Origin of the sequence: Rhizobium sp. AG207R (assembly GCF_027109195.1) — a bacterium.
In the GTDB taxonomy this organism is placed as follows: Bacteria; Pseudomonadota; Alphaproteobacteria; order Rhizobiales; family Rhizobiaceae; genus Rhizobium; species Rhizobium dioscoreae.
Window position 1 is genome coordinate 1 of record NZ_JAEPVT010000010.1, and the last position, 114,373, is coordinate 114,373.

Here is a 114,373-nt window from a genome sequence, read left to right on the forward strand (position 1 = left end):
CCTTCGGCGGCGCGCGTGGCCGCACCGATGTGCCGAAGATCGTCGACTGGTACATGGAAGGTAAAATCCAGATCGATCCGATGATCACCCACACCATGCCGCTCGACGACATCAACAAGGGTTTTGAACTCATGCATTCGGGTGAAAGCATCCGCAGCGTCGTGCTCTACTGAGGCAGAAAGCCACTCGACTGAACGTATGCGGCGCATGAGAAAAGCGCCGCATAGAGTTGAAAAGATTTGATATCATGATTTATGTCGATGCCGACGCTTGTCCGGTCAAGCCGGAGATCCTGAAGGTTGCCGAACGCCACGGCATGGAGGTGACCTTTGTCGCCAATTCGGGATTGCGGCCGTCGCGGGACCCGATGGTGCACAACGTCATCGTCTCCAACGCCTTTGACGCGGCCGACAATTGGATCGCTGAGCATGCTGGCACCGGCGATATCGTCGTCACTGCGGATGTACCGCTTGCCGGCCGCTGCGTTGCGACCGGAGCACTCGTGACGGGACCAACCGGTCGTATCTTCGACAAGACCAATATCGGCATGGCAACAGCCATGCGCGATCTTGGGGCACATCTTCGCGAAACCGGGGAAAGCAAGGGCTATAATGCCGCCTTCTCGCCGCGCGACCGCTCCGCCTTCCTCGAAACCTTCGATCGGCTTTGCCGGCGTGCCAAAGCACATCAATCATCGCCTGGAGACCAGTCTTGAACATCATTTCCCAGAACACGGCCTTCGGCGGCATGCAGGGTGTCTTTTCGCACGAGTCGGACGCCTGCAAATGCGACATGACCTTTGCCGTCTTCGTGCCGCCGCAGGCGATCAAGGAGCCCTGCCCGGTCCTCTGGTATCTTTCCGGTCTCACCTGTACCCATGCCAACGTCATGGACAAGGGTGAATATCGACGCATGGCCGCCGAGCTCGGCCTGATCATCGTCTGCCCGGACACCAGCCCGCGCGGCAACGACGTGCCGGACGAATTGACCAATTGGCAGATGGGCAAAGGCGCCGGCTTCTATCTCGATGCCACCGAGACGCCCTGGGCCGAAAACTATCAGATGTACAGCTACATCACCGAGGAACTGCCTGCGATCATATCGAAGCAATTCCGCGCCGATATGAGCCGCCAGGGCATCTTCGGCCATTCCATGGGCGGCCACGGCGCCATGACGATCGCATTGAAGAATCCGGAGCGCTTCAAGAGCTGCTCCGCCTTCGCGCCGATCGTGCAGCCGTCGACGGCCGATTGGTCGGCACCTGCACTGGAAAAATATTTGGGAAGCGATCAGGCTGCATGGCGCCGCTATGACGCCTGCGCGCTCGTCGAAGATGGCGCCCGCTTCCCCGAATTTCTGATTGATCAAGGCAAGGCCGACAGCTTCCTCGAAAACGGACTGCGCCCCTGGCTGTTCGAGGAAGCCATTAAAGGCACCGATATCAGCCTGACGCTACGCATGCACGAGCGTTACGATCACTCCTACTACTTCATCTCAACCTTCATGGACGATCACCTAAAGTGGCATGCAGAACGATTAGAAAAGTAAAGGTAGTACCATCACCTTGAAATAGGCAATCAACAAATGCATATAGGAAGCACGCAGACGACTGCGGCGATCGGCAACCAAACCGGCCGTAGACATCGCGGGGACGGCCTCGCTCTTAACAAAGGAGCGTAAGATGGCTTGGTTCCTGCTTTTCCTTGCAGGCTTGTTCGAAATAGGCTGGGCCGTCGGCCTGAAATATACCGATGGGTTCACGCGGCCGATGCCGACAGTTCTCACCGTCATCTCCATGGTCATCAGCGTCGTGCTGCTTGGTTTGGCCGTAAAAACCTTGCCGATGGGTACGGCCTATGCGGTTTGGACCGGCATCGGCACCGTCGGTACGGTTCTGCTCGGCATATGGCTGCTCGGTGATCCCGCGACCCCTCTGCGGCTGCTCTGTATTGGCCTCATCGTGGCCGGTATAGCCGGCCTGAAGCTTGCTGCTTGAGACCGCGCGGCGGTCATCGGCGCTGGCGATTGTCCAGCGCCCAGCTTCCCGGTCCGGCAACCACCAGAAACAGGAAGATGAAGCAGAATAAGATCGCTCCGTCTCCCTGATTGTTGGCCGGAAAGAAATCGATCGGCATGTGGACCATGAAATAGGCAATTGCCATTTCACCGCTCAGGAGAAAGGCGATCGGCCGCGTGAAAAGCCCGAGCAGGATCAGGACACCGCCTATAAGCTCTATGATCCCAGCCACGAAGAACAGCGTCGTGATCTCGTAAGGCGCCGGCGGAAAGCCGAAGACCTTTTGCGTGCCGTGCTCGATGAACAGCAACGCGGTCACGATTCGCAAAATAGCAAGGGCAGCAGGCTGATGGCGCGACAAGCGCTCGGGAAATGACATGAGGATCTCCGTTCGATAGGGGATGCGAAGGAGATCCCGTCAAAAGTGCTCTCGCTTCGCCGACAACGGAATGAACACGCGAGAGACGAATTTATTCGCCGGACCCGACGATCAGCCGAGCCCGACGAAAAGGCTGGTTACTTCTTGCTGTTGTCGATGGCCAGCAGGCCCGGACCTGCGAAGATCAGGAACAGGAAGATGAAGCAATAGAGGATCGCTGCGTCACCGCCGTTGTTGGCCGGGAAGAAATTCTTCGGATAATGCGCCATGAAATAGGCGACCGCCATGTTGCCGCACAGAATGAACGCGACCGGACGGGTAAAGAAGCCGACGATCGTCGCCAATCCGCCAACGATTTCGATGATGCCCTGAACCAGAAGCAGGGTCGGCAGCGGGCTTGGAAATTGACCGCCGGCCGGAAAGCCAACAAGCTTCTGCAGACCATGTTCGATGAACAACACACCGGTGACGATACGCAGCACGGTAAGAGCATAGGGCTGATATTGATTCAGCCGATCGGAAAGCGCCATGTTAAACTCCAGTTTTAACTCCCCCACGAGGAAGCAATAGAGCGCACGGGCGCGAACGTGAAAACACGGATTCTGACGCTCAATCAATTTTCCGTGTGAAATCCGTGACTTGTTGTCACATGCTCACAACGGGATGTTGTCGTGCTTCTTCCAGGGATTGGTCAGGTCCTTGTTGCGCAACATTCTAAGCCCCTGTGCCAGCCGGCGCCGGGTCGAGCGCGGCATGATCACTTCGTCGATGTAGCCGCGCTCTGCGGCAACGAAGGGCGACAGAAAGCGGTCCTCATACATTTTGGTGTGGGCCGCGATCTTCTCGGGATCGGTAATATCCTTGCGGAAGATGATCTCGACGGCGCCCTTGGCGCCCATGACGGCGATTTGCGCCGTCGGCCAGGCATAGTTGAGATCGCCGCGCAGATGTTTCGAGGCCATGACGTCATAGGCGCCGCCGAAAGCCTTGCGGGTGATGACCGTCAGTTTCGGCACAGTCGCTTCGGCATAAGCAAAGAGCAGCTTGGCGCCGTGCTTGATCAGCCCGCCATATTCTTGGGCTGTACCCGGCAGAAAGCCCGGCACGTCGACGAAGGTGACGATCGGGATATTGAAGCAATCGCAGAAGCGCACGAAGCGCGCCGCCTTGCGTGAGGCGTCGCTGTCAAGAACGCCGGCAAGCACCATCGGCTGATTGGCGACGAAGCCGACGGTGGCACCCTCGATGCGGCCGAAACCACAGACGATGTTCTTGGCGAAGCTCTCCTGGATTTCGAAGAAGTCGCCCTCGTCCGCTACCTTCAGGATCAGCTCCTTGATGTCGTAGGGCTTGTTGGCGTTGGCCGGAATCAGCGTATCGAGCGAGTTATCCGGCTCGGTCACCGACTGATAGCACTCGATCTCGGGCACGTCAGCGGTATTAGACTGCGGCAGGAAATCGATGAGACGGCGCACCTGCAAGAGCGTATCGACATCATTGTCGTAGGCTGCGTCGGCGATCGAGGATTTCGTCGTGTGCACCGAAGCGCCGCCGAGCTGTTCCGAGGTCACCGTCTCGTTGGTGACGGTCTTCACCACATCCGGCCCGGTGACGAACATGTAGGAGGTGTCCCGCACCATGAAGATGAAATCGGTCATGGCCGGAGAATAGACATCGCCGCCGGCACAAGGCCCCATGATAATCGAGATTTGCGGGATGACGCCGGAGGCCAGCACATTGCGCTGGAATACCTCGGCATAACCGCCAAGCGCGGCTACGCCTTCCTGAATGCGGGCGCCGCCGGCGTCATAGATCCCGATGATCGGCGCCCGGTTCTTCAGCGCCATATCCTGTACTTTGGTGATCTTTTCTGCATGTGCTTCTGAAAGAGACCCACCGAAGACTGTGAAATCCTTGGCAAAAATGAAGACGGTGCGGCCGTTGACCGTGCCCCAGCCGGTCACCACGCCATCGCCGGCAATCTTGCTCTTGTCCATGCCGAAATCGGTCGAGCGATGCTCGACGAACATGTCGAACTCTTCGAAGGAGCCCTCGTCAAGGAAGATATCGATACGCTCACGCGCCGTCAGCTTGCCGCGGGCATGCTGCGCGTCGATGCGCACCTGCCCACCGCCAAGCCTCGCGATCTCACGACGGCGTTCCAGCTCCTGCAGGATTTCCTTCATGCGGCCCTCTCTCCCTCATCGCTCGGGCTTAGCATGGCGCGAGCCTTGTTTGAAGCTGGTTGGCTCAGTTTGCGAGCCGTGGCGTGTTCAGCGAAAAGATGGAACGAACCCGCGCGGCAATATCTTCCGCCATCAGCTCATCTGCGGTGGCAGGATCAGGTGCGACTGTTCTGATCTCGAACGATGCCATGGCAACCACAGAGCCACCATCGGCCGCCGCGGCATCGATATTGATCTTGGCGCTGCTGCGGTCCCGATTGAAGCCGCGCGCTTTGCGGACGTCGCTCAGTCGGACGGTGATGGCAACCTGTGGCAATTGCGGGCTGAAGCTTGTTGCAGCAATCGCGGCGTTGACGCGATCATTGACGGCTGCAACCAGCGCTGGCGACACCGGTGGCAAAGCCTGATCGGCTATAACGGTTGCGCTGCGCACCGCATAGGTTGGAGGCGGAGGATCGACGGACCAGCTCGAACATGCGGCCAGTGCCAGACATCCCACGAGCGCCGGTACGGCTCTCGTCCTCAACAACAACATGATCCCTGCCCCGACCTTCGAATTTGCAAGATATGCAGATCGATATAAAGGACTGGAAATCAACAATATTCAACTGCGCAGCGCAGAAAAAACGTCAGTTGCGGCCCGAAACTCTTCAAAACGTTGTGCACGACGCTGTTCGGCTTCTTCATCGCTGCCCCAGTGCTCGATCGTCCAATCCTCGTCGAGATGAGCGAGCGACCAGACATCGGCGAGCGGCAGGGAACCTTTGGCGAAGGCCAGCGCAAGGATTGCCGAACCGGTCAGCGTCGTGATCGTGTGCAGACTCGCAAGCTCCATCGGTGTGTCGAACTTGCGCAAAGCGGCGGAGAAGGCCGCGATGGCTTCGACAGGCTGATCCTGATGCATGACGCCTTCCGCCAGAATGAACCGGGCGCCGAGATCGCGCGCTGCCCATTCGATCACCGGATTCCAGCGTTCCGACTGGCGCTCGACGAGCCGTTCCGGCCCCTCGGCGCGATAGCAGAGCAGATCGCTGCCCGAGAAACGGACAATTTCGTCGAATACAGCCTTGCTTTCCGTCGCAACGCCATCGATGGCCGTGTTAACGAGCCGCGTTACCGGCATGGTAGCGGGATCGATCACGTCGACTTGGCGTGCCCATTCGGCAGCCACCAGTCTGGCAAGCGCTTCCGTCGGCAGGGCCAGAGAGTGCCGCGCCGGCGTCTTCACCACCTTGCCATCGAGAGCGATAGCATGGCCGTCCTCATCTTTGCTGATTGTCACATCCTTGTAGAAGCGTTTCGGCAACGGCTTCTTCATCTGGATCTGCGCACGGCGGATCGGATCGGGATGGCTGAGACCTTCGGAAAGATCGTTCAACAGGTCGCGCATGGCGTCACCTCAGAGAATATGGCTCAACAAGTCGTTCGGATGGTGGGCTATGGCATCTGCCCCAGCCGCCAGCAATTCCTCGACGGAGGCGTAGCCCCATGCAACGCCGATGGCGGTCGCACCTGCCGCCTTCGCCATCTGCATGTCGTAGATGGCATCGCCGATCACGATTGTGTCGTGGGGATCCATGCCAGTCTCATCGCAGCACTCCGTCACCATCGCCGGATGCGGCTTCGACGGGCAATCATCAGCAGTGCGCGAGACAATAAAATAGGGCGTGAACTCGTTGACCTCAAGAATATGGGTCAAACCGCGGCGGGATTTACCCGTCACCGCGCCGATCAGCAGTTCGTCGCGGGCGGCAAGCGTCTCGATGAGCGGCTTAATGCCGTCGAAAAGCGGTGTCTGCATGTCCGCCTCGTCTCGCACCTCCGGAAAGATCGACTTATAATGCGCCGTCATGGCAATCGCTTCGTCGTCGACATGGGGCTTGCCCTGCAGGCGGGCAATGGCGATATCGAGCGTCAGGCCGATGATCGATTTCGTCGCGGAAACATCGGGCCGCTTATAGCCGAAGGCCACGAAGGTGCGCGCCATGACCTCATGGATCAGCCGCGCGCTGTCGACCAGCGTGCCGTCGCAATCGAAAAGTACCAGCTTCATTCGTCGTCCGGCTCCCCTGCCGATGCCTCGTCGAAACCGAGGAGATTCCATGTCTGCACCATATGCGGCGGCAGAGGAGCGGTGATGCGCAGGCGTCCGCCGCTCGGATGCGGGATATCGATGTGGCGCGCGTGCAGATGCAGGCGCTTCTGGACACCGCCCGGAAAATCCCAGTTCGGATCGTCCTCGAAATATTTCGGATCGCCGATGATCGGATGCCCGATATGCAGCGCGTGGACGCGAAGCTGGTGGGTACGCCCCGTATAGGGTTCCATTTCAAGCCAGGCGAGCCGCTGGGCGGCCGTTTCGACAACGCGGTAGTAGGACACGGCGTGATCGGCGCCTTCCTCTCCATGCTTAGCGATGCGCATGCGGTCGCCATCCGGCGTCGCTTCCTTCACCAGCCAGGTGGATATCTTGTCTTCATGCTTACGTGGCACGCCTTTCACCAGCGACCAATAGGTCTTCTTGGTGTCGCGCTCGCGGAAGGCTGCCGTCAGCTTCTGCGCCGCGCCGCGCGTGCGGGCGATGACGAGAACGCCTGAGGTATCGCGATCGAGGCGGTGCACCAGGCGCGGCTTTTCGCCCTTCTGGTTCGTCCAGGCCTCCAGCATCTTGTCGATGTGGCGGCTGACGCCGGAGCCACCCTGCACGGCCAGACCCGCCGGCTTGTTCAGCACATAGACTTTGTCGTCTTCGTGCAACAGCATGCGTGCCAAGAGCTCGGCATCGCCGGAATGCTTCAATTCCTTGCCGGCGATCGGGCCGCTTTTCGTAGCCTTGGCATCGACGTCGAGCGGCGGCACCCGCACCATCTGCCCTGGCTGCACGCGGGCATCGGTCTTGACGCGACCGCCATCGACACGCACCTGGCCGGAGCGCATCAGTTTCTGCAATTGCCCGAAGCCGAGCCCTGGAAAATGCACCTTGAACCAGCGGTCGAGGCGCATGCCGGCCTCGTCAGGCTCGACCTTAATATGCTCAATCCCGGCCATTCTTCTTCTTTCAAATACGCAGCATGTTCCGGACATTGCCAAACCGCGTTCGGCGGGATCATGCAAATTCAAACAACGGGACGATCTGCCCCGCAGCCGGAGATTTCCGGCCTTTTGACGTGGCTTTAGAGCATTTCGAGGAAAAGTGGAAACCGGAATTATATGGCAGGATAATTTTCTGGCTCAGCTTCCCTTGGCCGAGACGACCGGCAGATTGATGTCGACCATGCCTGCTTTGTCGAACATCAGCATCACAGGCACCGTGCCACCCTGCTTGAAAGGCGCCTTTACCTGCTTGAACATCATGTGCATCGTATTCGGCGCGAGCGTCACGGTCGCGCCGGCGGGAATGGCGATGCCGCCTTTCACCTCGCGCATCTTCATGATCTCGCCTTCCATCTTCATCTCGTGAAGCTCCACCTTGCCGGCGGATGAAGAGGTCACGGAGGTGAGCTTGTCGTCGGTCTTGCCGGTATTGTGGATGGTAATATAGCCGCCACCGACCGGCTGGCCGGGAAGCATGGCGCGAACATAACCGCCACTGATATCGAGATCGCCAAGCTTGGCAGTCGCCGAGCCGGAAGGCGCTGCACCTGCATCCATGTGCATCCCGGCCATGGATTTCATCGCACCGCTATCCTCGGCCATCGCTCCACCGAGGGGAAGTGAAAATGTGCCAATCGAAATCAGCAATGCGGCGGCGTGGTTGCGATTCATCTCTGTCTCCTGCCCGGCTCCTCAATCGATAAATGGGATAGCCTCTCCCATCCCTGTTGCAAAGGCCCGTAATCATTGCGAAACGCAGGATTGATCGGCGCGACAAAAATTTGTTCAGCGGCGACATTTGCCCCTTGCCATCTCTGTCCGGTACCGGATAATGGCTTTCAACCCTGTTGGGAGAATCCGGCGCAAGCCGGTGCCGAAGGAGCAACCGCCCCGGAAACTCTCAGGCCAAAGGACCAGCAAGGGGCAGACGGAACTCTGGAGAGAAGCGCGCAAGCGTTCGCCGAAGGGATAACAATCTCAGGCAAACAGACAGAGGGGGCTCATCGTCAGGCGCTACCGCGCCGAAAGTGTGAGCTCTGCGCTTCTAAACGAGCGCAAAACCCGGAGGCGTCATTTGGACGAGACCGCTGCCCTCAAGACCACCCCACTTCATGCCCTGCATGTGTCCCTCGGTGCCCGCATGGTGCCATTTGCAGGCTACGATATGCCCGTACAATATGCGCCCGGCGTGCTGAAGGAACATCTTTGGACTCGATCCTCCGCTGGCCTGTTCGATGTGTCGCATATGGGTCAGGTGACGATCCGCGCCCGTTCCGGCAAATATGAGGATGCGGCATTGGCATTGGAAAGCCTGGTGCCGGTCGATATTCTCGGCCTTGCTGAAAATCGCCAGCGCTATGGTTTCTTCACCGACGACAAGGGCGGCATCCTCGATGATCTGATGATCGCCCATATGGACGACTATCTTTTCGTCGTCGTCAACGCTGCCTGCAAAGAGCAAGATTTCAAGCATCTTCAAGATCATATCGGCGATAGCTGCGAAGTTACATTACTCGATCGCGCCCTCATTGCTCTGCAGGGACCGCGCGCGGTCGACGTGCTTGCCGAGCTCTGGGCCGACATCGCCCATATGAAATTCATGGATGTGCGCCATTGTCGCCTCCACGATGTCTCCTGCCTCGTATCGCGCTCCGGGTATAGCGGCGAAGACGGTTTCGAAATCTCGGTTCCGGCCGACAAGGCCGAGGATATCGCCAAGCGGCTGCTGGAGCATCCGGACGTCCAGCCGATCGGCCTTGGCGCCCGTGACTCCCTGCGTCTCGAGGCGGGCCTCTGCCTCTACGGCAACGATATCGACCAGACGACAACGCCGGTTGAAGGCGCACTCGAATGGGCTATCCAGAAGGCCCGCAAGACCGGCGGCGCCCGCACCGGCGGCTTTCCGGGAGCATCCCGCATTCTCGGTGAACTCGATCACGGCACCTCGCGCCGCCGCGTCGGCCTGAAGCCGGAGGGCAAGGCGCCGGTACGCGGCCACTCCAAACTTTACGCCGACGCCGAGGGCAAGACGGAGATCGGCGAAGTCACCTCGGGTGGTTTTGGTCCGAGCGTCGAATCCCCGGTTGCCATGGGTTATGTGCCGACAGAATTCACCGCTCCCGGCACCACCATATACGCTGAAGTGCGCGGCAAATATCTGCCAGTTGCCGTCAGCACACTGCCTTTCATCAAACCTACCTACAAACGTTGAACGTCTTTTCCAGAGAGGATTATCCATGCTGAAATTCACCGAAGAACATGAGTGGCTGAAGGTCGAAGGCGATGTCGCAATCGTGGGCATTACGGCCCATGCCGCCGAGCAGCTCGGCGATCTCGTTTTCGTTGAGTTGCCCGAGGTCGGCGCCAGCTTCTCGAAGGGAGCCGACGCGGCAACCGTCGAATCCGTCAAGGCGGCTTCCGAAGTCTATTGTCCGCTCGACGGAGAAATCACCGAAATCAACGAAGCCATCACTGCCGATCCGGCCCTCGTCAACTCCGATCCGATGGGTGCCGGCTGGTTCTTCAAGCTGAAGCTGAAGAACGTCGGCGATCTCGATGGTCTTCTTGATGAATCCGGTTACAAGGAGCTGATCGGATAATGACGACGCCGACTGAGTTCACCTTCACCGATTACCAGCCATATGATTTCGCCAATCGCCGCCATATCGGCCCGTCTCCCTCTGAGATGGCCGATATGCTCAAGGTGATCGGCTATAAGAGCCTCGACGGTCTGATCGACGCGACGTTGCCACCGACCATCCGCCAGAAGGCGCCGCTCGCCTGGGGTGCGGCCATGACGGAGCGCGAGGCGCTCGACAGGCTGCGCGAGACCGCCAACAAGAACAAGGTTCTCGTCTCGCTTATCGGTCAGGGCTATTACGGCACGATCACGCCACCGGTCATCCAGCGCAACATTCTGGAAAACCCTGCCTGGTACACGGCCTACACGCCCTATCAGCCCGAGATTAGCCAGGGCCGCCTTGAGGCGCTGCTGAACTACCAGACGATGATCAGCGATCTCACCGGTCTTGATGTCGCCAACGCCTCGCTGCTCGATGAAGCGACGGCCGCGGCCGAAGGCATGGCGATGGCGGAACGCGTCGCAAAATCGAAGGCAAAAGCCTTCTTCGTCGATGCCGAATGCCATCCCCAGACCATCGCGCTGATCAGGACGCGCGCCGAGCCACTCGGCTGGACCGTTATCGTCGGTAATCCCTTCACCGACCTCGATCCGGTCGATGTTTTCGGCGCGATTTTCCAGTATCCGGGCACGCACGGCCACATCAACGATTTCTCCGGCCTGATTGCTCGCCTGCATCAGACCGGCGCTATCGCTATCATGGCGACCGATCTTCTGGCATTGACCCTGCTGAAATCCCCGGGTGAAATGGGCGCAGATATCGCCATCGGCTCTTCGCAGCGCTTCGGCGTTCCCGTCGGCTATGGCGGGCCGCACGCCGCATTTATGGCCGTGAAGGACGATTACAAGCGCTCTATGCCGGGCCGTCTCGTCGGCGTTTCCATCGATGCGCGCGGCAATCGCGCCTATCGCCTGTCGCTGCAGACCCGCGAACAGCACATTCGCCGCGAAAAAGCGACGTCGAACATCTGCACCGCGCAGGTGCTGCTCGCCGTCATGGCCTCCATGTATGCGGTCTTCCACGGTCCGCAGGGCCTGAAAGCGATTGCACAACAGGTCCACCAGAAGGCCGTGCTGATGGCCAAGGGGCTGGAAAAGCTAGGCTACTCAGTCGAGCCGGAGACCTTCTTCGATACGATCACTGTCGAAGTCGGCCACATGCAAGGCCTCATCCTGCGCGCAGCCGTCGCCGAGGGCGTCAACCTGCGCAAGGTCGGTGAAACCAAGATTGGCATCAGCCTGGACGAGCGTACGCGTCCGGCAACGGTGGAAGCCGTCTGGCGCGCATTCGGCGGCGATTTCCGCATCGCCGATTTCGAGCCGTCCTATCGTCTGCCGAAGACCCTGCTGCGCACCAGCGAATACCTCTCGCATCCGATCTTCCACATGAACCGCGCCGAAAGCGAGATGACGCGCTACATCCGCCGTCTCTCCGACCGCGACCTGGCGCTCGACCGTTCGATGATTCCGCTCGGCTCCTGCACCATGAAGCTGAACGCGACTGCGGAAATGCTGCCGATCACCTGGCCGGAATTTTCGGATATCCATCCGTTCGTCCCGGCCGATCAGGCACTCGGCTACCGCGAGATGATCGACGACCTGACGGAAAAGCTCTGCGCCGTAACAGGCTATGACGCCTTCTCCATGCAGCCGAATTCCGGCGCGCAGGGCGAATATGCCGGCCTACTGACCATCCGCAACTACCACATTGCCAATGGTCAGGGTCATCGCGACATCTGCCTCATCCCGACCTCCGCCCACGGCACCAACCCCGCCTCGGCGCAGATGGCGGGCATGAAGGTCGTGGTTGTCAAGGTCAGCGACGATGGCGATATCGACATGGCCGATTTCCGCGCCAAGACCGAGCAATATGCCGACAACCTCTCCTGCTGCATGATCACCTACCCTTCGACGCATGGCGTCTTCGAGGAGACGGTGAAGGAGATCTGCGATCTCGTGCACAAGCATGGCGGTCAGGTCTATCTCGATGGCGCCAATATGAACGCCATGGTCGGCCTCTCGCGTCCCGGCGATATCGGCTCCGATGTCAGCCACTTGAACCTGCACAAGACCTTCTGCATCCCGCATGGCGGCGGCGGTCCCGGCATGGGCCCGATCGGCGTAAAGGCGCATCTGGCGCCTCACCTGCCCGGCCATCCGGAAACAGATGGCCGCAGCGGTGCGGTTTCGGCAGCAGCCTTCGGTTCGGCCTCGATCCTGCCGATCTCCTGGAGCTATTGCCTGATGATGGGCGGCGAAGGCCTGACCCAGGCGACCAAGGTGGCGATCCTCAACGCCAACTACATCGCTGCCCGCCTCAAGGGTGCCTATGACGTGCTCTACAAGTCCAAGGCCGGACGCGTGGCACACGAATGCATCATCGACACCCGCCCGCTGGCCGCAAGCGCCGGCGTGACGGTCGATGATGTCGCCAAGCGTCTGATCGATTGCGGCTTCCATGCGCCGACCATGAGCTGGCCGGTGGCCGGCACGCTGATGATCGAGCCGACCGAATCGGAAACGAAGGCCGAGCTCGACCGATTCTGCGAGGCGATGTTGGCAATCCGCGAGGAAGCCCGCGCCATCGAGGACGGCCGGATGGACAAGACCAACAATCCGCTGAAGAACGCACCGCACACGGTGGAAGACTTGGTCGGCGAGTGGGATCGCCCCTATTCCCGCGAACAGGCCTGCTTCCCGCCCGGTACCTTCCGCGTGGACAAATACTGGTCTCCGGTCAATCGCATCGACAACGTCTATGGCGACCGCAACCTGATCTGCACCTGCCCGCCGCTGGAATCCTACGCCGAGGCCGCAGAATAGGATTTTTTGCAAAAAAGCGAAGCGGTTCAGTCGCTTCGCTTGAAACAGACATAAATCTATCGTGAAACTTGTCTATGAAAACGCCGCGTGTCCGAAAGGATGCGCGGCGTTTTTGATGACGCCACAGTGGGGCCTTGGAATTCAGATTTATGCCGGAACGATTCGACGTGGACAATCCCGACAACTACATCGCCGCCGCATTCGCCACGGACGATCCTGCTTCGATCGCCAAGGCTTTGGGCGAAGTCGCCCGCACGCGCAACATGAGCAAGCTGGCCAAGGATGTCGGCATGAACCGCTCGGCCCTCTACCGCGCGCTGAGCGGAGACGGAAATCCGGAATTCGCGACGATCCTGAAGGTTGTCAGGGCACTCGGCCTCAAGTTGACGCCGGTTCCGGCGCTTACCAAAGATTGCCAATTCTAGGCCGAGCGTCGCTAGCCGATCGCTTCTTCGAGCAGAAGCAGCACCAGAAAGCCCGCAAAGAACATGGCCGTGACCCAAGGACGGTCAGGTCTTTCGTGAGCTTCGACCAAAAGCTCTTCGGTGACGAGACAGAGAAGTGCGATCAAACCGAACGCAAAGAATCCGGTCAGGATTGGGTTGGGCAACAAAGCGATTGGCGTCCCCAGCAAAGCGCCGATTGGCAGAAGGAGTGCAAGCGCCGCCGTGACCGCGACGATCCTCGCGCGGGAGCGGACGCTCTCGCCAAGCTCGTTCGCAACCGTCAAGCCAAGAAATAGTACCTCGATCGTCAGGGCAATCGTCAGCAGCAAGCCAACTTTCGGGCCGGCGGCAAACCCAATGCCAAGCACGAGGCCATCGATCAGGATGTCGATGCCGATGGCGGCCAGAAGGCCGACCGGTCCTTTGGCCCAGTTTTCCAACTGCTTGACCAGCAGCATTACGCCGACACCAATCGCGCCGCCAATGACTGTTGCAAAGGGATAGCCGCGATGCATGACATCAGGCAGAATTTCGCCGGCGGCGGCCGCAAACACCACGCCGGCGGCAAAGTGCTGGATAGCGCTGACAAGATTGGGGCCTGGCCGCGTATTCACGGCAACCGTGGCGCCCGCGATCGCAGCGCCTGCCGGGATCAATGTGTAAACCCATGCCGCAGCCACCATATGTTCCCCCTCGCACGCCATGTCGACTTTATCGGGCTCAGCCGGTCAGCCAAGGGGCAACGGAAAAACCTTCGGCCTCCGTCGATCAAAGCATGAAACGCAGCGAGGCGAAATGTGGTGAGATGCGCTTTAAGCGGGTTGCGCGGCCTGTCGCTGAGCAGCAAGGGCCGCAAGATCGGCGGGCTTCAATTCGACGGACTCGCCGCAGCCGCAAGCCGACGTCTGGTTCGGATTGGTGAAAATGAAGCCTGAGCGCAATGTTGTCGTCTCGAAGCCCATTTCCGTACCGAGCAGATAAAGCACGGCCGACGGCTCGACCCAGACCTTGGCGCCATCGCGCTCGATCAGATCGTCCTTCGCGTTCGGCTCGGTTACTAGGTCGATAGTATATTCCATGCCGGCGCAGCCGCCCTTTTTGATGCCGACGCGAACGCCCTTGGCATCAGGGCCGGAATTCTCGACGATCGCCTTGACGCGAGCTGCTGCCGCATCCGTCATGCTCATGACTGCAAAGCCCATGGGCTCATTCTCCTTCCACATCCGGGGTCAAGATCCGGTGCTTCGAGTCTTAATGTAAAGCCGGCGGCTTAAAGCTTCAATACCAGCCCACAGCAACCTGCGCTTCTTCGGACATGCGATCCGGCGTCCAAGGGGGATCGAACGTCATCGAGACGTCGACGCCGGAAACGCCCTCAACGGCGCCGACGGCATTTTCCACCCAGCCCGGCATTTCACCGGCAACCGGACAACCAGGCGCCGTCAGCGTCATGACGATCTTCACCATGCGATCGTCTTCGATGTCGATCTTGTAGACCAGACCAAGCTCGAAGATATCGGCGGGAATTTCAGGATCGTAGACCGTTTTCAGCGCAGAGATGATATCGTCGCTGAGGCGCGCCAGCTCATCTGCGGGAATGCTGGAATGCACGATCCCTTCGCGTGCGTCGATCTTCTGTTCGCTTTCGTCGAGTGACATCGCTTGCCTCCTCAGGCAAAGAATTTCCGTGCATATTCCAGTGCATCGGCCAAGGCGTCCACCTCGGCGCACGTATTGTACATGCCGAACGATGCACGGCATGTGGAGGTGACGCCGAAGCGTTTCAAGAGCGGCTGGGCGCAATGCGTGCCGGCACGAACGGCAACACCCTGCCGGTCGATCACCATCGAGACGTCGTGCGAATGGATTCCCGCCAGCTCGAAGGAGAAGATGCCGCCCTTGCCCGGCGCCGTACCGATGACACGCAGCGAATTGATATCGCGCAGCCTTTCCGCCGCATAGGCGGCAAGATCGGCTTCGTGGCGCGCAATCGCTTCCCGGCCGATGCTGTCCATATAGTCGAGCGCATAGCCAAGGCCGATCGCCTGCACGATCGGCGGCGTTCCCGCTTCGAAACGATGCGGCGGATCGTTGTAGGTGACGTTTTCCTCGGTGACATCGAAAATCATCTCGCCGCCGCCCTGGAACGGCTGCATCTCGGCGAGCCGCTCCTTCTTGCCGTAGAGAACGCCGATGCCCGAGGGACCGTAAAGCTTGTGACCGGTCATGACATACCAGTCGCAATCGATATCCTGCACGTCGACAGGCATATGCACAGCACCCTGCGAGCCGTCGATGAGAACCGGAATGCCGCGCTCATGCGCGATGCGGCACACTTCCTTCACCGGAACGACGGTTCCGAGCGCATTCGACATATGGGTGATGGCGACGAGCTTCGTGCGCTCCGTGAGGCTCTTTTCGAAATCCTCGACATGGAACGCGCCCTCGTCATCGACAGGCACCCAAACGAGTTTGGCGCCCTGGCGCTCGCGAATGAAATGCCAGGGGACGATATTGGAGTGATGCTCCATGATGGAAACGACGATCTCGTCGCCCTCACCGATCTTGGGCATGCCCCAGCCGTAAGCGACCGTGTTGATCGCCTCCGTCGAGTTCTTGGTGAAGACGATGTCGTCGACCGATGGCGCATTCAGGAAGCGGCGCACCTTTTCGCGAGCCGCTTCATAGGCTTCCGTGGCGGCATTGGACAGGAAGTGCAGGCCGCGATGCACATTCGCATATTCGCTGGAATAGGCGTGCGAGATGGCATCGATGACGACCTGCGGCTTCTGCGCGGAAGCACCGTTGTCGAGATAGACGAGCGGCTTGCCATGCACCGTCTTCGTCAGGATCGGGAAATCCCGGCGAATGGCTTCGACGTCATAGGCCGTTGCCGGCACGATCTTGTCCACGAGCTTTGCCTCCAATCAGGCGTGCTTTTCCAGCCAGCCGGAGATAACGCCTTCCAGCGCCTCGACCAGGGCTTCGTCTTCCAGTTCTTCGACGATCTCGGCCACGAAGGCGTTGACCAGCATGGCCCGTGCCTTCTTCTCCGGGATGCCGCGCGCCATCAGGTAATAGAGATGGTTGCCGTCGATATCGGCAACAGTGGCACCATGGCCGCACTGTACGTCATCGGCGAAGATTTCAAGCTCCGGCTTCACCGAGAACTCGGCATCGTCGGACATCAGCAGCGTGTTGCAGGCCATCTTGGCGTCGGTCTTCTGCGCATCCGGTGCGACCCGGATCATACCCTGGAAGACGCCACGAGCGCGGTCGAACACGACGTTGCGGATAACTTCCGTGGAACCTGTGTTCGGAACGTCATGGCCAAGCACCATCGTCACATCGGTATGCGTATCGCCGCCGAGCAGGCTGATGCCGCGCAGCGTCAAATCCGCGCCCTCGCCCACGACCTTGATATACAGTTCCTGACGCACCAGCTTGCCGCCAGCGTTGATGACAAACAGCTTCAGCTTGGCATCTTCTCCGAGTTCGATGCGGAGTTGGCCAAGATGGGTGTCTTCACTGCCCTGCTCCTGCAGGATGATCCAAGTGATCTCAGATCCCTTGCCGATCTTGACTTCGCTGACCGAGGAAACCAGCGCGGCAGCGCCTTCGACCGCCTGATGACGCTCGATAAAGGTCGCCTTGACGTCAGCGCCGAAAGTAACCGGCAGACGGCTGTGGATCTGGCCGCCAGCATGGATGAACTGCACTTCGAGCGGCGCATCGAGTTCTGTGCCATCGGGGAAATCGATGACATAGCCATCGCGCACGAAGCTCGCATTGATACGCCCGATGGCGTCATCCTTGCCGAGCGCTTCGAGCCCGGCAGCAGCCGTGCCGTTGATCAGGCTGTCAGCATAGCGGCCGACCGTCAGGCTCTTGACCGAGGCCTTCTCGCTTGCCTTTCCCTGAAGGACGGCAATGACAGGCGATCCTTCGACCGTCGGCGGCAGCGCCTCGACTAGGCCCTTGCCGATATCGCTCGGAACCAGGCGCAGCAGGTTCTTGAAATCGGTATAATGCCATGCCTCGATCCTGCGCGTCGGCAGACCGGCGGTCTTCAGCTCGTCCAGAAGGCGATCGCGAACGGCGAAAACTTCGCCGTCGCCAGGCAGATCGCCCATCTGGTCGTTATACGCCTCGATCAGCGCCGTCTCCGCGGCGGTGAGGCGGTTCGTCGTCTGAATGTTCATCGACGTGTCCTTTCCGCCTCGATCAGGCTGCAGCTCCGATGATGTCGGCGTAGCCGTTGGCTTCCAGCTCATGCGCCAGCGTCTTGTCGCCGGACTTGATCACCTGGCCCTTGTAGAGGACGTGAACGGTGTCCGGAACGATATAGTCGAGCAGGCGCTGGTAGTGGGTGATGACGATCACGGCGCGGTCGGGAGAGCGCAGTGCATTGACGCCGTCGGCGACGATCTTCAGCGCATCGATGTCGAGGCCGGAATCGGTTTCGTCAAGCACGCAAAGCTGCGGCTCCAGGAGCGCCATCTGCAGGATTTCGGCACGCTTCTTTTCACCGCCGGAGAAGCCGACGTTCAGCGGGCGCTTCAGCATGTCCATGTTGATCTGCAGCTTGGCCGCAGCATCCTTAACGCGGCGCAGGAAATCCGGCGTCGTCAGCTCGTCTTCGCCGCGTGCCTTGCGCTGTTCGTTCAGGGCAACCTTGAGGAACTGCATGGTGGCAACGCCGGGGATTTCGACCGGATACTGGAACGCCAGGAAGATGCCCTTGGCGGCACGCTCGGCGGCATCGAGCTCCAGAATGCTCTCGCCGTTATAAAGGATGTCACCCTCGGTGACTTCATAGTCCTCGCGACCGGCGAGGATATAGGAAAGCGTCGACTTGCCGGAGCCGTTCGGGCCCATGATGGCGGCGACTTCACCGGCCTTCACGGTCAGGTTCAGGCCACGGATGATCTCGGTGCCGTCTTCGGCGATACGGGCGTGCAGGTTCTTGATTTCAAGCATTTGAGTATCCTATCGCAGGAATGAAGGTGCGGCGCGCGCGGCGCGCCAAAGCTAATTCTGTTTCGTGTGCGTCAGCCGACGCTGCCCTCGAGCGAAATGCCGATCAGCTTCTGCGCTTCGACGGCAAATTCCATCGGCAGTTCCTGCAGCACTTCCTTGACGAAGCCGTTGACGATCAGTGCGATCGCCGCTTCCTCGGGAATGCCACGCTGCAGGCAGTAGAACAGCTGATCTTCGGAAATCTTCGAGGTTGTGGCTTCATGCTCGAACTGCGCGGACGAGTTCTTCGCCTCGATGTAGGGCACAGTGTGCGCGCCGCACTTGTCGCCGATCAGCAGCGAGTCGCACTGCGTGAAGTTTCGGGCATTGGTCGCGCGGCGATGCGCCGAAACCTGGCCGCGATAGGTATTCTGCGAGACGCCGGCGGCAATACCCTTCGAGATGATGCGGCTCGACGTGTTCTTGCCGAGATGGATCATCTTGGTGCCGCTGTCGACCTGCTGATGGCCGTTCGAAACCGCGATCGAATAGAACTCGCCACGGCTGTCGTCGCCGCGCAGGATGCAGGACGGATATTTCCAGGTGATCGCGGAGCCGGTTTCGACCTGCGTCCAGGAGATCTTGGAGCGATGGCCGCGGCAATCTCCACGCTTGGTGACGAAATTGTAGATGCCGCCCTTGCCGTGCTTGTCGCCCGGATACCAGTTCTGCACCGTCGAATATTTGATTTCAGCGTCATCGAGCGCAACTAGTTCGACGACGGCAGCGTGCAGCTGGTTTTCATCGCGCTGCGGCGCCGTGCAGCCTTCGAGATAGGAGACATAGGCTCCCTCTTCGGCGATGATCAGCGTGCGCTCGAACTGGCCGGTGTTCTTCTCGTTGATGCGGAAGTAGGTCGACAGTTCCATCAGGCAACGAACGCCCTTCGGCACGAAGACGAACGAGCCGTCAGTAAAGACCGCGGAATTCAACGTCGCATAGAAATTGTCCGAGGTCGGCACGACGGAGCCAAGGTACTTGCGCACCAGATCCGGATGCTCTCGGATAGCTTCCGAAATCGACATGAAGATCACGCCGGCCTTCTTCAGCTCTTCCTTGAAGGTGGTGACGACCGAGACGGAATCGAACACCGCGTCAACGGCAATCTTCGACTTCTCGACGCCGGCAAGAATCTCCTGCTCGCGCAGCGGAATGCCGAGCTTCTCATAAGTCTTCAACAGTTCCGGGTCGACATCATCGAGCGACTTCGGACCGGCGAATTTCTTCGGGGCGGCATAATAATGAATGTCGTTGAAGTCGATCTTCGGGTAGTCGACACGGGCCCATGTGGGCTCTTCAAGGGTCAACCAGCGGCGATAGGCCTCGAGGCGCCATTCGAGCATCCAATCCGGCTCTTGCTTCTTGGCGGAGATGAAGCGGATAATATCCTCGGAAAGACCCTTGGGAGCCTTTTCCACCTCGATCGTGGTCTCGAAACCATACTTATACTGGTCCACGTCGATCTGGCGAACCTGATCGACCGTTTCCTGGACTGCAGGCATTTCGTTCTCCAATCTCGCCGGATCCAAGGTCCGGCAGCTTGTCAACGTTGCGGCAGACTTATGTCTGCCCTCTATGTAGTCGGCCAAAAGGGACTTTTCACCCCGCTTGACAAGCGGAAATTTCGGTTTCCGCAAAATTGTGGCCGTTAGGCCGCCGCACCCGCCAGCTTCCGCCTTCCCGCGATGCGGGCAAACGCGGCGATAGCGCGATCGATATCCGCTTCGGTCGTGGTCGGACCCAGCGAAATACGGAGCGCGCCGAGCCTGGGATCGCATCCCATCGCCACGAGCACATGGCTCTCTCCGACCTTGCCGGACGAACAAGCGGACCCGGCAGAAATCGCTACACCTTCGAGGTCGAAGGCGATCTGGCCGGTTTCGGATTTCAGTCCCGGCAGTGTGAAGAAGCTGGTGTTCGGAACACGCGCACCGCCTTTGCCATGAATGATGACATCGGGTGCCGCCAGTTCCATGCCCGCTTCCAGCCGGTTGCGCAAGGAACCGATCGCGGCATTGCGAACCTCGAAGTCTGCAGCAGCAGCCTCGGCAGCGGCACCGAAGCCGATGATGGCAAGCGTGTTTTCCGTACCCGAGCGATGGCCCTTTTCCTGTCCGCCGCCATGGATCAACGGCTTCGGCATCAGCACCTCGCCGCGAGAGACGAGCGCGCCGGCACCCTTGGGGCCGCCGATCTTGTGCGAGGAGACGATCAGGAAATCCGCGCCGATCGCATTGATATCGAGCGGCACCCGGCCGGCTGCCTGAACGGCATCCACCACGAAGAGACCACCCGCGGCCTGAACGAGCTTGGCCGCTTCGCCGACAGGCTGGAGAATCCCGGTCTCGTTATTCGCGATCATGATGGCAACCATCGGCAAGCCGCTGGCCTTGTCGTGGGCAGCAAGCATGGCCTCCAGCGCGAAAAGATCGACCGTACCGTCCGACGTTACCGGTATTTCGCTGACATTATCCCTGGTAAATCGTCCGCCTTCGCGCACGGCTGGATGCTCGACGGCCGATATATAAAGATGGCTGACGAGAAGCGGCGTGCGCCCCATGCGGAATTCCGGCGTCAGCACCATATTGGCCGCCTCGGTGGCGCCGCTCGTAAAAACGACATGGGCGGATTCGGCGCCGGTCAATCTTGCAACCTGGCGACGTGCAGTCTCGACAGCTGCACGAGCTGCCCTACCTTCACCGTGAACGGAATTGGGGTTGCCTTGAATATCCATCGCACGCAACATCGCATCGCGCGCCGCCGGATGGAGCGGTGCGGTAGCATTCCAGTCGAGATAGAGGCGTGTTGCCGCCATAATCTTCTTCCTGTGCGACTTTGCTTTGCTGCGCCCGGTTCATTTTCCTTGAAATTTCAGCCGGGCATGCCTTATGACACGTTCCACAAACCGTTGCGCAAACAACGCGCGGACCACCGCATCAAGTTTCGAATTGTTCTAAACTGCGTTCTAGAAAAGATGAGCGCATTCGTCAAGTCAACTTGCTGCGTACCGTAAGGTTTGAACGCAGAAAAAGAAGAGCCGGAGTATCGATGCCCGAAGTAATTTTCAACGGCCCCGCTGGTCGCCTTGAAGGCCGCTATCAGCCCTCCAAGGAAAAGAGCGCCCCGATCGCGATTATCCTTCATCCCCATCCGCAGTTCGGCGGCACGATGAACAATCAGGTGGTCTACCAGCTCTTCTATATGTTCCAGAAGCGCGGCTTCACCACGCTCCGCTTCAATTTCCGCGGCATAGGCCGCAGCCAGGGCGAATTTGACCACGGCGCCGGCGAGCTTTCCGATGCTGCCTCTGCACTCGACTGGGTACAGAGCCTCCATCCCGATTCGAAGAGCTGTTGGGTTGCCGGTTACTCATTCGGTGCGTGGATCGGCATGCAGTTGCTGATGCGTCGCCCCGAGATAGAAGGTTTCATGTCGATCGCGCCGCAGCCGAATATCTACGATTTCTCCTTCCTCGCACCCTGCCCGTCGTCCGGCCTGATCATCAACGGCGATGCGGACAAGGTTGCCCCGGAAAAGGACGTCAACGGCCTCGTCGAGAAGCTGAAGACACAGAAGGGCATCCTGATCACGCACAAGGTCGTGCCGGGCGCCAACCACTTCTTCAACGGCCAGGTCGAAACGCTGCTCGGCGAATGCGAGGACTATCTCGACCGTCGCCTGAATGGCGAACTAGTGCCGGAACCGGCCGCCAAGCGTATCCGATAAAGACGCGGCCCTTATCGAGCCATTCTGAACGTCGGGCAAGCGATCCCGTCGATCGTCATCGACGGGTGCTCCTGCATGCCGATCTTCCGCAAAACACGCTGCGATGCGACGTTCTGCGGATGCGTGAAAGCGATGAATTGCCGGGCAAAACCACGCTTGAAGAACCATTGCGCCAATGCGCCGGCAATTTCCGTCGCATAGCCGTTGCCCCAGGCATCCTTCTGAATGGAATAGCCGAGCTCGAACTCGCCCCTACCGCTTTCCCGATAAAAACGTGAGAAGCCGGCGCGGCCGATAAAGCGGCCGTCTTCACGCCGCAGCATCTTGTATTTGGTCGTGCCATCTCGCGCTTGTTCATCGAACCAGCTTTTCAGCCGTTCCTCTGCCTTCTCCAGCGTCCAAGGTGCCGCACCGGAAAGATAGCGGGTGGTCTCGATCGTCGAATGCAGCTGCCGAATCACTTCGGCATCACCCTTGTCCCACATCGTCAGAACGAGGCGCGGGGTTTCGAGTATGATGGTGTCACTCATCTGCCTGCCTGTTTTCGTGATGGATCTGCAGCCTGCCGTAACGTGCATGCCAGCGCCGATTGACAACCGGCGGCTCAGTGCTAACCGCTCGGCCTGATTTCAACAAGCCGGTCAAGCGACGATATTGAATGCGAAGGCCTGCCGAAGCGGGCCTCCAGATTACCGCTTGGTATTATCGGTCAGTGACATGCCGGCAGGCCGGGTGCGCCGCACTTCTTCTTTTCCGGAGGATTCTGCGGCGGAGGCGGAGGTGGTCTCTTCACCTGCTGCTGCACGACCTTCGGCTGCGGTTGCGGCTTCGGTTGAGCCTGTGGCTTGGGTGCCTGTGCCACTACATGGGGCGCGGGTTTGGGCTGTGCAGGAGCCGGATTGGCTTGCCGGGGCGGGGCGGCAGCGACATGAGGCTGACTGTTGACCCGAGCTTGGTTGCTGGGGACCGCCTTGGGCTTCGCCGGCGTTCTGGCGGCGACGGCCGGCGCTGCTGGGGCATGCGCATTGGGCTTCGGTGCAGCGGCAACCGGATTTGGTTTGCCGCTCGGCGCTGCTTGGGGTGCCGGGGTCTTGGCAATCTGGTTTTGCCCCTTCACGGTAGGTGCATTGCCAACCGCCGGCAGCGGTTGTCCCTTCGCGCCGGGAAGCGCATGGGCTTTGGCGTTCGGCGTGGTCTGAGGCTGTTGAGCCTGTTTCGTCTGAGCCGCGCCAGGGTTGGCTGGCTTGCCCGTGGCTGGCAAAGGCTGACCATTCGCGCCGGGAAGCGCGTGCGCATTGGCATTTGTGCCTTGCTGGGTAGGTTGAGTCGCAACAGCCGGATTATGCACCGCATTCGGCGTAGCTTGTGGCGATTGCCCCGGCTTCGTCTGAGCGGCTCCCGGATTGACAGGCAGCTTGCCACCAGCCGGCAGGGGCTGGCCATTGGCGCCGGGAAGCACATGGGCAGCAGCATTTCCGCCTTGTGGCTGGGCTGAAGGCGTGACCGCCGGAGCGGCTCCAGGCACCGTCTTGGCAGCCGCGGCAGGATTCTGCTTTTGCAGAACTGCCGCCTTCTTCTGTACCGATGGCGGCAAGGCAACATGCAGTGCTGCAGCCCCTGCTCCCGCGATGACGGCCGCACCGGCGAGTTTCTGGCCCGTCGTCAGCCCAGGGTTGGCAGATGCAGCGCCATTCTCGTTAACGGTGGTATTGTTGTTGATGACCGTCGTATTGTTCACGACCGTATTGTGGATGTTGTTGAAGATGATGTTGTTTTCCGGCGGTGCGATATCGCGTGGCTGCTCGACCCATTGAGGGACCGGAACGAAGGCCGGCGCCGGCAACACGTAGAGATCGACCGCGGGCTGAGGCGGCGGCAGCACGACGAAATCCGGCGGCGGTGGCGCAAGGAAAACGACGGGCGGCGGCGGGGCATAACCGAAATCGGCATCATCAAAATAAAGCACGGGACGGTCGACATAGACCACTTCCGGCGGTGGCGGTGGCGGAACATCATACTCGATGACGGTGAAGGATGGCGGCGGCTCGAGTGCTGCCTCGAAATGCTCGAGACGGCGGCGGGCATCCCACACATGGGGACCGCGCGGATAACGCCTCAGATAAGACCAATAGGCCTCAGGCGTATCGGCAATCCAGGTCTCGCGCCAGGTGATAGCCTCGCGGCGGGCGGCGACAATGGCGCGGACACGCCTTGCCATGGAGTCGTTCGGATAGGCGGCCAGAAAATCCTCATAGCCCTGCAGCGTGTCGCGATCGAGCGCGGCGAAATAGGCATCACGCTCGTCGAAATCGCGAATGGGCTTCGTCCGGTTTGCCACATCCTCGGTGCTCGACACTGCAGCAGCCGGTGCATTCGGACCGCGATCGAAGAAGGTAAAGGCGTTCTTGAACCTGGAGGCGTCCCAGGAAATTTCGGCACCCTTGGTCAAGTCGCCGACCCGCAACCGTGTGCGATCGAAGACGTCATCAAGCGAAAGGCCGCCAACACGGATCATCTCCGCCAGCGCATGCGCATAGGAACCATACGGACCGGCCTCCTGCGGTGCGACCGTGCCAGGCGCCGCATTGAAGGCAATCAGCTGGTTGACGTCGGGATCGACCAGCGCCAGACCGCCGGCCAGCGGCTGATTGGACTGCACGAACGGATTGGCCCTCGCCGCATCCAGCACGACGATGCTGCCACGATTGTTAATGGCGGACAGCGATTTGGTGAAGTCGCTCACGCGGACTGCCTGGACGGGGACATCCGTGGCATTGGCGATCTGTGCATCGACAGGCACGAAATAATTGTCGCCCTGATATTGCACACCATAGCCCGCCAGATAGACGAAGACGACGGTATTAGGACCTGACGCGTTGGCTTTCGTCAGAAAGTCGCGCATCGCGTCGCGCAACCCGTTCTGGTCGAGGTCGCGCGCGCCGATCACATCGAAGCCCGCAGCCTGCAGCGTCTGCGCGATCAGGCCGGCATCGTTGGCCGGCGTCGGAAGCGCACCCACCGTGTAGGCGGCGTTACCCACGACAAGCGCTATTCTCTTTTCAGGGGAACCTTGAGCTTCGGCCGGATTCGCAGCAGCGATACCGGCCAAAACCAACATCATGGCAAAAAAAGCCCAGATCGTCTTTTTGGATGACAATCCCATCTTCGAAAGCAGAGGCGACATACCGGTTTCTTTCACGAAACATGAGGTGCGTACGGGATCAACAGGAAATCATTAGGATTTGATTCGGGCGAATGCGCGACTTATTCCCGGCGGCTTCGCGGCGATGTTACGATCTATTGACGTTCGGAAACGCTCGTTTACACATCCCGCTGGCGCCGAAACTTGTCGTCCTCCCCACCAAAATGGTGACGCGCCGGTAAATCGGTGATAAACGCGCCCCGCGACATCAAACAATAGCGACTTCGCCGCGCCTTCCAGAGTTGCGGCATCGAGAGACCAAGATCATGGCTGAGTTCAAATCCGATTTCCTGCGAACCCTGCAAGAGCGCGGCTTCATTCATCAGATTTCCGATGAAGCCGGCCTCGACGACCTCTTCGCCAAGGAAACCGTGACGGCCTATATCGGCTTCGATCCGACGGCATCGAGCCTGCATGCGGGCTCGTTGATCCAGATCATGATGCTGTACTGGATGCAGGCGACCGGCCATCGGCCCATTTCGCTGATGGGCGGCGGCACCGGCATGGTCGGCGATCCCTCCTTTAAGGAGGAAGCCCGCAAATTGATGACCATCGACATGATCGAGGACAATATCGCTTCGATCAAGCGCTGCTTCTCGAACTACCTCACCTATGGTGAAGGCCCGAAGGACGCGTTGATGATCAACAACGCCGAGTGGCTGCGCTCGCTGAATTATCTGGAATTCCTGCGCGATGTCGGTCGCCATTTCTCGGTCAACCGCATGCTGTCCTTCGATAGCGTGAAGACGAGACTTGACCGCGAACAGTCGCTGTCGTTCCTCGAATTCAACTACATGATCCTGCAAGCCTACGACTTCGTCGAACTGGCCAAGCGTTATGATTGCCGCCTGCAGATGGGCGGCTCGGATCAGTGGGGCAATATCGTCAACGGCATCGATCTCGGTCACCGCATGGGGACCAAGCAGCTCTTTGCCTTGACCTCACCGCTGCTGACCACGGCGTCCGGCGCCAAGATGGGCAAGTCTGCTACCGGCGCAGTCTGGCTGAACGCTGACCTGCTGTCGGCCTATGATTTCTGGCAGTACTGGCGCAATACCGAGGATGCAGACGTTTCCCGCTTCCTGAAGCTATACACGACGCTACCGATGGATGAAATCGCTCGCCTCTCCGCGCTTGCCGGTTCAGAGATCAACGAAGTCAAGAAGATCCTCGCGACCGAAGTCACGGCGATCCTTCACGGCCGCGCGGCAGCCGAACAGGCAGCCGAAACGGCACGCAAGACCTTCGAGGAAGGTGGCCTGTCCGAAAACCTTCCGTCGATCGATGTTCCCTCCTCCGAACTCGAAGCTGGCATCGGCCTGCTGGCTCTGATCGTGCGCGCCGGTCTTGCCGGTTCGAATGGCGAAGCTCGCCGCCATGTTCAGGGCGGCGCAGTACGCATCAACGATCAGGCCATCAGCGACGAGCGCAAGGTGATTGGTACCGGCGAAGTCACAGCCGATGGTGTCATCAAGCTCTCTCTCGGCAAGAAGAAGCACATCCTGATCCGTCCGGCCGCTTGAGCGTCTGAATAGAAAGAGAACAAAGAGAGCCGGCGCCCTCGCGCCGGCTTTATCATTTGTGCCGGTGCAGATGCAGAACATTATCACCGCTGGCCGGATGATTTTTTCATCCCGATGTCGGATTACGGCCCGCCTATTCGTCCTCAGTCCAGATCGCATGCTCGGAGGTGACTTATGGATGAATTGCCGGTGATCAAAACGAGGCGCAAAGGCCGAAACCTTACGCAAAGCATGTTGATTCCCAGCGAGCAGATGCTCGCCCGCGCCCTCTGGGCAGCGCCACCGGGTCGGTTGTCCGATATTGCGGGAGTAAGACAGGCGCTTGCCAGGCAATATGGTGCCGACGCCTGCTGCCCTGTCACCGTTCAGCGACATTTGGTGCAGATCAGTCAAAACGGCACGGCTCCGTTTTGGCGCATCGTGGACCCCGATCGACCATTCGCACGGCGCATGAACGGCGGGCCGGAACGCATACGAGAGCGACTGGCGGAAGAGAAATAATCTGCGCTGCCTCTGCTATCGAAAGGCGGAGCCTAAGCTTCGCGCCGCTTCAATACTCAAATATCTGCCTGAAAACACCTGGCGCGATGATCGAGAGAGGATTGATCTGCAGGTTCGATTTCTCGATCGTACCAGTCAATCTGAAGGTAATGCCGATCAGGCCGCGATCGCTGCCATTGCCCAGGATGAAGCCGACGATCGGAACTTCCGCGAACAGCCGGTTCAGGCCATAGGCGGGCATGAAGGTCCCCGTCATGTCCATCTTGCCATCGGCGTCCTTCAGCACGCCCTGGAACGTCGCTCCGACCTGTACGCCGCGCACCACGCCATTTTCGACGGAGAGCACACCATCGCGCATCACCAGCCGCGCAAAGCCGCGCTCGAAATTCTGCGAACGCGTATCGATATTCTGCTTCACGGCCGAATTCAGGCTCTTGCCGTTCTTTCCGCTCGGCGTCGATACGATGGTCGAGAGTTTCTTGTCGTCGATGATGGAGAAGTTGCGGATGTCGAGCGAACCGTCCCAATCATCCTGCCCGATCGAGCGCAGCGATAGATTGAGCAATCCACCTTGCAGATGCCTGTAGAGATCGGTGAAACGCGCAACGGCACCGGCATCGCCGCTCGTGATACGGATGACGCCGTTGGCGCCTTTGCTCATCTGGGTAACGAGCGCTTCGCCGCTACGGGTCACGCCGGAAAAGTCCGCAGCCGTCGTTTTGCCGCCGGCGATCGAATAGACGCCCTTGACATTGCCGATGGTCTCATCGTTGAAGCCGATGACCTTGTCGAGATTGGCGCGAACGGTCGCGCTCGCCGAAGCGTCTCCGTCCGAACTCTGCTGGCCGCCCGATGTAGACGCCTTCACGCGCGCGAGGATCGGACGTATGTCGGCGGAATTGCCCGATATCGCCACGTCGTAGCCGCCACCCTTGCCCCGCTTCAGCGAGAGTGCAAAATCATCGAGCGCCGAGAGCTTCACGCTGTCGAAGCTTGCCGAGGTAAGGCTCCCCTTGCTGATCAGAAGATCGCCGCTGGCGCCGAACCCATCGCCCTTGAGCGTGAAATTCTTGAGCGTCGTCTGGCTGTCCGGACCGGAAGCCTCGAACTGCGCGGTCGCAGCAATGCCGCTGCCCTTCGACCAGCCCACCCACGGCACGGTCAGAGCCGCTTTGCCGAGATCGACCTTGACACCCTGGCGGTCGTCGTCGATGCGCGTCAACTCCACTTTGACGGGCCCATCAACTATATCCCGAAGTCCGGGTAGAACGGTGTTGCGCTGCGCATCGGTCAGCGTTGCTGTGATCACGCGGGCGCGCTTGACCGGCGATTTGCTGTCGGTCGGCTCCACCATGTCGATCTGGGCCGGAATACTGTCGATCTGGGCCTGCGCTTGCAGATGCACGGATTGCGGATCGGCCGAGATCACGCCAGTCAGATTGTCGATCTTGCGATTGTTCATCGGCTTCAGCAGGTCGACATTGTCGAGATTGAGCTTCGCCTGCCACTCCGGCGGGGGCGGCTGCTGATCCTTGATGAGCCCTATCCTGGCATCGACCTTGGCGACGATCTTGCCGTTGAAATCCTCCGGCTTGAACTCGGTCCGCTGCAGCACCTCCAGAGGTTTGTAGGTCAGAAGTTCGCCGATCGCATCGCCGGAGCCTGAAATCGTCAAATCAAGATCGGCCATCAGCGGCTTGTCGTAGGTCGCCGGGATCGAGAAGCTGCTGTCACTCAGCGTGATCGTGCGCCCCGTTGGAAAATAGGAGGTGGCCGTGGCGATATCGACGACCATATTCGGACCGGTCAGATCGAAATGGGCCTTGGTATCGCGCAACGGCGGAATTTCGCCGGGAACATTCATCCGTGCGCCATCTATGTCGAAGGCGATATGCAGCTCGTTTTTGCCAAGCTGCAGCTTGCCGGTCTGCGACGCCTCTCGCAGTCGTCCAGCCGGAATGAAGACCGATATGGCAGCATTGGTCACCGAGCCACCGAAAAGATTGCCCTCGACCCAGACCCTGGGTTTCGAGGCCATCCAGAAAGGCCAAAGCTGCTTGACAACAGTTGTGTCGAGTTTGTCCGCACGGCCGCCGAAACTGATTTCCGGCGAGCTGTCGCCAAGTTTCATATGCAGAGAGCCGAAAAGGGCGCCTTGCGGCGTCGATATGCCGAGATTGTCGAACTGGAATTCCTTCGTTGCGGAAAAGAACCGGCCCGTGGCGCGGCCATCGAAGCTGACAGGCTTTTCCCCCGAGAGGGACGAAGCGGCAACACCGTCCTTGATCACGAAATCGATGCCGAAACCCTTGCCTGCACTGGCGTCGACACGATCGAGATCGATGACCGCGCCGGAAAAGGGCGCGATCGTCCGAAGGAACTGCGCTTTTGACGGCGCAATCTCCAAAGTCTGGTGATCGAAGTTGTAGGCGAGGTTGATATTGGCCTGCGTCAACTCCTGCATATCATGGTCCATATAGAGGACGCCGGGCTGGACATTGATGGTGGCGCTCAGCTTCGGATCGATGCCTGCCTCGCCCTTGACGGCCGAAAGCGTGATGTCCCCGAAGGTCGTCAAACCCTGTCGCGGCGTCCCGTTCGGGTCATAGGTCATCGTGAGTGGCTTGAGATCGAGATTCGATATCCTCGCCGCCAGCGACGAGCTGTGACCGGTCTCGTTTTGATCCGCCCTCACATCCAGGAGCGCCACGGACCCGTTGAGCGCGACCTGGCCATATAAATGCAAAGAATTCGGTGCCGCCCGCTCAAATGTGAGGTTGTCGACGACGAGGGAGATCGGATCCCCCTCCTGTCGCGCCAGCTTCATCGAGAAGCCGGAAATGCGCACGGAATTCGTGCCGCCGCGCTGGACGAAGTGTTCGAGAAAATCGAGATTGTCGAAGGCCGCATTCAAGGCCTTGGGTAAAGCATCGACGCGCAAGGCGGTCAAATCCACCGGGTCGCCTTGCGGCAGCAGTGAGGTATCGAGCGCGATCCCCTCTGCCGCTACACTTGCCACTTCCACCCTGCCCTCGATGAGGGCCAAGGGGTCAAGCTCCATGTTGACGGCTGACATCGTCGACAGATGCTTGCCGCTCTCCTGATCGACGACATTGACGTCGCGTGCCTCCAGTGCCAGGCGCAGGTCGGAGGTAAATCGGATCACGGTCGCGCCGACCTCTGCCTTGTAACGCGGGCCGATGGCCTGATCGAGAGCCGTCTGCGCTTTCTGTGACAGCGGCGCATCGAAGATACCACCTTCGATGGTCGCGATGACGGCACCGAGAATGATGGCGAGAAACGCAAAGAAAACCAGCGTTATGCGGCAGACATGCCAAACATGCGATCGCCTGCGTCGACGGCGCTCCGGCACGTGCACGATCAACGGATCTTCGACCTGAGCGGACGGCAGATGGTCGAGCGACACGAGATCCTTTTTGCGGAATGTTACCTTTTCGCCTCGGATCACTCCTGCGCGTGCCTTTCACTTATACAATTTTGTTGGTGACGCTGCGTCCCATTGGACGGCACACGCGAGCAGTATATATGCCTTACCTCAAGTGTCATCTAAAAAACCGGCAAAAGAAAGGTTTTCCCGTGGCGGAAGTTTTTCCGATTCAACTGAACATCGGCGATAAGGCACCGGATTTCGATCTTCCGCGCGACGGCGGCGATCGCGTTCACCTTGCCGATTTTGCCGGCAAGCCGTTGGTGATCTATTTCTATCCCAAGGATGACACCACCGCCTGCACGACGGAATCGATTACCTTCACGGCACTGTCAGCCGATTTCGCAAAACTCGGCGTTGCCCTCCTTGGCGTCTCTCCCGATTCTGTGAAAAGCCATGATAAATTCGTCAAGAAGCATGCGCTTTCCGTGCCGCTCGCCTCCGACGAGGAAAAGACCATGGCGATGGCCTATGGCGTCTGGCGGGAAAAAAGCATGTATGGCCGCACCTATATGGGTGTGGTGCGCTCGACCTTCCTGATCGACGCCGATGGGCGCATCGCTGCAATATGGGACAAGGTCAAGGTCGCCGGACACGCCGAAGCCGTTCTCGCTGCGGCCAAGGAACTTTGAAGGCATGTCCGGCAGTCCCGAAACCTTCACGTCGCTGCGCGGCGGCGCCATCGCCGCCATCCGTTCGGCCGATCTCGATATAAAGACCGAGCTCGCCCAGGAATCGGCGACACGTTGGTTTGCCCGCACCCTGTCGCTGCGTTCGCCGCTCGACCCGCCGCTCGCCGATCGGCCCGGTCGGCCCGAAAAGCCGGAGCTTGTGCCACCGAAAAACATGGAGAAGCGCTCGCTGCATACGCTGAAAGGCCGCATCGCGCTCCTGCATGCCATCGCCCATATTGAGCTGAATGCCGTCGATCTCGCATTGGACATTGTCGCGCGTTTTGCGACGGGACCGGTCCCCAATTCCTTCTTTGATGGCTGGATGCAGGTTGCCTTCGAGGAAGCCAAGCATTTTCGCATGGTGCGGGCGCGCCTGCGCGAGTTGGGTGCCGATTATGGCGATCTGCCGGCCCACGACGGTCTGTGGCAGGCGGCCCATGCGACCCGCACCGATCTGACCGCGCGCCTAGCGGTCGTGCCTCTGATCCTCGAAGCGAGAGGTTTGGACGTGACGCCGGCCCTTCAAGCAAAGATACGCGAAACCGGCGATCTCGAAAGCGCCGCCATACTCGACGTCATCTATAATGACGAGAAGGGCCATGTTGCCGTCGGTGCGAAATGGTTTCGCTTCCTGTGCGCGCGGGAAAAGCGCGATCCGGCCCGAACCTTCCAGGAGCTGGTGCGCGCTAATTTTCGCGGCTCGCTGAAGGCACCGTTCAACGATATCGCCCGGGCGGAAGCCGGACTGACGCCCTCTTTCTACCGTTCACTGACATCTACAAGCAATGCTTGATATACTAACGTAAAATGGCTTTTTCCGGTATTTAATACTGCTATAGAAAGCATTCATTAACCATAATGCCGTGTACTTCCATCGGGTGCCAAAGGGCACCGATTGGGAGAGTCTCGGTGACAGCAAAGCCTCAGAACCGGGTTTTCGGCAAGCAAAGGCGACATCACACTATCATCCTCGCCAGCGGCGATACGGTGCGCCACATGACCGTGCGCCCATGGATGGCGGCTATTGCCGTCTGCATGGTCGGAATTTTTTCGATCGGCTATCTCCTTGCTACGTCCTATCTTGTTCTGCGTGACGATCTGATCGGCGCGACGATGGCCCGCCAGGCGCGCATGCAATATGACTATGAAGACCGTATCGCCGCCCTGCGCGCCCAGGTCGATCGCGTCACCTCTCGCCAGCTTCTGGATCAGCAGGTGGTGGAGGAAAAGGTCGACAAGCTGATCGAACAGCAGCAGCAACTCTCATCACGCAACGGTAAGCTCAGCACCCTGCTCGACCGGGCAGAGAACTCCGGCCTGACCGGCAAGGGCGCGCATTCCGATGCCGACGCTGCCGCGCCAAAGAATGAACATGCGCAGCTGACGTCACCCAAGGCAATCGAAAAGCTTCTCATGAGCGGCAAGCCGGCTGACGCGACACCCGACAACTCCACGCTTGCCTACGTCCCTGCCCCCGAAACCGTTGCCGACCGTGCCGATCGGGTCTTCTCGAAGGTGACGCTGTCGCTGAAGCATATCGAACAGGATCAGTTGTCCCGCATCCACAATCTCACCGCCGATGCGTCGGAAACTGCCACCTCAATCCAATCGATCATGCAGAATGTCGGGATCAAAGTGCCGAACGAGGTCGCCGGCATTGCGCGTGACGATGCGGATGACGGTATGGGCGGTCCCTACGCACCTCCCGAAAATGTCGACCAGTTCGAACGATCCATGGCGGAACTCGATACCGCCCTGACACATCTGGAAACAGTTCGGGGGGCGGCCGAAAGCCTACCCTTCCGCAACCCGGCGCCGGGCAAGCTCGTCACCAGTCCTTTTGGCAATCGCAAGGATCCATTCTTCGGCACGCTGGCACTTCACACCGGCACGGATTTCCATTTCAGTCCCGGTGAGAAAATCAAGGCTACCGCTCCCGGCAAGGTGGTTTCGGCTGGATGGACCGGCGGCTACGGCAACATGGTGGAGATCGACCACGGCGACGGCATCTCCACTCGCTATGGGCATATGGAACAGGTGCTCGTCAAAGTCGGCGACAAGGTCGGCGCCGGCGATGCGATCGGTCTGGCCGGCAGTACCGGGCGCTCGACAGGAACACATCTGCATTATGAAGTGCGCGAGAACGGACATCCCATAGACCCGATGTATTTCATCGGTGCCGGCACGAAACTCGCAAGTTACATCAGCGGATTGGGCGCAATTTAGCTGCCGGAATTGTGACAAACGCGCAACAAAGATGGCACTAATCCAAAAATTGCGTTATCAATGAACTTCGAGGCTGTTGAAGCGCCTGCTTTCCTTGACTTCCCGGGTATTTGGTTCTATGTCGCGCTGCATTGCGGCACGCTCCTGCGTGTCGACTCATGGTGTTCGACTGAACCAAGACGGAATTAGATTTCCCTTTGACAACATTTGCTGACCTTGGCCTGAGCCAAAAAGTCCTTTCCGCGGTGACTGACGCGGGCTACACCACACCGACTCCGATCCAGGCCGGTGCAATCCCCTTTGCGCTTCAGCGCCGTGACATCTGCGGCATTGCCCAGACCGGAACCGGCAAGACGGCCTCCTTCGTGCTGCCGATGCTGACGCTGCTGGAAAAGGGTCGCGCCCGCGCTCGCATGCCGCGGACGCTTATTCTGGAGCCGACGCGCGAACTCGCAGCGCAGGTCGCCGAAAACTTCGAGAAGTACGGCAAGAACCATCGACTGAACATTGCCCTTCTGATCGGCGGCGTTTCCTTCGAAGAGCAGGATCGTAAGCTGGAGCGTGGCGCCGATGTGCTGATCTGCACGCCCGGCCGTCTGCTGGATCATTTCGAACGCGGCAAGCTGCTGATGAGCGCCGTCGAGATCTTCGTAATTGACGAAGCCGACCGTATGCTCGACATGGGCTTCATCCCGGATATCGAGCGCATTGCCAAGCTCATCCCCTTCACGCGTCAGACCCTGTTCTTCTCGGCAACGATGCCGCCGGAAATCCAGAAGCTAGCCGATCGTTTCCTGCAGAACCCGGAACGCGTTGAAGTCGCCAAGCCGGCATCGACGGCCAAGACCGTGACGCAGCGTTTCGTTGCCTCCCACGGCAAGGATTACGAGAAACGCGCCACGCTGCGCGATCTCATCCGCGCCCAGACGGATTTGAAGAACGCTATCATCTTCTGCAATCGCAAGAAGGACGTGTCCGACCTCTTCCGCTCGCTGGATCGCCACGGCTTTTCCGCCGGCGCGCTGCATGGTGACATGGATCAGCGCTCGCGCATGACCATGCTGCAGAACTTCAAGGATGGAAACCTGCAGCTGCTCGTTGCCTCCGACGTCGCAGCACGCGGCCTCGACATTCCCGATGTCAGCCACGTCTTCAATTTCGATGTTCCGATCCATTCGGAAGACTATGTTCACCGTATCGGCCGCACCGGTCGCGCCGGCCGCTCCGGCGCCGCCTTCACCATCGTGACGAAGCGCGACACCAAGCACGTCGACGCCATCGAGAAGCTCATTGGTGAAGACGTTCAGTGGCTGAACGGCGATCTTTCGGCTCTGCCACCAGCAGACGAGAGCAGCGACGATAACCGTTCGTCCCGCCGCCGCGACCAGAAGGGTAAGGGCCGCGATCGGGATCGCAGCCGTGGAGGCCGCAACGCCTCGAGTCATAAATCTGATATCGACGTCGAGGATAATGACGTCATAGCGATCGAAGCAGCACCAGCAAAGGCCGAAAGCGTGAAGAACGAGCGCAAGTCTGAGAACAACAATAACAGATCCCATAACGGTTCTCGCAACAGCCACCGGCCCTTTCCTGCTGCCAATGACGATCACCGCGAGCGCCGCAACCGCTATCGCGATCAGGATGACGGTCCGACGCCGGTCGGCTTCGGCGATGATATCCCGGCTTTCATGCTCATCGTGGCAAACGCCAAGGGCTGATAGATCCCGCTCAGACACGCAGCAGATCGGCTTGCCGGATGTTGCGTCCAATCTCGGGATTTGAATATTGGGCAAGCCCGGCATCGATTTCCCAGGACTAGGAACCGGTCTCGCAATCTTGCGGGACGGCAAGCTTTTGCTCTATCGCCGCCTCAAGGCACCGGAAGCCGGATGCTGGAGCATCGTCGGCGGCAAGGTCGATCATATGGAGCCTGCCGCCAAGGCCGCGATTCGCGAAGCGGAAGAGGAAAGCGGCCTCTCCATCGACAGGATCGATTATCTTTGCACGCAAGAAGTCATCATCGAGGCCGAGCGACAGCACTGGATCTCGCTGATCTACGTATGCAGGGACTTCTCCGGCGAACCCCGACTGATGGAACCGGACAAGCTCTCCGATTTCGGCTGGTTCGGCCGCGGCGAGCTACCGGCTCAGCTTTCAGAATTCGCCAAGACAACGATCGCCCATTTGAGCGAAGCGGATTTCCGCTGACGCCTATTTATCCGAGCGAAGCGCAGCCTCATAGGCCAGCCGCACCCAACGCGCCATTTCATCCGGATCGTCGAACGCGTCGTCGGGTATCGACCAATAGGGCATGTTGACGGCCTTGCCTTTCTTGCCTTCGTAGGCCCAGCGTCGCGCGCCGGCGGCCTCAAATTGGGAGGCACTGGCATCGTCCGCTTTCAGGAGAATCTCGTCGTCCACTTCGAGCGCCAGGATGCGGCCCATATGGTAGATCCCCTTGCCGCCGAACATCCGTTTGATGGTGATCGGCCCGAGCGACTGAAACATCTCCTCGATATCGATATTGTCCATTCCCCACTCTACCCCTTCAAAATCCCACCGGCCTCAACAACGGCCTCAGGCGTATCTACATCGAGATGTGCCGCCTCGCCAATCTCGACATCAATGACCGGAAGCCCCGATGTTTCGATGATATGCCGGGCGCCCACATCGCCTTCCAGCCGCATCACGGCGTTCAAGACCGACCGCGGCAGGATGACGGGATTGCCACGCTTGCCGCCCGATACCGCCCGCACGATCGCCTGGCCGTTCGCCTCCCAGAAGGCCGCCATCAGGGCTTTCAGATCATCGCTGGTGACGCCGGGCATATCGGCCAGCATGACAAGAACACCATCGGCCTTTTGAGCTGCCCGCGTACCCACACCGGCAACGAGGGAGCTGGCCATGCCTGAGGCATAATCGGGATTGAATACGACCTCAATGGTAAGGCCGTTTAGCGCGTCTTCGATCTCTTCGCGGCGATGTCCAGTGACTGCAACGACATGAGATGCGCCGCTTGCTATAGCCACGGATGCCGAACGACGAACTAGCGGCACGCCGTCGAATTCCGCCAAAAGCTTGTGCGAGCCCCCCTCACCCATGCGGCTCGCCTTTCCCGCAGCCAGCAGGACGATGGCAACCGAGATCTCCGACGGCGGTTTGTTGACGATGTCGCGCGGCCGCGGGCGTGATTGAATTTCCATGAGCAGCCCTCCAACGCCCATGGCACTGATATCCCGCCGCGTCGGTTGTTCGCCGGCTAATATGCGATCCAGCACCCAGTCGAAGCCATTCTCCTTCGGACTGCGCGCGCATCCCGGCGCCCCGACGACATAAATGTCGCCCACCCTGCCAAGCACCAGCAGATTACCCGGATCGACTGGCATGCCGACCTGAATGACCTCGCCGCCGGCAAGCCGGATCGCCTCCGGAATGACATCACCGGCATCGATGACAGCCGACGCTCCGAAAACGATCACCAGTTTCGCCAGCCGGTCCTGCGCAGCAAGAGCGCGACGGATCGCGCCGGCAACATCGGCTGCTCTATGGGCAACCCGCTCTTCCCGCTGCAACACACTGCCCGAAGGCTGCAGTCGCTGCGATAATATCCGCGCCGTCTTGTCCATCACCGAAGCCTTCAGCGACGGCAGCTCCGTGGCGACAAGCGATATGGCGTGCGGCATGAAGGGCTTGACCTCGAAAACCGGCATCCGCCGCAAAATTTCGACACCTGAAGCGATTTTGACTCCGGAAACGGCGAGCGGAATGATCTTGAAGGTCGCCACCATGTCGCCTGCTCGAACAGGTACATGGTCTGCAAGACAGGCAAGGGTGATCGCCGGATCGAGATTGTTGACGCGATCGACCGCTATACGATTTGCAACAAACAGGCCGTCGACGGTGCTATGGACATTCACCCGTCCCGTCGCGGCTTCAGAAAAAGTCAGATGATCGGGGGCGACTGCCCGCGCCAGCTGCTCGGCCGCCTCGTCTTCCATGAGGTCGCCCGGTTCGATACGCGCGGCGATAACGCGGTCAATTCCAGCCGCAGCGAGCCGCTCGATGTCTCCGCCGGTGAGCTTATGCCCCTTGGAAAAGCCGCCGTCCGCCAGCCGAACGGAATGCGCGAGAACCGCCCCCTCCGCCTCCATTGTCAAAAATTCGCCGAAGATCATGGATGGCCGCCTTTTGGCGACGAGACATCCCGCCCGCGAAGCGAGCCGATGATTTCAGCCAGGATGGCGACGGCGATCTCGGCCGGACTTGCAGCACCGATAGGGAGCCCGATCGGCGCATGGATGCGGCCAAGCTCGGCTTCGCCCACGCCTTCCCGCTTCAAGCGTTCCAGCCGGCTGGCATGCGTCTTGCGGCTGCCGAGCGCGCCGACATAAAAACAGCCCCTCTTCAACGCCTGAATGATCGGCTCGTCGTCGATCTTGGGATCATGGGTCACGGCGACCAGCGCCATATAGCTGTCGAGCGGCCGCTCTTTCAGCGCATCCACGGGCCAGTCGGCGATCAGGTCTATGCCTTCGAAGCGCTCCGGCGTTGCAAAGGCGGTGCGCGGATCGATGATCGTCACATCGAAATCCGCTAGGGCCGCCATTCGCGCGAGAATTTGGCTGATGTGCACGGCGCCGATGATAACAAGGCGCGGCGGTGGCAGATGCACGTTGAAGAACAGGCTCTGCCCGTCGATATCAAGGGCTGCGGACTTCCCCGAACGGAACGCCGCTGCAGCGGCATCGCTGAGCGCGCCTTCCAGCGCATCGCCTTCGACGATGAGCCGATCCGGTCCTCCTGAGAGATCGGTGACGAGGATCGCCGCCTGTCGCCTGCGCCGCATCTCATTCAGCCGCGCCAGTATCTGCCGATCCATCAGGCGAGCCTTTCGACATAGACGCGGATGCGGCCGCCGCAGGAGAGACCCACGCGCCAGGCCGTTTCATCGGCGACACCGAATTCCAGCATGCGCGACTTGCCCGTTTCGATGACGTCCAGTGCCTCGGTAATGACGGCACCTTCGACGCAACCGCCGGAAACCGATCCGTGAAAATTACCCTCGCCATCGATCACGAGATGACTGCCCGACGGGCGCGGCGCGGAACCCCAGGTATCGACAACGGTCGCCATGGCCACGCTGCGTCCCGCCAACACCCATTCCTCCGCAATCACGAGCGGATCCAGACTTTCGGATATATCTGACATCGGAGCCTCATTGCTTGCCGAGAAACCGTCGCGGAGCATAGGTATCCGCGCGGCCGGCGGTGAGCGCCGATACGAGATCGGCTAGAGATAATAGATTGTGAACGGGACGGAATTCGTCAACATGCGGCAGCATTGCTTTTACACCGCGCGCTCGGGCCTCGAAACCCGCAAAGCGCAAGAGCGGATTGAGCCAGATGAGCCGCCGGCAGGAGCGATGCAGCCGATCCATTTCCACGCTAAGCAATTCCACGCCCTCGCGCTCCAGCCCGTCGGTGATCAAGAGCACGATTGCGCCCTGCCCCAGCACGCGGCGCGCCCATAATCTGTTGAACTCCTTCAGCGTCTCGCCGATCCGCGTTCCGCCCGACCAGTCGCGCACAGCTGCCGCGCATTCGTCCAGCGCCTGATCCGGGTCCTTGTGGCGCATCGCTCTGGTGACATTGGTCAGGCGCGTTCCAAACAGAAACGTATGCACGCGTCGCCGCCGTTCGGTCAGCACATGCAGGAAATGCAGGAAGATGCGCGTATATTGGCTCATCGAGCCTGAGATATCCGCAAGTACCACAAGTGGCGGCTGGATTTCCTTCGGCTTCCGGAAGCGCGGCAGGATCAGCGCTCCTCCGGTGCGCAACGCGGACCGCATTGTCGCGCGCGGATCGACCTTGGCCGCTGTGCGAGATGGTGCGAAACGGCGCGTGCGCACACGATCCAGCGGCAGCTGCAGCTTCTCCAGCTCCTTCTTGGCAACAACAATCTCTGCCGCTGACATCTGCGCGAAATCCAGATGGCGCAGTACCTCGCTGCCGGAGCTTGTAAATCGCGCATCTATCTTGATATCGGGCGTCTCGCGCTGCGGGCTCCGGTCGCTCCGATCGCTCAATAATGCATCGCTTGCCCGACTCTCGCCCGGTTTCGGCTTCTCCCTCTCGCGATGGTCAGGTGCGACCGGCGACATCATTGCGATCATTTTCGCAACGAGATCGCGCGAGCGCCAGAACAGCCGGAACGCCTCGTCGAAGACGACCAGATCTTCATGCCGCTTGACGAAAACGGAACAGAGGGCAGCATGAAACTCCTCGCGGGAACCGATGCCGATGGCCTCGACCGCTTCTATGGCGTCGGCAATCGCCCCAGGACCGATCTTCAGGCCGGCCCTGCGGAGCACCCGGCCAAATAGCACGATATTGTCAGCGAGGCGCCCGTCACCGGGCGGTGACGGCGCAACGATGATGCCATCGTCTGCACTCGGCTCCATGGCTCATCCCGCCGCCAGCAGTTCGGATTTGACTTCGTCCAACACACGCTTGCCTTCGGCGCCCTGAATGCGGGCGATATCGTCCTGATATTTCAGCAAGGTGCCGAGCGTATCCGAAACGGTCTCCGGATCGAGAGCCAGCCGATCGAGCTCCGTTAAAGCGGTCGCCCAGTCGATCGTCTCGGCGACTCCCGGATTCTTGAAGAGATCGAGCGTACGCAGCTTCTGGACGTAAGCGACGATCTGGCGCGAGAGCACTTCATTGCAGCCAGGCACCTTGCGGCGGATGATCTCAAGCTCCTGTTCGGCCTCAGGATAATCGACCCAATGATAGAGACAGCGTCGTTTCAAGGCGTCATGCACTTCGCGCGTCCGGTTGGTGGTGATGATGACGACAGGCGGCTCTGCTGCCCGGATCGTCCCGAGTTCCGGCACAGTCACCTGAAAATCCGACAGCACTTCCAGCAGGAATGCCTCGAAAGCCTCGTCGGTGCGATCAAGCTCGTCGATCAGGAAAACAGGTGCACGCCCGCCGACACCGGACAGTGCCTGCAATACCGGCCGGCGGATCAGATAGCGCTCGGAAAAAATATCGGCCTCGATGCGGTCGCGGTCGGTGAGGCCGGATGCTTCCGCGAGGCGGATTTCCAGCATCTGCGCCGGATAGTTCCATTCGTAGACGGCCGAGGAAACATCCAGACCTTCATAGCATTGGAGGCGGATCAACGGCCGGTCAAGCGCCTTCGCCAAGACCTTGGCAATCTCCGTCTTGCCGACACCGGCTTCGCCCTCCAGAAAGAGCGGCCGCTTCATCTTCAATGCGAGAAACAAAACGGTGCCGAGCGCGCGACCGGCCAGATAGTCATGGGCACCGAGCAACGCCATCGTCTCATCGATGGAACTCGGCAGCGAAAGTATTGTCTGATCCGCCATGATAACTCCCTTGCAGGGGTTATAGCGCGTGATAGCCCCGGTTCATATAGAGGAGTGCCGGCTTTGGTTCGCTATAGCGTAGAGCCATCACCTCGCCTAAGATGATATTGTGTGTGGAGGCCTGCTTGATCTCGATCACGCGGCAATCGAAGGCGGCAAGAGCATCGGCAAGCACTGGCGCACCCGTCACCAGCGTCTCGAATTTGCCGGCAGCGAAGCGCTCATCGACGGTCAGTTGCGTCTTGCCGGAAAAGGCGTCGGCCAAGGCTTGATGATCTGCGCCGAGCGAGTTTAGGGCGAAAATGCCGCTTTTGAAGAAGATCTCGTTCTTGGCGTTGCTGTTGTTGAGGCAGATCAGAACCGTCGCCGGGCTGTCCGATACCGAGCAGGCCGCCGTGATCGTCACGCCGCGCCGCTCAGCACCGAGCGCCGTCGTCACCAGTTGCACATGCCCCGCATAGCGGCTCATGGCATCGCGATAAAGCGCCGGGTCCATACGTTGCCTGTCTAGCACCACCGTCTCCTTTGTTGAGTCGTGCTTGCCTAACATTCAATATGACGGTCAGGTGTTAGCTTTTCTACAATAGCATTATTGAAAACAGAGCGATTTTGCTGCTTTTTCTTTGACGATGCCCCGCAGACGGATAAATAGGGCAGGAAAATTGTCCGGGATACTCCATCGATGAACGTTCTGCGTCGCCTTCCGCTCCTGCTTGCGCTGCTTTCGGCAGCCGGCAGCAGCTATGCCGCAGGAATTCACATCGGCGTGGTCGCACCACAGGACGGCAATTTCGCAACGCTCGGGGCAGAGATAACCGGTGGCGCAAATTTCGCGATCCAGGCCCAAAAGGATACGGCGACCGTGGTCAACGAGCCTTGTACCGAGGATGGCGGCCGAGCCGCAGCTGAAGCGCTGGTAGCCGCCAAAGCACAAGTTGCGATCGGCTTTCTGTGCACGGAGACCTTGGAAGGCGCGCTGCCGCGCCTCAAGGATGCCGGCATTCCCGTCATCACCGTTTCCGTACGCTCGCGCATTCTCATGGAAGACGCGCTGAAGAATGGCTGGCCGCTCTTTCGCCTCGCGCCGGTCGATAGCGCCGAGGCGGCCGTGGCGATCGACACCATTTTGAAAAATTGGGCCGCGGAACCGATGGCGCTGATCGATGACGGTACGATACACGGTCGCGAACTGGTCGGCGCGATCCGCAATGCGCTCGAGGAAAAGGGGCTAAAACCGGTCTTCACCGATACCTATCGTCCCGGTCAGGATCAACAGATCGCCCTCGTGCGACGACTGAAAAAGGCGGGTGCGACACGCGTCTTCATCGGCGGCGACCGCAGCGATGTTGCCGTGATCGCGCGCGACGCTAAGAGCGAGAATATTCCGCTGGCCCTGATGGGTGGTGATGCCATGCGTGCCGCAGATCAGCCTCTTCCCTTGCTGGAGGGTGTGCAGGCAATCGCTCTGCCCGACTATGCCAGCCTGCCGGCAGCTCAGCCCACGGTACAGGCAATGCGTGCGGCCGGTACCGAACCTGACGGCTATACTCTGCCGGCCGCAGCAGCGGCTCAGATTGCCAGCCAGGCAGCCGACAGCGCCAAGGCGGACAATAAACCCATCGCCGAAAAGCTCGTGGGAACAGTTTTCCAAACAGCGGTCGGTCCGATCTCCTTCGGGCAGAACCACGAATTGACCGAAAATCCCTATCGCCTGCTGGAGTGGCGGGGCAATACCTTCCTGCCGGTGACGCCATCGAACTGATGGTAAGCCGTTCTGGCGGTTGTTTGCCCGCGATAGCGGTGCTAATCCAGGCGCGAAATAATCAGTTGGAGCTCAGCTACCCATGACCTTGCCGATCCGCATTGCCCCTTCCATTCTCGCTGCCGACTTCGCCAAGCTCGGGCAGGAGGTCAAGGATGTGACCGAAGCCGGCGCCGACTGGATCCATCTCGACGTCATGGACGGCCACTTCGTACCGAACATCTCCTTCGGAGCCGATGTCATCAAGGCACTACGCCCCTATACGACCGCGACCTTCGACTGCCATCTGATGATCTCGCCGGCCGATCCCTATCTGGAAGCCTTCGCCAAGGCCGGCTGCGACCGCATCACGGTTCATGCCGAAGCCGGCGTGCATCTGCATCGTTCGCTGCAGACGATCCGCCATCTCGGCAAGAAGGTCGGCGTCACCCTCAACCCGGCAACACCGCTTTCCGTGCTGGAAAACGTGCTCGATGATATCGACCTGATTTTGATCATGTCGGTCAATCCGGGCTTCGGTGGCCAGAAGTTCATTCCGGCCATGGCTGATAAAATCCGCAATGCCAAGTCCCTGATCGGTGACCGTCCGATCGAACTGGAAGTCGATGGCGGCGTCTCTGTTGAAACGGCCCCTCTGATCACCGCTTCCGGCGCCAATGTCCTCGTTGCCGGTTCGGCGATCTTCAAGGGCGAATCGGTCGACGCCTATCGTCAGACGGTCGGCGATCTCCGGGCTGCCGCCGAACGAGGCCGCGTTGGATCAAATTAATCCGACCGATGTCTTTATCGCGACGGGCCGAGTACGGACCGTCGCCTCGCATTGCCTGGAAGTTCTGGGTGGTGCTCTCTGCTGGGGTGCGGCCATGTCCACCTCGGCGATTACGGCGCTCTATTTGCGCAACGGATTGCTGACCAGCCACATTGCCGCCCTTACCCTCGTCTATTTCTTCGGCGGCGCCCTCTCCTGGCTCATCCTCGTGCCGCTCACCCAACGTTTTGCCCGTCGGCGGCCGACCGGCGCACGCTTTGCCGCCTTCTTTCTGGCCCTCTCCATCGGCACCGCGGCCATAACGGCCTTCCTCTTCGCCATGGACTACCGCTGGTTCTATTCGCGCTGGCACGCGCCATTCGGCTCGCTTATCTGGATCTTCCAGTTCCTGTTCACAGGCGCCAGCGCCGTCTACCAGTTCGCCGTCCTCGGCCTCACCCTGTTTCTGCCATTCGGCCTGCTATGCCTGACAGCCGTTTCGGCCTATCTTGCGCGACGGGCGCGTTGAAGTCCCGCTAAACATTGTGCCCATGAAACATTGTGATTACCGCCCGTCTTTGTTATGGGGGCGCCGAGTTCTCCTTGTCCCGTTAGCCAAGAAAGCTTTGAGCCTATGATCCCGCGCTACTCCCGACCGGAAATGGTCGCCATCTGGTCTCCCGAAACCAAGTTCCGCATCTGGTTCGAGATCGAGGCCCATGCCTGTGACGCGCTGGCCGCGCTCGGCGTCATTCCAAAGTCGGCAGCGGATACGATCTGGGAAAAGGGCGGCAAGGCCACGTTCGACGTCGCCCGCATCGACGAGATCGAAGCCGTCACCAAGCACGACGTCATCGCCTTCCTGACGCACCTGGCCGAAATCGTCGGTCCCGACGCCCGATTCGTGCATCAGGGCATGACCTCCTCGGACGTGCTCGATACCTGCTTCAATGTCCAGCTCGTGCGCGCCAGCGACCTGCTCATCGCCGATATCGACAAGCTGCTGGAGGCCTTGAAGCGCCGTGCCTTCGAGCACAAGGATACCGTTACGATCGGCCGTTCGCACGGCATCCATGCCGAGCCCACCACCTTCGGCGTCAAGCTGGCGCTCGCCTATGCCGAATTCGAGCGCTGCAAGCAGCGCCTGATCGCGGCTCGCGAGGAAGTCGCCACCTGCGCTATCTCCGGCGCAGTCGGCACTTTCGCCAACATCGACCCGCGCGTCGAAGAACATGTCGCGGCCGCCCTCGGCCTGAAGCCGGAGCCGGTCTCCACCCAGGTCATCCCGCGCGACCGCCATGCGATGTTCTTCGCCACGCTCGGCGTCGTCGCCTCCTCGATCGAGCGTCTCGCCACCGAAATCCGCCATCTGCAGCGCACCGAAGTTCTGGAAGCCGAGGAATATTTCTCGCCGGGCCAGAAGGGCTCGTCGGCCATGCCGCACAAGCGCAATCCGGTCCTGACGGAAAACCTGACGGGCCTCGCCCGCATGGTCCGCTCCTATTCCATCCCGGCCATGGAGAACGTCGCTCTATGGCACGAGCGCGATATCTCGCACTCCTCCGTCGAACGCATGATCGGCCCTGACGCGACCGTCACGCTCGATTTCGCGCTGGCCCGCATCACCAGCGTCATCGACAAGCTTCTGGTATATCCGGACAATATGATGAAGAATTTGAACAAGTTCCGCGGGCTTGTTCATTCGCAGCGCGTGCTGCTGGCTCTGACCCAGGCCGGCGTGTCCCGTGAGGATTCCTATCGGCTCGTCCAGCGCAATGCCATGAAGGTCTGGGAGGAAGGCAAGGACTTCCTCGAGGAGCTGCTGGCAGACCAGGAAGTGCGCGCCGCCCTTTCGGAAGCAGATATCCGCGAAAAGTTCGACCTCGGCTATCACACCAAGCATGTCGATACGATCTTCAAGCGGGTTTTCGGCTAGAATTTCCCGCTTTCGATTGCGCTTTGCTTGAGGCGGTGCGGCTGACGCGCCGCCTCTTTCTTTTGTCGGCGGATTTGGCCGCGATAGCGCGATCATGCTCGATACTCTCGCCAGCCTTGCCCTGATGTTGTTCAGGTTCGCGCTTCGCCGCCTTTTCGACCAGCCGGTCGAGGTGCTTGAGATCCTCTTCGTCAAGATTCTCAATCCCGACAAAGCGGTTCTCGGCGGCACTGGTCAGGATGAGTTCATTGAGCTTGGCCTGGATAGCCCTCGTATCGCGCGTCTGCGCATTCTGGAGCAGGAAAACCATCAGAAAGGTGACGATCGTCGTGCTGGTGTTGATGACCAGCTGCCATGTGTCGGAGTAACCGAAAATCGGCCCGGTAGCGCCCCAGAGAACGACGCAAAACAGGGCAAGCACGAAGATGGCCGGTTTGCCGGTCCATTCCGAAACAACAACCGCGAAACGAGTGAAAATATGCGTAAGTCGCGCCATGATCCGCATCTCCTGATGATGCGGATCAACGTAAGAAACCGCGCCGCGGTTCCAATGATGACGGCTTCGGCCAATGCCAGCCTCGTCTAGTTCCCGGTCACAATCAGCTTGCGATAGAGATGCCAGGATGCGTGACCGAGAACAGGCATGACGACCGCCAGCCCGGCAAAGATCGGGATGGTGCCGATGACGAGCAGCGCCGTCACGATCAAGCCCCAGACCGCGATCGGTACCGGATTGGTCAGCGTCGCCCGGATGCTCGCATCCACCGCGGCGACGACACCGACGTCGCGATCCAGCAGCAGTTGGAACGTAACGACCGTTGTCACCAGCGCGACGAGAGCAAAGAGGAAGCCGATCAGATCGCCCCAAAGCATCATCGCCATGCCCTCGCGCGTCGTCAGCACGCTCGACACGAAAGATGAAAGCGTCGGAGGAACACCGTCGCCGAAGTAGGTGAAGTAGATGCTCTGCGCCACGAAGAGCCAGACGATGAACAGACCGAACAGCATGAGGCCGGCAACGATAATCGACGGCAAGGCCGATGAGAAGCGCACGTCGAACGCATGGCTCCATGACGTATCCAGCCCCTTTTCCCGTCGCCTGCTGATCTCGTAGAGGCCGATTGCGGCCAGCGGCCCGAGCAGAGCGAAACCGGACATCAGCGGAAACAGCAATGGCAGCAGATTCTGGTCGGTGCTCCAGATCGCCAGCGCAATGCCGGCAATCGGATACATCAGGCACAGAAACACATAATGCGATGGCTTTTCGCTGAAATCGTCCAGCCCCATCTTCAGGGCGTCGACGAGATCGGCGATACCGATCTTACGGATGGCGGGGCGCGTAAAAGTGTGGTCTGCTCCAGCCATGACGTGAAAGGCCGTCATAATGCTCTCCTCCTCAACCGTGGTGCTCGGCTAGCGGTGCAAGATGGCGGCAAACGGGGTGCCGACATCGTCATTCGCTACCGGCAGCAGCAATCCTATCAAATTTTGCCGCAATTGTCGCCTTTTTCCCTTGACAGTTGGGCTCCCCTTTTCCACATCGGCGAAATCATGAAAGCTTCCGACGCAAACATCCTCATCATCCCCGGCTATACGAACTCCGGCCCCGACCACTGGCAGACGCGCTGGGAGCAGAAGCTCTCGACCGCACGGCGCGTGGAACAGGCGGAATGGTCGAAGCCCGTGCGCGACGATTGGGTGGCCCGCATTGCCGAGGAAGTGAATGCCTCGGACAAGCCCGTCGTCCTCGTCGCGCATTCGCTCGGTGTTCCCTCGGTGATCCATGCGATCCCGCATTTCCGCAACAAGGTCGCTGGCGCCTTCTTCGTCGCGCCGCCCGATGTCGCCAATCCGGCCATCCGGCCGAAACATCTGATGACGTTCGGCCCCTATCCGCGAGACCCCCTACCATTTCCGTCGATCACGATCGCAAGCCGCAATGATCCCTTCGGCAGCTACGAACATGCGGATGATATTGCCAACAGCTGGGGCTCGCTGCTGATCGATGCCGGCGAATCCGGCCATATCAATACCGAATCCGGTCATGGGCCCTGGCCGGAGGGCACTATGGTCTTTTCGAAGTTTCTCAGCCAGCTGAAGCCGTAGTATTATTCATAAACGATGATGGATGGAGGCGTGCCTCGCCTCACTAGCCTGTGAAGTACCTGGCACTTTCATTCCATCGACAGATAAAAGCCTGTAAAACAGGCCATGACTGGACCCCGAATCTTGCATTGGCACCCCGCCAAGGCCGGAATTCCGAGGAAGGAGGCGCAGGCGGATTGTGAATTCGCTTCTTATCCGTTATGGGGACGCCCACATACGATCCACTTGCGCTGTCCCATGAGCGCCAAAGACAGAGAACAATACCAATGAACCGTCGCCGCCGTATTTACGAGGGCAAGGCCAAGATCCTTTACGAGGGGCCTGAGCCGGGCACGCTGATCCAGTTCTTCAAGGACGACGCCACCGCCTTCAACAAAAAGAAGCATGAAGTCATCGATGGCAAGGGCGTACTGAACAATCGCATCTGCGAGTATATCTTCAGCCATCTGAACAAGATCGGCATTCCCACCCATTTCATCCGCCGCCTCAACATGCGCGAGCAGCTGATCAAGGAAGTGGAGATGATTCCGCTCGAGATCGTCGTGCGCAACGTTGCCGCCGGCTCGCTCGCCAAGCGCCTCGGCATCGAGGAAGGCGTGGTTCTGCCGCGTTCGATCATCGAGTTCTACTACAAGTCCGACGCGCTCGAAGACCCTATGGTTTCCGAAGAGCACATCACCGCCTTCGGCTGGGCCAACCCGGCCGAGCTGGATGACATCATGGCGCTTGCCATCCGCGTCAACGACTTCATGACCGGTCTTTTCCTCGGCGTCGGCATCCAGCTCGTCGATTTCAAGATCGAATGCGGCCGCCTTTTCGAAGGCGACATGATGCGCATCATCCTCGCCGACGAAATCTCGCCGGACTCTTGCCGTCTCTGGGATATCGAAACCCGGGAAAAGATGGACAAGGACCGCTTCCGTCGCGACATGGGCGGCCTGCTCGAAGCCTATTCCGAAGTGGCTCGCCGCCTCGGCATCATCAATGAAAACGAACCCGTGCGCGGCACGGGCCCGGTTCTCGTCAAGTAAGTTCAGAAAGGACAATCGTGATCAAGGCTCGTGTAACCGTCACGCTGAAGAACGGCGTTCTCGATCCGCAGGGCAAGGCAATCGAAGGCGCACTCGGCGCACTCGGCTTTGACGGCGTCCATCAGGTCCGCCAGGGCAAGGTCTTCGATCTCGAGCTTGAAGGCACCGACAAGAACAAGGCGGAAGCCGATCTCAAGGCCATGTGCGAAAAGCTTCTCGCCAATACGGTCATCGAGAACTTCAGCATTTCGATCGACTGATTGTCCTCTTTCGCGAGCCATTCTTCCTTTGTCTGAGGCAATGGAGTATGGCTCACGAAGCACTTCCAGCGATTATCCCTTTGCCTATTGCGGGACCAGCATCATGAAATCAGCAGTCGTCCAACTTCCAGGCCTCAATCGCGATCGCGACATGATCGCCGCGCTGACCAAGATTTCCGGCCATGCGCCCGTAACGGTCTGGCAGACGGAGACCGAGATTCCGGATGTCGACCTGATCGTCATTCCCGGCGGCTTCTCTTACGGCGATTATCTGCGCTGCGGCGCGATCGCCGCCCGCATGCCGATCATGCAAGCGATCAAGGACAAGGCCGACAAGGGCGTCAAGGTCTTGGGGGTCTGCAATGGTTTCCAGATCCTGCTCGAAGCCGGCATGCTGCCGGGCGCGCTGATGCGCAACGCTTCGCTGAAATTCGTCTGCCGCGAAGTGAAGCTGGAAGTCGTCAATGCCGAGACGGACTTCACCGCTGCCTATGCCAAGGGCCAGGTCATCCGCAGCCCGGTCGCACATCACGACGGCAATTATTTCGCCGATGCTGAGACGCTGAAGGCGATCGAGGACAACGGCCAGGTGGTCTTCCGCTACGCCGAAGGCACGAACCCCAACGGCTCCGTCAATGACATTGCCGGCGTCATGAACGCCAAGGGCAATGTGCTCGGTATGATGCCGCATCCGGAGAACCTGATCGAGGCGGCCCATGGTGGCAGCGATGGCCGCGGCCTCTTCGCCTCCGCGCTTGGCGTGGTCGCAGCCTGATAACGACCGATCCCCTATCGGAACCATAAAATCGGCGTCTTTGCATAGAACAGCAGGGCGCCGCAAAGCGATCCGGTACACTTTAGCAGACCAGACCTAATCGCCTCATTGGAAAGAGATTGATGCGCCCTCGCCTCCTGACAGGACTTTATTCCGCCGCCGCCATCGCGATGCTTGGGCTGTTGGTCACGTCGTGCGGCCCGCGTCCGCCGAGCATCACTGCGACCGATCACAGCGCCCTGTCGACGATGGAGCGTATCATGCTCAACGCCAATGCCTGCTGGTTCAAGTCTTCGGACCCGGCTTTCGCGAATTATCAGCTCGCTCCGGAGCTCAACTCCTTCACCGGTCGCCCACGCATCCTCGTGGTCGACAAGAAGCATCCGACCGGTCGGCCATCGCTCGTTGTGCAAGCGGAAGGCAATCCCGCGCAATTACAGGCCTTCGGTCCGATGATGTCAGGCGCCTCCGGCGGCCGCATCACGGGCGACGTCAACCGTTGGGCTGCAGGCTCGAAGGGCTGCCAATAACGGTTCCGCCGCCGTCGTTCTGTTGCCAGCGAATAGGGTAGCGCTCGGCGCGAAACAAGCTCACCTTCAGGGTTTCCCAATCCACGCTTCGAACGCTTTGGGTTCGACATTGCCGCCGCAAAGAACGGTTGCCACAGTCTTGCCGGCGAAACGCCGTGGATCCTCAAGAATGGCGGCAACGCCCAGGGCGGCAGCGGGCTCCACGATAAGTCCGGAATGTAGGTATAGGAGTCGCATTCCCTCCTTGATGCCGTCCTCGCTGACCAAAAGAGCGTCGTCGGCGACGGCCAATAGATCATCGAGAACTTCCGGGATCACATAGCGCCCGGCCACGCCATCGGCGATGGTGTTCGGGGCGCCCGCGTCCACGATCCGCTTGGCCTTGAAGGAAAGAGTCATAGCCGGTGCATTTCGGGGCTGGACTGTGATGATCTCCACACTTGGCTGTCGGCACTTCAGGACATAGCCGATACCGGTAGCCATCGCCCCGGCGCCCAGAGAAACCAAGACGGCATCCAGCGCTTGAGGAAATTCGGAAAGCTCGAGCCCGATGGTCGCGGCACCTTCACAAGTATCGAGGTTCTTGCTGTCCTCCACGAGGAAGGCACCCGTTTCCTCGGCGAGATCGGAGGCTGCTTGGAGCGCGGCTTCGATCTCCCCTTCGACCAACACCACATTTGCTCCGAATAGCCGCATCTTTTCCACTTTGAGGGCATTGGCGGCGACGGACGCCGTTACCGTGACGTCAAAGCTTCTCAGTCGGCCGCCATAGGCGAGTGCCTGGCCCAGATTGCCCGCGCTAGCGCAGACGACCGATTTCGTATCGCCTTGTGACTGGAGCCTAGCCAAAACCATCTCGGTGCCACGCCCCTTGAAGCAGCGCACAGGATTCATCGTTTCGACCTTGAGGACAATCCGGCAGCCCAGCGCCCGGCTCAAACTTTCGCAGACGTATTGCGGTGTATGCCGAAAGACCCAGTGTATGGTTGTGGCAGCAGTTTCGATTCGATCGATATCCAAGCGCATATGAGCCCCCATTGCGTTTCCTTATAGGGCCCAGGCGGTCGGCATTCAGGGCTGCGTTCCACGATGGTTCTCCATCACAATCCGCCAGTCGCGCAGCCACTGCAAACTCGTTCACAAGCTAGTCGATGTCAAGGATTGGAAATGGGCCGAATAACAGGCACATTGGCCTGATATGCGGCTCAGCCCACTCAATCCCAGAAGAATGACTTACTGACTTCCTTTGCCGCCTCGCGACGCGTCAGGCCGATGTCGTATAACTGATCATCGGTCAGATCTCTTAGAACACGCCGTCCCTCGCGCTTCTCCAGCCAATCCCAATAGGACGTCCAGAGCCGGCGCAACATATGCGGCCTTGGCTGCGCCGCTCTAATTCCCACGCCCGCCGCGCAGGGGGCTCCCGCTTCGGTCGAACAGATTGTAGCCATTGTACTCATCTTCATTTCCACATAATGGTGACAATTTCGATGCATCGAGCCAAACGATGCAAATTGACTCATACTCTTGACTCGACGGCAGGGACAATCTAAGAAATTGTCATTATGACAAATTGGCTTCCTGACATTTCCAGCGGAACCGGCCCGGTCTATATCCGCGTCGCCGACGCCATCGAACACGCGATTACCCATGGCGTCTTGCCGCCCGGCACCAAGCTGCCGCCGCAGCGCAATCTCGCCTATGATATCGGCGTGACCATCGGCACTGTGAGCAGGGCCTATGCCCTTGTGCATGAACGCGGTCTGGTCGCCGGCGAAGTCGGCCGCGGCACCTATGTGCTGGAGCGCTCGAACGGCAAGCAGATCGAACTCGTGGATCCGATCACGCAGGCGCTTGCCGGCACGCGCGGTCTGAACACGCCGGATGCCAAGATCCGCTTCGATACGACCGCCGCTCCCGATATCGGCCAGGGTGTGATCATCGGCAAGCTCTTCGCCGACATCAGCAGTGAGCACCAGACGGAGATCTCCTCCTATTCAAGGAACTTCCCGGCGAGCTGGTTTGAGGCAGGACAGATCTGGCTTGCCCGCAACGGCTGGCAGCCGGCAATCGAGACAATCGTGCCGACGCTCGGCGCCCATGCCGGCGCCATTGCCGTCATTTCGGCCGTTACCTCCCCGGGGGACAAGATCGTCTTCGAGAATCTCACCTATACGCAGATCAGCCGCGCCGCACGCCTGCTCGGACGCCGCACGATCCTGGTGGATTCGGACGAGCATGGCATGATCCCCGAGGATTTCGAGCGCCTGTGTCAGCAGCAGCATCCTCGCCTCGCCTTCCTGATGCCGACAGCCCATAATCCCACCCTGGTGACAATGCCCGAGGCAAGACGCCGCGCGATTGCCGCCATTGCGCGCCGACATAGTGTCTGGCTGATCGAGGACGATCTCTATGGCGGCATGACCGGCGACCAGAACCCGCTTATGGCCACCATTGCGCCGGAGCGAACTTTTGTCGTCAGCAGCCTTTCGAAATCGGTGACCGCTGGCGTGCGCGGTGGCTGGGTCGCCTGCCCGCCGCATTTCGCCCAACGCATCAAAGTCACCCATAAGATGACGACCGGCGGCCTGCCCTTCATTCTTGCCGAAACCTGCGCGCGGCTCGTCCTTGGTGGTCACGCATTGGAATTGCGTCGCAAGGCGGTCGAAGAAATCAAGGCCCGCGAACAGCTGGCGCGCGTGGCATTGGCGGGCTTTGAATTCAATTCGCATCCGCATCTGCCCTTCCTGTGGCTGAAGCTGCCCGAACCCTGGCTGTCAGGCACCTTCAAGAACGCCGCCCTGACCGAGGGTGTGTTGATAGATGACGAAGACGAGTTCAAGGCGGCGCGAATCGAACGGGTTTTCCACAGGGTCCGTGTCGCCTTTTCGTCGCCCCCACAGCGAGAAGATGTTGCGGCCGGCTTCATGACATTACGCAGGTTGTTGGAAAACGGCTCATCGGGATACGATAGTCACATTTAAGCAAGCCTTATCAATTTATCGACGTACATCTTGCGCAAATGCGATTTCGCCGTCTCGACTCTTAGCACGCTACCATTCTATCAATGAAAAATGAGGATTCGCCCGCCACACCAGGGGGAGTGCATGGCTATTGCAAGCTTTTTCAGCAAGCGTTTAGTTTCGAGTTTTCTGGTAATCAGTTCGGTATTTGTTGCAGGTCAATCGGCCGCAACCGCTGCAGATACGGTGGCAGCTACTCCCGCCGCTCCAGTCAAGATTTTCGACGAATTGCGTTTCGGCGCGAGCGGCTCCATCCAGAACGGCAACGAGCATGAAAGCGGTGTCTTCCCGGATGTCCAGGTACTTTTCAATCCGTTCGGCTATAATCCGACAGCAGATTGGAAGGATCAGCTGACGCATCCGCGTATCCACGTAGGCACATCGATCGGCACGTCAGGCTCCGCGACGCAGGTCTATGGTGGCCTTTCCTGGACGCTAACCCATAGCAACGGCATCTTCACCGAACTCGGCTTCGGCGGCACGGTGCACACGGGTAACCTGGACGACTGGCGAGAGCATGGTCCGATGCTCGGCTGCCGTCTGCTCTTCCACGAATATGCCGGCCTCGGTTATAATTTCGACAGCCATTGGAACGTAATGGCGCAGATCGCGCACTCCTCGCATGCCAATCTTTGCGATGGGCCTAATGGCGGCATGACGCGCGCCGGTATCATGGTTGGCTATAAATTCTAACCGCGCGAGGCGGTCTCCTATGGCCGCGCGCTTGATTTTCGTTGCATCTACGCCGGCGTGTTGTGAACGCCGGTGATTTTCCTGTCGCACGACAGGGAGACTTGCGCTAAAGAGACCCCGATCCCTGACCGGTCTTCAAATCCTTTACAGGCAAGGACACTCGAGCGCCCATGACCATTTCCAATTCGATCCAGATCACCCCCGAACTGATTGCCGCCCACGGCCTCAAGCCGGATGAATATCAGCGCATTCTGGATCTGATCGGCCGCGAGCCCACGTTCACCGAGCTCGGCATTTTTTCGGCCATGTGGAACGAGCACTGCTCGTACAAATCCTCCAAGAAGTGGCTCCGTACCCTGCCGACCAAGGGACCGCGCGTCATCCAGGGCCCGGGCGAGAATGCCGGCGTGGTCGACATCGACGATGGCGATTGCGTCGTCTTCAAGATGGAGAGCCACAATCACCCCTCCTACATCGAGCCGTATCAGGGCGCTGCGACCGGCGTCGGCGGCATTCTGCGCGACGTCTTCACCATGGGCGCCCGGCCGGTTGCTGCCATGAACGCCCTGCGCTTCGGCGAGCCGGATCATCCGAAGACCCGCCACCTCGTCTCCGGCGTCGTTGCCGGCGTTGGCGGCTACGGTAATTCCTTTGGTGTTCCCACTGTCGGCGGCGAAGTCGAGTTCGATGCGCGCTATAACGGCAATATCCTGGTCAACGCCTTCGCGGCGGGCCTCGCCAAGTCGAATGCCATCTTCCTGTCTGAAGCCAAGGGCGTCGGCCTGCCGGTCGTCTATCTCGGCGCCAAGACCGGTCGCGATGGCGTCGGCGGCGCGACCATGGCGTCGGCTGAATTCGACGAATCGATCGAAGAAAAGCGTCCGACCGTTCAGGTCGGCGATCCCTTCACCGAAAAGTGCCTGCTGGAAGCCTGCCTGGAACTGATGCAGACGGGCGCCGTCATCGCCATCCAGGACATGGGTGCCGCCGGCCTCACCTGCTCCGCCGTCGAAATGGGCGCCAAGGGCGACCTTGGCATCGAGCTCGATCTCGACAAGGTGCCGGTGCGCGAAGAGCGGATGACGGCCTATGAAATGATGCTGTCGGAAAGCCAGGAGCGCATGCTCATGGTGCTGCAGCCGGAAAAGGAAGCCATCGCCAAGGCGATCTTCGTCAAGTGGGGCCTGGATTTCGCGATCGTCGGCAAGACGACGGACGACCTGCGCTTCCGGGTCATCCATCAGGGCGAGGAAGTCGCCAACCTGCCGATCAAGGATCTCGGCGACCAGGCCCCGGAATATGATCGGCCGTGGCGCGAGTCAGACAAGCGCGCCGCCCTACCGGCCGACCTCGTTGCCGCGCCGGAAGACTACGCGCAGGCTCTGCTGAAACTTGTTGGCTCCGCCAACCAGTCCAGCCGCCGCTGGGTCTACGAGCAGTACGATACGCTGATCCAGGGTAACTCTCTGCAGCTTCCCGGCGGCGACGCCGGCGTCGTCCGCGTCGAAGGCCATCCGACCAAGGCTCTCGCTTTCTCGTCCGACGTCACACCGCGTTATGTCGAAGCCGATCCGTTCGAAGGCGGCAAGCAGGCCGTCGCCGAATGCTGGCGCAACATTACGGCAACCGGCGCCGAGCCGCTGGCTGCGACCGACAACCTGAACTTCGGCAATCCGGAAAAGCCTGAGATCATGGGCCAGTTCGTCGGCGCCATCAAAGGCATCGGCGAAGCCTGCCGCGCGCTGGATTTCCCGATCGTCTCCGGCAATGTCTCGCTTTACAACGAAACCAATGGCGTCGCGATCCTGCCGACCCCGACCATCGCCGGCGTCGGTCTCCTTCCGGACTGGAAAGCGATGGCCCGCATCGGCTCAGCCTCCGAAGGCGACCGCGTGCTGATGATCGGCCTCGACGGCAGCCATCTCGGCTCGTCGATCTATCTTCGCGATATCGTCGGCTCGACGGATGGTCCTGCTCCGGAAGTCGATCTCTTTGCCGAACGCCGCAACGGCGATTTTGTGCGCTCCGCCATCCGCAACGGTCAGGTCACCGCCTGTCACGACATCTCGTCCGGCGGTCTGGCGCTCGCTCTGGCGGAAATGGCGATGGCATCCGGCAAGGGCCTGCGGATCGATCTCGGCGAAGTCCGGACGCTGCCGCATGCAGCACTTTTTGGGGAAGATCAGGCCCGTTACGTCATCGCCGTTCCGGCCGATGTCGCCGATTTCGTCTGCATCAACGCGGAAAGCGCCGGCGTACCCTTCCGTCGCCTTGGTACGGTTGGCGGTGACGCACTCGTCGTCGATGGCCTGTTAACGCTTCCGGTTGAACAGTTGCGCGAGGCGCATGAATCGTGGTTTCCTGCTTTCATGGACGGCAGCGCGCTCGCTGCCGCGGAATAAATCGAGGTACCACTCATGCCCATGAACCCCGGCGATATCGAAGACATGATCAAGGCCGGCATTCCCGGCGCCAAGGTGACGATTCGCGACCTGGCCGGGGATGGCGATCACTATGCTGCGGAAGTTGTCGCGGAAGCCTTCCGCGGCAAGAGCCGCGTGCAGCAGCACCAGATGGTCTATGATGCCCTGAAAGGCAATATGGGCGGCGTGCTGCACGCCCTTGCGCTGCAGACGTCAGCGCCCGACTGAGAGCGCCTGCGCCTCTTCGCCGGAGTTGAAGCTTAGCTCCGGCAATCTCTTCACTGAGAATTCAGCGAAATCCGCAGCCGGCAACGGACCGGCCGTCATCAGCGTGAAATCGAAAAACGCCCTCACATCGGGGCCGAGCACATATTGCCGGTGAACCCGCAGGAAATCGCGCTTGATCTTCTTGTAATGCGTCTCCGACAGCATCTGCTTGAAACGTATGAACAGGATCGAAGCCTGCCGGGCATCCTCGTGCCCGCAAACGGCGGCAACCTTTGTCTTATAAAAATGGATCGCATCGGTCAGACAGTGAACGTCGAGCCAGAAGATGTCCTTGCAGCGTGCGATCAATCCCACGCGTGAGCGCAGCACCTTTGCCGGCCGCATGAGGGCGCATTGCAGGATGGCACTGCCAAGCGTCGTAAATACCACGCGCTTGCCCAGCAGCAGCTCCGGCTCGCGCTCAAGCAACAGGCCGACCACGTGAGCTGCCACGGACGAGCCCATGCTATGCGAGGAGATGACGAATTCTTCGACGTCGGGCTCATCCAAGGCTTGCCGGACGCTGACGGCGCTCGCTTCCAGCCATTGTTCTGCGCCTATGCCGTTCAGCCCCGCCATCGCGACTGCCATTTCCCAGTCGGAGAAAAGATGCAGAGTATGCAACTTCTCGGCCTGCGGCAGGAAGACATAGACGAAGAAGGCGACCGCGAGCGCGATACTGCCGATATGGCTCCAGGCCGGCAGTCCGAACAGGATTGGCGTAAACGCAATCGACAGGCTGAGAACAAGGCCTGCGAGCATCAGCAGAAAGGGAAAGATGAAGAACAGGCCGAAGCGCCATGCATGACGGAAATAGCCGGCCATGCCGCCCGAAATGGCAACCCTTGCGGCAGCGAGATAGCCCTGGATGAGCCGCGTAAAGAACGGCCTGCCGTTCAGGACGGCAACCAGATCGTTATGATCGACGATATGAATGCGGCTTTGGGTATGCCAATCCGCAGCCGTCGCCGTGACATCAAAATACGGTGCCCTGCCAAAATTCTTCAATTCTCCCACCGAGGCGGAAAAATCCCAGGTGGCGGCGCTCTGCCGGGCGGAACGCTCATAACGAGCCCGATGTGCGGCAGCATTCAGCGGCTCGAAGCCAGGGAAGTGGAGAACCACCCTCTTCTTGATAGAATTCATATTGTAGTCTGTCCCCGGGGCGCCAGTAGCACTGATGAAATCTGAAAATCAGCCAAGACCATGGCCTGCTGGCTTTTTCATGGCAGACCGCAACAAATCGTCCAAAAACAAAAAGATAGGGTCAAACGCTTATAATCGCGTCAGCCCGCATGACGGATGCACAATCGCCCTCTACCGGCTTTTTCGCCATGCCGAGGATAAATCCGAATTCCGGCATATCAGCATTCCCGACGCGGATATGGAGAGATATCGGCACAGGAGTCCAGCGACGGCGCAGTTATTACTTTCTCGGCGACCGGCGGCGTGGTCGATTGCGGCGTCGGTGCGGTCGAGGCCCGGTAACCGAAAGCGATGCTCAGAATGAGCACGATGGCACTGACGGTCACGGTACTGTTCAGAATCGATGCTCGTGGTGTGCGCACATGCTCGTAATATTCCCGCTCGCCTTCGCTCGTATCTTCAGAGCTATAAAATTCCCGCTCTTCACCAACCTGCCCTTCGGAATAGTGATGGTGGCTCATGGAGTCCGCTCCCTCAAGAAATATGCGAATGCAATGCCGACAAGGGACCGATACGCGCCAAATCGCATCAATCGGCAAACTCTAACAAACATACCGATGGTTTGTAAATTAGGTAGCATACTAATATTCATCGTCCCTTGATTTCAAATTCATGTGTGTTGTTCAGGGCTGGAGTTGAAGGGGTGATTTCAAAACGCACTGTTCAGAAAAGGCAGTCAATCGACACCTTTTGAACGTTCCTGTTAACGACTGATGCCGGAAATCTATTCATGCGATGAAAAAGACGGCACCTACGTTTTGCCGCTGGAAATCAAGCCGGGCGCTTGCTATTTAAGGGACAGATGTAACGCTGCGGACCTTGACCCCGCATGTGAAAGGAACTGGACAATGAGCGGCATTCAGGAATTCATCGCCAACGAAGTTAAGAACAACGACGTCGTTCTCTTCATGAAAGGCACCCCCCAGTTCCCGCAGTGTGGTTTCTCCGGCCAGGTGGTCCAGATTCTCGACTATATCGGCGTCGATTATAAGGGCATCAATGTCCTGGCCGACGCTGAAATCCGTCAGGGCATCAAGGACTATTCCAACTGGCCAACCATTCCGCAGCTTTACGTAAAGGGCGAATTCATCGGCGGTTGTGACATCGTGCGCGAAATGTTCCAGGCGGGCGAATTGCAGCACCACCTTCAGGAACACGGCATCAGCGTTCGCGGCGCCGCCTGACCGGGCACCGGGCTCCCCGTCCGGTTTCCATAGTTCAATTTGATCGATAAGGCGCTGCCGCCGGGCGGCGCCCTTGATATGTTTATGGGAATAAAACCGTGACGACTTCATCCCAGGCCATGTCCCATGGGCAACTGCCCATGGGCAAACGTGAGTTCATCGCACTCGCGGCCTTCCTGATGGCGATTAACTCACTCGCAATCGACATCATGCTTCCCGCGCTGCAGCAGATCGGTTCCAGCCTCGGCGTGATGAACGAAAACCATCGGCAATATGTGGTAACAGCCTATTTGATCGGCTTCGGCTCGGCCCAGCTTATCTATGGCCCCTTGTCGGATCGCTTCGGCCGCCGCATGCCACTCTTGATCGGCATCACCATCTACGTGATTTCGGCGTTCGGCATCGCCCTCATCCCGTCTTTCGCCGGTCTGCTGGCGCTCCGCTTCATTCAGGGCCTCGGCTCGGCAGCCACCCGCGTCATCACCGTCTCCATCGTCCGCGACGTGTTCGGCGGCCGCCTGATGGCCGAGGTGATGTCGCTCATCATGATGGTTTTCATGATCGTTCCGGTCATCGCGCCGGGAAGCGGCCAGATCATCCTGCTGGTCAGCACCTGGCACATGATCTTCGTCTTCATCGGCGCCATGGCAACCCTCGTCGGTCTCTGGATGTATTTCCGGCTTCCGGAGACGCTTAAGCCTGAAAATATCCGCCCCCTGACCGTCAGATCGGTTGCCGCCGGCTTCAAGATCGTTCTGACGGACCGGGTAGCACTCTGTTACACCTTGGCGAGCACGTTCCTGTTCGGCGCGCTGTTCGGCTTCATCAATTCCGCCCAGCAGATCTACAACAACATCTACGGCCTTGGCGTCTATACGCCGCTGGCATTCGGCGGCGTGGCGGCGTTCATGGCCCTGTCGTCTTTCGTCAACTCCCAGTTCGTCGGCCGGTTCGGCATGCGCCGGCTGTCGCACACGGCCTTGCTCGGCTTTGTCGCCATCACCTTCTGTTGGCTGCTGGTGCAGCTTTACGGGCCATCACCGATGCCGTTCCCTCTGTTCATGGTCTTTTTCGCACTGGCCATGTTCCAATTCGGCTGGATCGGTTCCAACTTCAACTCTCTGGCGATGGAACCCCTCGGCCACGTCGCCGGCACGGCATCCTCCGTTCTCGGCTTTATGAGCACGGTCGGCGGCGCATCGATCGGCGCCTGCATCGGGCAGTTCTATAACGGCACGGCGACACCGATGGTCATCGGCTATTTCACCGTTTCTCTCATCGGCGTCGTCTTCGTGCTGATTGCCGAAAAGGGAAAGCTGTTCCGCCCGCACAATGCGCCGCCTCCGGCCGACCAGTCTCTCGCTTTACATTGACAGGCATATTCGAATGACAACCCCGCCTCAGTCTCAGCAGCCGGCCCAGTCCGGCTCCAGCCGCATCGGCCTCGGCATCGTGGAATTCATCCTCACGATCGCCCTGATGACGGCGAGCATTTCGATGGGCATCGACAGCATGCTGCCGGCACTGCCGAATATCGGCCAGTCGCTTCATGTCGCCAATCCGAATGACACCCAGCTCGTTATCGGCGTCTATTTCCTCGGTTTCGGCATCTGTCAGCTTTTCTTCGGCAGCTTGTCGGACACCTATGGCCGACGGTACATCCTGCTCGGCGGTCTGGCCTTCTATACGGTGACCCTATTTGCCGCAGCCTGGAGTGGCAGCCTGTTTGCCTTGCTGGCAATGCGTTTTGCGCAGGGCGTCGGCGCCGCGGCCGTGCGCATCACCACGCTCGCCATCGTCCGCGATTGCTTCGGCGGTCGCGAAATGGCCCGCGTGATGTCCTATATCATGATCGTCTTCATGATTATGCCGATGGTTGCGCCCTTCGTCGGCCAGATGATTGTCGCCTATTCGAACTGGCAGTGGATTTTCATTCTGCTCGGCATCGTCAGCGCCGGCCTTTTCTTGGTTGCCTTCTTCCGCATGAAGGAGACGCTGCCCGCTGAAGAGCGCCTGCCGCTCTCGGTCACCTCCGTACTGTCCGGTTTCAAGACAGTGCTGACCAACCGCATCACCTGCGGCTACATGATCGGCCTGACGCTCTACACCGGCATCATCTGCGCCTACGTCGTTTCGGTGCAGCAGGTCTTCGGCGAAGTTTACGGGCTTGGAGACACGTTTCCAATCGCCTTTGCGGCAACGGCAGCCGGCACCGCCGTCGCACAGTTCGCTAATGGCTATTTCGTCCGCAGCTTCGGCATGCGCCGCATTTCCCACGCTGCCATGATCCTTTTCACCGTTTTAGGCGCCATCGGCTACATCGTCGGCATGTTCGGCCAGCCGAGCTTCACCTTCATCTATGTACTGATCTCGGTGATGCTAATGATGTTTGCAGTGATCACCACCAATTGCATGGCGATAAGCCTCGAGCCGATGGGACACCTGGCGGGTACGGCGGCCGCCATCACCAGCTCGATCTCCACGACGGTCGGCGTCCTGCTCGGCGGCATCGTCGGCCAGATGTTCGACGGCACGGCACAGCCGCTGCTTGCCGGCTTCACGGTGTTTGGCGCGCTGTCGATCGTCGCGACGCTATGGGCGGAACGCGGCAAGCTCTTCACCCATCCCGGCGATGCGCCGGCGCTGGAACCGGGCATGGGGCACGTTTGAGCGACGTGCCTCCCTTCCCTAGGCGCCGCTGCGTGGCCGGCTGACCCAGCGTAGCGCAGCGGCGATCGCAAGCCCGAAAAGCGGCCACATCGCCCAAGGTGTTCCATGCCAGGTGAAAAGGTTGATGGCAACGATCCCGATGCCGGTAATCACAAGGCTGGCAATCGCCATATCGATCTGTCTGTTGCTGCGGACGTAGCGGAACGCCGCACCCCATAGAATCGCGAGTATGGGCCATTTCGCCCAGAATTCGCCCTGCCAGGTCAGCCCATTGATGATGGCGAGAGCGACGCAGATGATGACGACGCCACCATAACTCCGCCGCCAGTCTTGCAGCAAGGGTTCCCGCATCGCCGGCTCGGGCGCCCGCGCGGGAGTGGGCTCCGGGGCGGAACGATAATCCGGCGTGGTATCTACGACCTGCACGCCGCCGATCCTCACAGCATAGCTCGGTACGCCGCCTTCGATGTTCTTGACCTCGAGCTGCCCGAGAAAATCGAAACCGACCGCCACCTTGTTGCGAACCTGATCGTAAACCGTGTTGGAAATGACAATTCCACCCGGAGCGGCGCGCGACTGCAGCCGGGCGGCAATATTGACGCCGTCGCCGTAAAGGTCATCGCCATCGGCGATCACATCGCCGAGGTTGAGCCCGATGCGGAACAGCATCTGCTTGTCGGGGTCGGCCACGGCATTGTAACCGGCAAGTTCGTTTTGCGTATCGATTGCAGCGCGCACGGCTTCGACAACACTTGGAAACTCGGCAAAGACGCCATCGCCCCAGGTATTGATGACCCGGCCGCCATGCGCTTCGATCAGCCGTTTCATCGCATCGCGGTAACGACGAAGAGTAGATAACGTCCCCTCCTCGTCCTTCCCCATAAGGCGCGTATAATCCTGCACGTCGGCGCAGAAAATGGTGGTCAGCTTGCGGCTCGTCTCGGACATCTGTCTCATCCCCGCGGCAAGCGCCGACCAAGGCTCTTGCCTGTTGAAGCAAAGATAGCCCCGCCGCAGTGACTTTCCAAGGGCCTCGCGGACTATCCTCGCGCGTGGCTCACCTTAAAGAGTGAAGACCTCGCGCCGGAGCAGCTCCCAGGTATCCTTGTCCGCCGCGACCAGCAGCCCGCCATCGAGATGATGCGGCAGATAGGGCGAGCCGTCGAAACGGCGGACATATGCGCCGGATTCGGCCGAGATCAGCGATCCCGCCAGATGATCCCAAGGCATCAGCTTGTTGTACATGAGATAGTGCACATAGCCGCCAGCGAGCGTGCGGTACTCATGCGCAGCACAGCGATAGCAGGTCGTGTAGCGCACCTTGGCAAGATTGCCCATGATTTCGGCGCGCTTTTCCTTCGGCAGGAAGCCGGTAGCCGCCATGCCGACCAGCTCTTCCAGCGGGACGGAAGGAGCAACGTTGAGACGCAGCGTCTCGCCATCCGGACGGCGTAGCCATGCGCCGCTGCCGCGCTCCGCAAGCACCCAGTCATCACCCATCGGATCGAAGATGATACCGGCAACGGTCTCGCCCTTCGACACGACCGAGGCCATGACGCCGAAAGCCGGAATGCCGGCGGCAAAATTGAACGTGCCATCGACGGGATCGACAATGATTGCGAGATCGGCATCCTGCAGCTTCTTCAGTAGCGACGGGTCGGCCGCAACCGATTCCTCGCCGATGAACAAAGCTTCGGGCCAGAGCCGGGCAACTTCTGCCTTGATCATGCGCTCAGCCCGTTCGTCGGCTTCCGTCACCAGATCCGTCGCCTCGCTCTTGGCGCGGACATCATCGCTGCCGAGCCTGCGAAAGCGCGGCAGTATCTCCGTCTGCGCCGCGCGGCGCAGCACATGAGCGAGCGTGGTAACGTCAACGAGCGATGTCATGCTTTTTCCTTTCGCGTCAGGCGCCGATGATCTCGCGGCGGATCATCCGCCAGCTTTCCTCGTCAGGCGCAGAAATGATGCCGCCGATCGTTTCGCCGGGCCTGTAGGGCGTACCATCGAATTTGGCGGTATAGCCGCCCGCCTCCTGATGCGCCAGCACGCCGGCCAGATGATCCCAGGGCATCAATTTGGAATGGCCGATGAAATGCCACTTGCCAGACGCCACCATCCAATATTCGTAAGCTGAGCAATTCACTGAGAAAGCCATGCGGGTCTTCGATAGATTGGCGCTGATCCGCGACCGGTCGGGCTCATCCATATGCCCCCAGGATATAGCGCCGGTCATAGCACTCAAAGGGGCAGGTGCGGCAACGGTGAGCCGCCTCGCCTCCCCGGTTTGCCGGCGCAGGAAAGTGCCGCCGCCCTTCATGGCAGTCACGGTGTCACCCAGCACGGGATCGTGGATAATGCTGCCGATCGTCTCGCCATTGGCAATGACGGCGACGATCGTTCCGAAGACCGGCAGTCCGGCCGCGAAATTGAAGGTGCCATCCACCGGATCGATTGTAAAAGCCAATTCCGCATGCGCCAGCGCCGGCACGACGGACTTATCCGCCTCATAGGCCTCTTCGCCAACGATCAAAGCGCTTGGAAACCGTGCCTTCAGCGCCGTGGTAATATGGCGTTCGGCCAGAAGGTCGGCCTCGGTTACAAGATCGATAGCCGAGGTTTTCTCCGATATGTCGCCGGCATCTAGATTGCGGAAGCGCGGCATGATCTCCTTTGCCGCCGCTGCGGCAACGGTCGTCATCACATAGTCGAAATCCGTATCGGAGAAGGTCATCGGAAGCCTCTGTTTTGAAAGGGCTTCCTCTTATGCCCGATTCGATGACATCGGTGTGGCAAAAGCGCCGAATTTACGCCGGATCGCTCGAAGAGCCCTGCGTCATCAACCCTGCAAAATCGAACAGCTTGGGATCGAGCAGGTGCGACGGGTTCACATGGGCCAGAGCGCGCAGCATCGTGTCCTTGCGGCCCGGCATCCGCCGCTCGATATCCGCGAGCATGTCCTTCATGGCATTGCGCTGCAGCCCGTCCTGCGAGCCGCAGAGATCGCAGGGAATGATCGGAAATTGCATGGCCGCAGCAAACTTGGCGAGATCGTCCTCTGCCGCATAGGCGAGCGGGCGCAGCAGCATGAGGTCGCCTTCGTCGTTGAGCAGCTTTGCCGGCATCGAAGCCAAGCGACCGCCATGGAAGAAGTTCATGAAGAAGGTCTCGAGAATATCCTCGCGGTGATGGCCAAGCACCAGCGCATCGCAACCTTCCTCGCGGGCGATGCGATAAAGATTGCCGCGGCGCAGGCGGGAACAGAGCGAGCAATAGGTTGCCCCCTCCGGCACCTTCTCCTTCACGATGGAATAAGTGTCGCGATATTCAATGCGATGCGCAACGCCGATCTTCGTCAGATATTCCGGCAGCACATGCTTCGGGAAATTCGGCTGGCCCTGGTCGAGATTACAGGCAATGAGCTCCACCGGCAGCAAGCCTCGCCATTTCAGATCAAGGAGCAGCGCCAGCAAACCGTAGGAATCCTTGCCGCCGGAAAGGCCAACCAGCCAGCGCTTCTGGCCCTTCAGCATCTGGAAATCTTCCATAGCCTGGCGCACCTGCCGCAACAGGCGCTTGCGAAGCTTGTTGAAAGAGACCGAACGCGGCGCCTCGAAAAACATCGGATGAACGGCAGAGCCGCCATCTTCAGCCTCGATATCGATGTCGTCTTTCACCGTGGTTGCGATATTCATTCCGTCATTCCTTGCGGCTCGCCACGCTGATAGCAGAAAGCGGAACGAGAAGACACCGTATCAATCGCCGAACACCGACCAGCCGGTGCGCACCGCCAGCATTTCCAATGCCACGGCGCCAAGCTGTGAATTGCCGACCTTGTTCAGGCCCGGCGACCAGACGGCGATCGAGCCAATGCCCGGCGCTACGGCCAGAATGCCGCCGCCGACGCCGCTCTTGCCCGGCAGGCCGACATGATAGGCAAAATCTCCAGAGCCATCATAATGGCCGCAGGTCAGCATCAGCGCATTGATACGCCGCGCCCGCTTCGGCGAAACGACGGAATGCCCGGTGATCGGATTGCTGCCGCGCGCAGCGAGATAGAGCCCCGCCTTGGCAAGCTGCTGGCAGCTCATCGACAGCGCGCATTGATGGAAATACACGCCGAGCACATGCTCGACCGGATGGTGGATATTGCCATAGGCCCGCATGAAATTGGCAAGAGCAAAATTGCGATACCCAGTCTGGGTTTCCGAACGCGCGACCTTGTCATCGATGCTGATCGTCTCATCGTCGGCCACATAGCGGACGAAGCGCAGCAGCTCGCCGATGGCCTCGCGCGGTTCGTGGCCGGCCAGCACGACATCGCTGACGGCGATGGCCCCCGCATTGACGAAGGGATTGCGGGGAATACCCTCTTCCCGCTCCAGCTGGACGATAGAGTTGAAAGCCGTGCCGGACGGTTCGCGCCCTACCCGATTCCACAAGCTCTCGCCGACCTTGCCCAGCGCCAGGGTCAGCATAAAGACCTTGGAGATACTCTGGATGGAGAAAGGAACGCCGGCATCACCGATGCTGTAGACTTTGCCGTCGATGGTGGCGATTGCCATCCCGAACTGCTTCGGGTCGACCTTTGCCAGCTCGGGAATGTAATCGGCGACCTTGCCTTCGCCGATGCGCGGCGAAAGCTCCGCATGAATGCCGTCGAGAATGGCCTGCAAATCCGTCATGAGGCGCTCCAAAGACAAAAAAGCCGCTCGAACCGAGCGGCTTTTCATTCATCAAGAAAGTTATCCGCTTATTAACGCGAATAGAATTCGACGACCAGATGCGGTTCCATGACGACGGCGTACGGTACGTCGCCGAGAGCCGGAACGCGAGCAAAGGTCGCAACCATCTTGTTGTGATCGACTTCGATGTAGTCCGGAACGTCGCGCTCAGCCAGAGCAACCGATTCGAGAACGGTTACGAGCTGCTTGGACTTTTCGCGAACTTCGATAACGTCGCCAGCCTTGCAGCGGTACGAACCGATGTTGACGCGAACGCCGTTAACGGTGACGTGGCCATGATTGACGAACTGACGGGCTGCGAAGACCGTCGGAACGAACTTGGCGCGGTAGACGATCGCGTCGAGGCGCGACTCGAGCAGACCGATCAGGTTTTCCGAGGTATCGCCCTTGCGGCGGTTGGCTTCGTCGAAGATGGCACGGAACTGCTTTTCACGCAGGTCGCCGTAGTAGCCCTTCAGCTTCTGCTTGGCGCGCAGCTGCACGCCGAAGTCCGAAAGCTTGCCCTTGCGGCGCTGACCGTGCTGGCCCGGGCCGTATTCGCGGCGGTTTACCGGGGACTTCGGACGGCCCCAGATGTTCTCGCCCATACGGCGGTCAATTTTATACTTGGACGATTCGCGCTTGCTCATCGCATTTCCTTTCAAGTGTTATGGCGGCCCGTTGCCGAACCGCGAAGGAAACACGCCCTCCTCTGAACTCCGTTTTCGAGCTCTGACAGGCCTCTCACGTTAGCGAACGGACGAGGCCACGGGACATGTCAAATGAAACACCGGACATTTCTGCCCGGCGTTGGCGCGGTCTGTAAGGGGTCGTCATGAAAATGTCAACAGCCCGCGCGGTTGCTGTTGAGAATGAAGCAACAAATGCTATATTTGATGCGTGATGACTGATGCTCGATCAAGGTGCAATGATGCGAACAACCCTTGCAATTGATGACGACGTACTTGCCGCGGCAAAGGCGATGGCAGAGCAGCAGCACCGCAGCATCGGTGATGTCATTTCCGACCTTGCTCGCCGATCGCTAAACCGCTCACAGCCGGCAAAGGAGCGGAATGGTATTCCGTTGCTCACGCCCAAGACAGGCAATCCCCCTGTTACGCTCGATCTTGTCAACAAACTTCGTGACGAGCTTCCGTGACATTTCTGTTGGACGTCAATGTTCTGATCGCTTTATTCGATCCGAGCCATGTATCGCATGATATCGCCCATGAGTGGTTTCACTCCCTAGGCGGCGACAGTTGGGCAACGTGCCCGTTAACGGAAAATGGCGTTGTCCGAATTCTCAGTCAGCCGAGCTATCCCAACTCGCCCGGTCCACCGTCGACGGCCGCGCTTCTTGTTGCCCAGCTTCGCCGTTTGCCGGGTCACCAATTCTGGGCCGACGATATCAGTCTGCTGGATGATACTCTGGTGGATTCGACACGCATTCTGACTCCTGGACAGATCACCGACACCTATCTGTTGGCATTGGCGAAATTCCATGGAGGCCAACTGGCAACGCTCGACCGGCGCCTATCGACTTCAGCCGTTAAGGACGGCAAAGCCGCACTCCATATCATCAGCAGCAACGCGTAACCCGGTAGCTATTCCGCCGCCGCCTGCTCGCCGCCCTCCAGATCGGGCGCATTGGCATCGCCCGGCGCGGTCTGCGAGCCCATGTCCGGAAAGGCGACGATACGCTTGCCCGAGAAATCCGTATGGACGACGACGCTGCCCTGTTCTTCGAAATAGCTCAGCAGTCGCCGTGCACGCCGTGCAGAATGGGTGCCGTAGGCGCGGGCGATGCGGGCGTCGGACGGGCATGGCTCGCCGCTGATGGCGGCTTTCGCTAGCATCAGGAACACGCCCTGCAAGTCATCGGTGACGCTGGAGGAGAGCGAGAGCGCGGTCGCCCATTGGTCCGTCGCCATGACCTCTTCGTCCGCACCGGAACGGACGATCGCCACGCGCCGACGGAACTCCGACAGGCTCATCGGCGCGCCGGGAACGCGGCGCATGCGCAAACGAACGAGAAACTCCTGATAGAGCACCGAATCCGTGCGGAAGCCGGAGGCCGGGTCGTCGAGGATTTCGGAGAGTACGGCGCTCACTCTCGCCTCGCGATCCTCGCTCGATAGTTCCGGCTGGCTGACCTTCGGCTCAGAAGATGCCGGGCTTGCCGCCGGCGCGGAGCGGGAAAGCTCTGCCAGAATATCGGTCGTCGGGCGTGGCGCGGGCGTGGCACGGCGGACAACGGGCCGTGTGAACTCTTCCGGATCCGGCGTGAAGATCAGATCTTCGACATCCTGCGGTGCATCCGGCAGCGGCATCAGCTTGGGGCTGGACGAGCGCGCCGAGGTTTCCACCGTGCCGATAGTGATCGGCAGCGGCCGGCGCGAGAGTGCCGGCCCGAGGGCTACGAAATTGCCGCGCTTCAGGTCGCGGAACATTTCCGCCTGCCTGCGATCCATGCCGAGAAGGTCGGCCGCGCGAGCCATGTCGATATCGAGGAAAGTACGGCCCATCAGGAAGTTGGAGGCTTCCGCTGCAACGTTCTTGGCAAGCTTCGCAAGCCGCTGCGTCGCGATGACGCCGGCAAGGCCGCGCTTTCGGCCGCGGCACATCAGATTGGTCATGGCGCCGAGCGACATCTTGCGCGCATCTTCCGAAACATCGCCGCCGACCGAAGGCGCAAACATCTGCGCCTCGTCGACCACAATAAGCACCGGATACCAGAATTCGCGATCGGCATCGAACATGCCATTCAGGAAGGCTGCGGCAGCGCGCATCTGCTGCTCGATATCGAGCCCCTCCAGTGTCAGCACGCAGGAAACGCGATGCTGGCGGATACGGTTGGCGATACCGGCAAGCTCGGCTTCCGTACGCTCGCCGTCGACGACCACATGACCAAACTTGTCGGCCAGCGTTACGAAATCGCCTTCGGGATCGATGATGACCTGCTGCACCCATTGCGCCGACTGTTCCAGCAGCCGCCGCAGGAGGTGCGATTTTCCGGAGCCGGAATTGCCCTGCACCAGGAGACGCGTCGCCAGCAGCTCCTCGATATCGAGCTGGGCGCTGGTCCCGCCGGACGCCGTTCCCATGTCGATGCCGACTTGCAATGCACTTCCCCTATGAGCAAGAATCAAATGTGGATGCATCCCATCTTTCTGAAAGGACGCGCCTCCGTCTAGCAAAGATTTCCAAGCTTCGCGCCCGTGGATTGAAAAAACCCACAGGCGATTGCGAGACCTACCTGAAGCGCAGGTTCGCGCGCGAAAGCTGGCTGACCGACGTGCAGCCCATCAGCTTCATGTCGCGCTCGACTTCCGTGCGCAGATGCCTGAGCGCCCGCTCCACGCCCGCCTGACCGGCAGCGGCCAGCGGATAGAGATAGAAGCGGCCGAGGCCAACGGCCTTGGCGCCGAGCGACAGAGCCTTCAGCACATGCGTGCCGCGCTGCACGCCGCCATCCATCATCACATCGATGCGATGGCCGACGGCATCGACGATCTCCGCCAGCTGGTCGAATGCCGAGCGCGAGCCATCCAGCTGCCGGCCGCCATGGTTCGACAGCACGATGCCGGTACATCCGATATCGACCGCACGCTTGGCGTCCTCGACCGACATGATGCCCTTCAGGCAGAACTGTCCGTTCCAATGCGTCACCATCTCAGCGACGTCGTTCCAGTTCATCGACGGATCGAGCATCTCGGTGAAATACTTGCCGATAGACATGGCGCCGCCGCTCATATCGACATGCTCGTCCAGCTGAGGCAGGCGGAATTTCTCATGGGTCACGTAGTTCAGCGCCCAAGCGGGCTTGATGGCGAATTGGGTGATCCCGGCCAGATTGAGCTTAAAAGGAATGGAAAACCCAGTGCGAAGATCGCGCTCGCGATTGCCGCCGGTAATGCTGTCGACAGTCAGCATCATGACGTTGACGCCAGCTTCCTTCGCCCGCTCCATCATTGCCCGATTCAGGCCGCGATCCCTGTGGAAATAGAATTGGTAGACCTGCGGTCCCTGATGCTTCTTGCGGATTTCCTCAAGACTGACGGTGCCGAGCGAGGAGACGCCGAACATGGTGCCGAGCGAAGAGGCGGCAGCTGCAACCGCATTCTCGCCCTGATGATGGAAGAGCCGCTGCAGCGCCGTCGGCGAGCAATAGAAGGGCGTCGCAAGCTTTTGTCCCATAACGGTGACAGACATGTCGATCTCGCTGACCCCGCGGAGAACGTTGGGCACGAGATCGCAGCTTTCGAAGCTCGTCGTGTTCCGCCGGAGCGTCACTTCGTCGTCGGCAGCACCATCGATATAGTTGAAGATCGGACCGGGAAGACGCTTCTTCGCGAGAAGGCGAAAATCATGGAAGTTATGGCACTCACGCAGACGCATAGCTTGCCCCGACAACACTGCAATCAATCTCAAAAGACATCAAATATCGCCCTCCCAATATTCCGCCACTCAGCCCAATCCTGCATTACAACCGGTGCAAGCGTGCCTCCCACTTGTAAAGCACATCCGGCTCCTTTTCCTCATTGCCTGCCCCATCCGACTCGTCAACCACGAAGAAGCCGTGCTTCTCGTAAAAGCGGCGCGCCGGCTCATTTCTCTGGAACGTCCAGAGCGAGAGCTGCGGATAGGCCGACTTGGCGATATCGAGAAGCCGGCTGCCGATGCCGCGCCCTTGCGCCTCAGGCAACACGTAGAGTTGGTCGATCCAATCCTCGAGAAAGGCGATGACGCCGACGAGACGACCGCCCTCTTCCGCACCCCAGATTTGGCAATCTTTGAAAACGACGGCACTCCAGAAGCCAACATCTTCTTCGGGCGTATGAAGCCCGGCAAGCGTCGGCAGCCTTTCGTTGAAGGAAGCGCGGTGAACGGCGGCAGCCGCCGGCATATCCGCGAGATTGAGTTTACGCAACGAGACCTTGTCTTTCATGATCAAGCCTTGAGCCCAAAGCCCTGCATCAGCCGGCGCGTGGGGAAATCCGGTGCCCCGGAGGTAAACACCGCAAAGTCGAGATTATCGGGATGGACGGCATCGGCCACCTGCGGCACCAGGCTGCGTGCGCGCCTTGCGATCGCTTCGGCAGGATCGAGCCAATCGACCGGCCAGGGCGCAAGGCGACGGAAAATATTCGCCATGAAAGGGTAATGCGTGCAGGCAAGCACCACGATATCGGTCTTGCGGCCATCCATCTCGACGAAGCACTGATCGATCTCGGTCATGACGGCCTCGTCTGTAATTGCATCACCGCGAATATAGCTCTCCGCCAGACGTGCCAGATTTTCCGATCCGACAAGCCGGACATGACATTGCGTGGCGAAAGACTGGATCAGGTCGCGTGTATAGGCGCGCTTCACAGTGCCTGGTGTCGCCAGCACCGAAACGAGGCCTGAACGTGTGCGCTCCGCAGCTGGCTTGATCGCTGGCACGGTACCGACGAAGGTCATCTGCGGAAAGGCGGCACGAAGAGCGGCTCCGGCCAGCGTGAACGCCGTGTTGCAGGCGATGATGCAGACTTCCGGATCATATTGCACGAGCAGCTGTGCGAAGAGATCGACGATGCGCTCCTTCAGCGCCGCTTCTTCCCAACTGCCATAGGGAAATGCGGCATCGTCGGCGATATAGATGAAACCCCGCTCCGGCATCAGCACGCGTGCTTCGCGCAACACCGTCAAACCGCCGATCCCTGAATCGAAAACGAGTATTGGTTTCAGCTCATTCGCCGCTGCTGTCATCGCTTGGAGCTTCCTTCGGTGCTTTCGAGGATCGGGGATGCGAGCCACTGCCGCGCGGGGACTTCCGCGAGAAGCGGTCGAGAGACGAGATCACCCCGCGCAAGACGCTGATTTCCTGTTCCGTGAAGGCCCGGCGCGAGAGGACGGCGCGGAGATTGTCCACCATTTTCGGCTTTTTCCCGGCAGGATGGAAATAATTGCGCGCATCCAGCGCTTCTTCGAGCTGGTCGAACAGACCGAAAAGCTGCTCCTTCGTCGAAGGCCGCTGCTCGATAGCCTGGAAAGGCACATCGCCGAGATCCTCCATGCCCGATTTCATCCATTCATAGGACATCAACAGCACGGCCTGCGCGATGTTCAAAGAAGCGAAGGCGGGATTGACGGGAAAGGTCACGATCTCGTCGGCCAGCGCCACTTCCTCGTTCGTCAGGCCCCAGCGCTCCCTGCCGAAGAGAATGCCCGTACCCTCGCCCGCCTTGAATTTGGTACGGAGCGTTTCGGCGGCAATGACAGGCGAACGCACCGGCTTGTATCCGTCCCGCTCCCGCGCGGTTGTCGCATAGACGAAATTGAGATCAGCGATCGCCTGCTCCAGCGTCTCATAGACCTTTGTCGCCTCGATAATATGATCCGCCTTGGAGGCCGTCGCCTGTGCCCTCTCGTTCGGCCACCCGTCGCGAGGATTGACGAGGCGCAACTCGGCAAGGCCGAAATTCGCCATTGCGCGCGCCACCATACCGATATTTTCGCCCATCTGCGGCTCGACCAGAATGATGGCCGGCCCTTCGGCCAGAAGTTGACGCTCGCTGTTCGTGCCTGCCATGATGCCTAAATCTCCGCGCGCGAAACCAATCGCGCTAATTTGAGCATGATGCCGAAAAGTGTCAGCGGTTTTCGGGCGACATCATGCTCAATGTCCTGATTCCGGTGTCGCAATAGCGAGACGCCAGCCGATCGGCAAGTTTTTTGCGCTTGAATGGCAGAACGAATCCCGCCTGATTATTCCGGATTGACGGGCTTCTTCTGATCCGACGGCTGCTGCGTCTGGTCTGCCGGCTGTTGCTGCTGCTGTTTGACAAGATCCACCATCACGCTCTTGAGCGAGCTCGGATTGCCGTTGTCGTCGTTGGTGACGATATCGTCTACCACGGGCCTGCCACCCTCTTCGATGACCTCGAAACGAACCGTGGTCACCTTCTGATAATCGGCGTCGGAACCCATGCAGGTCGATTTCTTGAAGGTCGCCAGCACCTCAGTCACATTGTTCTTCGACGGCTGCGCAGCAATCTTCACGTCCTCCAGCGGGCACGCATCCTGCGCATTGACGATGACATCGTAGTCGAATGGCGAGATACCATCCTCGTCGGCGGCGGGAAATTGCGCCGCCGCCTGGTATTTCGCTCCAAAATCCTTGCTATAGATATCCTTGAGCTTGTCCTCGCCAAAAATATCCTGCCAATCGCTGTCGCCGCCCGCCCAGTTGGAGACGATCGCGTCCATGATGGCCTTGACCGGCGTCGTCGCATCGGCCGCGAGCGCCGTATGCGCGCCAAGCGAGAACTGAAAAAGCGTGAAGGCAAGTGCGGAGGCGGCAAATTTCTGCATGATTTGATTCCGTGGCAGCAGGCAAAACATGCGCGACATTAGACCCATGGATCGCTTTGGCAATGGCCGGACTGCAAAAAGCGGGTGATGTCACGAATGATCAAAAACGCGATGCCGAAGGCTCTATCGGCTTTGCGTTCCGCACTTGCGGTGCTATAGCCCTCGGGACTTCATATTACCCACAGGACCATCCGGTCCCATCAGCTTAAACGAGGCAGAAGCATGAAGAAGATCAAGGTCGCAAATCCCGTTGCCGATCTCGATGGCGACGAAATGACTCGCATCATCTGGCAGCTCATCAAAGAAAAACTGATCTTCCCCTACCTCGACATCGATATCGATTATTATGACCTCTCGGTCGAAAACCGCGACGCCACCAACGACCAGGTGACCGTTGACGCCGCCAACGCCATCAAGAAGTATGGCGTCGGCATCAAGTGCGCCACGATCACGCCGGACGAAGCCCGCGTGAAGGAATTCAATCTCAAGGAAATGTGGAAGAGCCCGAACGGCACGATCCGCAACATTCTCGGCGGCGTCATCTTCCGCGAGCCGATCATCTGCAAGAACGTTCCGCGCCTGGTTCCGGGCTGGACGCAGCCGATCGTCGTCGGCCGTCACGCTTTCGGCGACCAGTATCGCGCCACCGACTTCAAGTTCCCCGGCAAGGGCAAGCTGACCATCAAGTTCGTCGGCGAAGACGGCACGGTCATCGAGAAGGAAGTCTTCAACGCTCCCGGCGCCGGCGTTGCCATGGCCATGTACAACCTCGACGAGTCGATCCGCGAATTCGCCCGCGCCTCGATGATGTACGGCCTGATGCGCAAGTGGCCGGTCTACCTCTCGACCAAGAATACCATCCTCAAGGCCTATGACGGCCGCTTCAAGGACATCTTCGAAGAAGTCTACCAGAACGAGTTCAAGGCTCAGTTCGACGAAGCCGGCATCACCTACGAACACCGCCTGATCGACGACATGGTTGCCTCCGCTCTGAAGTGGTCCGGCGGCTACGTCTGGGCCTGCAAGAACTATGACGGCGACGTCCAGTCCGACACCGTTGCCCAGGGCTTCGGTTCGCTCGGCCTGATGACCTCGGTCCTGCTGACGCCCGATGGCAAGACGGTCGAAGCCGAAGCCGCACACGGCACGGTGACACGTCACTACCGCCAGCATCAGAAGGGCCAGGAAACCTCGACGAACTCGATCGCCTCGATCTTCGCCTGGACCCGCGGCCTCGCTCATCGCGCCAAGCTCGACGACAATGCCGAACTCGCGAAATTCGCTTCCACGCTCGAAAAGGTTTGCGTCGACACGGTTGAAGCCGGCTACATGACCAAGGACCTGGCACTGCTGATCGGTCCCGACCAGCCTTGGCTTTCGACCACCGCTTTCCTCGACAAGATCGACGAGAACCTCAAGAAGGCCATGGCTGCCTAAGCCTCACCGACAAAGCAGATACGGGAACCCGGCCCAACGCCGGGTTTTCTTTTGCCCTGAACCTTGCCGCCCGGGCGAACCGGTGACAAAAATGCTTGCAGCAAAAGGGAGAGGCAGATGGCCGAAGAACTCGTTTTCTATACCAACCCGATGTCACGCGGACGCATCGCCCGCTGGATGCTCGAGGAGATCGGCCAGCCCTATCGCACCGAATATCTCGACTTTGGCACGACGATGAAGGCCCCTGAGTATCTGGCCGTAAATCCCATGGGAAAGGTTCCCGCCATCAAGCATGGCGATACGGTCGTCACCGAGGGTGCGGCCATCTGTGCCTATCTGGCGGAAACCTTCCCGCAGGCAGGTCTTGCCCCGACGGCAGCCGAGCGCGGCCGCTACTTCCGCTGGATGTTCTTTGCCGCCGGCCCGATGGAGATGGCGGTGACCAACCGCGCCCTCGGCTTTGAAATCCCTGCGGAACGCCTGCGCATGGCCGGCTGCGGCAGTCTGGACCATGTTTTCGATACATTGGAACAGGCGGTCACAGCCTCGCCCTTCATAGCCGGCGACCGCTTTACGGCCGCCGACGTCTATGTCGGTTCGCATGTCGGCTGGGGTCTCAATTTCGGCACCATTGAGAAGCGCCAAGCCTTCATCGATTATTGGGCCAGGGTCAGCGATCGCGACGCCTACCGCCGAGGCAACGATATCGACAATGCTGCTATGCCGAAGCCGGCCAATGCCTGACAATACAAGGCATTAAGAGGAAATCCTCGATCGAAGTCATATGCCGCTATTGTAGCGGCATATAGATATCGGTCAGAAGCTCCGTCGGCGGCACGTCGCGCGGATTGTTGATATATTCTTCAAACATGACGGTATCGCGCAGCTGTCGCCCGGAGGCCGGCAGCCATTGTGCATAGAGCCACTGATATGCCCTATGCATGTTTGCGTAAGGCCCTTTGTGGCGCAGCACGGCATATTCGCCACCATCGAGAGAGCGGCGCTCCAGCGGCGCCTCGACTGTTACGCTTTCACCGGCGGTGACACAGGCGTACGACCGCAGCTTCTCTGCCTCCACGGCATCGGGATCATCGAGATAGATGCCGACCATGCGCATGTCAGGCGCGGCAAGGCCGCGAGCAAAGATGGTGCCGAAGAGTGTTTCGAATGCCTGACCGATCTGCATATAGGAGCCGCGATGGGCGACACCGATCAGTGACATCCGGGAAATCGTGCGAAGCGTAACGTCGAACATAACCGTGATCCTTCCTTGGGTACTGGGTTCGAAGATCGTATGGCTTCCCTCATTCCGATATCGCGCCGGCGGCATGCCGTAGACGGATCTGAAGATGCGGTTGAACGATTGGAGGTTGGGATAGCCCGACCGCTTTGCAATGTCGCTGACGGATAGACGGGTGTTGACGAGATCGCCGGCGGCGCGATGCAGCCTCAGCCGCTTGACGGTCGCTGCTGCCGTCTCGCCATAGATCGCCCGATAGATCCTGTGCCAGTGATAGCTGGACATGCAGGCGATCTCGGCGAGTTTTTCCATATCGAGCTCATCATCCAGATGCTCATGGATGTAGGCCGAAACCCGCCGCAGCCGGGTCTCGTAAAGCGTCCACGCCGTGCCGCCACTCATATCAAACCTCTTGCAAATTCGATCGGTCCGACAAGAGCATAACCCGATTTGACAAATCCTGCGGAGTTGTCCGGACAAAGAAAAATGGCGGACACCGAAGCATCCGCCATTCTTGTTTATCCATCGGAGATTAGCGTCTTAGCCGGCAAGCGCCGCCGCAATCGCCTCAACGGCTTCATCAGCTTTGGCGCCATCTGGGCCGCCGGCCTGCGCCATGTCGGGACGGCCGCCGCCGCCCTTGCCGCCGAGCGCAGCCGAAGCGACGCGTACGAGGTCGACGGCGCTGAAGCGGCCGACTAGATCTTCAGTGACAGCGACGACGGCGCTTGCCTTGCCATCATCCGAAACGCCGATCAGCGCAACGATGCCAGAACCGAGACCTGCCTTGGCTTCATCCGCCAGGCCCTTGAGATCCTTGGGGTCGACACCGGAAACCGGCTTGCCCAGGAACTTGACACCGTTGACGTCCCGTACCGCATCGGCCGAACCGCCCTGGCCGCCGCCCATGGCAAGCTTGCGCTTGGCGTCAGCCAGTTCGCGTTCCAGCTTGCGGCGCTCGTCCATCAAGGCTTCGACGCGCGAGACGACGTCGGCCGGCTGGACCTTCAGCGCCGAGGCGAGGCTCTTCACGCGATCGTCCTGTTCGGCGAGATAATCGCGCGCGGATTCACCGGTGACGGCTTCAATGCGGCGTACGCCGGCACCAACTGCGCTTTCGCCGAGAATACGCACGAGACCGATCTGGCCGGTGGCCGAGACATGCGTACCGCCGCAAAGCTCGACCGAGTAGGGCTTGCCGGCCTTGGCCCCACGCACGCCCTGCCCCATCGATACGACGCGCACCTCGTCGCCATACTTCTCGCCGAACAATGCCATCGCACCTTCCGCGATCGCATCGTCGACGCTCATCAGGCGGGTCGTAACCGGCGAGTTCTGCAGAACGATCTCGTTGGCCATATCCTCGACGACCTTCAACTCCTCAGCCGACATCGGCTTGGGATGCGAAACGTCGAAACGCAGACGCTCTGGCGCGACCAGCGAGCCCTTCTGCGCCACGTGGGTGCCGAGCACTTCGCGAAGTGCTTCGTGCAGCAAATGGGTGGCGGAGTGATTGGCGCGCAGGCGCGAGCGCCTGTTATGATCGACCGTCAGGACGACGGCATCGCCGACCTTGATCTTGCCTTCCGACACTTCCGAACTGTGAACGAAAAGGCCCTCGCCCTTCTTCTGGGTGTCGTTGACGGCGAGCTTGCCGTGGTCGCTGGAGATCACGCCGGTATCGCCCATCTGACCACCGGATTCGCCGTAGAAAGGCGTCTGATTGACGACGATCTGCACCTTGTCGCCGGCCGAGGCGCTATCGACTGCAACACCGCCCTTGACGATCGCCTGGATCACGCCTTCAGCAGATTCCGTATCGTAACCCAGGAATTCAGTGGCACCGTTCTTTTCCTTGAGCTCGAACCAGATGGTCTCGGTCGCCTTGTCGCCGGAACCGGTCCAATGCGAGCGCGCTTCAGCCTTCTGGCGCTCCATCGCATCCGTGAAGCTGGAAATATCGACGCCGATGCCGCGGGCGCGCAGCGCGTCCTGCGTCAGGTCGAGCGGGAAACCATAGGTGTCGTAGAGCTTGAAGGCAGTTTCGCCGTCCAAGCTGTCGCCCTTATGCAGGTCCGAAGTGGCATCGTTGAGCAGCGACAGGCCACGTTCCAGCGTCTTGCGGAAACGGGTTTCTTCGAGCTTCAGCGTCTCGGAGGTGAGCGCCTCGGCGCGAACCAGCTCGGGATAGGCGCGGCCCATCTGCTGGATCAGCGCCGGCAGCAGCTTCCACATCAGCGGTTCCTTGGCGCCGAGCAGCTGCGCGTGGCGCATGGCGCGGCGCATGATACGGCGAAGCACGTAGCCGCGGCCTTCGTTCGACGGCAGCACGCCATCGGCAATCAGGAAGGCGGAGGAACGCAGATGATCGGCGATGACGCGATGGCTGGCGCGATGCTCGCCCTCAGCCTTGACGCCCGTTGCCTCTTCCGAGGCTTCGATCAGCGCGCGGAACAGGTCGATGTCGTAATTGTCATGCTTACCCTGCAGCACGGCGGCAACGCGCTCGAGACCCATGCCGGTGTCGATCGACGGGCGTGGCAAGTCGACGCGCTGCTCCTTGGTGATCTGCTCGAACTGCATGAAGACGAGGTTCCAGATCTCGATGAAGCGGTCGCCGTCTTCTTCCGGAGAGCCAGGAGGGCCGCCCCAGATATGATCGCCATGATCGTAAAAGATTTCCGAACAGGGACCGCAAGGACCGGTATCGCCCATTGCCCAGAAATTGTCGCTGGTGGCGATGCGGATGATCCGGTCGTCGGAAAGGCCGGCGATCTTCTTCCACAGGTTAAAGGCGTCGTCATCGGTATGATAGACTGTGACCAGCAAGCGCTTGGCATCGAGGCCGAATTCCTTGGTGATCAGGTTCCAGGCAAGCTCGATGGCGCGCTCCTTGAAATAGTCGCCGAAGGAGAAGTTGCCGAGCATCTCGAAGAAGGTGTGGTGGCGCGCGGTATAGCCGACATTATCGAGGTCGTTGTGCTTGCCGCCGGCGCGAACGCATTTCTGCGCTGTCGAAGCCGTCGTATAGGGACGCTGCTCCAGACCGGTGAACACGTTCTTGAACTGCACCATGCCGGCATTGGTAAACATCAATGTCGGATCGTTGCGCGGCACCAGCGGGCTCGACGGCACGATCTCGTGGCCGTTTTTCTTAAAATAGTCGAGGAAGGTCGACCGGATTTCATTCACACCGCTCATATGGGGCCCTTCAGTCCTGCGCTCAGCAACTTGCATCAAAGTCAGTGGCTTTTATCGTCCGCTCCGGGCGCTGTCCAGCCGCACGAACAAAACCGGCCGCACATCCCTTGGACAATGCGGCCGGTTCCAATTCTTAATCTCGGTCTCAGGTCGGGAACTTCTCCCGAAAATCCTTATTCCCCGGAGGCGTCGCCATCATCGGCATCGGGACCGCCATTCTGCAGGAAGCGGTCGGCGATGAGACCGGCATTCTGGCGGAGCGACAACTCGATTTCACGGGCGAGATCCGGGTTGTCGCGCAGGAAGAGTTTCGCGTTTTCACGGCCCTGGCCGAGGCGCTGGCTATTATAGGAGAACCAGGCGCCGGACTTTTCGACGATGCCGGCCTTGACGCCGAGATCGACCAGTTCGCCGGTCTTGGAAACGCCTTCGCCATACATGATGTCGAACTCGACCTGCTTGAAGGGGGGCGCCATCTTGTTCTTGACGACCTTGACTCGGGTCTGGTTGCCGATCACCTCTTCGCGCTCCTTGACGGCGCCGATGCGGCGGATATCGAGGCGAACCGAGGCGTAGAACTTCAGCGCGTTACCACCCGTCGTCGTTTCCGGCGAGCCGAACATGACGCCGATCTTCATACGGATCTGGTTGATGAAGATCACCATGCAGTTGGACTTGGAGATCGAAGCCGTGAGCTTGCGCAGCGCCTGGCTCATCAGACGGGCCTGCAGGCCCGGCAGACTGTCGCCCATCTCGCCTTCGATTTCGGCGCGCGGCGTCAGGGCCGCAACGGAGTCGACGACGAGAACGTCGATGGCACCGGAGCGCACCAGCGTATCGGTGATTTCGAGCGCCTGTTCGCCGGTATCGGGCTGCGAGATCAGCAGATTCTGCAGGTCGACGCCGAGCTTGCGGGCATAGACCGGATCGAGCGCATGTTCCGCGTCCACAAAGGCGCAAATGCCGCCCTTCTTCTGGGCCTCTGCGATGGTCTGCAGCGCCAGCGTCGTCTTACCCGAGCTTTCCGGCCCGTAGATTTCGATGATGCGCCCCTTCGGCAAGCCGCCAATGCCGAGAGCGATATCGAGGCTCAGAGAGCCGGTGGAAACCGTTTCGATTTCGACCACGTTCTCGTTAGAACCGAGCTTCATGATCGAGCCCTTGCCGAACGACCGCTCAATTTGAGAGAGTGCCGCTTCAAGTGCCTTGCTTTTATCCACCGATTTGTCCTCTACAAGCCGCAAAGAATTCTGAGACATTCGATCCACCTTTAGGTTATTGAAGCCGCTCTAGCAATGTCGCCGCCGATGAGAATTGTGTACTCGATTTGTTCTCATATCGCAAGAGCACAACAAGCGATTGAAAGAAAAAGGTAAAATGAATTTCGTTCTATTTTTGTTTTCTTCTTTCTTCCCAGGCACTTACATGCCAGGAACAGTGAATTGCGAGATGTTTGCGGCTCGCTCGATTCGCCTTTTCGACTGCTGAGGATAACCCTATGGCGAAAAAGATTCTCGTTCTCGGCGGTGCCCATATCGACCGGCGCGGCCGCATTTTCGGCGAGACGGCACCCGGCGCCAGCAATCCCGGCGCATGGTTCGAGGAGCCCGGCGGCGGCGGCTTCAATGCGGCTCGAAACCTCGCTCGCCTCGGCTTCGACGTAAAGCTGATCTCGCCGCGCGGCGGCGATCCCTCCGGCGAAATGGTGGCGGAAGCCGCAAGCCATGCCGGCATCGATGACAAGCCCTTCGTCTTCCTCGATCGCAAGACGCCTAGCTATACGGCGATCCTTGAGAATGATGGCAATCTCGTCATCGCGCTTGCCGACATGGAGCTCTACAAGCTCTTCGTGCCAAGACGCCTGGCGATTCGCGCCGTTCGAGACGCCTTCGAAGAAACCGACCTCATTCTCTGCGATGCCAATCTGCCAGCCGAAACCTTAGGCGCAATTGCGGCAAGGGCCGTCTTTTGCGGCAAGCCGGTCGCTGCTATCGCCATCTCGCCGGCCAAAGTCGTGCGGCTGAAACCGAGCCTTGCCGGCATCGATCACCTGTTCCTCAACGAGGCCGAAGCCGCGGCGCTGACCGAAATCCGTCCGGAGGATCCGCGCGAATGGGTAAATACTTTGCGTGCGCTCGGCCTGCGCAATGGCGTGGTCACCCGCGGGAAACGCCCCCTGATCGCATTCTCGCGTGATGCCATCGTCAGCCTGCAGCCGCCCATTGTCGAGGATGTTGCCGATGTCACGGGAGCGGGAGATTCGCTGGCGTCAGGCGTTCTTTCGGCATTGCTGGCCGGCCACGATCTCGCAGAAGCCGTCCGTCATGGGGCAGCGGCGGCAGCAATCACCGTCCAGTCCCCCTATGCGACGGCAGAAAATCTCTCTCCCGAGCTGCTAAAGGCGGCTTTGGCCCTTGTTCCAGAGGCCGAAATTCTGTCATGAAGCCTGCTCAAGACGCGTATACTGTTTCAGTGAATTGGAAACGACAATGACCCAGCCTATCTCGCCCCTGCTTCCGATCTCCTATTCGAAGGAAGTCGCTGCCGCCAAGCTGCGCGGTGCACCGATCGTCGCCCTGGAATCGACGATCATCACCCACGGCATGCCCTATCCGGGCAATATCGAGATGGCCCGCAGCGTTGAGGCGATCATCCGGCAGGAAGGCGCTGTGCCGGCGACTATCGCCGTCATTCACGGCACGCTGCATATCGGCCTTGAGCCGGAAGAGCTGGAAGCCCTCGCTAAGACGGAAGGTGCGATGAAGGTTTCGCGCGCCGACATCGCCTTTGCGATCGCCGAGCGCCGCACGGGCGCGACCACGGTCGCCGCCACGATGATCGCCGCCGCCCGCGCCGGCATCAAGGTTTTCGCCACCGGCGGTATCGGCGGCGTGCATCGCGGTGCCGAAGAGAGCTTCGATATTTCGGCCGATCTTGAAGAGCTTTCCCGCACCGGCGTCATCGTCGTTTGCGCCGGCGCCAAGGCGATCCTCGATATTCCGAAAACGCTCGAAGTGCTGGAAACCCGCGGTGTTCCGGTCGTCACCTACGACAGCACGGAATTCCCGGCCTTCTGGTCGCGCTCATCCGGGCTCACGAGCCCTTTGACGCTGAACAGCCCCGCTGCGATCGCCAACTTCCAGACGACACGCGAACAGCTCGGTATCGATGGCGGCATGCTGATCGCCAATCCGGTTCCGGAAGCCGACGAGATCCCGCGTGAGGAGATGGAAATCTACATCGAGCGCGCCCTCGACAGCGCGGAACGGGACGAGATCAGCGGCAAGGCGGTTACGCCCTATCTGCTGAGCACGATCTTCGACATTACCGAAGGCCGCAGCCTCAAGACCAACATCGCGCTTGTCGAAAACAATGCGCGCCTGGCCGCCGAGATCGCCGTCGCGCTCGCGGAATAATCAGACAGCAGCTACGAGAGCGGCCGGGCGCGTCAGAAGATCGCCCGGCCCCTTGTTTCAGGTGAGCGTGAACAAGCCCAAGGCGTCGCGCAATTCGGCAAGCGTCGCCTCCGTCCGCTCCCTCGCCTTTCGCGTACCCTTTCGCACGACTTCCATGACATAGTTCGGTTCGGCGGCATAATGCGCGCGGCGTTCGCGGATCGGCGCGAGCAGCGCTTGCAGGACGTCCTCGAGATGTCTCTTCAAGGTGACGTCACCAAGGCCGCCATGCCGATAATGCGCCTTCATCTCTTCGATGAATTGCCGATCCTCGCAGAAAGCATCGAGATAGGTGAAGACGACGTTTCCCTCGATCTTGCCGGGATCGTTGACGCGCAGGTGATCCGGATCGGTGTACATGCGTCGCACCGCATTCCTGATCTCGTCAGGCGATGCCGAGAGCGGGATCGCATTGCCCTGCGATTTGCTCATCTTCGCCCTGCCGTCGACACCCGGAAGGCGCCCGACTTTTGGCACCATGGCTGCAGCCTCGACGAGAATGTCTCGCCCGATCTGCCGATTGAGACGGCGAACGATCTCGTTGGTCTGCTCGATCAATGGCGCCTGATCTTCGCCGACGGGAACGACGGTCGCCTTGAAGGCCGTGATATCGGCGGCTTGCGCGACCGGATAGCAGAGAAAGCCGGCCGGGACATCGCGTTCGAAACCGCGCAGCTGGATCTCCGTCTTGATCGTCGGATTTCTCTCCAGGCGGCTGACCGTGACGAAATTCAGATAGAGCAGTGTCAGCTCCGCCAGCGCCGGCAAGGCGGATTGCACGCAGATCGTCGTCAGCGCCGGATCGATGCCGACGGCAAGATAATCGGTGGCGACCTCAAGAACGTTGCGCCGGACCTTTTCGGGATCATGGGCATTGTCGGTCAGCGCCTGGGTATCCGCCAGGAGCAGGAATTGCTCGTGACTATGCTGAAGTGCAACGCGGCTTTTCAGCGAGCCGACGTAGTGGCCGAGATGGAGTGGACCCGTCGTCCGGTCGCCCGTCAGGATGACAGGGCGGGTATCTATAGGGGAAAACATTTCGTTGCTCCGCAAAAGGAGCCGCCGCAATCGGGAAGGAAAAACGGAATGGACCATGCCTGCCGGATCACGGCGGCAGGGTCGATTTCAAGACATGACGACTGCCGCTCCTAGAAGGAGCGCCACCACATTTGGCAAATGGGCTTGGCAAGGTCGATCATGGGCGGTTGATTACACCGTTGCACCGCAATCGGCAACATGGAGAGGCGCGAAACGCCCCTCAGTTAGTTCTTGTCCAGCGTCTCGCGCACGACGACGGCAAGCTGCTTCAGCGAGAACGGCTTCGGCAGGAAGCCGAATTGCGCATCCGCTGGCAGATTGCGGGCAAAGGCATCCTCGGCATAGCCCGAAACGAAGATGAATTTCAGGTCCGGATATTTCTTGCGCAGTTCGCGTAGCAGCGACGGACCATCCATTTCCGGCATGACGACATCGGAGACGACGACATCGACCTGACCGTTGAGCTCGTCCATGATATCGAGCGCCTCGACGCCGGACCCGGCCTCGTGGACGGTATAGCCGCGCGTCTCGAGCATGCGCTTGCCGCCGCGACGCACCGCCTCCTCGTCCTCGACAAGTAGCACGACAGCGGACTTGCCGGTGAGATCGGCCGGTTCTTCTGCAGAGGTGGCTATACCGACACTCTGGTCCATGGCCGCGACATCGCGGCTTTCCGACACTTTCGTCTCGGTCACCGCGGGCATTTCCACGATGTGGCGCGGCAGGAAGATGCGGAAGGTCGTTCCCTTGCCCACTTCCGATTCCGGCTGGATATAGCCGCCGGACTGCTTGATGATGCCGTAGACCATGGCAAGACCGAGGCCGGTGCCCTTGCCGACTTCCTTGGTCGTGAAGAAGGGCTCGAAGATCTTGTCCATGATTTCGGGCGCGATGCCGGTGCCGGTATCGCTGACCTCGACGAGCACCATGTCCTCATGCGGAAGATAGGGATAGTTGAAGGCGCTGACATCGGCCGCAAGCAGATTGCGGGTGCGCAGCGTCAGCGTTCCGCCGCCCGGCATGGCATCGCGGGCATTGACGCACAAATTGATGAGCACCTGTTCGAACTGCGACAGGTCAGTTTTGACGGGCCAGAGATCGCGGCCGTAATCCACGTCGAGCTTGACATGCGTACCCGACAGCAGCCGGTCCACCAGCATGCGGAGATCGCCGATCACATCGGTCAGATTGAGAACCGTTGGCCGCATCGTCTGCTTGCGCGAGAAGGCGAGCAGCTGCCGAACCAGCACGGCCGCGCGATTGGCATTGCGCTTGATTTCCATCAGATCCGCAAAGCTGGCATCGGAGGGCCGCGCCTGAAGCAGCAGATGGTCTGATGAAAGCAGGATCGCCGTCAGAACGTTGTTGAAGTCATGCGCGATGCCGCCTGCAAGCGTGCCGACGGCATTGAGCTTTTGCGTCTGCGCCATCTGTGTTTCGAGCGCCTTCTGCTCGGTCACCTCGACCGCATAGACGATGGCAGCCTCTTCGGGCGCCTCATCGGTCTGGTCGATGACGGCATTCACGTAGAAGCGGAAATGCCGCGTTTCGTCTTTCGGATTGCGGGAGTCGATCGGCGGAATATCGCCCTGCCGGTCTTTGGCGGCCGCCAGCGCCTGCTGCAGCTGCGGCCGGTCACTTTCGTTGACGACGCTCTCGAGGGCAGCACCGCGCTCGATATCGTCGCGCGACACCAGATCCGAGAAGAGCTTCAGGAAAGGCGCATTCGTCCGCAGAATGCGGCCGTTGCCATCGACGGATGCGATCGCCATCGGCGTATTGTTGAAGAAGCGGCTGAAGCGCATCGCGGCGGCGGAGGCCGATTGCTCGGTATCCGCACCATTCTGGCGAGTCAGGACGATGGTGCGGCTCTCACCGGGCGCGCCGTCGCGCATCGACGTGACACTGTGGACGATCTGTACGGGTAGGCTCTGGCCATTAGACCGGCGCAGATCGAGATCGAGCGTCACCGTCTTCTTGAGACCCGGTTCCGCCTGCACCGATTGGATCAGCGCCAGCCCCTCGCCGGCGACGAGATCGCCTATGGTCAGCGAGCCCGGTACGAACTTGGTCAGATCGAAGCCCAGCCATTCGGCAAGCGTTGCATTGAGATAGAAGATCTCGCCCTTGCGTCCGGCGGAAAAAAAGCCGGCCGGCGCATGGTCGAGATAGTCGATCGCGTTCTGCAATTCCTTGAAGAAACGTTCCTGGTCGTCACGCTCGGAGGTGATGTCGGTGACCTGCCAGATATGTAGCACCTTGCTGCTGCCCTGCTCCGGCGGCAGCACCCGCGCTTTCAGCCGGTACCAATGTGCACTATTGCCGCTTCCATCAACCGGGCCGAGCGGCTTCAGCAGGCGAAACTCTTCCGATCCCTCATTGCCATCGCGCAGGCCATTAGCAAGACGATAGAGAGCCTCGTTGGATTCGCGATTTCGCGACAGCAGCATTTCCAGCGACTGCACTTCCGTCGCCTTCGTCGCACCGGTCAGGCGGCCGTAGGCGGCATTCGCGTAGACGATGCGGCCCTTCTCGTCGGTGATCAGTGTCCCGTCGGGATGGCTATTGAGGAAGGACCGCGCCAAACTGTCGGACTGCGGCTGCGGCATGACCTCGACGAAACCGATGATCGAGGAGACCAGGAAGAAGATGCCGACCATGGCAAGAATGCCGAGACCGCCGAGAACCGCTTCATTGTCGAGCTGGTTCTTGAAGACGACAAAGGCCGCCGCGGCGGCCACGAGAACGAGCGCGAGCAGGATGATGCGCAGCACGGTTCCAGAACGAACTCCGCGATCCACCAGCGGCACGCTATACTCGTCGGACGGACGCTGCTTCGTCATAAACCCCTCGTACCGGCCGTTCTCCTCGCGACATGTCATACACCTTGGGGTCGCCGGAGCCGGACCTTTCGAATCTTCTTTATCAATTTGCGTCATCCGCAAAAAGCTTTGCCGGACCAGAAAGACTTGAATTCACAAGCAATAGAATACAACAGCCTGCAATCGCATCTTGTCTCCGGCGCAATCCTGTTCATATGATCGCGATATAGAAGGGTCACGGTCAAAGCATTACCCGCAACAGTTGCGCCTACTGCATAATTCCTTAAATAGGATTCGATTTAAGGGTAAAATTATGCAGTGGATTTAAAGTACTACAGCGACCTTTGCGCGTCACATCTGGCGCGCTGCGCTGTAAACCGCGACATCGGGGACAATTACGGAGTATCTCGATATGTTGGACGATATCGCCGGAGCCTATGGCAGCCGCTTCTTTCTCGCAGCCGGTGGAGTTGGCATTGCCCTGCTCGTACTCATTGGCATTCTGTGGATCATGCGCAACCGAGCGCCTTCTCCCTTCGTGCGCGGCGGCAAGAACCGTCAGCCTCGCCTGCAGGTGCTGGATGCCGCCGCCGTCGATGCCCGCCGCCGTCTCGTGCTCGTGCGACGCGATGGGATCGAACATCTGATCATGATCGGCGGCCCAACGGACATCGTCATCGAATCGGGCATTTCCGATGCCACCCGGGCTGGAACCGCCGCGACGCCGGTCGAGATTCCCATGGCATTTGAAGAGAGGCAGTCGCCGCAGCAGAAGGCGACTGCGGTGGAAGCTCCTCCCGCAGCGCTTCCGCAGCGCCAGCAATCCGCCGAAGACAAGATCGAAGCCTATTTACGCAACGAACCCCGCCTTGCGCCTGCAACGGAACCCGCTCCAGTGCCGCAGGTGGCCGAGCACCCACAAGCAGCCCCTGTCAAGCCGCCGCAACCCGCCCAACAACCCGCTCCGGCAATCAGCGAGGCTGAGGCAGCCGACATATTGGATGCTGCTCGCCACGTTGTCCTGCCGCAGCAGCAGCCTGCTCCCGCGCGCCAAGCGGCAGTCGAACCCACCGTCGCATCGGTGCCGACGCCTGTTGCCGAGCCCGGCAACGATTTCCAGCGCATCCTCGAAGCGGAAATGTCGAAGAATTTGACCGCCGAACGGATCATTCCGAACGCGCCGGCACCACGGCAGGTACAGCAGCAACCAAATGCCGCGCCATCCCCAGTCTCAAACCCCGCAAAACGCGTCGAACCCGAACTTGCACCGCTGACCGGAGCCGACAGCGCCCTTCAGAAAGAAGTCGCTCGCATCTTCGGGGAAATGAGCGTCAGCCGCGACAAATAGGGCGCGTCCTCGCAACCGCCGGAATGGAAAAAGGCACGACGGATATCCCCGTCGTGCCTTTGTTCTATAAGCCCCGTTAAAACCGAAGCGCCATTCACTCGTCGCGGTAAACCTTTTCGCGGCGCTCGTGGCGTTCCTGTGCTTCGATCGACAAGGTGGCAATGGGACGAGCGTCCAGACGCTTCAAGCCGATCGGCTCGCCGGTTTCTTCGCAATAGCCGTAAGTACCATCTTCGATACGCTGCAAGGCGGCATCGATCTTGGAAATGAGTTTGCGCTGGCGGTCGCGAGCCCGAAGTTCGATGGCTCTGTCGGTTTCCGAGGAAGCCCGATCAGCGAGATCGGGATGATTTGCGCTTTCTTCTGCAAGATGATCCAGGGTTTCGCGCGCTTCTCTAAGGATGTCGTTTTTCCATGCTATCAGCTTCGCTCGAAAATAAGCTCGCTGGTTCAGATTCATGAACTCCTCGTCTTCCGAGGGCACATAGTTGCTAAGATCGATCTTCTCACTCAACGCGATTCTCCTGAAGAACATCTCATATGGCTGGGGTGTATATCCCAACCAATAGTACCGATTCAAGCCAAATAGATGCTGTCAACTGATTTTTAAATTTGTCATAAAATTCGGCTAAGGGTCTATTTTTTCATCACTTCTTCTCGCCAGCCCCGATTCTCCGCGCTCGTAACCTTCCCGTGAAGACGAGGCATTTCGCCCTCTCGCGGATCGCCTCGCAGTTGACGGCGCATGCGAACAGACGCTACCTCATTGAGGAAATCGAGCCCCGGAATTTCGCCATGACCAGAATTTCGCCGCCGCCGTCCAGGATCTATCTTCTACGCCATGCCGAGGCCCGGCAGGCTACGCCCGGACAGAAGGATTTCGATCGCCCTTTGAGCGACAATGGCTATGCGGCGGCCGAGATCGTCGCGGAGAAAGCGGTCGGCAAAGGCTATAAGCCGGACCTCGTCATTTCCTCCACTGCCTTGCGCTGTCGTCAGACGGCCGCAGCCATGCGCCGCGCCGTCACGCCCTCAACGGAATTCCGCTTTGTCGACGCGCTCTATAACGGCACGCCGGATATTTATCTGTCGCTCATTTCGGCGCAGACCGACCAGGAATCCGTCATGCTGGTCGCGCACAATCCGATCATCGAGCTGACGCTCGCCGCGCTGATCGGACATGAGGCCTTCGCCGATGCCCTCCCACGTGGTTTTCCGACAGCCGGCCTTGCTGTAATCGATGCGACATCGTCAGGCTGGACTCTGACGGATTTTGTCACCGAGTAGGGACTTGCCAATATGAGCCGCAATCCCGCTCGCGAGTGATTGCAGAGCCATATCTGCTCACCTTTTCGGCGCGAGTTTCGATCCCTATATTCACCGCCACGCTGTCATCCAGGGATCCCGCCTTGCCCCCAAGCCTGACCTCTTTTACCGACGACGCCCTCATTGCCTTTGACAATCTGGCCGATCGCGCCGCCGGCCTCGTCAATCCGACGATCCGTCTGGGTGTTACAGGCCTCTCCCGTTCGGGCAAGACCGTTTTCATCTCCTCATTGGTGCATAATCTCCTGAATGGCGGACGTCTGCCGCTGTTCGAGCCGGTGCAATCCGGTCGCGTCTCCGCCGTCCGCCTCGAGCCGCAGCCGGACGATGCCGTGCCGCGCTTTCAATACGAGGACCACATCCGTGCCCTGGTCAAAGACCGCATCTGGCCGGATTCGACGCGTGCCATCTCCGAGCTGCGTATCACGCTGGATTATCAAAGCGCCAGCGGCTGGAACCGCCTGTTCTCCCCCGGCCGCCTCTCCATCGATATTGTCGACTATCCCGGCGAATGGTTGCTCGACCTGCCGCTGCTCGCCAAGGATTTCCGTACCTTCAGCGAGGAAACGCTGGCTCTGGCAAACACCGGCATTCGCGCCGAGCTTTCACGTCATTGGCTTGCCATGACGGAGGCGGCAGACATCGCAGCATCGGCGGATGAAATGAAAGCACGCGACCTCGCCACCGCCTTTGCGGACTATCTCAAAGCCTGCAAATCCGATGAGCGCTCACTCTCGACATTGCCGCCCGGCCGTTTCCTGCTGCCTGGCGATCTTGACGGCTCGCCGGCCCTCACCTTCGCGCCGCTGAAACTGCCCCCCGAAGGTAGCGCGCCGAAGGGCTCACTCTGGGCGATGATGGAACGCCGCTACGAGGCTTATAAGTCCGTTGTCGTCAAACCCTTCTTTCGCGAACATTTCGCACGCCTCGACCGGCAGATCGTCCTTGTCGATGCCCTGCAGGCCATCAATCGCGGCCCGGAAGCCGTGCAGGATCTGGAACGGGCGCTGACGGACGTACTGGCCTGCTTCCGACCCGGCACGAATTCGCTCATTTCCTCGCTGCTCGGCCGTCGGATTGACCGTGTGCTAGTGGCCGCGACCAAAGCCGACCACCTCCATCATGAAAGCCACGACCGCCTGGAGGCTCTCACTCGCCGGCTCGTCGAGCGTGCGATCGAGCGCATCGGCATGGCGGGTGCCGGCATAGAGGTCATGGCCATAGCCTCGGTGCGCGCAACCCGCGAGGCAACCGTGACCCGCGACGGCCAGACGCTTCCCGTCATCGTCGGCACGCCGATGGACAAGGAAACTATCGCTGGCGAGGCTTTCGACGGCAATCGCAAGACGGCGATCTTCCCTGGCGATCTGCCGGAAAACCCGCGCTGGCTGTTCGAAGCCCTTGAATCGGATGGGGCGAAGGTCCATCTGCCCGAGGTGAACGTTGTCCGGTTTCGCCCGCCGGAGCTCGACGAAACCGGTGAAGGCATCAAGCTTTCGGTGCCGCATATCCGCCTCGACCGCGCCATGCAGTTCCTGTTCGGAGACCGTCTCGCATGACGAAATCGACCGAAAACGAGCCGAACGGCAATCGTCGTCCCAGCGCTTTCACAGTGGAACCTGAAACCTCCAGAACAGAAGCGACACCACCAACGGTTCGCAAGCCGCAAAGCTTCGATACCGACATCGTGCTGACGCCCGACGCGGAAGATCCGTTCATCAATCCGGCCCTCGGCGCCGATTCGGATGCAACTGCCATCGCCAAGCCCCGCCGCAAGAGATTCTCCTTCGGCAAGGTGGCGCTCGGTGCGCTCGGCATTCTGGTGTCCCTCGCCTTCGGCCTCTGGACGGATCAGCTCATCCGCGACCTGTTCAGCCGGGCCGACTGGCTTGGCTATACCGCCCTTGCGGTCGTCGCCATCGGCATTCTGGCCGTCCTTGCCATAGTCATCCGCGAGACCGCAGGAATGATGCGGCTCGCCGCCGTGCAGACCATCAAGGCGGAGGCGGAAGCTGCCATCGTCGAAACCCGACCGGCGCGCGCCAAAGCATTGGTCAAGCGACTCTGCACTCTACTCGAATCCAATCCAGACACGGCGAGAGGCCGCGCAACCCTGAAGGCGGCAGAAGACGACATCATCGATGCGCCTCAGCTCATTGATCTTGCCGAACGCGAGCTGCTCGGCCCACTCGACCGCCGCGCCCGGGCGCTGATTCTTGGCGCGTCGAAACGCGTGTCCGTCGTAACAGCCGTCAGTCCCCGCGCCCTCGTCGATATTCTCTACGTTCTCTATGAAGCGGCCAAACTGGTCCGCGCCATGGCCGAACTCTATGGCGGCAGACCCGGCACGCTCGGCATGGTCAGATTGATGCGCGATGTGATCGCTCATCTCGCCGTCACCGGCTCCATCGCAGTCGGCGACAGCATTGTCCAGCAGTTGATCGGTCATGGCTTGGCGTCGAAACTCTCCGCACGCCTCGGCGAGGGCGTCGTCAATGGCATGATGACCGCGAGAATCGGCATCGCCGCCATGGACCTTTGCCGACCGCTCCCCTTCAAGGCGCTCAAACGTCCGGGCATTACCGATTTCGCCGGCGACCTCACGCCGAATGTCACCGGCCGCAACCCGGCGTGATGACCTGCAAATTAGGGACTTCAGCACCTTCGGAAACCAAGCATTAACCATTCTCGGGCAAAAGTGACAACCAGTTTCACGGTTTCGCCTCGCTAGGGAATGTCCATGTTTTCGCGTCGATTTCTTCTTGTAAGCAGCCTTGCCGCCGCAGCCATCTCCACCGGCGCCTGGACGCAATCAGCCGAAGCGGCTCCCCGCGACAAGGCGTTCTTCCAGTCGATCTCGGGCACATGGAGCGGCCCCGGCGAGATCGTTGCCGGCAAGTACAAAGGCACGAAGTTCACCTGCAATCTCACGGGCAAGCCATCCGATGGCAGCAGCGCCGGCGTCAAGCTCGACGGCACCTGCCGCGTCGGCGTCTTCCAGCAGCCGATGTCGGCCGAGATCACGCAGAGCGGCGGCTCCTATAGCGGAAAATTCCTGGATGGTGCTGCCGGCAAGGGCCTCGATGTCACCTCCGGCACAGTCAACGACAATACGGTCGTTCTTGGACTGAACCGTCAGAAGCTGAACGGTGCCATGATCGCCCGCATTCCGGACAGCAAGTCGATGAACGTCACCATTTCGGTGAAGGTCGGCGAACAGATGGTGCCAGTCATCGGCGTCACGCTGAAGCGCGCCGACGTCGACCAGATGGCGGTTGGATCGATCCAATAAGCGTCCGACAGCAGCTCACAAAGAGAAAGGCCGGCAATTTTGCCGGCCTTTCTCTTTATAGTCATATGGTCCAGCTCAGGCCGTTCGCCACCAGTCACGGTTTTCGTCCGCGACCTCGATACCTTCGACATCAACATCCCGCAGCCAATCGGCGATTGCCCTCCCATTGACCACAAGATCCGCGGCGAAATCGGCAAGCGGCATCAGCACGAAACCGCGCTCGACCATTCGCGGATGCGGAATGGTGAGCAGCGGCTCGACCTGTTCCAGATCTCCATAGGTCAGCACATCGATATCGATCGTTCGCGGCCCCCAGCGCTCGATCCGCACCCGCTTCATCTGCCGCTCTATGTCGAGGCACACGTCCAGCAAGGCTTCCGGCGTGAGGGTCGTATCGACCGCAGCACAGGAATTGTAGAAGAAGGATTGGTCCGTCTTGCCCCAGGGCGGCGTACGATAAAGCCGCGACACCGAAATCACCTGACAATCGGCACGCGCATCCAGGATGCGCAAGGCGAGCGCCATGGCGCGGACCGGGTTGTCCAGATTGCCACCCAAACCGAGCGTCGTCCGCACGGCTACACCTTCAGGCAAAATGCTCAATGCTCACCTGCACATAATCGAGAACGCCCGGAACCGGGGCATTGGGCTTGCGTACCGTGATTTTGGCGCGGCGGATACCCGGAAAACGACGGCATAGTTCCTTCGCCACATCGAGCGCCAGCGCCTCGATCAGATAGCGTCGGCGCCCGGTCACGATTTCCTCGATGACGCTGAATGCGATGCCGTAATTGACAGTGTCATCGATCGAATCACGCTCCAGCGCATCGCCGGCTTCGACATCGAGTTCGGCATCGACGAAGAAGCGCTGGCCAAGGAATTCCTCCTCATCATGGACGCCGTGCCGGGCAAAGAAGGCGCAATTCTGCAAAGTAATGGTGTATGTCACAGCGCTCATGGCGTCTCTCCGTTTCGAACAGGCGCGATCGGGTCCGAAAACCGCTCCCTGCATTCGAGCATTATGCTTTAAGTCTCGCGCGCGTCCTGAGAATAGCATCCGCAACCGCCAGCGCGTCCCTGTTGATTGCGACATTGTGCACGCGGAATATCGCAGCCCCCTGCAACCGCAGGATCGCGCTGGTTGCGGCAGTGCCGACGTCCCGATCGGCTGCGTCGCGACCCGTTATAGTGCCGACGAACCGCTTGCGCGAGGTGCCGACCAACAGGGGCAGCTCGAAGCGCAGCAGAGCATTGAAACGCGTCATCAGCTCGAGATTTTCCTCGGCATTCTCCTTGGCGAAGCCAAAGCCCGGATCGAGCACGATCGTCTGCCTGTCGACGCCGGCCGCAGCGGCAATCTCCAGCGAGCGATTGAGAAAGAAAAGCTGGTCATCGATCACATCAGGCAGCTTCTGCCGCTCACGCCCCGTATGCATAATGCAGAGACCAGCACCCGTTTGCGCCGCCACGGTGGCAATATCTGGCTCGCGCTGCAGACCGAACACATCGTTGACGATATGCGCGCCGGCGCCGATCGCCAATCGCGCCGTATCGGCGCGATACGTATCGACGGAAATCAGCGCATCGGTCCTGCCGCGCAAGGCTTCGATGACGGGCAGTACCCGCCCCTGCTCCTCGCTGGCATTGACGGCCGCGGCACCCGGTTTGGTCGATTCGCCGCCGATATCGATGATGCCGGCCCCGTCCTCGACACAGGCCAGCGCATGGGCAACAGCCGCATCAACGGCCTCATAATGCCCGCCGTCGGAGAAGGAATCCGGCGTCACATTGACGATAGCCATGATGACGCTCTGTCCGCCGACATCGATGCTGCGGCCATGCGCGACATGCCAGGTTTGGCTGCGAAGCTCCGTCACGAACCGTCCATCCCATTGAAAAGGAAAAAACCTCGCGCTTGATATTGCGCTCACAGTGGCTATGCCGCAAGGTTCGCCGAAGTTCAACATGGTAGCGACACGAATGCCGCTTGCATCCCATAAGTTCAGTCTTTCGTGTGCATTGCTGCTCGCGTTCTGCATACCCAATGTAGCCGGCGCGGAAGTCATCGCCCGCAAATCCATTTCCTATTTCGACATCAAGGGCAGCACCGCCGACGAGCTCGATGCCGCCCTGAACCAGCGCGGACCGCTGGCGATCGGCTCCAGCAGTCACCATCCCGGTGCGACGAGAATCCGCTTCGGCGGCAATGCGACCTACAGCGAAGCAAACGGCCGCTGCTATATTTCCGGCGTCAAGGTTACGGTCGATACGGAAATCATTCTGCCGCGCTGGCGTGACCGGCGGCATGCCAGCAAGCAGCTTTCCATGATCTGGGATACATTGGCTGCCGATATCCGGCGCCATGAAGACCGGCATGTCGAAATCGCCCGCCAGCACGCGCGGCAGATGGAAAGGCAGATCCTGTCTCTGCCGTCAGCCGGCAATTGCGATGCGCTTCAGGAAAGGGCAAATGAGGTGACGTCGCGGGAAACCGACCGGCACGATGCCGATCAGGCGCGCTTCGACCGCATCGAAGCGATCAATTTCACGAGCCGGATGCAGAGGCTGCTCCACTATCGCAGCCGCCAAGGTGCCCGGCAGTAGCCTTTCAAAAACTACCTTCGGTGCAAAAGGCGATCAGAAGCGCCAACTGTGGGAAATCAGTCACTATATCCTGTGAATCGTCTGATCTCGTCGCTCTTTGAACTTTACGAGAATCTGAAATAGGTTTTTCCTATCAATTACAGAGACAAACGCACTGGTTGATTCGAAGAAGACCAGGCGGATGTCGCAAAAGGATCGATTTTGAGTACCTGCGTTGGCGGGTTTCTTCGCTCTTCGGCGCAGTCGGGTTTGTTTCTTAAAGCATGCGCTAAGTGTTCTCCTGGCGCGTCCTGAAGCCGCAGGTGTTTCCTCCCTTGCCTGCGGTGATGCGCCCGCCTCGCCTCGCTCGCTGCACCAGCTGAGCGGGGCATCTTTTTTGGGCATTCGACCCTCAGCGGGATTATCGCAACGGATCGAGCGGGACGTGCCAGAGGTCCGGTGTTAGGCCTGCCGCTCCGGCACGTGGACGACAAGGCCGTCCAGCGCACTCTTCATCTTGATCTGACAGGAGAGCCGCGAGTTTGGACGAACGTCGAAGGCGAAGTCGAGCATGTCTTCTTCCATGGCTTCCGGGCCGCCGACCTTCTCGGTCCATTCCTCATCGACATAGACATGACAGGTGGCACAGGCGCACGCACCGCCGCATTCCGCTTCGATGCCTGGAACGGAGTTGCGTACGGCATTTTCCATCACGGTGGAGCCCTCGTCGACATTGAGGTCAAAGCGCGTCCCGTCGAAGGCGACGATGGTCAATTTGGTCATGTGGGTGAATTCCGATATTTCGTGAATGAAGGGTGATCGGAATTTTACTTCCAACAAATCGATGGGGCAGTCAACATTTGCGCCGCCGAAACGGTTTGTCCCGTCCGGCGGCGCAAGGGTGCACATCATTGATCGTCGAGCGGATCGGCTCAGCGCGAAAGCTTCAAAATGAAGTTTTCGGCCTCGATGACGCTGGTTGTGACCGCTGCCATGTGAGCGGCGTCGCCGACATTGCTTTCGAGCGCTCCAGCCGCATCCGCCACGCGGAAGGCACCAACGGCGCTGGCAGCGCCCCTCAGCTTGTGCGATGCGGCCTCCACTCGCTTGGGATCGCCGCTGCCGATCTCCTGCAGACAGGAACGGGCCTGCCTTGCGAACATCTGCAGCACCTCGACCTCAAGTGCCTTGTCGCCCATCGTTTGCTTGCCGAGATGGACGAGATCGATCGCCCGCTCCCGCGACGGAGCCGCGCCACGCGAATTATCAGGAGATTCAAATGCGATGTTCAAAGCTGCCATGTGCCAATGCTCCCGTCATTTATCTATGACTGTTTTAGGGACCTGCCGCATAGTTGCGGCTCGGGCATGGCCATCCAGTTAAATTTTGGCACATTGAGGGCCGAAAACTCCAGACATGGTTAACGTGCGTTAAACATGCTCAAAATCTTGGGTTTTCATGGCGTTGAACAGATAAACAAGGTTAATGTCACCTTAACGATCCACTGGCTTTAAGGTGGAATTAATTGTCATGACTGGGGGAATGTGTCACTACGATACTAGTAAATTGGGTAGATGGCACATGCCTTTGCCCCGGAAGTGGATGATGGTAATGTTTTCATAACATCCGTTTGAAAAACCAGTTATCCACTCTGAATGTAATGGGAAATCCAAATTCGATGTTGATCGAAGGCGGAAGACCCGCGGGAGGCAGGGTTCGTCTTTTCCGGACGCGGCGGAATTACCGGAAAAGACACGGCAAGCCCGAGTGAGTTGTAACGAGGCGTAACCGCATGGCGAACAAAAAGTACATCGAGTCGGTCGAGGACAAGGCCTTTCAGGCATTGGACGAAGCGCTGCAGATCGATTTCAGTGACGAGAGCTTGGAGTCCCGCAGCGGCACTACGCCCGATGTCCCGGAGCGAAATGTGTCTGAGCCGCCGAAACAGCCGATAAAGCAGACCAGGGATGATGCCGCCCGCAAGAATGGCGGCGCACGCAGCACCGCCGCCCCTGCTACCCCGCCCCGCCCCGCCGAGGCGCCGAAGAACCCGAACCTTGCAGCCGCCAATGACGGCAGCCGGGCGAGTTCCGCTAGCATATTGAGAGCGCTCGACGGAGCCTCGCAGAGCCACGCGGTGCGAAACGCCACGATCTTCTCGCTGTTCTGGATCATCGGCGGCGCCGGCCTCGCCTTCATGCTCTATGGCACGCAGATCCGAAACATCCATTCGATCGCGGATCTCGCAGCCCTTCCAGGCGTCATCGCCTGCATAGTCGGCATCATCGTTCCGGTGCTGCTCTTCTATGCTTTCGGCATGATGATTTCGCGTGCGCACGACATGCGCAATGCCGCCCGCTCCATGGCGGAAGTCGCTCTGCGTCTCGTCGAGCCGGAAACCGTTGCATCCGAGCGTATCATGACGGTCGGTCAGGCCGTGCGCCGCGAAGTCTCGGCCATGAACGAAGGCATCGAACGCACCATTGCGCGCGCCACGGAGCTCGAAACCCTCGTCCATACCGAGGTCAATGCGCTGGAGCGCAGCTACGCCGACAACGAATTGCGCGTGCGCAGCCTGGTCCACGAGCTGGGTACCGAGCGTGACGCCATCGTCAATCACGCCGAGCGGATCCGCTCGTCAATCTCCGGCGTGCACGATCAGATCAAGGAAGACCTGTCGCTGGCGACCGAGGAAATCGCCGTGCGCCTCTCGACCTCGGGCGAAGCCTTCGCATCGATGATCGATACGCGCGCCGCCGCGCTGATGGAGAAATCGGATTCCGCCGTCCAGGCCCTCGGTACCCTCCTTGCCGCCAAGACAGACAGCCTGCTTCAGAACCTCAACGCTTCGGGCCTCGCCCTCAGCCACGAATTCGACACCCGCCTGGAATCTCTGTCCTCGACCCTTGCCGAACGCGGCAACGCGCTGCTCGGCCAGTTCGAAACGCGCGCGTCGACGCTCGATGCCAACACCGAAAAGCTGAACTCTGCACTGAACGAACGTGCGCGCCAGCTCAACGAGACGCTGGTTGCCCGCACCCGGGAAATCAGCGAGAGCCTCACCGGTGGCGAACGTTCCATTACCGGCACGCTCGACACTGTTCTGTCCCGCCTCAACACGGCCCTCGACGAAAAGGGCGCGAGCTTCCGTCAAAGCCTGCAGTCGACCGCAGATGATGCCATCATGGACATCGATCTGCGCTCCGGCTTCTTCGACGAGCGCTTCCAGTCGACCATCGCACAGCTTTCGACGGCGTTCGACGAGCGCGTATCGGAATTCACCTCGGCCTTCGATAAGCGCGCCGGCACCCTGGATACCAAGCTCACGGAAAGCCTCGCCCGCATCAATCAGTCGCTCGGCAGCAATTCCGATGCGCTGGAAGGCATCCTGACCTCCAGCATCGAGCGCCTGGGTTCGCATCTCACCGATCAGTCCCTCGCACTGGCAACGACGCTGGCAACCGGACAGGAAGTGCTCGAAAGCGCCATCGGCTCCAAGGCGAACGAGATCACGTCGGCGTTGCAGAACGCCACGACTGGCATTTCCTCGGCCCTCACCTCGGGCACGAGCGAACTCAACACCACGCTCGCGTCGCATGCCGGCGCCTTCACCTCCGCCGTGCAGGGTGTTACGCGCGACGTCTCCGCCGCCCTGCAAAGTGGCACGGAAGAACTGACCTCGGCCTTCACCGGTCGCGCCAATGACATCAACAATACCCTCTCTGCCCGCACCAGCGAGATCACGCAGGCTTTGAGTTCCGCCCATGAGCGCGTCGATGCCGTGATGGCCGCTCGCAGCAACGCGCTTTTCGGCGCCCTGGCAGACAACCAGTCTCGTTTCGAGCAGACGCTTGCCGAACGTTCGGAAGCGATCACCAATGCCGTCAGCGGTTCTCACGAGCATCTGACCGCCGCGCTCGACGAACGCACCTCGATGCTGGCCATTTCACTGGCCGAAAGCCAGTTGCGCCTCGAAAACACGCTGGCGAGCCGCGCCGATGCCATCAACAGTGCCATGGCCGACACCCATAGCAAGCTGGCCGACACGCTCGACGACAAGACGATGGCGCTTGCTATTGCGCTTTCCGAGGGCCAATCCCGCCTGGAAGACACCGTTTCCGGTCATGCGGAACACGTTGCCGGTACCCTGGATGCGAAGACCAAGGACCTTGCGCGTGCGCTCGCCGAGGGTCAGGCTCGTCTCGAAAGCACGGTCTCCGGTCACGCCGAAAGCGTCACCAATGCCCTCGACGACAGGACGATGGCGCTCGCTATCGCGCTTTCCGAGAGCCAGGCCCGGCTGGAGGAAACCGTTGCCGGTCACGCCGATCGCGTCGCCGACACGTTCGAAGGCAAGACCAGTGCGCTCGCGGCCGCTCTGACCTCCGGCCAATCTCGTCTCGAAGAAACCCTCGCCAACCGCGCCGAGGCGATCATCAAGGCATTTGCAGGCAACCACAATGCTTTGACCGAGGCGCTGGACGACAGAACGATGGCGCTCGCCATCGCGCTGAGTGAAAGCCAATCCCGCCTGGAAAGCACCATAGCCGGACACGCGGAAAGCGTTGCAAGCACTTTGGATGACAAGACGATGGCATTGGCCGTTGCCCTCTCCGAAAGCCAGGCCCGCCTTGAAAACGCCGTTTCCGGCCATGCGGAAAGCGTCGGCGCCACACTGGACGACAAGACGATGGCACTCGCCATCACGCTGTCGGAGGCCCAGGCCCGTCTCGAAGATACCGTCTCAGGCCACGCCGAACGCGTTGCCGATACGCTCGAAGGCAAGACACGGGCACTCTCCGATGCGCTGACCTCCGGCCAGTCGCGCCTTGAAGCAACGCTTGCCAACCGCGCCGAGGCGATCACCAACGCATTCAGCAGCAACCACAACGCGCTGGCCGACGCACTGGACGACAAGGCGATGGCGCTTGCCATTTCGCTCTCCGACACCCAGTCACGCCTCGAGGATGCGGTATCGAGCCGTCTCGACGCCCTTTCCGAAACGGTTGCCGGCACTCACGACAGGATCGTCAACAGCCTCGACGACCGGACGATGGCCCTGGCTATCGCCCTTTCGGAAGGCCACGCGAAGCTCGAAGACACTCTTTCCAACAGCGCCAAGGCCATTGCCCATACCGTCACCAGCGGTCATGAGGCACTGACCAACACGCTCGATGACAAGAGCATGGCCTTCGCGATCTCGCTCGCCGAAAACCAGAACCGTTTCGAAAGCGCCCTGGAAGACCGCGCCAACGCACTCCTGGACAGCGTCTCCGGCGCAGAGTCCCGCGTCGCCGGCGCCTTTGGCGACAAGGCGGATGCCATTCGTGCCGCCTATAGCGAAAACCAGGATCGCCTGGACCGCTCGCTCGCTGCCCATACGAGCGCCCTCTCCGAAATGCTTGGCAGCAACAGCGATCGCGTCGAGACCGTTCTCGGCACCACCACCCGTCAGCTCGAAAACACCCTCGGTGCCGGTCTGTCGCAGATGGATCAGAACCTGGCCTCGGCCTACGAGCGTATGCGCTCCACGCTGGAAGATCGCAGCAATGCGATCAATCTCGCCCTGCGTGACGCCCATGCGCAGATCGACAATACGCTGATGGAGCAGACGACCGCTATCGGCACCTCGATCGCTACCAGCGCCAGCATGCTGGAAATGTCGCTGGAAGATCGCGAGGCTTCTCTGCGCCAGACGATCGACGCGAGCGCAAAGATGTTGGAAGAGCGGCTGAATAGCGGCGCGGGCGACATTGCCGGCCGTATCCAGCAGGCAGCAGGCGACATCGCGCGCTCGGCCGAAACCTTCTCGTCCAACCTCAACCAGTCGATCGACGGCATGACGAACCGCTTTGCCGAGACCGGCTCGCGGGTCGAGGCTAGCCTGTCGGCTCTTGAAAACCGCATCAATGAAGGTGTTACAGGCGTTGCCGCCCAGGTCGACGCTGCCGGCAACCGCCTCTCCGATACGCTGGCGAGTGGCGCGGCGAAGATCGACGACAGCGGCAGCCAGGCATCCGCCCGCATCGAAGAGCGCCTTTCAACGATGGACCGTGCCCTCAATGTCGGCCTCGAAGCCGTCAATCGGACGATCGAAGGCAAGGCCGCCAATCTGGCCACCACGCTGCGCACGGCCGTCGCCGACGCCGCGCAAGGCATGGACACGGAGGCGACGCGCACGGCCGAGCTGCTCGCCAACACCGGCCAGCAATTCGCCGAAAACCTCGGCAACCACAGCGATGCCTTCGCCCGCGCCATGACCGAGCGCTCCAACGACCTCGTCAACCGTGTCTCGGAGACGCAGAACCGGTTGGCAAGCCAGGCTGCGGCCGTCGCCCAGACCTTCTCGGAAGCCGGTAATGCGATCGTCAACAAGGTCGCCGAAGCCGAGGGGCTCGTCAGCAATCAGGTCAATACGATCTCGCAGGCCCTGTCTTCCGCGGAACAATCGCTGGAAGCCCGCGGCGCAGCTATTCGCAACACGCTTGCCGGCGGCAGCGAGCAGATTGCTGCCTCCATGGCCCAGGTCGAGCGCGCACTCGACGAGCGCAGCACCGCGATCCGCAGCTCTCTGGAAGAGCGAGCCCGTGAAATCGGCTCGACGCTTGCCGATGTCGACAAGGCGCTGGAAGCCCGTGGCACATCCATCCGCACCTCGCTTGACGAGCGTACCCGCGAGCTGAATTCGATGCTTGCCGGACGTTCTACCGAGCTGTCGCGCCTCATCGACGAAAAGGCTCGCCCGATCGTCGATCGCTACGCGGCAACGGGTCAGGAAGCCGCAGCTCTTATCTCTGCAGCAGCTCAGGAAAGCACGGAGCGCCTGCGCGCTGAAAACGCCGCTCTCATCAACGCGATCTCATCGCGCACAGAGCATGCGGTCAACACGGTCAGCGCGCTCGAAAACAACCTGCTTGCAAGCGTCAACGGCATCATTGCGCGCTTGGCGGACAACAACTCGGCGATTGCCGGCCTGTTGTCCAATGCGGCCACCGAATTCGCAAACGTCGACGATCGCCTCACCGCAACCTCGTCGCGCTTCGCCGAATCTGCCGCGAAAGCCGGCGAGATGGTCTCGGCGTCGAGCCGCCTCCTCGAAGGCAAGGTCGACAAGCTGTCGGAGATAACCGGCCAGACCCTGTCGCAGGTCGGCAGCATCGTCGGTCGTTTCGACGATCACTCCAAGGTGCTGACGCAGGCATCCCAGCTCCTGGGCGCAGCCCAGTCGAACCTCGTATCGACGCTGGAAGAGCGCGAAACGGCACTGCAGAATCTGGCCGTCGGCCTCGTTCAGCGCTCGGAGGAGATCGAAAACACCATGCGCGCCCTCGGCTCGATGGTCGAAACAGCTTTCGATCGGGCGGAGCAGCGGTCGAACCAGGTGACCGGCAACCTTCGCCAGAGCGTGCAGTCTTCCTTCGGCGATATCGGCCGCGTTCTTTCCGACGCCGAGAAACGCGCGGAAGATGCGGCGGAAAACATGCGCGCCGCCTTGCAGAAGGCCGGCGAGGAAGCGAACCAGGCTGTCGAAAACACATTCGCCAATGCCGAGCGCCGCTCCAGCGATCTCACCAATCGCCTGCGTGGCGGTCTCACGGCCTCGCTGTCAGAGGTCGAGCAAATGCTCGCCGACGCCGGCAAGACCTCCGAGACGGCAGCCCAGCAACTGCGCGAAACCCTGCGCGTTGCGGTCGATGACGCAATCGGCCGCTTCGCCGGTGCGACGGATGAGATCCGCCGCTCGGCCGGTGATATTCGCCGCGAGCTTGACCTCACCCGCAGCGAACTGAAGCGGGGTGCCTTCGACCTTCCGGAAGAGGCAAAGGAAAGCGCCGCAGCCATGCGTCGCGCCGTTGCTGAACAGATCAAGGCCCTGCAGGATATCTCGCAGATCGTCGGCCGCTCGACGCAGCAGCTGGAGATTTCCGAGCCTGCAGCCCGTGCCCTGGCGGATGCGCAGCCTGCGCCACGACCCGCCGCACCTGCCCCGGCAGCTGCAGCTCCGCGGCAGCAACAACCTGCTCCGCAGCAACCGGTGCAACAGCCGCCGGTCGTCCAGCAGCCCGCACAGCGCCCGGCACCGCAGCCGCCCTCGATCGAGTCCCTCGGCTTGCGCGGGTCGATCCCGGCCGAGCGCCCGGCGGCACAGCCGCAGCGTCCGGCGGAAACAGCAGCTCCTGCCCGTCAGGAAGCAGCCGGCGGCGGCTGGATCAGCGATCTGCTGCGTGGCGCATCGCGTGATGAAAATGCTGGTCTCCAGCCAGCCCGTCAACCGGCACCGAAAGCGCCGGCTGAACAGCCTCCTGCTCCTGCTGCACGCAACCCGCGCCATGTCGTGGAATCGCTGAACTCGCTTTCGGTCGATATCGCCCGCGCGATCGATCATGACGCCTCGGTCGATCTGTGGCGCCGTTACCAGCGTGGCGAACGCGACGTGTTCACCCGTCGGCTCTATACGCTCAAGGGCCAGCAGACCTTCGATGAGATCAAGCGCAAATACGACCGCGAGCCGGAATTCCGCACCGCAGTCGATCGCTACATCGCCGATTTCGAAAAGCTGCTCACCGACGTTGCTCGCACCGATCGCGACAAGACGGTCACGCAATCCTATCTCACATCAGATACCGGCAAGGTCTACACCATGCTGGCCCACGCAGCGGGTCGCCTGAGCTGAGATAGACAAAGAACGAATGAGCGATCCCCGGCAGAGATGCCGGGGATTTCTGTTTCAGGCTGCTCCATAGTTTTCGGGCACGAAAATGGGCGGTTCTCGGCCGCCCTTACTTATATCGATAATAAACCTCCACCTACGGTGGAGGACTGGACGAGTTCTACACGGTAGTTGAGAGACCTCCTGCTTGAACCGCTGGGGTGGCCCAGACTTCGAACAAGGAGGTTTTATGGATGAGCAGACGCTCTCGCATGCGACGTGGGACTGCAAGTATCACATTGTTTTTGGCAGCAAATACCGAACGAAAAGGCTGTACGGGGACGTACGGCGTGAGTTGGGAGAACTCTTACGTCGGCTGGCACAGCAGAAAGGCTGCCAGATCGAAGAGGGTCATTTGATGCCCGATCATGTGCATATGTTGATCTCGATCCCGCCGAAATATTCGGTTGCGCATATTGTCGGCTTTTTGAAGGGCAAGACAGCCCCTTATGTTGCCAACAAGTATGCGCGCAAGCGCCGCTACAAGGGTTATCACTTTTGGGCGCGCGGCTATTTCGTATCGACGACGGGCTACAATGAGCAGGTCGTCAGACAATATATCCGTCATCAGGAAAAGATATCCGTCATCAGGAAAAGGCCGACAAAGCTTCCGACTTTGCCGACCTCTTCAATCGTAGCTACTAAGCGCTAACAATACCGCTTCTAGCGGTTCAAGCGCAGCGTTTCAAACCTCCACCTCTGGTGGAGGTCATGACTTTGCTTGCAGTAGCCCCATCCGGGTTTACCGGGCCTCGTGCACCTTCGAAATCAAACCGCTGGTAATGCCGACGAGGAGAAAGTTGTTCTTCAGGCGAACCCAGTGATAGCCGCGCGGGGGTGCGGACAACTGATAGGCGCGGTAGTCGATTTCCGTTGCACGCCGCCGGTCGGAGGCCGACAGGCGGCGTCCCTTGACCCAACCGCCCTTACGGATGACGACCTTCTTCTTCACCACTTCCTTCTGGACGACAGCCTGCTTGCCAGCGGGCGCAGCCTTGACTTGCGCAGTTGCAGCCAGCGGCATTCCGATAATGGACGCCGCAAGAAGAACAGTGAAGATTTTTCTCATTGGTTGTTTCCTCATTTCAGAATCTGCACGCGAATTTATCGTGACAGACATGAAACGAGTCTGACAGTCGAATTACAATTCCGTAATGGATGCGATTGGTTCGGCCAGGCGCCTGCTCCACTGGAAGTCTTATAGCTCATCATAGTTGAACCAGTCGAAATCCGCCGTCTTTGCCCGGCCGGACGTGTCGAAAGCAAACATGCCGACGAAAGCACCGGTGAAGGAACCATGCTCGCCGCGCCCGCCCTCATCCGAGATGACGCCAGCATCCAGCACAGGCCCGACCGCCTGCCATGCGCCCATGCCCTCGTCCTGCCAGAAGAACTGCAGATCGTTGTCCCGCACCTCCATGGCAAGCTGGATCCGCCCATCGGGCACTGCGACGCCACCCTCGATCGGAAAACTCAGGCGGCCGTTCGGATAATCGCCCGGGCAGGTCATGATGGTGACGCAGCGGCCGAGCTTCTCATGCAAGGTCACGGCGATGGCATGCAGTTTGAAGCGATTGTAGTAATGGGTCAGGCCGGCAACCTGCTGGTAGGTGTCGGGTTGGAAATCGACAACCGTTTCGGCGCGGAAACTGTGATGCTCCTGGCGACGGGCGACGAGCGCCTGCTCGAACCAGGAACCGATGCTTTCGCGTGCGAAAAGCCGCAAATGGTTGGGGCGGTCCGTCAGGCTGAAAATGCGTTCCGGCTGCGGCGTGCGCAGCCACTGAAAATCCGTTGGCAGTCTGGCCTGATCGAAATTGTAACCGCTACGGCGCGGCCTCTCGATCGGCACCGCACCGTTCAGGCCGGCCACATTGACATCGGGAACGCTGGTACCGTTTTCGAGATAGAGCCAGCCATCCTCTTTCCAGACGCATTTCTGCAGAGCGGTCTCGCGGCCGAGCGTGCAGCGGCGATGCGGCGGCAGAGGCCGCCCGCAAAGATGCGTATGATAGAACTGTCCGTCATGCGTCTCGACATATTGTCCGTGGCCGGCGCGCTGTAATGCCGCTTCCGGATGATCCTTCGAGGTGATCAGGTATTTGTTGGGATGTAGTTCGTACGGCCCGGCAATGTCGCGGGAGCGCGCCATGGTCACGGCATGATCGTAACCAGTGCCGCCTTCTGCCGTGGTCAGATAATACCAGCCGTTGCGCTTGAAGAGATGCGGCCCCTCGACCAGTCCCAGCTCCGTGCCGGCAAAGATGTTCCTGATCGGCCCTTTCAAGGATTTCGTCGCTGGATCCCATTCCTGCAGCAGAATACCGTCGAAGGCCGGCGTCTTCGGCGAGCCGCCATAGCTCTCCGTGCGGTGGTTCCATTGCATGTTGACGAACCACTTGCGTCCGTCATCGTCATGGAACAGAGACGGATCGAAACCGGAGGAGTTGACATAGACCGGCTCGGACCATTCGCCTTCAATCGTCGGCGAGGTCACGATGTAGTTATGGGCATCCTTGAAGTTGCCGTCATAGCGCTTGACGTCGGTATAGACGAGCCAGAACAGACCATCCGCATAGGAGAGGCAAGGTGCCCAGATGCCGCAGCTGTCGGGTTCGCCGCGCATGTCGAGCTGCGACGCACGCTCCAACGGCCGCCTCACCAGGGTCCAGTTCACGAGGTCGCGCGAATGATGGATCTGCACGCCCGGATACCATTCGAATGTCGAGGTCGCGATGTAGTAGTCCTCGCCGACGCGGCAGATGGACGGATCCGGATTGAACCCCGGCAGGATCGGATTGCGGATCATGAACTCTCTCCTCCGGAGACCATGGCAAGCGGCAATAAGGTAAAACGCCCGGAAACCAGTTCCGGGCGTTTCAGAATGTTCAATCGCGTTCGGCCGATTTGGCCCAGAGATTGATGTCAGCTTCCTTGGCATAGACATCGATCTGCTTCAGCTCTTCGGCGGCGAAGTCGAGATTATCGAGCGCCTTGACACAATCGACGATCTGCGACGAACGGCTCGCGCCGATCAGGGCAGAGGTGACACGGCCGCCGCGCAGAACCCAGGCGATCGCCATCTGCGCCAGCGTCTGGCCGCGCTTCTCGGCGATCTCGTTGAGCTTTCTGATATTGTCGATGATCGACGGACGGATGAAGTCGCGCTTCAGGAAGTGGTTTTGCGCGGCACGGCTGTCTTCCGGAATACCGCCGAGATACTTGGTCGAGAGCATGCCCTGAGCCAACGGCGAGAAGACGATCGAACCGATACCGAGATCTTCGAGCGTATCCACCAGACCGTCGTCCTCGATCCAGCGGTTGAGCATGGAATAGCTCGGCTGATGGATCAGGCATGGCGTGCCGAGGTCCTTGAGGATGGCGGCAGCCTCGCGCGTGCGCTGCGAGTTGTAGGAGGAAATGCCGACATAGAGCGCCCTGCCCGAGCGGACGATGTGATCGAGCGCACCGCAGGTTTCTTCGAGCGGCGTGTCCGGATCGAAGCGGTGGGAATAGAAGATGTCGACATAGTCGAGGCCCATGCGCTTCAGGCTCTGGTCGCAGGAGGCGATCAGATACTTGCGGCTGCCCCACTCACCATAGGGACCCGGCCACATGTCATAGCCTGCCTTGGAGGAGATGATGAGCTCGTCGCGCAAGCCGGCAAAATCGGTGCGTAGGATCTCGCCGAATGCGGTTTCTGCGCTGCCGGGAGGCGGTCCGTAATTGTTGGCGAGATCGAAATGGGTAATGCCGAGGTCGAAGGCCGTGCGGCACATGTCGACCTTGCGGTCATGCGGTGTGTCGCCGCCGAAATTGTGCCAGAGCCCCAGCGAGACCGCCGGCAGCTTGAGACCGGAACGGCCGGTCCTGTTGTATTTCATTTTTGAATAACGATCGGATGCCGGTTGCCAGGCCATGATGGAATTCCTTCGAGATGAAAAGCGCGCGGGTTGGTCACCCGCGCGCAAACTAGCTCTTCCGGCGCTTACTTCAAGAGCGCTTGTGCCTCTTCGATGCCGAGGGCTGCCGGCTGCGTGCAGGTTGTCGTCAGATCGATGAAGCGGCCTTCCTCGCCAGACTTCAGGATCGAAGTCATGACGTCGACGCCATGCAGCGTGCGGTCGAGCGAGCAACGTGCATCGCGGCCGTCGATCAGTGAGGCCGCCATGTCGGCAAGCCCGGCCGTGCGATAGTTGGCCCGGGAGCCGTTCGGGCTTTCCTGATTGACGATACCGAAAGGATGCGCCCAGTTTTCCAGCGGCTTGATGTCCTTGTCGCGGCCGCTCGCCTCGACGGTGCCGCCGAAGAAGTTCGGATCGGGCACATAGAGCGAGCCCTCGGTGCCGTAAAGCTCCATATTGGCATGGCGGTGTGACCAGACATCCCAGCTTGCCGTCAGCGTGATCCGCGCGCCGCTGACGAATTCGAGCAGCGCCTGGATGGTCGTCGGCGTCTTCACCGGGATGATCTCGCCGTTGCGCGGCTGGCTGGTGATCGTGCGGGTCGGCGATGCCATCGAGGTCATCGCACCGACACGCTTCACGGGACCGATCAGGTTGATGAGGTTGGCGACATAATAGGGGCCGAGATCGAGGATCGGACCGCCGCCGGGCAGGAAGAAGAAGTCCGGGTTCGGATGCCACATTTCCATGCCCGGGCTCATGACATAGCATGCACCCGAAGTGACGCGGCCGATACCGCCGTCATCGATGAATTTGCGGGCAAGCTGGTGGGCACCACCGAGGAAGGTGTCCGGGGCGCAGCCGACGGCCAACCCCTTTTCCTTGGCGATGCGACGCAGCTCTTCGCCCTGCTCCAGCGTCAACACCAGCGGCTTTTCGGAGTAGACGTGCTTGCCGGCTTCAAGGATGCGCTTCGAAACCGGGAAATGCGCGTCCGGGATGGTCAGGTTGACGATGACATCAAGCTCGTCATTGGCGAGCAGTTCGTCGATGGTCTGGGCCTTGACCTTGTATTCTTCGGCGCGCGCCCGCGCCGCTTCCATGTTGATATCTGCGCAGGCCAGCACCTTCAGGCCTTTGAAGAGCGGCGCGAGCGAGAAATAGGTGGTTGAGATGTTGCCGCATCCGATGATGCCGACGCCAAGTTCCTTAGCCATGTGGAAATGCCTCAAAAGCTCTTGAAGGATGCGATGGAGCGGGTGATCAGGCGATCGACATCGCTCGGATTGTCGTGTTCGACGACGAAGTGCTTGGCCTTGGTGCCGGCGAGCGCCTTGAGCAGCTTTGCCCACGGAACCGTGCCATGACCGACATCGGCCCAGCCGTCTTCATTCTTGTTCTCGCCAGCCGGCGCGATGTCCTTGACGTGAACGGCCGTGATGCGCGGACCGAGCTTTTCGATCCAGGCAAAGGGATCGCCGCCGCCGCGGATGACCCAGGCGATATCGGCTTCCCAGGAAATATCCGGAGCGCCTTCGAAGATCTGCTCGATCGGGAGCGAGCCGTCGGCCTGCTTGACGAATTCGAAGTCGTGGTTGTGCCAGCCGAATTCGAAGCCCGCATCCTTGTAGGGCTTGCTCATCTCATGCAGGCGCTTGCCGAAGGCGCGCCAGCCGGCCGCATCCTTCGGGCGCTGGTCGGCGCCGATATGCGGCGCATAGATCGAATCCATGCCGAGGGTCTTGGCAATGGTGAGCGACTTCTGCACTTCGCCATCTAGGAAATCCGGGCTGAAATGGCCGCTTGCCATCCGCAGGCCGTTCTTGTCGAGTTCGGCGCGCAGGTTCTTGAGGCCGGTCTCGTCGAGATCGGCATAGATGCCGCCAAAGCCCTCGACTTCGGCATAGTCGGCCTTGCCGAGCTTGGCGAAGATCTCTGAATAGGGCTGGAAATTGCGGGCGCTATAAAGCTGAAATCCAAGTTTCGTCATCGATAGTCCTCCAATGGCCTCCCGGCCGTCTGTCTTGGGCTTGTGGCCCCGAAAGCGCCGCCTTAACGGCGCGATAGCTCAATCCGTCGGTTGCTGGCCACCGGCTAGCTGTGCACCGACTGGCTGGATTGCAGATCATAGATGCGGAATTCGGGCACGCCGCTTGTGAGCGGCTTGGCCGGCGTGAAGACGATGCGGCGGCTCTCACCGGCAGCGAGATCGAAGGCGTTGTCGGAATAGCGTCCGTCCGTCTCGCTCTCGATCATCACGAACAGCGCAAGTCCCTTTGCGGTGACGACGAGTTCGATCGTCCCATCTTCCTCTTTCTCCTCCCTCAACACCGTCAGGCCGGCGGGCTGAAGCTCGAGCGCCTTGTAGGTGCCGTGAACATAATGCCCCTCGCCGCCCATGCCGTTCGATGCGGTGAAGCGCCACGCCAGCAGGCAATCGGCCGGCACCTGATCCGCGTCGATCGACAATGCCGTTACGGCCGCATCCGGCGTGCAGACGGCGTGCGCCGTCGTCAGCGGCACGCGCTCACCGTCGAGCTTCAGCAGCGATACCGAAATATCGGCCATGATGTCGGCATTGGTATCGTTGACCAGGGAGAAGCGGATCGTCTTGTTGTCTTCGGAGGGAATGGCCGCAACCGATACGGGCTGGAAGAAGCGCCGCACCAGATAATGCATCACTTTCCACCGGCCGCCGTAATCCAGGCTCGACCACGAGGCCACCGGCCAGGTGTCGTTGAGCTGCCAATAGATCGTACCCATGCAATGCGGCTTCAGCGACCGCCAATATTCCACCGCCGTCTTGATGGCGAGACCCTGCTGTACCTGGCTCAGATAGACGAAATTCGGGAAATCCTTCGGGAAGCGGAAATAGCGGAACATCGTGCCGGCGATGCGCTCGTTGCCGCCGGCATTCTTCTGGTGCAGCTCCATGACCGGAGAAGCGATGTTCATATCCTTCGCCTCGGCATAGGTCTTGATGACGGGCAGTGAGGTATAAGACTGGAAGCCGAACTCCGAGCAAAAGCGCGGACGCACGGTCCGATAGTTATCGAAGGACTTGTTCTCGTGCCAGACCGACCAGTAATGCATGTCGCCGGAACCATCGGCATGCCAAGCGTCGCCGAAGTTGAGATAACCCGAAGCCGGGCTCGAGGGCCACCAGATCGCATCCGGCAGAGCCTTCTTCATCGCCGTCTCGATCGTTCTGTTCAGGCGGTCATAGGAGACGAGATAGCGATCACGATCTTTACGGGACTCCTCGAACCAGGTGAGCGCGCCCACCAGCTCATTATCACCACACCAGAGAACGATGGAGGGATGCGTCGCAAGCCGGCGAACCTGATAGCCAACCTCCTCCTCGACATTCTCGAGGAAATCACCCGTCGAGGGATAGAGATTGCAGGCGAACATGAAGTCCTGCCACACCATCAACCCCAAGCGGTCGCAAGTGACATAGAACCAGTCATGCTCGTAAAAGCCACCGCCCCAGACGCGGATCGCATTCATATTGGCATCGACGGCCGATTGCAGCAGATCCTCGGTCGCGGCCGGATTGGAACGTGAAAACAGCGCGTCGGCCGGAATCCAGTTCGCGCCACGGGCAAAGATCTCGCGGCCATTGACCTTCAAGGCAAAACGGCTGCCAGCTTCATCCTCGGTGGTGATCAACTCGACCGTGCGCAAGCCGATCTGCCGCGTGACGGTTTCGAAATTGGTTTCCACTGAAAGCGCATAGAGCGCCTGCTCGCCATTGCCGGCCGGCCACCAGAGCCTGGGCTTGTCGATATGGAAGAAGTGGGTGATCGACGTTTCGCCGGCATTGACGCCGACATCGAGGCGCACGCGCTCGTCGTCGAGCGAGAAATAGAGCTGCGCAATCCCCGTTCCCTTGGCAAACAGCGCCACCGTCACCTTGAGGTCGACCGAACCGTCATCATTGTGAACCTGCTGGGTGACGACATTCTCGATACGGGCGATCTCGAGCTTCTTCAGCGCGATGGTGCCATAGAGACCGAGCGGCGCGATCGCAATGTTCCAATCCCAACCGAAATGGCATTGCGGCTTGCGCAGCATGTTGCCATTCGGGATCGGCGAATTGCCAGTGCTGTAGGGGATATAGAAAGGCTGTTTCGCCTGAAGGGCAGCACCAGCGGAAATGCTCGAATGCAGGACGATGCGAATGGTATTTTCGCCCGCCTTCAGCGCCTTCGAGACATCGGGGCGATACCGCTGGAAGCAGTTGTTGGCCTCCAGCACGAGCGTATCGTTGACATAGACGCTGGCGACGGTGTCGAGATAGTCGATATCGAGATACCAGTCGCCGCCGGCATCATCGAGCGTGAAGCTGCGTGTCAGCTCCCAATCCTGCTGGGCAACCCACTGCACGACTTCTTCGTTGCGCGCGAAATAGGGATCGGGAATAAGCCCTTCCGCATGTAGCGCGGAATGAATATCACCGGGCAGCGACATGGAGAGGGAATGATCGCTGTCGGGAGAGGTCAGCCTCCACGAACCGACGAGATCGATGGCAAGATTATCATTGATCGAAGACGACATCGGACCTCCCCGGACCGCTGTAGAGAAGGAGGCGGTCAGACCGCCTCCGGGCATGGGATTATATTCTGAGTTCTGTCTGCGCATCAAAGAGCGATGCGAGCGACATATCAAAGCTAAGCTTTACGGCTGAACCGGGGCCAAAGCGCCGGGCACCGTTGACGCGAACCGACATCGTATGTCCGGCATGCTTCAGCCACAGCAAGTTATCGGCACCCATCGGCTCCTCGATATCCACCGTGGCATCGTGAACCTCCGCACCGAGAGCGGTCGCTTCATTGACCTTGATGTGCTCCGGGCGAACACCGAGCACGACCTTGCGCCCCCCTTGAAGAGCCTCGCCAGCCTTGTAGCCATCGAGCGAAAACAGCACGTCGTTGGTCGCGAACACGACCTTGCCTTCGCGGTTGACCAGCTCGCCCTTGAGGAAGTTCATCGAGGGCGATCCGATGAAGCCGGCGACGAAGAGATTGCGCGGCGCGTTATAGATCGTCGTCGGGTCATCGAGCTGCATGATGACGCCGTTCTTCATGATCGCGATGCGGTCGGCGAGCGTCAGCGCCTCGATCTGATCATGGGTGACGTAGATCATCGTGTTCTTCAGCGACTGGTGCAGCCGCTTGATTTCCACGCGCAACTCCGAACGCAGCTTGGCGTCGAGGTTCGATAGCGGCTCATCGAAAAGGAAGACGTCGACATCACGCACCAGGGCACGGCCGATCGCGACGCGCTGGCGCTGACCGCCCGAAAGCTCGGCCGGCTTGCGCTTCAGCAGCGGCTCGATCTGCAGGATTTCGGCAGCGCGCGCAATGCGCTTGTTGATCTCGTCCTGCGGCACCTTGGCAACGCGCAGGCCGAAGGAGAGGTTCTTCTCGACCGACATCTGCGGATAGAGCGCATAGGACTGGAACACCATGCCGATGCCGCGATCCTTGGGCTCTTCCCAGGTGACGTTCTTGCCCTTGATGAAGATCTGCCCCTCGCTGATATCGAGCAGGCCAGCGATGCAGTTGAGCAAGGTCGACTTGCCGCAACCCGACGAGCCGAGAAGCACCAGGAACTCGCCGTCATTGATCTCGAGATTGAGATTTTTCAGAACGTTGACCGCACCGAAATTCAGCGAAAGGTCTTTGATGGAAACGCTACTGTTCATGAATTACCCCTTCACTGCGCCGGCGGCGATGCCGCGGACGAAGAGCCGCCCGGACACGAAATAGACGATAAGCGGCACCGCGCCCGTCAGCAGCGTTGCGGCCATGTTGACGTTGTATTCCTTGACGCCCTGCACGGCGTTGACGACGTTGTTCAGCTGCACGGTCATCGGATAGTTTTGCGTGCCGGCGAAAATGACGCCGAACAGGAAGTCGTTCCAGATGCCGGTGATCTGGATGATCATGCCGACGACGAAGATCGGCAGCGACATGGGCAGCATGATGCGCAGGAAGATCTGCCAGAAGCCCGCACCGTC

The 114,373-nt window shown here is 60.0% G+C and carries 108 protein-coding genes, 1 pseudogene and 2 riboswitches (1 of these 111 cut by a window edge); of the genes and pseudogenes, 46 read left to right on the plus strand and 63 right to left on the minus strand.

From position 1 onward, the window contains the following. The 4 genes and pseudogenes from JJQ51_RS22835 to sugE all read left to right on the plus strand — a co-directional run. Positions 1 to 173 (plus strand): annotated as a pseudogene (locus tag JJQ51_RS22835) (S-(hydroxymethyl)glutathione dehydrogenase); the annotation flags it as partial. Positions 174 to 247: 74 nt separating this feature from the next. Continuing rightward, on the plus strand, positions 248 to 715 hold the full coding sequence (locus tag JJQ51_RS22840) for a YaiI/YqxD family protein (protein ID WP_113332540.1): 468 nt from the start codon (positions 248 to 250) through the stop codon (positions 713 to 715). Next, a complete protein-coding gene (fghA, locus tag JJQ51_RS22845; RefSeq protein WP_113332541.1) occupies positions 712 to 1,548 on the plus strand; it encodes an S-formylglutathione hydrolase in 837 nt (278 codons plus the stop codon). Before JJQ51_RS22840 ends, fghA begins: the two co-directional genes overlap by 4 nt. A 133-nt stretch (positions 1,549 to 1,681) precedes the next feature. Then, positions 1,682 to 1,996, plus strand: a complete 315-nt coding sequence (gene sugE / locus JJQ51_RS22850) for a quaternary ammonium compound efflux SMR transporter SugE (RefSeq protein WP_113332542.1) — start codon at positions 1,682 to 1,684, stop codon at positions 1,994 to 1,996. A gap of 13 nt (positions 1,997 to 2,009) precedes the next feature. Here sugE and JJQ51_RS22855 read toward each other — a convergent pair whose 3' ends face one another. From JJQ51_RS22855 to JJQ51_RS22890, 8 genes are all read right to left on the minus strand, one after another. Next, positions 2,010 to 2,396: a DoxX family protein gene (locus JJQ51_RS22855; protein WP_113332543.1), complete on the minus strand. Its 387-nt coding sequence runs from the start codon at positions 2,394 to 2,396 to the stop codon at positions 2,010 to 2,012. A 137-nt stretch (positions 2,397 to 2,533) separates the two neighbouring features. Next, complete coding sequence (locus JJQ51_RS22860) at positions 2,534 to 2,926, minus strand: DoxX family protein (RefSeq protein ID WP_069612260.1); 393 nt, start codon at positions 2,924 to 2,926, stop codon at positions 2,534 to 2,536. 123 nt (positions 2,927 to 3,049) lie between these two features. Then, positions 3,050 to 4,582 carry an acyl-CoA carboxylase subunit beta gene (locus JJQ51_RS22865; protein ID WP_152092804.1) on the minus strand — a complete coding sequence of 511 codons (1,533 nt, stop codon included), beginning with the start codon at positions 4,580 to 4,582 and terminating at the stop codon, positions 3,050 to 3,052. Between the two features lie 64 nt (positions 4,583 to 4,646). Next, positions 4,647 to 5,117: a hypothetical protein gene (locus tag JJQ51_RS22870; protein ID WP_113332545.1), complete on the minus strand. Its 471-nt coding sequence runs from the start codon at positions 5,115 to 5,117 to the stop codon at positions 4,647 to 4,649. A 69-nt stretch (positions 5,118 to 5,186) separates the two neighbouring features. Beyond that, positions 5,187 to 5,972: an ATP12 family chaperone protein gene (locus tag JJQ51_RS22875; RefSeq protein ID WP_269245353.1), complete on the minus strand. Its 786-nt coding sequence runs from the start codon at positions 5,970 to 5,972 to the stop codon at positions 5,187 to 5,189. A 9-nt stretch (positions 5,973 to 5,981) separates the two neighbouring features. Then, positions 5,982 to 6,635 carry an HAD-IA family hydrolase gene (locus tag JJQ51_RS22880; RefSeq protein WP_095434971.1) on the minus strand — a complete coding sequence of 218 codons (654 nt, stop codon included), beginning with the start codon at positions 6,633 to 6,635 and terminating at the stop codon, positions 5,982 to 5,984. Continuing rightward, a complete protein-coding gene (locus tag JJQ51_RS22885) occupies positions 6,632 to 7,630 on the minus strand; it encodes an RluA family pseudouridine synthase (RefSeq protein ID WP_113332548.1) in 999 nt (332 codons plus the stop codon). Before JJQ51_RS22885 ends, JJQ51_RS22880 begins: the two co-directional genes overlap by 4 nt. Positions 7,631 to 7,813: 183 nt before the next feature. After that, positions 7,814 to 8,347, minus strand: coding sequence for a copper chaperone PCu(A)C (locus tag JJQ51_RS22890; RefSeq protein WP_183811174.1), 534 nt, complete (start codon positions 8,345 to 8,347; stop codon positions 7,814 to 7,816). 167 nt (positions 8,348 to 8,514) lie between these two features. Further along, positions 8,515 to 8,602: riboswitch (glycine riboswitch) on the plus strand. Positions 8,603 to 8,750: 148 nt separating this feature from the next. On the opposite strand from JJQ51_RS22890, the gene gcvT reads away from it, so the two are divergent. From gcvT to JJQ51_RS22910, 4 genes are all read left to right on the plus strand, one after another. Next, positions 8,751 to 9,887 (plus strand): glycine cleavage system aminomethyltransferase GcvT, encoded by a 1,137-nt coding sequence (gcvT, locus tag JJQ51_RS22895; protein ID WP_269245354.1) that lies wholly within the window; start codon positions 8,751 to 8,753, stop codon positions 9,885 to 9,887. Between the two features lie 25 nt (positions 9,888 to 9,912). Beyond that, positions 9,913 to 10,275, plus strand: coding sequence for a glycine cleavage system protein GcvH (gene gcvH, locus JJQ51_RS22900; RefSeq protein ID WP_112334775.1), 363 nt, complete (start codon positions 9,913 to 9,915; stop codon positions 10,273 to 10,275). Continuing rightward, the gene (gene gcvP, locus JJQ51_RS22905; RefSeq protein WP_152092799.1) at positions 10,275 to 13,139 is read left to right on the plus strand and encodes an aminomethyl-transferring glycine dehydrogenase; all 2,865 of its coding nucleotides are present in this window, start codon (positions 10,275 to 10,277) and stop codon (positions 13,137 to 13,139) included. Before gcvH ends, gcvP begins: the two co-directional genes overlap by 1 nt. 149 nt (positions 13,140 to 13,288) lie before the next feature. Beyond that, positions 13,289 to 13,564, plus strand: a complete 276-nt coding sequence (locus JJQ51_RS22910; RefSeq protein ID WP_145317296.1) for an addiction module antidote protein — start codon at positions 13,289 to 13,291, stop codon at positions 13,562 to 13,564. A gap of 11 nt (positions 13,565 to 13,575) precedes the next feature. Here JJQ51_RS22910 and JJQ51_RS22915 read toward each other — a convergent pair whose 3' ends face one another. The 8 genes from JJQ51_RS22915 to JJQ51_RS22950 all read right to left on the minus strand — a co-directional run bounded on the left by JJQ51_RS22915 (position 13,576) and on the right by JJQ51_RS22950 (position 21,419). After that, on the minus strand, positions 13,576 to 14,268 hold the full coding sequence (locus JJQ51_RS22915; protein WP_269245355.1) for a ZIP family metal transporter: 693 nt from the start codon (positions 14,266 to 14,268) through the stop codon (positions 13,576 to 13,578). Between the two features lie 129 nt (positions 14,269 to 14,397). Further along, positions 14,398 to 14,787 carry a Fe-S cluster assembly scaffold SufA gene (sufA, locus tag JJQ51_RS22920; protein ID WP_113332554.1) on the minus strand — a complete coding sequence of 130 codons (390 nt, stop codon included), beginning with the start codon at positions 14,785 to 14,787 and terminating at the stop codon, positions 14,398 to 14,400. A 76-nt stretch (positions 14,788 to 14,863) separates the two neighbouring features. Then, the gene (locus JJQ51_RS22925) at positions 14,864 to 15,244 is read right to left on the minus strand and encodes an SUF system Fe-S cluster assembly protein (RefSeq protein WP_069612273.1); all 381 of its coding nucleotides are present in this window, start codon (positions 15,242 to 15,244) and stop codon (positions 14,864 to 14,866) included. Positions 15,245 to 15,255: 11 nt separating this feature from the next. After that, entirely contained in the window at positions 15,256 to 16,497 is a 1,242-nt protein-coding gene (locus JJQ51_RS22930; protein ID WP_113332611.1) for a cysteine desulfurase, read from the minus strand. Positions 16,498 to 16,512: 15 nt separating this feature from the next. Beyond that, complete coding sequence (gene sufD, locus JJQ51_RS22935; protein WP_113355573.1) at positions 16,513 to 17,787, minus strand: Fe-S cluster assembly protein SufD; 1,275 nt, start codon at positions 17,785 to 17,787, stop codon at positions 16,513 to 16,515. Between the two features lie 22 nt (positions 17,788 to 17,809). Then, entirely contained in the window at positions 17,810 to 18,565 is a 756-nt protein-coding gene (gene sufC, locus JJQ51_RS22940) for a Fe-S cluster assembly ATPase SufC (protein ID WP_092716448.1), read from the minus strand. A 71-nt stretch (positions 18,566 to 18,636) separates the two neighbouring features. After that, a complete protein-coding gene (gene sufB, locus JJQ51_RS22945; protein WP_269245356.1) occupies positions 18,637 to 20,106 on the minus strand; it encodes a Fe-S cluster assembly protein SufB in 1,470 nt (489 codons plus the stop codon). A 146-nt stretch (positions 20,107 to 20,252) separates the two neighbouring features. After that, positions 20,253 to 21,419 (minus strand): cysteine desulfurase family protein, encoded by a 1,167-nt coding sequence (locus JJQ51_RS22950; RefSeq protein WP_113355571.1) that lies wholly within the window; start codon positions 21,417 to 21,419, stop codon positions 20,253 to 20,255. A 233-nt stretch (positions 21,420 to 21,652) separates the two neighbouring features. Between JJQ51_RS22950 and JJQ51_RS22955 the strand changes: the two genes are divergently transcribed. Continuing rightward, entirely contained in the window at positions 21,653 to 22,330 is a 678-nt protein-coding gene (locus JJQ51_RS22955; RefSeq protein ID WP_004108794.1) for an alpha/beta hydrolase, read from the plus strand. An 11-nt stretch (positions 22,331 to 22,341) separates the two neighbouring features. Here JJQ51_RS22955 and JJQ51_RS22960 read toward each other — a convergent pair whose 3' ends face one another. Together JJQ51_RS22960 and JJQ51_RS22965 are read right to left on the minus strand one after the other, a co-directional pair. Further along, positions 22,342 to 22,860, minus strand: coding sequence for a GNAT family N-acetyltransferase (locus tag JJQ51_RS22960; RefSeq protein ID WP_113332558.1), 519 nt, complete (start codon positions 22,858 to 22,860; stop codon positions 22,342 to 22,344). Positions 22,861 to 23,039: 179 nt separating this feature from the next. Continuing rightward, positions 23,040 to 25,514 (minus strand): caspase family protein, encoded by a 2,475-nt coding sequence (locus tag JJQ51_RS22965; protein ID WP_113355569.1) that lies wholly within the window; start codon positions 25,512 to 25,514, stop codon positions 23,040 to 23,042. 284 nt (positions 25,515 to 25,798) lie between these two features. Here JJQ51_RS22965 and tyrS point away from each other — a divergent pair, with 284 nt between their 5' ends. Then, positions 25,799 to 27,055, plus strand: a complete 1,257-nt coding sequence (gene tyrS, locus JJQ51_RS22970; protein ID WP_113355567.1) for a tyrosine--tRNA ligase — start codon at positions 25,799 to 25,801, stop codon at positions 27,053 to 27,055. A gap of 174 nt (positions 27,056 to 27,229) precedes the next feature. Further along, the gene (locus JJQ51_RS22975; protein WP_113332561.1) at positions 27,230 to 27,556 is read left to right on the plus strand and encodes a hypothetical protein; all 327 of its coding nucleotides are present in this window, start codon (positions 27,230 to 27,232) and stop codon (positions 27,554 to 27,556) included. Between the two features lie 49 nt (positions 27,557 to 27,605). Here JJQ51_RS22975 and JJQ51_RS22980 read toward each other — a convergent pair whose 3' ends face one another. Beyond that, complete coding sequence (locus JJQ51_RS22980; RefSeq protein ID WP_269245358.1) at positions 27,606 to 31,025, minus strand: YhdP family protein; 3,420 nt, start codon at positions 31,023 to 31,025, stop codon at positions 27,606 to 27,608. Positions 31,026 to 31,153: 128 nt separating this feature from the next. Between JJQ51_RS22980 and JJQ51_RS22985 the strand changes: the two genes are divergently transcribed. The 5 genes from JJQ51_RS22985 to JJQ51_RS23005 all read left to right on the plus strand — a co-directional run bounded on the left by JJQ51_RS22985 (position 31,154) and on the right by JJQ51_RS23005 (position 36,112). Then, on the plus strand, positions 31,154 to 31,636 hold the full coding sequence (locus JJQ51_RS22985) for a peroxiredoxin (RefSeq protein WP_145317266.1): 483 nt from the start codon (positions 31,154 to 31,156) through the stop codon (positions 31,634 to 31,636). 4 nt (positions 31,637 to 31,640) lie between these two features. Continuing rightward, on the plus strand, positions 31,641 to 32,471 hold the full coding sequence (locus JJQ51_RS22990) for a ferritin-like domain-containing protein (protein WP_269245359.1): 831 nt from the start codon (positions 31,641 to 31,643) through the stop codon (positions 32,469 to 32,471). A gap of 116 nt (positions 32,472 to 32,587) precedes the next feature. Further along, a complete protein-coding gene (locus tag JJQ51_RS22995) occupies positions 32,588 to 33,904 on the plus strand; it encodes a M23 family metallopeptidase (RefSeq protein WP_152092791.1) in 1,317 nt (438 codons plus the stop codon). Between the two features lie 197 nt (positions 33,905 to 34,101). Then, complete coding sequence (locus JJQ51_RS23000) at positions 34,102 to 35,622, plus strand: DEAD/DEAH box helicase (RefSeq protein ID WP_152092790.1); 1,521 nt, start codon at positions 34,102 to 34,104, stop codon at positions 35,620 to 35,622. A gap of 67 nt (positions 35,623 to 35,689) precedes the next feature. Continuing rightward, a complete protein-coding gene (locus JJQ51_RS23005) occupies positions 35,690 to 36,112 on the plus strand; it encodes an NUDIX domain-containing protein (protein WP_152092789.1) in 423 nt (140 codons plus the stop codon). 3 nt (positions 36,113 to 36,115) lie between these two features. Here the strand turns inward: JJQ51_RS23005 and JJQ51_RS23010 are convergent, their stop codons facing one another. From JJQ51_RS23010 to JJQ51_RS23040, 7 genes are read right to left on the minus strand one after another with little or no spacing between them, the layout of a single operon-like run. Further along, positions 36,116 to 36,436, minus strand: coding sequence for a TfoX/Sxy family protein (locus JJQ51_RS23010; RefSeq protein ID WP_069612994.1), 321 nt, complete (start codon positions 36,434 to 36,436; stop codon positions 36,116 to 36,118). Between the two features lie 8 nt (positions 36,437 to 36,444). Continuing rightward, positions 36,445 to 38,079, minus strand: coding sequence for a molybdopterin-binding/glycosyltransferase family 2 protein (locus tag JJQ51_RS23015; protein ID WP_269245360.1), 1,635 nt, complete (start codon positions 38,077 to 38,079; stop codon positions 36,445 to 36,447). After that, positions 38,076 to 38,783 (minus strand): XdhC family protein, encoded by a 708-nt coding sequence (locus tag JJQ51_RS23020; RefSeq protein WP_113355547.1) that lies wholly within the window; start codon positions 38,781 to 38,783, stop codon positions 38,076 to 38,078. The genes JJQ51_RS23015 and JJQ51_RS23020 overlap by 4 nt, the downstream gene beginning before the upstream one ends. After that, entirely contained in the window at positions 38,783 to 39,112 is a 330-nt protein-coding gene (locus tag JJQ51_RS23025) for an XdhC family protein (RefSeq protein ID WP_269245361.1), read from the minus strand. The genes JJQ51_RS23020 and JJQ51_RS23025 overlap by 1 nt, the downstream gene beginning before the upstream one ends. A gap of 7 nt (positions 39,113 to 39,119) precedes the next feature. Further along, complete coding sequence (locus JJQ51_RS23030) at positions 39,120 to 40,367, minus strand: vWA domain-containing protein (RefSeq protein WP_113389975.1); 1,248 nt, start codon at positions 40,365 to 40,367, stop codon at positions 39,120 to 39,122. Between the two features lie 3 nt (positions 40,368 to 40,370). Further along, positions 40,371 to 41,300, minus strand: coding sequence for an AAA family ATPase (locus JJQ51_RS23035; protein ID WP_113355540.1), 930 nt, complete (start codon positions 41,298 to 41,300; stop codon positions 40,371 to 40,373). A gap of 19 nt (positions 41,301 to 41,319) precedes the next feature. Then, entirely contained in the window at positions 41,320 to 41,814 is a 495-nt protein-coding gene (locus tag JJQ51_RS23040; protein ID WP_113355538.1) for a flavin reductase family protein, read from the minus strand. 168 nt (positions 41,815 to 41,982) lie between these two features. On the opposite strand from JJQ51_RS23040, the gene JJQ51_RS23045 reads away from it, so the two are divergent. From JJQ51_RS23045 to purB, 4 genes are all read left to right on the plus strand, one after another. Next, positions 41,983 to 43,062, plus strand: coding sequence for an ABC transporter substrate-binding protein (locus JJQ51_RS23045; RefSeq protein WP_113355536.1), 1,080 nt, complete (start codon positions 41,983 to 41,985; stop codon positions 43,060 to 43,062). A gap of 82 nt (positions 43,063 to 43,144) precedes the next feature. Beyond that, positions 43,145 to 43,831 (plus strand): ribulose-phosphate 3-epimerase, encoded by a 687-nt coding sequence (gene rpe / locus JJQ51_RS23050; RefSeq protein ID WP_113355534.1) that lies wholly within the window; start codon positions 43,145 to 43,147, stop codon positions 43,829 to 43,831. Between the two features lie 16 nt (positions 43,832 to 43,847). Then, the gene (locus JJQ51_RS23055; protein ID WP_371864915.1) at positions 43,848 to 44,339 is read left to right on the plus strand and encodes a hypothetical protein; all 492 of its coding nucleotides are present in this window, start codon (positions 43,848 to 43,850) and stop codon (positions 44,337 to 44,339) included. A 105-nt stretch (positions 44,340 to 44,444) separates the two neighbouring features. Continuing rightward, positions 44,445 to 45,746 carry an adenylosuccinate lyase gene (gene purB / locus JJQ51_RS23060; RefSeq protein WP_092716414.1) on the plus strand — a complete coding sequence of 434 codons (1,302 nt, stop codon included), beginning with the start codon at positions 44,445 to 44,447 and terminating at the stop codon, positions 45,744 to 45,746. On the opposite strand, the gene JJQ51_RS23065 is transcribed toward purB, so the two are convergent. Continuing rightward, positions 45,727 to 46,242, minus strand: coding sequence for a low affinity iron permease family protein (locus JJQ51_RS23065; RefSeq protein ID WP_113355531.1), 516 nt, complete (start codon positions 46,240 to 46,242; stop codon positions 45,727 to 45,729). The two genes, purB and JJQ51_RS23065, sit on opposite strands and share 20 nt — an antisense overlap. A gap of 86 nt (positions 46,243 to 46,328) precedes the next feature. Continuing rightward, positions 46,329 to 47,129, minus strand: a complete 801-nt coding sequence (locus JJQ51_RS23070; protein ID WP_113355529.1) for a DUF2189 domain-containing protein — start codon at positions 47,127 to 47,129, stop codon at positions 46,329 to 46,331. A gap of 168 nt (positions 47,130 to 47,297) precedes the next feature. Here JJQ51_RS23070 and JJQ51_RS23075 point away from each other — a divergent pair, with 168 nt between their 5' ends. The 5 genes from JJQ51_RS23075 to JJQ51_RS23095 all read left to right on the plus strand — a co-directional run bounded on the left by JJQ51_RS23075 (position 47,298) and on the right by JJQ51_RS23095 (position 50,448). Beyond that, positions 47,298 to 47,852: an RBBP9/YdeN family alpha/beta hydrolase gene (locus JJQ51_RS23075; protein WP_069613004.1), complete on the plus strand. Its 555-nt coding sequence runs from the start codon at positions 47,298 to 47,300 to the stop codon at positions 47,850 to 47,852. A 266-nt stretch (positions 47,853 to 48,118) separates the two neighbouring features. Continuing rightward, the gene (purC, locus tag JJQ51_RS23080) at positions 48,119 to 48,883 is read left to right on the plus strand and encodes a phosphoribosylaminoimidazolesuccinocarboxamide synthase (RefSeq protein WP_069613005.1); all 765 of its coding nucleotides are present in this window, start codon (positions 48,119 to 48,121) and stop codon (positions 48,881 to 48,883) included. A 17-nt stretch (positions 48,884 to 48,900) separates the two neighbouring features. Next, positions 48,901 to 49,143 (plus strand): phosphoribosylformylglycinamidine synthase subunit PurS, encoded by a 243-nt coding sequence (gene purS, locus JJQ51_RS23085; protein ID WP_069613006.1) that lies wholly within the window; start codon positions 48,901 to 48,903, stop codon positions 49,141 to 49,143. Positions 49,144 to 49,246: 103 nt separating this feature from the next. After that, positions 49,247 to 49,918 carry a phosphoribosylformylglycinamidine synthase subunit PurQ gene (gene purQ, locus JJQ51_RS23090; RefSeq protein WP_095435003.1) on the plus strand — a complete coding sequence of 224 codons (672 nt, stop codon included), beginning with the start codon at positions 49,247 to 49,249 and terminating at the stop codon, positions 49,916 to 49,918. 122 nt (positions 49,919 to 50,040) lie between these two features. Then, entirely contained in the window at positions 50,041 to 50,448 is a 408-nt protein-coding gene (locus JJQ51_RS23095; RefSeq protein ID WP_113355527.1) for a hypothetical protein, read from the plus strand. Positions 50,449 to 50,514: 66 nt separating this feature from the next. Here JJQ51_RS23095 and JJQ51_RS23100 read toward each other — a convergent pair whose 3' ends face one another. Both JJQ51_RS23100 and JJQ51_RS23105 read right to left on the minus strand, forming a co-directional pair. Then, complete coding sequence (locus JJQ51_RS23100) at positions 50,515 to 51,474, minus strand: threonine ammonia-lyase (RefSeq protein ID WP_269245362.1); 960 nt, start codon at positions 51,472 to 51,474, stop codon at positions 50,515 to 50,517. Positions 51,475 to 51,495: 21 nt separating this feature from the next. Next, positions 51,496 to 51,576, minus strand: a riboswitch (ZMP/ZTP riboswitch). Positions 51,577 to 51,662: 86 nt separating this feature from the next. Beyond that, positions 51,663 to 51,908: a DUF1127 domain-containing protein gene (locus tag JJQ51_RS23105; protein ID WP_113389974.1), complete on the minus strand. Its 246-nt coding sequence runs from the start codon at positions 51,906 to 51,908 to the stop codon at positions 51,663 to 51,665. A gap of 105 nt (positions 51,909 to 52,013) precedes the next feature. Between JJQ51_RS23105 and JJQ51_RS23110 the strand changes: the two genes are divergently transcribed. The 4 genes from JJQ51_RS23110 to JJQ51_RS23125 all read left to right on the plus strand — a co-directional run bounded on the left by JJQ51_RS23110 (position 52,014) and on the right by JJQ51_RS23125 (position 56,815). After that, complete coding sequence (locus JJQ51_RS23110) at positions 52,014 to 53,432, plus strand: aminotransferase-like domain-containing protein (protein WP_113332582.1); 1,419 nt, start codon at positions 52,014 to 52,016, stop codon at positions 53,430 to 53,432. A 225-nt stretch (positions 53,433 to 53,657) separates the two neighbouring features. Then, positions 53,658 to 54,164 carry an acyloxyacyl hydrolase gene (locus tag JJQ51_RS23115; RefSeq protein ID WP_233789759.1) on the plus strand — a complete coding sequence of 169 codons (507 nt, stop codon included), beginning with the start codon at positions 53,658 to 53,660 and terminating at the stop codon, positions 54,162 to 54,164. Positions 54,165 to 54,334: 170 nt separating this feature from the next. Then, complete coding sequence (gene purL / locus JJQ51_RS23120) at positions 54,335 to 56,566, plus strand: phosphoribosylformylglycinamidine synthase subunit PurL (protein ID WP_113332583.1); 2,232 nt, start codon at positions 54,335 to 54,337, stop codon at positions 56,564 to 56,566. Positions 56,567 to 56,581: 15 nt separating this feature from the next. Then, positions 56,582 to 56,815: a BolA family protein gene (locus JJQ51_RS23125; protein ID WP_004108912.1), complete on the plus strand. Its 234-nt coding sequence runs from the start codon at positions 56,582 to 56,584 to the stop codon at positions 56,813 to 56,815. On the opposite strand, the gene JJQ51_RS23130 is transcribed toward JJQ51_RS23125, so the two are convergent. Continuing rightward, a complete protein-coding gene (locus JJQ51_RS23130; RefSeq protein ID WP_269245363.1) occupies positions 56,801 to 58,000 on the minus strand; it encodes a hypothetical protein in 1,200 nt (399 codons plus the stop codon). The two genes, JJQ51_RS23125 and JJQ51_RS23130, sit on opposite strands and share 15 nt — an antisense overlap. Before the next feature lie 218 nt (positions 58,001 to 58,218). Beyond that, complete coding sequence (locus tag JJQ51_RS23135; RefSeq protein WP_113332585.1) at positions 58,219 to 58,521, minus strand: hypothetical protein; 303 nt, start codon at positions 58,519 to 58,521, stop codon at positions 58,219 to 58,221. A gap of 387 nt (positions 58,522 to 58,908) precedes the next feature. On the opposite strand from JJQ51_RS23135, the gene grxD reads away from it, so the two are divergent. From grxD to JJQ51_RS23150, 3 genes are all read left to right on the plus strand, one after another. Next, positions 58,909 to 59,244 (plus strand): Grx4 family monothiol glutaredoxin, encoded by a 336-nt coding sequence (grxD, locus tag JJQ51_RS23140; protein WP_113332586.1) that lies wholly within the window; start codon positions 58,909 to 58,911, stop codon positions 59,242 to 59,244. A gap of 140 nt (positions 59,245 to 59,384) precedes the next feature. Beyond that, positions 59,385 to 60,617, plus strand: coding sequence for a multidrug effflux MFS transporter (locus JJQ51_RS23145; RefSeq protein WP_113332587.1), 1,233 nt, complete (start codon positions 59,385 to 59,387; stop codon positions 60,615 to 60,617). A gap of 13 nt (positions 60,618 to 60,630) precedes the next feature. Further along, the gene (locus tag JJQ51_RS23150) at positions 60,631 to 61,914 is read left to right on the plus strand and encodes a multidrug effflux MFS transporter (protein WP_113332588.1); all 1,284 of its coding nucleotides are present in this window, start codon (positions 60,631 to 60,633) and stop codon (positions 61,912 to 61,914) included. An 18-nt stretch (positions 61,915 to 61,932) separates the two neighbouring features. Here JJQ51_RS23150 and JJQ51_RS23155 read toward each other — a convergent pair whose 3' ends face one another. The 6 genes from JJQ51_RS23155 to rpsD form a co-directional block, all read right to left on the minus strand. Then, the gene (locus tag JJQ51_RS23155) at positions 61,933 to 62,862 is read right to left on the minus strand and encodes an adenylate/guanylate cyclase domain-containing protein (protein WP_269245364.1); all 930 of its coding nucleotides are present in this window, start codon (positions 62,860 to 62,862) and stop codon (positions 61,933 to 61,935) included. A 114-nt stretch (positions 62,863 to 62,976) separates the two neighbouring features. Further along, positions 62,977 to 63,801 carry an inositol monophosphatase family protein gene (locus tag JJQ51_RS23160; protein WP_113332590.1) on the minus strand — a complete coding sequence of 275 codons (825 nt, stop codon included), beginning with the start codon at positions 63,799 to 63,801 and terminating at the stop codon, positions 62,977 to 62,979. Between the two features lie 16 nt (positions 63,802 to 63,817). Then, the gene (locus tag JJQ51_RS23165; protein ID WP_113355516.1) at positions 63,818 to 64,645 is read right to left on the minus strand and encodes an inositol monophosphatase family protein; all 828 of its coding nucleotides are present in this window, start codon (positions 64,643 to 64,645) and stop codon (positions 63,818 to 63,820) included. Positions 64,646 to 64,718: 73 nt separating this feature from the next. Beyond that, the gene (ttcA, locus tag JJQ51_RS23170; RefSeq protein WP_113355514.1) at positions 64,719 to 65,606 is read right to left on the minus strand and encodes a tRNA 2-thiocytidine(32) synthetase TtcA; all 888 of its coding nucleotides are present in this window, start codon (positions 65,604 to 65,606) and stop codon (positions 64,719 to 64,721) included. Positions 65,607 to 65,666: 60 nt separating this feature from the next. Continuing rightward, positions 65,667 to 66,596, minus strand: coding sequence for a glutaminase (locus JJQ51_RS23175; protein ID WP_113355512.1), 930 nt, complete (start codon positions 66,594 to 66,596; stop codon positions 65,667 to 65,669). A gap of 71 nt (positions 66,597 to 66,667) precedes the next feature. Beyond that, complete coding sequence (gene rpsD / locus JJQ51_RS23180) at positions 66,668 to 67,285, minus strand: 30S ribosomal protein S4 (protein ID WP_069613020.1); 618 nt, start codon at positions 67,283 to 67,285, stop codon at positions 66,668 to 66,670. A gap of 281 nt (positions 67,286 to 67,566) precedes the next feature. Between rpsD and JJQ51_RS23185 the strand changes: the two genes are divergently transcribed. Then, entirely contained in the window at positions 67,567 to 67,794 is a 228-nt protein-coding gene (locus JJQ51_RS23185) for a CopG family transcriptional regulator (protein ID WP_069613201.1), read from the plus strand. Further along, complete coding sequence (locus JJQ51_RS23190) at positions 67,791 to 68,231, plus strand: TA system VapC family ribonuclease toxin (RefSeq protein ID WP_113355510.1); 441 nt, start codon at positions 67,791 to 67,793, stop codon at positions 68,229 to 68,231. The genes JJQ51_RS23185 and JJQ51_RS23190 overlap by 4 nt, the downstream gene beginning before the upstream one ends. A gap of 8 nt (positions 68,232 to 68,239) precedes the next feature. Here JJQ51_RS23190 and JJQ51_RS23195 read toward each other — a convergent pair whose 3' ends face one another. From JJQ51_RS23195 to JJQ51_RS23220, 6 genes are all read right to left on the minus strand, one after another. Then, a complete protein-coding gene (locus tag JJQ51_RS23195; protein ID WP_269245365.1) occupies positions 68,240 to 69,757 on the minus strand; it encodes an ATP-binding protein in 1,518 nt (505 codons plus the stop codon). Positions 69,758 to 69,887: 130 nt separating this feature from the next. Further along, complete coding sequence (locus JJQ51_RS23200) at positions 69,888 to 71,033, minus strand: alpha-hydroxy acid oxidase (RefSeq protein ID WP_113355505.1); 1,146 nt, start codon at positions 71,031 to 71,033, stop codon at positions 69,888 to 69,890. 85 nt (positions 71,034 to 71,118) lie between these two features. Beyond that, on the minus strand, positions 71,119 to 71,583 hold the full coding sequence (locus JJQ51_RS23205) for a GNAT family N-acetyltransferase (protein WP_113355503.1): 465 nt from the start codon (positions 71,581 to 71,583) through the stop codon (positions 71,119 to 71,121). A 2-nt stretch (positions 71,584 to 71,585) separates the two neighbouring features. Then, positions 71,586 to 72,386, minus strand: coding sequence for a glutamate racemase (murI, locus tag JJQ51_RS23210; protein ID WP_113355500.1), 801 nt, complete (start codon positions 72,384 to 72,386; stop codon positions 71,586 to 71,588). Further along, on the minus strand, positions 72,367 to 73,209 hold the full coding sequence (locus JJQ51_RS23215) for an RNA methyltransferase (RefSeq protein ID WP_113332597.1): 843 nt from the start codon (positions 73,207 to 73,209) through the stop codon (positions 72,367 to 72,369). Before JJQ51_RS23215 ends, murI begins: the two co-directional genes overlap by 20 nt. A 176-nt stretch (positions 73,210 to 73,385) precedes the next feature. Beyond that, positions 73,386 to 73,991 (minus strand): hypothetical protein, encoded by a 606-nt coding sequence (locus tag JJQ51_RS23220; protein ID WP_113355497.1) that lies wholly within the window; start codon positions 73,989 to 73,991, stop codon positions 73,386 to 73,388. Between the two features lie 222 nt (positions 73,992 to 74,213). Here JJQ51_RS23220 and JJQ51_RS23225 point away from each other — a divergent pair, with 222 nt between their 5' ends. Continuing rightward, the gene (locus JJQ51_RS23225; protein ID WP_004108975.1) at positions 74,214 to 75,428 is read left to right on the plus strand and encodes an NADP-dependent isocitrate dehydrogenase; all 1,215 of its coding nucleotides are present in this window, start codon (positions 74,214 to 74,216) and stop codon (positions 75,426 to 75,428) included. A 117-nt stretch (positions 75,429 to 75,545) separates the two neighbouring features. Further along, entirely contained in the window at positions 75,546 to 76,172 is a 627-nt protein-coding gene (locus JJQ51_RS23230; RefSeq protein ID WP_113355495.1) for a glutathione S-transferase family protein, read from the plus strand. A 46-nt stretch (positions 76,173 to 76,218) separates the two neighbouring features. On the opposite strand, the gene JJQ51_RS23235 is transcribed toward JJQ51_RS23230, so the two are convergent. The 3 genes from JJQ51_RS23235 to recA all read right to left on the minus strand — a co-directional run bounded on the left by JJQ51_RS23235 (position 76,219) and on the right by recA (position 81,128). After that, the gene (locus tag JJQ51_RS23235; protein WP_113332600.1) at positions 76,219 to 77,070 is read right to left on the minus strand and encodes an AraC family transcriptional regulator; all 852 of its coding nucleotides are present in this window, start codon (positions 77,068 to 77,070) and stop codon (positions 76,219 to 76,221) included. Positions 77,071 to 77,208: 138 nt separating this feature from the next. Then, positions 77,209 to 79,869: an alanine--tRNA ligase gene (gene alaS, locus JJQ51_RS23240; RefSeq protein WP_269245366.1), complete on the minus strand. Its 2,661-nt coding sequence runs from the start codon at positions 79,867 to 79,869 to the stop codon at positions 77,209 to 77,211. Between the two features lie 173 nt (positions 79,870 to 80,042). Further along, positions 80,043 to 81,128 (minus strand): recombinase RecA, encoded by a 1,086-nt coding sequence (gene recA / locus JJQ51_RS23245; RefSeq protein WP_095435028.1) that lies wholly within the window; start codon positions 81,126 to 81,128, stop codon positions 80,043 to 80,045. A gap of 239 nt (positions 81,129 to 81,367) precedes the next feature. On the opposite strand from recA, the gene JJQ51_RS23250 reads away from it, so the two are divergent. Further along, complete coding sequence (locus JJQ51_RS23250; RefSeq protein WP_269245367.1) at positions 81,368 to 82,312, plus strand: carbohydrate kinase family protein; 945 nt, start codon at positions 81,368 to 81,370, stop codon at positions 82,310 to 82,312. Between the two features lie 46 nt (positions 82,313 to 82,358). Further along, positions 82,359 to 83,285: a pseudouridine-5'-phosphate glycosidase gene (locus JJQ51_RS23255; protein WP_095435030.1), complete on the plus strand. Its 927-nt coding sequence runs from the start codon at positions 82,359 to 82,361 to the stop codon at positions 83,283 to 83,285. Between the two features lie 57 nt (positions 83,286 to 83,342). On the opposite strand, the gene trpS is transcribed toward JJQ51_RS23255, so the two are convergent. Then, the gene (gene trpS, locus JJQ51_RS23260) at positions 83,343 to 84,362 is read right to left on the minus strand and encodes a tryptophan--tRNA ligase (protein WP_113355489.1); all 1,020 of its coding nucleotides are present in this window, start codon (positions 84,360 to 84,362) and stop codon (positions 83,343 to 83,345) included. 224 nt (positions 84,363 to 84,586) lie between these two features. After that, complete coding sequence (gene cckA / locus JJQ51_RS23265; protein ID WP_113355487.1) at positions 84,587 to 87,205, minus strand: cell cycle histidine kinase CckA; 2,619 nt, start codon at positions 87,203 to 87,205, stop codon at positions 84,587 to 84,589. Between the two features lie 391 nt (positions 87,206 to 87,596). On the opposite strand from cckA, the gene JJQ51_RS23270 reads away from it, so the two are divergent. Then, a complete protein-coding gene (locus JJQ51_RS23270; protein WP_113355483.1) occupies positions 87,597 to 88,532 on the plus strand; it encodes a flagellar biosynthetic protein FliO in 936 nt (311 codons plus the stop codon). 94 nt (positions 88,533 to 88,626) lie between these two features. On the opposite strand, the gene dksA is transcribed toward JJQ51_RS23270, so the two are convergent. Further along, positions 88,627 to 89,046, minus strand: coding sequence for an RNA polymerase-binding protein DksA (gene dksA / locus JJQ51_RS23275; RefSeq protein WP_004109001.1), 420 nt, complete (start codon positions 89,044 to 89,046; stop codon positions 88,627 to 88,629). A gap of 281 nt (positions 89,047 to 89,327) precedes the next feature. On the opposite strand from dksA, the gene JJQ51_RS23280 reads away from it, so the two are divergent. From JJQ51_RS23280 to JJQ51_RS23295, 4 genes are all read left to right on the plus strand, one after another. Then, positions 89,328 to 89,819: a SixA phosphatase family protein gene (locus JJQ51_RS23280; RefSeq protein ID WP_069613203.1), complete on the plus strand. Its 492-nt coding sequence runs from the start codon at positions 89,328 to 89,330 to the stop codon at positions 89,817 to 89,819. 122 nt (positions 89,820 to 89,941) lie between these two features. Next, positions 89,942 to 91,417: a YcjX family protein gene (locus JJQ51_RS23285; protein ID WP_113355600.1), complete on the plus strand. Its 1,476-nt coding sequence runs from the start codon at positions 89,942 to 89,944 to the stop codon at positions 91,415 to 91,417. Continuing rightward, the gene (locus tag JJQ51_RS23290) at positions 91,414 to 92,493 is read left to right on the plus strand and encodes a YcjF family protein (protein WP_113355480.1); all 1,080 of its coding nucleotides are present in this window, start codon (positions 91,414 to 91,416) and stop codon (positions 92,491 to 92,493) included. The genes JJQ51_RS23285 and JJQ51_RS23290 overlap by 4 nt, the downstream gene beginning before the upstream one ends. A 105-nt stretch (positions 92,494 to 92,598) precedes the next feature. Further along, the gene (locus JJQ51_RS23295; RefSeq protein WP_113355475.1) at positions 92,599 to 93,150 is read left to right on the plus strand and encodes a hypothetical protein; all 552 of its coding nucleotides are present in this window, start codon (positions 92,599 to 92,601) and stop codon (positions 93,148 to 93,150) included. Between the two features lie 75 nt (positions 93,151 to 93,225). On the opposite strand, the gene folK is transcribed toward JJQ51_RS23295, so the two are convergent. The 3 genes from folK to folP form a co-directional block, all read right to left on the minus strand. Beyond that, on the minus strand, positions 93,226 to 93,753 hold the full coding sequence (gene folK, locus JJQ51_RS23300) for a 2-amino-4-hydroxy-6-hydroxymethyldihydropteridine diphosphokinase (RefSeq protein WP_442966420.1): 528 nt from the start codon (positions 93,751 to 93,753) through the stop codon (positions 93,226 to 93,228). Beyond that, positions 93,737 to 94,108, minus strand: a complete 372-nt coding sequence (folB, locus tag JJQ51_RS23305) for a dihydroneopterin aldolase (RefSeq protein WP_069613040.1) — start codon at positions 94,106 to 94,108, stop codon at positions 93,737 to 93,739. The genes folK and folB overlap by 17 nt, the downstream gene beginning before the upstream one ends. 61 nt (positions 94,109 to 94,169) lie before the next feature. Then, entirely contained in the window at positions 94,170 to 95,027 is an 858-nt protein-coding gene (gene folP / locus JJQ51_RS23310; RefSeq protein WP_113332609.1) for a dihydropteroate synthase, read from the minus strand. Between the two features lie 103 nt (positions 95,028 to 95,130). Between folP and JJQ51_RS23315 the strand changes: the two genes are divergently transcribed. Further along, the gene (locus JJQ51_RS23315) at positions 95,131 to 95,754 is read left to right on the plus strand and encodes a DUF922 domain-containing Zn-dependent protease (RefSeq protein WP_113332619.1); all 624 of its coding nucleotides are present in this window, start codon (positions 95,131 to 95,133) and stop codon (positions 95,752 to 95,754) included. Positions 95,755 to 96,195: 441 nt separating this feature from the next. On the opposite strand, the gene JJQ51_RS23320 is transcribed toward JJQ51_RS23315, so the two are convergent. Together JJQ51_RS23320 and JJQ51_RS23325 are read right to left on the minus strand one after the other, a co-directional pair. Continuing rightward, on the minus strand, positions 96,196 to 96,516 hold the full coding sequence (locus tag JJQ51_RS23320; protein ID WP_015340086.1) for a 2Fe-2S iron-sulfur cluster-binding protein: 321 nt from the start codon (positions 96,514 to 96,516) through the stop codon (positions 96,196 to 96,198). Between the two features lie 149 nt (positions 96,517 to 96,665). Further along, a complete protein-coding gene (locus JJQ51_RS23325) occupies positions 96,666 to 97,034 on the minus strand; it encodes an Hpt domain-containing protein (protein ID WP_113332610.1) in 369 nt (122 codons plus the stop codon). Positions 97,035 to 97,525: 491 nt separating this feature from the next. Between JJQ51_RS23325 and JJQ51_RS23330 the strand changes: the two genes are divergently transcribed. Next, complete coding sequence (locus JJQ51_RS23330) at positions 97,526 to 104,407, plus strand: hypothetical protein (RefSeq protein WP_269245368.1); 6,882 nt, start codon at positions 97,526 to 97,528, stop codon at positions 104,405 to 104,407. A gap of 226 nt (positions 104,408 to 104,633) precedes the next feature. Next, on the plus strand, positions 104,634 to 105,095 hold the full coding sequence (gene tnpA, locus JJQ51_RS23335) for an IS200/IS605 family transposase (RefSeq protein ID WP_269245393.1): 462 nt from the start codon (positions 104,634 to 104,636) through the stop codon (positions 105,093 to 105,095). A 90-nt stretch (positions 105,096 to 105,185) separates the two neighbouring features. Here tnpA and JJQ51_RS23340 read toward each other — a convergent pair whose 3' ends face one another. From JJQ51_RS23340 to JJQ51_RS23375, 8 genes are all read right to left on the minus strand, one after another. Then, positions 105,186 to 105,512 (minus strand): RcnB family protein, encoded by a 327-nt coding sequence (locus JJQ51_RS23340; RefSeq protein ID WP_152092764.1) that lies wholly within the window; start codon positions 105,510 to 105,512, stop codon positions 105,186 to 105,188. Positions 105,513 to 105,641: 129 nt separating this feature from the next. Beyond that, positions 105,642 to 107,252, minus strand: coding sequence for a glycoside hydrolase family 43 protein (locus JJQ51_RS23345; RefSeq protein WP_269245369.1), 1,611 nt, complete (start codon positions 107,250 to 107,252; stop codon positions 105,642 to 105,644). Positions 107,253 to 107,331: 79 nt separating this feature from the next. Continuing rightward, positions 107,332 to 108,363, minus strand: coding sequence for an L-glyceraldehyde 3-phosphate reductase (mgrA, locus tag JJQ51_RS23350; RefSeq protein WP_269245370.1), 1,032 nt, complete (start codon positions 108,361 to 108,363; stop codon positions 107,332 to 107,334). A 68-nt stretch (positions 108,364 to 108,431) separates the two neighbouring features. Next, on the minus strand, positions 108,432 to 109,565 hold the full coding sequence (locus JJQ51_RS23355) for a Gfo/Idh/MocA family protein (protein WP_113390928.1): 1,134 nt from the start codon (positions 109,563 to 109,565) through the stop codon (positions 108,432 to 108,434). Positions 109,566 to 109,576: 11 nt separating this feature from the next. Beyond that, on the minus strand, positions 109,577 to 110,338 hold the full coding sequence (locus JJQ51_RS23360) for a sugar phosphate isomerase/epimerase family protein (RefSeq protein WP_152096058.1): 762 nt from the start codon (positions 110,336 to 110,338) through the stop codon (positions 109,577 to 109,579). Between the two features lie 104 nt (positions 110,339 to 110,442). Then, a complete protein-coding gene (locus JJQ51_RS23365) occupies positions 110,443 to 112,908 on the minus strand; it encodes a beta-mannosidase (protein ID WP_152096059.1) in 2,466 nt (821 codons plus the stop codon). Between the two features lie 58 nt (positions 112,909 to 112,966). Then, positions 112,967 to 114,058, minus strand: coding sequence for an ABC transporter ATP-binding protein (locus JJQ51_RS23370; RefSeq protein WP_113355285.1), 1,092 nt, complete (start codon positions 114,056 to 114,058; stop codon positions 112,967 to 112,969). 3 nt (positions 114,059 to 114,061) lie between these two features. Continuing rightward, a protein-coding gene (locus JJQ51_RS23375; protein ID WP_069613050.1) for a carbohydrate ABC transporter permease crosses the window boundary here: on the minus strand, positions 114,062 to 114,373 show its end. It continues 585 nt past the right edge of the window; 312 of the gene's 897 nt are visible here — the last part of the coding sequence; its start codon lies beyond the right edge, outside the window; it ends in the stop codon at positions 114,062 to 114,064.

Coding starts and splice junctions, on each gene's coding strand:
- sufA (WP_113332554.1), bottom strand. CDS start 14,787: ATGGGCTTTGCAGTCATGAGCATGACGGATGCGGCAGCAGCTCGCGTC.
- JJQ51_RS23255 (WP_095435030.1), top strand. CDS start 82,359: ATGACCCAGCCTATCTCGCCCCTGCTTCCGATCTCCTATTCGAAGGAA.
- tnpA (WP_269245393.1), top strand. CDS start 104,634: ATGGATGAGCAGACGCTCTCGCATGCGACGTGGGACTGCAAGTATCAC.
- JJQ51_RS22965 (WP_113355569.1), bottom strand. CDS start 25,514: ATGTCGCCTCTGCTTTCGAAGATGGGATTGTCATCCAAAAAGACGATC.
- JJQ51_RS23200 (WP_113355505.1), bottom strand. CDS start 71,033: ATGCGTCTGCGTGAGTGCCATAACTTCCATGATTTTCGCCTTCTCGCG.
- JJQ51_RS23015 (WP_269245360.1), bottom strand. CDS start 38,079: ATGATCTTCGGCGAATTTTTGACAATGGAGGCGGAGGGGGCGGTTCTC.
- gcvH (WP_112334775.1), top strand. CDS start 9,913: ATGCTGAAATTCACCGAAGAACATGAGTGGCTGAAGGTCGAAGGCGAT.
- tyrS (WP_113355567.1), top strand. CDS start 25,799: ATGGCTGAGTTCAAATCCGATTTCCTGCGAACCCTGCAAGAGCGCGGC.
- JJQ51_RS22890 (WP_183811174.1), bottom strand. CDS start 8,347: ATGAATCGCAACCACGCCGCCGCATTGCTGATTTCGATTGGCACATTT.
- ttcA (WP_113355514.1), bottom strand. CDS start 65,606: ATGAATATCGCAACCACGGTGAAAGACGACATCGATATCGAGGCTGAA.
- gcvP (WP_152092799.1), top strand. CDS start 10,275: ATGACGACGCCGACTGAGTTCACCTTCACCGATTACCAGCCATATGAT.
- JJQ51_RS23295 (WP_113355475.1), top strand. CDS start 92,599: ATGTTTTCGCGTCGATTTCTTCTTGTAAGCAGCCTTGCCGCCGCAGCC.
- JJQ51_RS23340 (WP_152092764.1), bottom strand. CDS start 105,512: ATGAGAAAAATCTTCACTGTTCTTCTTGCGGCGTCCATTATCGGAATG.
- JJQ51_RS22870 (WP_113332545.1), bottom strand. CDS start 5,117: ATGTTGTTGTTGAGGACGAGAGCCGTACCGGCGCTCGTGGGATGTCTG.
- JJQ51_RS22865 (WP_152092804.1), bottom strand. CDS start 4,582: ATGAAGGAAATCCTGCAGGAGCTGGAACGCCGTCGTGAGATCGCGAGG.
- JJQ51_RS22860 (WP_069612260.1), bottom strand. CDS start 2,926: ATGGCGCTTTCCGATCGGCTGAATCAATATCAGCCCTATGCTCTTACC.
- JJQ51_RS23150 (WP_113332588.1), top strand. CDS start 60,631: ATGACAACCCCGCCTCAGTCTCAGCAGCCGGCCCAGTCCGGCTCCAGC.
- JJQ51_RS23070 (WP_113355529.1), bottom strand. CDS start 47,129: ATGACGGCCTTTCACGTCATGGCTGGAGCAGACCACACTTTTACGCGC.
- JJQ51_RS23270 (WP_113355483.1), top strand. CDS start 87,597: ATGTTGGACGATATCGCCGGAGCCTATGGCAGCCGCTTCTTTCTCGCA.
- JJQ51_RS22875 (WP_269245353.1), bottom strand. CDS start 5,972: ATGCGCGACCTGTTGAACGATCTTTCCGAAGGTCTCAGCCATCCCGAT.
- JJQ51_RS22960 (WP_113332558.1), bottom strand. CDS start 22,860: ATGAGTGACACCATCATACTCGAAACCCCGCGCCTCGTTCTGACGATG.
- JJQ51_RS23130 (WP_269245363.1), bottom strand. CDS start 58,000: ATGAATTCTATCAAGAAGAGGGTGGTTCTCCACTTCCCTGGCTTCGAG.
- JJQ51_RS23215 (WP_113332597.1), bottom strand. CDS start 73,209: ATGGCAGGCACGAACAGCGAGCGTCAACTTCTGGCCGAAGGGCCGGCC.
- JJQ51_RS22840 (WP_113332540.1), top strand. CDS start 248: ATGATTTATGTCGATGCCGACGCTTGTCCGGTCAAGCCGGAGATCCTG.
- JJQ51_RS22990 (WP_269245359.1), top strand. CDS start 31,641: ATGTCCGGCAGTCCCGAAACCTTCACGTCGCTGCGCGGCGGCGCCATC.
- JJQ51_RS22925 (WP_069612273.1), bottom strand. CDS start 15,244: ATGTCACTCGACGAAAGCGAACAGAAGATCGACGCACGCGAAGGGATC.
- JJQ51_RS23205 (WP_113355503.1), bottom strand. CDS start 71,583: ATGAAAGACAAGGTCTCGTTGCGTAAACTCAATCTCGCGGATATGCCG.
- JJQ51_RS23045 (WP_113355536.1), top strand. CDS start 41,983: ATGAACGTTCTGCGTCGCCTTCCGCTCCTGCTTGCGCTGCTTTCGGCA.
- JJQ51_RS23290 (WP_113355480.1), top strand. CDS start 91,414: ATGACGAAATCGACCGAAAACGAGCCGAACGGCAATCGTCGTCCCAGC.
- murI (WP_113355500.1), bottom strand. CDS start 72,386: ATGACAGCAGCGGCGAATGAGCTGAAACCAATACTCGTTTTCGATTCA.
- JJQ51_RS22910 (WP_145317296.1), top strand. CDS start 13,289: ATGCCGGAACGATTCGACGTGGACAATCCCGACAACTACATCGCCGCC.
- JJQ51_RS23025 (WP_269245361.1), bottom strand. CDS start 39,112: ATGTCAGATATATCCGAAAGTCTGGATCCGCTCGTGATTGCGGAGGAA.
- sugE (WP_113332542.1), top strand. CDS start 1,682: ATGGCTTGGTTCCTGCTTTTCCTTGCAGGCTTGTTCGAAATAGGCTGG.
- sufB (WP_269245356.1), bottom strand. CDS start 20,106: ATGCCTGCAGTCCAGGAAACGGTCGATCAGGTTCGCCAGATCGACGTG.
- sufD (WP_113355573.1), bottom strand. CDS start 17,787: ATGAACATTCAGACGACGAACCGCCTCACCGCCGCGGAGACGGCGCTG.
- JJQ51_RS22915 (WP_269245355.1), bottom strand. CDS start 14,268: ATGGTGGCTGCGGCATGGGTTTACACATTGATCCCGGCAGGCGCTGCG.
- JJQ51_RS23250 (WP_269245367.1), top strand. CDS start 81,368: ATGGCGAAAAAGATTCTCGTTCTCGGCGGTGCCCATATCGACCGGCGC.
- JJQ51_RS23185 (WP_069613201.1), top strand. CDS start 67,567: ATGCGAACAACCCTTGCAATTGATGACGACGTACTTGCCGCGGCAAAG.
- JJQ51_RS23100 (WP_269245362.1), bottom strand. CDS start 51,474: ATGCGCTTGGATATCGATCGAATCGAAACTGCTGCCACAACCATACAC.
- JJQ51_RS23145 (WP_113332587.1), top strand. CDS start 59,385: ATGGGCAAACGTGAGTTCATCGCACTCGCGGCCTTCCTGATGGCGATT.
- cckA (WP_113355487.1), bottom strand. CDS start 87,205: ATGACGAAGCAGCGTCCGTCCGACGAGTATAGCGTGCCGCTGGTGGAT.
- sufC (WP_092716448.1), bottom strand. CDS start 18,565: ATGCTTGAAATCAAGAACCTGCACGCCCGTATCGCCGAAGACGGCACC.
- JJQ51_RS23225 (WP_004108975.1), top strand. CDS start 74,214: ATGAAGAAGATCAAGGTCGCAAATCCCGTTGCCGATCTCGATGGCGAC.
- rpsD (WP_069613020.1), bottom strand. CDS start 67,285: ATGAGCAAGCGCGAATCGTCCAAGTATAAAATTGACCGCCGTATGGGC.
- trpS (WP_113355489.1), bottom strand. CDS start 84,362: ATGTTTTCCCCTATAGATACCCGCCCTGTCATCCTGACGGGCGACCGG.
- JJQ51_RS23235 (WP_113332600.1), bottom strand. CDS start 77,070: ATGAGTGGCGGCACGGCGTGGACGCTTTACGAGACCCGGCTGCGGCGG.
- JJQ51_RS23010 (WP_069612994.1), bottom strand. CDS start 36,436: ATGGACAATATCGATATCGAGGAGATGTTTCAGTCGCTCGGGCCGATC.
- JJQ51_RS23325 (WP_113332610.1), bottom strand. CDS start 97,034: ATGGCAGCTTTGAACATCGCATTTGAATCTCCTGATAATTCGCGTGGC.
- JJQ51_RS22855 (WP_113332543.1), bottom strand. CDS start 2,396: ATGTCATTTCCCGAGCGCTTGTCGCGCCATCAGCCTGCTGCCCTTGCT.
- JJQ51_RS23165 (WP_113355516.1), bottom strand. CDS start 64,645: ATGACCTTCTCCGATACGGATTTCGACTATGTGATGACGACCGTTGCC.
- grxD (WP_113332586.1), top strand. CDS start 58,909: ATGAGCGGCATTCAGGAATTCATCGCCAACGAAGTTAAGAACAACGAC.
- recA (WP_095435028.1), bottom strand. CDS start 81,128: ATGTCTCAGAATTCTTTGCGGCTTGTAGAGGACAAATCGGTGGATAAA.
- JJQ51_RS22880 (WP_095434971.1), bottom strand. CDS start 6,635: ATGAAGCTGGTACTTTTCGATTGCGACGGCACGCTGGTCGACAGCGCG.
- JJQ51_RS23360 (WP_152096058.1), bottom strand. CDS start 110,338: ATGACGAAACTTGGATTTCAGCTTTATAGCGCCCGCAATTTCCAGCCC.
- purC (WP_069613005.1), top strand. CDS start 48,119: ATGAACCGTCGCCGCCGTATTTACGAGGGCAAGGCCAAGATCCTTTAC.
- JJQ51_RS23175 (WP_113355512.1), bottom strand. CDS start 66,596: ATGACGGATTTGCAGGCCATTCTCGACGGCATTCATGCGGAGCTTTCG.
- purB (WP_092716414.1), top strand. CDS start 44,445: ATGATCCCGCGCTACTCCCGACCGGAAATGGTCGCCATCTGGTCTCCC.
- JJQ51_RS22950 (WP_113355571.1), bottom strand. CDS start 21,419: ATGGCGGCAACACGCCTCTATCTCGACTGGAATGCTACCGCACCGCTC.
- JJQ51_RS23365 (WP_152096059.1), bottom strand. CDS start 112,908: ATGTCGTCTTCGATCAATGATAATCTTGCCATCGATCTCGTCGGTTCG.
- JJQ51_RS23230 (WP_113355495.1), top strand. CDS start 75,546: ATGGCCGAAGAACTCGTTTTCTATACCAACCCGATGTCACGCGGACGC.
- JJQ51_RS23345 (WP_269245369.1), bottom strand. CDS start 107,252: ATGATCCGCAATCCGATCCTGCCGGGGTTCAATCCGGATCCGTCCATC.
- JJQ51_RS23320 (WP_015340086.1), bottom strand. CDS start 96,516: ATGACCAAATTGACCATCGTCGCCTTCGACGGGACGCGCTTTGACCTC.
- JJQ51_RS23125 (WP_004108912.1), top strand. CDS start 56,582: ATGCCCATGAACCCCGGCGATATCGAAGACATGATCAAGGCCGGCATT.
- JJQ51_RS23065 (WP_113355531.1), bottom strand. CDS start 46,242: ATGGCGCGACTTACGCATATTTTCACTCGTTTCGCGGTTGTTGTTTCG.
- JJQ51_RS23110 (WP_113332582.1), top strand. CDS start 52,014: ATGACAAATTGGCTTCCTGACATTTCCAGCGGAACCGGCCCGGTCTAT.
- JJQ51_RS23370 (WP_113355285.1), bottom strand. CDS start 114,058: ATGAACAGTAGCGTTTCCATCAAAGACCTTTCGCTGAATTTCGGTGCG.
- JJQ51_RS23160 (WP_113332590.1), bottom strand. CDS start 63,801: ATGACATCGCTCGTTGACGTTACCACGCTCGCTCATGTGCTGCGCCGC.
- JJQ51_RS23020 (WP_113355547.1), bottom strand. CDS start 38,783: ATGGATCGGCAGATACTGGCGCGGCTGAATGAGATGCGGCGCAGGCGA.
- JJQ51_RS22955 (WP_004108794.1), top strand. CDS start 21,653: ATGCCCGAAGTAATTTTCAACGGCCCCGCTGGTCGCCTTGAAGGCCGC.
- JJQ51_RS23280 (WP_069613203.1), top strand. CDS start 89,328: ATGACCAGAATTTCGCCGCCGCCGTCCAGGATCTATCTTCTACGCCAT.
- JJQ51_RS23075 (WP_069613004.1), top strand. CDS start 47,298: ATGAAAGCTTCCGACGCAAACATCCTCATCATCCCCGGCTATACGAAC.
- purL (WP_113332583.1), top strand. CDS start 54,335: ATGACCATTTCCAATTCGATCCAGATCACCCCCGAACTGATTGCCGCC.
- JJQ51_RS23330 (WP_269245368.1), top strand. CDS start 97,526: ATGGCGAACAAAAAGTACATCGAGTCGGTCGAGGACAAGGCCTTTCAG.
- JJQ51_RS23315 (WP_113332619.1), top strand. CDS start 95,131: ATGCCGCTTGCATCCCATAAGTTCAGTCTTTCGTGTGCATTGCTGCTC.
- JJQ51_RS23355 (WP_113390928.1), bottom strand. CDS start 109,565: ATGGCTAAGGAACTTGGCGTCGGCATCATCGGATGCGGCAACATCTCA.
- JJQ51_RS23095 (WP_113355527.1), top strand. CDS start 50,041: ATGCGCCCTCGCCTCCTGACAGGACTTTATTCCGCCGCCGCCATCGCG.
- JJQ51_RS23035 (WP_113355540.1), bottom strand. CDS start 41,300: ATGGCGGATCAGACAATACTTTCGCTGCCGAGTTCCATCGATGAGACG.
- JJQ51_RS23135 (WP_113332585.1), bottom strand. CDS start 58,521: ATGAGCCACCATCACTATTCCGAAGGGCAGGTTGGTGAAGAGCGGGAA.
- JJQ51_RS23030 (WP_113389975.1), bottom strand. CDS start 40,367: ATGGAGCCGAGTGCAGACGATGGCATCATCGTTGCGCCGTCACCGCCC.
- alaS (WP_269245366.1), bottom strand. CDS start 79,869: ATGAGCGGTGTGAATGAAATCCGGTCGACCTTCCTCGACTATTTTAAG.
- JJQ51_RS23155 (WP_269245364.1), bottom strand. CDS start 62,862: ATGTCCGAGACGAGCCGCAAGCTGACCACCATTTTCTGCGCCGACGTG.
- JJQ51_RS22975 (WP_113332561.1), top strand. CDS start 27,230: ATGGATGAATTGCCGGTGATCAAAACGAGGCGCAAAGGCCGAAACCTT.
- folB (WP_069613040.1), bottom strand. CDS start 94,108: ATGAGCGCTGTGACATACACCATTACTTTGCAGAATTGCGCCTTCTTT.
- rpe (WP_113355534.1), top strand. CDS start 43,145: ATGACCTTGCCGATCCGCATTGCCCCTTCCATTCTCGCTGCCGACTTC.
- mgrA (WP_269245370.1), bottom strand. CDS start 108,363: ATGGCCTGGCAACCGGCATCCGATCGTTATTCAAAAATGAAATACAAC.
- JJQ51_RS23105 (WP_113389974.1), bottom strand. CDS start 51,908: ATGAGTACAATGGCTACAATCTGTTCGACCGAAGCGGGAGCCCCCTGC.
- JJQ51_RS22885 (WP_113332548.1), bottom strand. CDS start 7,630: ATGGCCGGGATTGAGCATATTAAGGTCGAGCCTGACGAGGCCGGCATG.
- JJQ51_RS23220 (WP_113355497.1), bottom strand. CDS start 73,991: ATGCAGAAATTTGCCGCCTCCGCACTTGCCTTCACGCTTTTTCAGTTC.
- purQ (WP_095435003.1), top strand. CDS start 49,247: ATGAAATCAGCAGTCGTCCAACTTCCAGGCCTCAATCGCGATCGCGAC.